Annotated in this window: 110 protein-coding genes, 2 tRNA genes and 1 pseudogene (1 of these 113 running past the window's edge); 52 read left to right on the forward strand and 61 right to left on the reverse strand. The window is 73.3% G+C overall.

All coding sequences use genetic code 11. From position 1 onward, the window contains the following. Both ACA511_RS15515 and ACA511_RS15520 read left to right on the forward strand, forming a co-directional pair. Positions 1-218, forward strand: a 218-nt coding sequence (locus ACA511_RS15515) for a hypothetical protein (RefSeq protein WP_375025009.1), incomplete at its 5' end; no start/stop codon positions are given. Positions 219-223: 5 nt separating this feature from the next. After that, positions 224-2,023 (forward strand): GMC family oxidoreductase N-terminal domain-containing protein, encoded by a 1,800-nt coding sequence (locus ACA511_RS15520; protein WP_375025594.1) that lies wholly within the window; start codon positions 224-226, stop codon positions 2,021-2,023. A 45-nt stretch (positions 2,024-2,068) separates the two neighbouring features. On the opposite strand, the gene fdhA is transcribed toward ACA511_RS15520, so the two are convergent. From fdhA to ACA511_RS15540, 4 genes are all read right to left on the reverse strand, one after another. Next, positions 2,069-3,283: a formaldehyde dehydrogenase, glutathione-independent gene (gene fdhA, locus ACA511_RS15525; protein ID WP_375025010.1), complete on the reverse strand. Its 1,215-nt coding sequence runs from the start codon at positions 3,281-3,283 to the stop codon at positions 2,069-2,071. 104 nt (positions 3,284-3,387) lie between these two features. Continuing rightward, complete coding sequence (locus ACA511_RS15530; protein ID WP_375025011.1) at positions 3,388-4,044, reverse strand: response regulator; 657 nt, start codon at positions 4,042-4,044, stop codon at positions 3,388-3,390. Next, a complete protein-coding gene (locus ACA511_RS15535) occupies positions 4,035-5,219 on the reverse strand; it encodes a histidine kinase (RefSeq protein WP_375025012.1) in 1,185 nt (394 codons plus the stop codon). Before ACA511_RS15535 ends, ACA511_RS15530 begins: the two co-directional genes overlap by 10 nt. Further along, the gene (locus ACA511_RS15540; RefSeq protein ID WP_375025013.1) at positions 5,197-5,910 is read right to left on the reverse strand and encodes a DedA family protein; all 714 of its coding nucleotides are present in this window, start codon (positions 5,908-5,910) and stop codon (positions 5,197-5,199) included. The genes ACA511_RS15535 and ACA511_RS15540 overlap by 23 nt, the downstream gene beginning before the upstream one ends. A gap of 418 nt (positions 5,911-6,328) precedes the next feature. Between ACA511_RS15540 and ACA511_RS15545 the strand changes: the two genes are divergently transcribed. The 3 genes from ACA511_RS15545 (at position 6,329) to ACA511_RS15555 (ending at position 8,259) form a co-directional block, all read left to right on the forward strand. Then, the gene (locus ACA511_RS15545; protein WP_375025014.1) at positions 6,329-7,144 is read left to right on the forward strand and encodes an SAM-dependent methyltransferase; all 816 of its coding nucleotides are present in this window, start codon (positions 6,329-6,331) and stop codon (positions 7,142-7,144) included. Between the two features lie 269 nt (positions 7,145-7,413). Then, entirely contained in the window at positions 7,414-7,911 is a 498-nt protein-coding gene (locus tag ACA511_RS15550) for a hypothetical protein (RefSeq protein ID WP_375025015.1), read from the forward strand. Positions 7,912-8,049: 138 nt separating this feature from the next. Beyond that, positions 8,050-8,259 (forward strand): DUF5999 family protein, encoded by a 210-nt coding sequence (locus ACA511_RS15555; RefSeq protein WP_375025016.1) that lies wholly within the window; start codon positions 8,050-8,052, stop codon positions 8,257-8,259. A gap of 10 nt (positions 8,260-8,269) precedes the next feature. Here the strand turns inward: ACA511_RS15555 and ACA511_RS15560 are convergent, their stop codons facing one another. After that, a complete protein-coding gene (locus tag ACA511_RS15560; protein ID WP_375025017.1) occupies positions 8,270-8,911 on the reverse strand; it encodes a YdcF family protein in 642 nt (213 codons plus the stop codon). A gap of 125 nt (positions 8,912-9,036) precedes the next feature. Between ACA511_RS15560 and ACA511_RS15565 the strand changes: the two genes are divergently transcribed. Beyond that, positions 9,037-9,306, forward strand: coding sequence for a hypothetical protein (locus ACA511_RS15565; RefSeq protein WP_375025018.1), 270 nt, complete (start codon positions 9,037-9,039; stop codon positions 9,304-9,306). 163 nt (positions 9,307-9,469) lie between these two features. On the opposite strand, the gene ACA511_RS15570 is transcribed toward ACA511_RS15565, so the two are convergent. The 4 genes from ACA511_RS15570 to ACA511_RS15585 are packed head-to-tail and all read right to left on the reverse strand — an operon-like array spanning position 9,470 to position 12,378. Then, complete coding sequence (locus ACA511_RS15570; RefSeq protein ID WP_375025019.1) at positions 9,470-10,414, reverse strand: ribose-phosphate diphosphokinase; 945 nt, start codon at positions 10,412-10,414, stop codon at positions 9,470-9,472. A 50-nt stretch (positions 10,415-10,464) separates the two neighbouring features. After that, positions 10,465-10,935, reverse strand: a complete 471-nt coding sequence (locus ACA511_RS15575) for an SRPBCC family protein (RefSeq protein ID WP_375025020.1) — start codon at positions 10,933-10,935, stop codon at positions 10,465-10,467. Beyond that, the gene (locus tag ACA511_RS15580) at positions 10,932-11,729 is read right to left on the reverse strand and encodes an SAM-dependent methyltransferase (protein ID WP_375025021.1); all 798 of its coding nucleotides are present in this window, start codon (positions 11,727-11,729) and stop codon (positions 10,932-10,934) included. The genes ACA511_RS15575 and ACA511_RS15580 overlap by 4 nt, the downstream gene beginning before the upstream one ends. Positions 11,730-11,769: 40 nt before the next feature. After that, entirely contained in the window at positions 11,770-12,378 is a 609-nt protein-coding gene (locus ACA511_RS15585; protein ID WP_375025022.1) for a PepSY domain-containing protein, read from the reverse strand. Between the two features lie 116 nt (positions 12,379-12,494). Here ACA511_RS15585 and ACA511_RS15590 point away from each other — a divergent pair, with 116 nt between their 5' ends. Then, the gene (locus tag ACA511_RS15590; RefSeq protein ID WP_375025023.1) at positions 12,495-13,175 is read left to right on the forward strand and encodes a response regulator transcription factor; all 681 of its coding nucleotides are present in this window, start codon (positions 12,495-12,497) and stop codon (positions 13,173-13,175) included. Position 13,176: 1 nt separating this feature from the next. Continuing rightward, a complete protein-coding gene (locus ACA511_RS15595; RefSeq protein WP_375025024.1) occupies positions 13,177-14,598 on the forward strand; it encodes a sensor histidine kinase in 1,422 nt (473 codons plus the stop codon). On the opposite strand, the gene ACA511_RS15600 is transcribed toward ACA511_RS15595, so the two are convergent. Together ACA511_RS15600 and ACA511_RS15605 are read right to left on the reverse strand one after the other, a co-directional pair. After that, complete coding sequence (locus ACA511_RS15600) at positions 14,591-15,757, reverse strand: acyl-CoA dehydrogenase family protein (protein WP_375025025.1); 1,167 nt, start codon at positions 15,755-15,757, stop codon at positions 14,591-14,593. The genes ACA511_RS15595 and ACA511_RS15600 overlap by 8 nt on opposite strands. A gap of 97 nt (positions 15,758-15,854) precedes the next feature. Further along, positions 15,855-16,730 (reverse strand): LysR substrate-binding domain-containing protein, encoded by an 876-nt coding sequence (locus tag ACA511_RS15605; RefSeq protein WP_375025026.1) that lies wholly within the window; start codon positions 16,728-16,730, stop codon positions 15,855-15,857. 74 nt (positions 16,731-16,804) lie between these two features. Between ACA511_RS15605 and kdgD the strand changes: the two genes are divergently transcribed. Next, positions 16,805-17,719, forward strand: coding sequence for a 5-dehydro-4-deoxyglucarate dehydratase (kdgD, locus tag ACA511_RS15610; protein WP_375025027.1), 915 nt, complete (start codon positions 16,805-16,807; stop codon positions 17,717-17,719). Between the two features lies 1 nt (position 17,720). After that, the gene (locus ACA511_RS15615) at positions 17,721-18,875 is read left to right on the forward strand and encodes a mandelate racemase/muconate lactonizing enzyme family protein (protein ID WP_375025029.1); all 1,155 of its coding nucleotides are present in this window, start codon (positions 17,721-17,723) and stop codon (positions 18,873-18,875) included. A 90-nt stretch (positions 18,876-18,965) separates the two neighbouring features. On the opposite strand, the gene ACA511_RS15620 is transcribed toward ACA511_RS15615, so the two are convergent. The 4 genes from ACA511_RS15620 to ACA511_RS15635 all read right to left on the reverse strand — a co-directional run bounded on the left by ACA511_RS15620 (position 18,966) and on the right by ACA511_RS15635 (position 20,239). Further along, positions 18,966-19,037: transfer RNA gene (locus ACA511_RS15620), tRNA-Gly, on the reverse strand. A gap of 32 nt (positions 19,038-19,069) precedes the next feature. Then, a tRNA-Ala gene (locus ACA511_RS15625) sits at positions 19,070-19,142 on the reverse strand. Between the two features lie 126 nt (positions 19,143-19,268). Beyond that, complete coding sequence (locus ACA511_RS15630) at positions 19,269-19,397, reverse strand: LPFR motif small protein (protein WP_375025030.1); 129 nt, start codon at positions 19,395-19,397, stop codon at positions 19,269-19,271. A gap of 53 nt (positions 19,398-19,450) precedes the next feature. Beyond that, a complete protein-coding gene (locus ACA511_RS15635) occupies positions 19,451-20,239 on the reverse strand; it encodes a putative protein N(5)-glutamine methyltransferase (protein ID WP_375025031.1) in 789 nt (262 codons plus the stop codon). A gap of 86 nt (positions 20,240-20,325) precedes the next feature. Here ACA511_RS15635 and ACA511_RS15640 point away from each other — a divergent pair, with 86 nt between their 5' ends. The 3 genes from ACA511_RS15640 to ACA511_RS15650 are packed head-to-tail and all read left to right on the forward strand — an operon-like array spanning position 20,326 to position 22,865. After that, complete coding sequence (locus tag ACA511_RS15640; protein WP_375025595.1) at positions 20,326-21,168, forward strand: pentapeptide repeat-containing protein; 843 nt, start codon at positions 20,326-20,328, stop codon at positions 21,166-21,168. Between the two features lie 48 nt (positions 21,169-21,216). Beyond that, a complete protein-coding gene (locus ACA511_RS15645; RefSeq protein WP_375025032.1) occupies positions 21,217-21,783 on the forward strand; it encodes a hypothetical protein in 567 nt (188 codons plus the stop codon). Next, positions 21,780-22,865 carry a PrsW family intramembrane metalloprotease gene (locus ACA511_RS15650; protein ID WP_375025033.1) on the forward strand — a complete coding sequence of 362 codons (1,086 nt, stop codon included), beginning with the start codon at positions 21,780-21,782 and terminating at the stop codon, positions 22,863-22,865. Before ACA511_RS15645 ends, ACA511_RS15650 begins: the two co-directional genes overlap by 4 nt. Here ACA511_RS15650 and ACA511_RS15655 read toward each other — a convergent pair. Further along, the gene (locus tag ACA511_RS15655) at positions 22,834-24,213 is read right to left on the reverse strand and encodes an MFS transporter (protein ID WP_375025034.1); all 1,380 of its coding nucleotides are present in this window, start codon (positions 24,211-24,213) and stop codon (positions 22,834-22,836) included. The two genes, ACA511_RS15650 and ACA511_RS15655, sit on opposite strands and share 32 nt — an antisense overlap. A 97-nt stretch (positions 24,214-24,310) precedes the next feature. Here ACA511_RS15655 and ACA511_RS15660 point away from each other — a divergent pair, with 97 nt between their 5' ends. Beyond that, positions 24,311-25,189, forward strand: a complete 879-nt coding sequence (locus tag ACA511_RS15660) for a LysR family transcriptional regulator (protein WP_375025035.1) — start codon at positions 24,311-24,313, stop codon at positions 25,187-25,189. A 115-nt stretch (positions 25,190-25,304) separates the two neighbouring features. Beyond that, the gene (locus ACA511_RS15665) at positions 25,305-26,942 is read left to right on the forward strand and encodes a cytochrome bc complex cytochrome b subunit (protein WP_375025036.1); all 1,638 of its coding nucleotides are present in this window, start codon (positions 25,305-25,307) and stop codon (positions 26,940-26,942) included. An 8-nt stretch (positions 26,943-26,950) separates the two neighbouring features. Here ACA511_RS15665 and ctaD read toward each other — a convergent pair whose 3' ends face one another. The 3 genes from ctaD to ACA511_RS15680 all read right to left on the reverse strand — a co-directional run bounded on the left by ctaD (position 26,951) and on the right by ACA511_RS15680 (position 30,209). Continuing rightward, positions 26,951-28,636 (reverse strand): cytochrome c oxidase subunit I, encoded by a 1,686-nt coding sequence (ctaD, locus tag ACA511_RS15670; protein ID WP_375025037.1) that lies wholly within the window; start codon positions 28,634-28,636, stop codon positions 26,951-26,953. A 103-nt stretch (positions 28,637-28,739) separates the two neighbouring features. Further along, on the reverse strand, positions 28,740-29,063 hold the full coding sequence (locus ACA511_RS15675) for a DUF2795 domain-containing protein (RefSeq protein WP_375025038.1): 324 nt from the start codon (positions 29,061-29,063) through the stop codon (positions 28,740-28,742). Between the two features lie 126 nt (positions 29,064-29,189). Next, a complete protein-coding gene (locus ACA511_RS15680; RefSeq protein ID WP_375025039.1) occupies positions 29,190-30,209 on the reverse strand; it encodes a Ppx/GppA phosphatase family protein in 1,020 nt (339 codons plus the stop codon). A 127-nt stretch (positions 30,210-30,336) separates the two neighbouring features. On the opposite strand from ACA511_RS15680, the gene ACA511_RS15685 reads away from it, so the two are divergent. From ACA511_RS15685 to ACA511_RS15695, 3 genes are all read left to right on the forward strand, one after another. Continuing rightward, the gene (locus ACA511_RS15685) at positions 30,337-30,963 is read left to right on the forward strand and encodes a hypothetical protein (RefSeq protein ID WP_375025040.1); all 627 of its coding nucleotides are present in this window, start codon (positions 30,337-30,339) and stop codon (positions 30,961-30,963) included. A gap of 76 nt (positions 30,964-31,039) precedes the next feature. Further along, positions 31,040-32,227 (forward strand): zinc-dependent alcohol dehydrogenase, encoded by a 1,188-nt coding sequence (locus tag ACA511_RS15690; protein ID WP_375025041.1) that lies wholly within the window; start codon positions 31,040-31,042, stop codon positions 32,225-32,227. Positions 32,228-32,326: 99 nt separating this feature from the next. Further along, positions 32,327-32,713: a nuclear transport factor 2 family protein gene (locus ACA511_RS15695; RefSeq protein ID WP_375025042.1), complete on the forward strand. Its 387-nt coding sequence runs from the start codon at positions 32,327-32,329 to the stop codon at positions 32,711-32,713. A 7-nt stretch (positions 32,714-32,720) separates the two neighbouring features. Here ACA511_RS15695 and ACA511_RS15700 read toward each other — a convergent pair whose 3' ends face one another. The 4 genes from ACA511_RS15700 to ACA511_RS15715 all read right to left on the reverse strand — a co-directional run bounded on the left by ACA511_RS15700 (position 32,721) and on the right by ACA511_RS15715 (position 37,956). Beyond that, a complete protein-coding gene (locus ACA511_RS15700) occupies positions 32,721-33,146 on the reverse strand; it encodes a hypothetical protein (RefSeq protein WP_375025044.1) in 426 nt (141 codons plus the stop codon). A 9-nt stretch (positions 33,147-33,155) separates the two neighbouring features. Then, the gene (locus ACA511_RS15705) at positions 33,156-34,364 is read right to left on the reverse strand and encodes a PucR family transcriptional regulator (RefSeq protein WP_375025045.1); all 1,209 of its coding nucleotides are present in this window, start codon (positions 34,362-34,364) and stop codon (positions 33,156-33,158) included. 13 nt (positions 34,365-34,377) lie between these two features. Further along, positions 34,378-35,310, reverse strand: a complete 933-nt coding sequence (locus ACA511_RS15710; RefSeq protein WP_375025046.1) for a polyprenyl synthetase family protein — start codon at positions 35,308-35,310, stop codon at positions 34,378-34,380. 549 nt (positions 35,311-35,859) lie between these two features. Beyond that, positions 35,860-37,956: a catalase gene (locus ACA511_RS15715; RefSeq protein WP_375025047.1), complete on the reverse strand. Its 2,097-nt coding sequence runs from the start codon at positions 37,954-37,956 to the stop codon at positions 35,860-35,862. Positions 37,957-38,225: 269 nt separating this feature from the next. Between ACA511_RS15715 and ACA511_RS15720 the strand changes: the two genes are divergently transcribed. The 4 genes from ACA511_RS15720 to ACA511_RS15735 all read left to right on the forward strand — a co-directional run bounded on the left by ACA511_RS15720 (position 38,226) and on the right by ACA511_RS15735 (position 42,467). Next, a complete protein-coding gene (locus tag ACA511_RS15720; protein WP_375025048.1) occupies positions 38,226-39,503 on the forward strand; it encodes a PucR family transcriptional regulator in 1,278 nt (425 codons plus the stop codon). A gap of 109 nt (positions 39,504-39,612) precedes the next feature. Continuing rightward, positions 39,613-39,969 carry an Lsr2 family protein gene (locus ACA511_RS15725; RefSeq protein ID WP_375025049.1) on the forward strand — a complete coding sequence of 119 codons (357 nt, stop codon included), beginning with the start codon at positions 39,613-39,615 and terminating at the stop codon, positions 39,967-39,969. A gap of 17 nt (positions 39,970-39,986) precedes the next feature. After that, positions 39,987-40,316 carry an Lsr2 family protein gene (locus ACA511_RS15730; RefSeq protein WP_375025050.1) on the forward strand — a complete coding sequence of 110 codons (330 nt, stop codon included), beginning with the start codon at positions 39,987-39,989 and terminating at the stop codon, positions 40,314-40,316. A 183-nt stretch (positions 40,317-40,499) separates the two neighbouring features. After that, a complete protein-coding gene (locus ACA511_RS15735; RefSeq protein ID WP_375025596.1) occupies positions 40,500-42,467 on the forward strand; it encodes a potassium transporter TrkA in 1,968 nt (655 codons plus the stop codon). On the opposite strand, the gene ACA511_RS15740 is transcribed toward ACA511_RS15735, so the two are convergent. Further along, the gene (locus ACA511_RS15740; protein ID WP_375025051.1) at positions 42,445-43,479 is read right to left on the reverse strand and encodes a hypothetical protein; all 1,035 of its coding nucleotides are present in this window, start codon (positions 43,477-43,479) and stop codon (positions 42,445-42,447) included. The genes ACA511_RS15735 and ACA511_RS15740 overlap by 23 nt on opposite strands. A gap of 117 nt (positions 43,480-43,596) precedes the next feature. Then, complete coding sequence (locus ACA511_RS15745; RefSeq protein ID WP_375025597.1) at positions 43,597-44,556, reverse strand: MBL fold metallo-hydrolase; 960 nt, start codon at positions 44,554-44,556, stop codon at positions 43,597-43,599. Positions 44,557-44,750: 194 nt separating this feature from the next. On the opposite strand from ACA511_RS15745, the gene ACA511_RS15750 reads away from it, so the two are divergent. The 4 genes and pseudogenes from ACA511_RS15750 (at position 44,751) to ACA511_RS15765 (ending at position 48,020) form a co-directional block, all read left to right on the forward strand. Then, a complete protein-coding gene (locus tag ACA511_RS15750) occupies positions 44,751-46,085 on the forward strand; it encodes a hemolysin family protein (RefSeq protein ID WP_375025052.1) in 1,335 nt (444 codons plus the stop codon). Then, positions 46,082-47,101 carry a hemolysin family protein gene (locus tag ACA511_RS15755; RefSeq protein ID WP_375025053.1) on the forward strand — a complete coding sequence of 340 codons (1,020 nt, stop codon included), beginning with the start codon at positions 46,082-46,084 and terminating at the stop codon, positions 47,099-47,101. The genes ACA511_RS15750 and ACA511_RS15755 overlap by 4 nt, the downstream gene beginning before the upstream one ends. Positions 47,102-47,161: 60 nt before the next feature. Beyond that, positions 47,162-47,368: pseudogene (locus tag ACA511_RS15760) on the forward strand (helix-turn-helix domain-containing protein); the annotation flags it as partial. A gap of 94 nt (positions 47,369-47,462) precedes the next feature. Beyond that, on the forward strand, positions 47,463-48,020 hold the full coding sequence (locus ACA511_RS15765; protein WP_375025054.1) for a Clp protease N-terminal domain-containing protein: 558 nt from the start codon (positions 47,463-47,465) through the stop codon (positions 48,018-48,020). Positions 48,021-48,051: 31 nt separating this feature from the next. Here ACA511_RS15765 and ACA511_RS15770 read toward each other — a convergent pair whose 3' ends face one another. From ACA511_RS15770 to gndA, 7 genes are all read right to left on the reverse strand, one after another. After that, on the reverse strand, positions 48,052-48,576 hold the full coding sequence (locus ACA511_RS15770) for a hypothetical protein (RefSeq protein WP_375025056.1): 525 nt from the start codon (positions 48,574-48,576) through the stop codon (positions 48,052-48,054). 91 nt (positions 48,577-48,667) lie between these two features. Continuing rightward, positions 48,668-49,510, reverse strand: coding sequence for an LLM class flavin-dependent oxidoreductase (locus ACA511_RS15775; RefSeq protein WP_375025057.1), 843 nt, complete (start codon positions 49,508-49,510; stop codon positions 48,668-48,670). Positions 49,511-49,624: 114 nt separating this feature from the next. Beyond that, positions 49,625-50,425: a carbon-nitrogen hydrolase family protein gene (locus tag ACA511_RS15780; RefSeq protein WP_375025059.1), complete on the reverse strand. Its 801-nt coding sequence runs from the start codon at positions 50,423-50,425 to the stop codon at positions 49,625-49,627. 8 nt (positions 50,426-50,433) lie between these two features. After that, positions 50,434-52,941 (reverse strand): DEAD/DEAH box helicase, encoded by a 2,508-nt coding sequence (locus tag ACA511_RS15785; RefSeq protein ID WP_375025061.1) that lies wholly within the window; start codon positions 52,939-52,941, stop codon positions 50,434-50,436. Between the two features lie 290 nt (positions 52,942-53,231). Then, on the reverse strand, positions 53,232-53,828 hold the full coding sequence (locus ACA511_RS15790) for an HD domain-containing protein (RefSeq protein ID WP_375025062.1): 597 nt from the start codon (positions 53,826-53,828) through the stop codon (positions 53,232-53,234). A gap of 164 nt (positions 53,829-53,992) precedes the next feature. Beyond that, the gene (locus ACA511_RS15795) at positions 53,993-54,238 is read right to left on the reverse strand and encodes a hypothetical protein (RefSeq protein ID WP_375025063.1); all 246 of its coding nucleotides are present in this window, start codon (positions 54,236-54,238) and stop codon (positions 53,993-53,995) included. A gap of 170 nt (positions 54,239-54,408) precedes the next feature. Then, positions 54,409-55,836 carry an NADP-dependent phosphogluconate dehydrogenase gene (gene gndA / locus ACA511_RS15800; RefSeq protein WP_375025065.1) on the reverse strand — a complete coding sequence of 476 codons (1,428 nt, stop codon included), beginning with the start codon at positions 55,834-55,836 and terminating at the stop codon, positions 54,409-54,411. A 142-nt stretch (positions 55,837-55,978) separates the two neighbouring features. Between gndA and ACA511_RS15805 the strand changes: the two genes are divergently transcribed. Next, entirely contained in the window at positions 55,979-56,752 is a 774-nt protein-coding gene (locus ACA511_RS15805; protein WP_375025066.1) for an HAD family hydrolase, read from the forward strand. Between the two features lie 35 nt (positions 56,753-56,787). Next, positions 56,788-59,148 carry a glycoside hydrolase family 65 protein gene (locus ACA511_RS15810; protein ID WP_375025067.1) on the forward strand — a complete coding sequence of 787 codons (2,361 nt, stop codon included), beginning with the start codon at positions 56,788-56,790 and terminating at the stop codon, positions 59,146-59,148. Between the two features lie 21 nt (positions 59,149-59,169). On the opposite strand, the gene soxR is transcribed toward ACA511_RS15810, so the two are convergent. From soxR to ACA511_RS15845, 7 genes are all read right to left on the reverse strand, one after another. After that, positions 59,170-59,736, reverse strand: coding sequence for a redox-sensitive transcriptional activator SoxR (gene soxR / locus ACA511_RS15815; protein ID WP_375025068.1), 567 nt, complete (start codon positions 59,734-59,736; stop codon positions 59,170-59,172). Positions 59,737-59,810: 74 nt separating this feature from the next. Continuing rightward, positions 59,811-60,386, reverse strand: coding sequence for an HdeD family acid-resistance protein (locus ACA511_RS15820; RefSeq protein ID WP_375025069.1), 576 nt, complete (start codon positions 60,384-60,386; stop codon positions 59,811-59,813). Positions 60,387-60,520: 134 nt separating this feature from the next. Then, positions 60,521-62,338, reverse strand: a complete 1,818-nt coding sequence (locus tag ACA511_RS15825) for a phosphoenolpyruvate carboxykinase (GTP) (protein WP_375025070.1) — start codon at positions 62,336-62,338, stop codon at positions 60,521-60,523. 177 nt (positions 62,339-62,515) lie between these two features. After that, positions 62,516-63,568 carry an ABC transporter ATP-binding protein gene (locus ACA511_RS15830; protein WP_375025071.1) on the reverse strand — a complete coding sequence of 351 codons (1,053 nt, stop codon included), beginning with the start codon at positions 63,566-63,568 and terminating at the stop codon, positions 62,516-62,518. Next, positions 63,565-64,374, reverse strand: coding sequence for an ABC transporter permease (locus ACA511_RS15835; protein ID WP_375025072.1), 810 nt, complete (start codon positions 64,372-64,374; stop codon positions 63,565-63,567). Before ACA511_RS15835 ends, ACA511_RS15830 begins: the two co-directional genes overlap by 4 nt. Further along, positions 64,371-65,153, reverse strand: a complete 783-nt coding sequence (modA, locus tag ACA511_RS15840; RefSeq protein WP_375025073.1) for a molybdate ABC transporter substrate-binding protein — start codon at positions 65,151-65,153, stop codon at positions 64,371-64,373. Before modA ends, ACA511_RS15835 begins: the two co-directional genes overlap by 4 nt. Further along, positions 65,150-65,563 (reverse strand): molybdopterin-binding protein, encoded by a 414-nt coding sequence (locus tag ACA511_RS15845; RefSeq protein ID WP_375025074.1) that lies wholly within the window; start codon positions 65,561-65,563, stop codon positions 65,150-65,152. The genes modA and ACA511_RS15845 overlap by 4 nt, the downstream gene beginning before the upstream one ends. Before the next feature lie 279 nt (positions 65,564-65,842). Here ACA511_RS15845 and ACA511_RS15850 point away from each other — a divergent pair, with 279 nt between their 5' ends. Next, entirely contained in the window at positions 65,843-66,442 is a 600-nt protein-coding gene (locus ACA511_RS15850) for a hypothetical protein (protein ID WP_375025075.1), read from the forward strand. 12 nt (positions 66,443-66,454) lie between these two features. Here the strand turns inward: ACA511_RS15850 and ACA511_RS15855 are convergent, their stop codons facing one another. The 14 genes from ACA511_RS15855 to ACA511_RS15920 form a co-directional block, all read right to left on the reverse strand. Then, positions 66,455-66,655, reverse strand: coding sequence for a hypothetical protein (locus ACA511_RS15855; protein ID WP_375025076.1), 201 nt, complete (start codon positions 66,653-66,655; stop codon positions 66,455-66,457). 175 nt (positions 66,656-66,830) lie between these two features. Further along, positions 66,831-68,222 (reverse strand): ribosome biogenesis GTPase Der, encoded by a 1,392-nt coding sequence (gene der / locus ACA511_RS15860; protein WP_375025598.1) that lies wholly within the window; start codon positions 68,220-68,222, stop codon positions 66,831-66,833. Between the two features lie 2 nt (positions 68,223-68,224). Then, positions 68,225-68,887: a (d)CMP kinase gene (gene cmk / locus ACA511_RS15865; RefSeq protein WP_375025077.1), complete on the reverse strand. Its 663-nt coding sequence runs from the start codon at positions 68,885-68,887 to the stop codon at positions 68,225-68,227. Between the two features lie 173 nt (positions 68,888-69,060). Continuing rightward, entirely contained in the window at positions 69,061-70,152 is a 1,092-nt protein-coding gene (locus ACA511_RS15870) for a prephenate dehydrogenase (protein ID WP_375025078.1), read from the reverse strand. A 50-nt stretch (positions 70,153-70,202) separates the two neighbouring features. Next, a complete protein-coding gene (gene aroH / locus ACA511_RS15875) occupies positions 70,203-70,565 on the reverse strand; it encodes a chorismate mutase (RefSeq protein WP_375025079.1) in 363 nt (120 codons plus the stop codon). Positions 70,566-70,592: 27 nt separating this feature from the next. Then, positions 70,593-71,324 carry a pseudouridine synthase gene (locus ACA511_RS15880; RefSeq protein WP_375025080.1) on the reverse strand — a complete coding sequence of 244 codons (732 nt, stop codon included), beginning with the start codon at positions 71,322-71,324 and terminating at the stop codon, positions 70,593-70,595. A gap of 7 nt (positions 71,325-71,331) precedes the next feature. Continuing rightward, positions 71,332-71,904, reverse strand: coding sequence for an SMC-Scp complex subunit ScpB (gene scpB / locus ACA511_RS15885; protein WP_375025081.1), 573 nt, complete (start codon positions 71,902-71,904; stop codon positions 71,332-71,334). Continuing rightward, positions 71,897-72,781, reverse strand: a complete 885-nt coding sequence (locus tag ACA511_RS15890) for a segregation and condensation protein A (RefSeq protein WP_375025082.1) — start codon at positions 72,779-72,781, stop codon at positions 71,897-71,899. Before ACA511_RS15890 ends, scpB begins: the two co-directional genes overlap by 8 nt. Positions 72,782-72,895: 114 nt before the next feature. After that, on the reverse strand, positions 72,896-73,516 hold the full coding sequence (locus tag ACA511_RS15895; protein ID WP_375025083.1) for a hypothetical protein: 621 nt from the start codon (positions 73,514-73,516) through the stop codon (positions 72,896-72,898). Positions 73,517-73,568: 52 nt separating this feature from the next. Then, positions 73,569-74,435, reverse strand: coding sequence for a ParA family protein (locus ACA511_RS15900; RefSeq protein ID WP_375025600.1), 867 nt, complete (start codon positions 74,433-74,435; stop codon positions 73,569-73,571). Positions 74,436-74,658: 223 nt separating this feature from the next. Continuing rightward, positions 74,659-75,561, reverse strand: a complete 903-nt coding sequence (gene xerD / locus ACA511_RS15905; RefSeq protein WP_375025084.1) for a site-specific tyrosine recombinase XerD — start codon at positions 75,559-75,561, stop codon at positions 74,659-74,661. 143 nt (positions 75,562-75,704) lie between these two features. Beyond that, a complete protein-coding gene (locus tag ACA511_RS15910; protein ID WP_375025085.1) occupies positions 75,705-76,346 on the reverse strand; it encodes an NUDIX domain-containing protein in 642 nt (213 codons plus the stop codon). Next, complete coding sequence (locus tag ACA511_RS15915; protein ID WP_375025086.1) at positions 76,343-78,013, reverse strand: CTP synthase; 1,671 nt, start codon at positions 78,011-78,013, stop codon at positions 76,343-76,345. Before ACA511_RS15915 ends, ACA511_RS15910 begins: the two co-directional genes overlap by 4 nt. A gap of 601 nt (positions 78,014-78,614) precedes the next feature. Further along, a complete protein-coding gene (locus ACA511_RS15920) occupies positions 78,615-80,312 on the reverse strand; it encodes a hypothetical protein (protein ID WP_375025087.1) in 1,698 nt (565 codons plus the stop codon). Positions 80,313-80,681: 369 nt separating this feature from the next. Between ACA511_RS15920 and pip the strand changes: the two genes are divergently transcribed. From pip to ehuA, 9 genes are all read left to right on the forward strand, one after another. Beyond that, positions 80,682-81,650, forward strand: a complete 969-nt coding sequence (pip, locus tag ACA511_RS15925; RefSeq protein ID WP_375025088.1) for a prolyl aminopeptidase — start codon at positions 80,682-80,684, stop codon at positions 81,648-81,650. 678 nt (positions 81,651-82,328) lie between these two features. Continuing rightward, on the forward strand, positions 82,329-82,811 hold the full coding sequence (ectA, locus tag ACA511_RS15930; protein WP_375025601.1) for a diaminobutyrate acetyltransferase: 483 nt from the start codon (positions 82,329-82,331) through the stop codon (positions 82,809-82,811). A gap of 51 nt (positions 82,812-82,862) precedes the next feature. Continuing rightward, positions 82,863-84,125 carry a diaminobutyrate--2-oxoglutarate transaminase gene (gene ectB, locus ACA511_RS15935; RefSeq protein WP_375025089.1) on the forward strand — a complete coding sequence of 421 codons (1,263 nt, stop codon included), beginning with the start codon at positions 82,863-82,865 and terminating at the stop codon, positions 84,123-84,125. A 34-nt stretch (positions 84,126-84,159) separates the two neighbouring features. Next, positions 84,160-84,555: an ectoine synthase gene (locus ACA511_RS15940; protein WP_375025090.1), complete on the forward strand. Its 396-nt coding sequence runs from the start codon at positions 84,160-84,162 to the stop codon at positions 84,553-84,555. After that, a complete protein-coding gene (gene thpD / locus ACA511_RS15945; protein ID WP_375025091.1) occupies positions 84,552-85,460 on the forward strand; it encodes an ectoine hydroxylase in 909 nt (302 codons plus the stop codon). The genes ACA511_RS15940 and thpD overlap by 4 nt, the downstream gene beginning before the upstream one ends. Positions 85,461-85,564: 104 nt before the next feature. Next, a complete protein-coding gene (ehuB, locus tag ACA511_RS15950; protein ID WP_375025092.1) occupies positions 85,565-86,458 on the forward strand; it encodes an ectoine/hydroxyectoine ABC transporter substrate-binding protein EhuB in 894 nt (297 codons plus the stop codon). Between the two features lie 6 nt (positions 86,459-86,464). After that, complete coding sequence (gene ehuC / locus ACA511_RS15955) at positions 86,465-87,178, forward strand: ectoine/hydroxyectoine ABC transporter permease subunit EhuC (RefSeq protein ID WP_375025093.1); 714 nt, start codon at positions 86,465-86,467, stop codon at positions 87,176-87,178. Next, on the forward strand, positions 87,178-87,831 hold the full coding sequence (ehuD, locus tag ACA511_RS15960; protein ID WP_375025094.1) for an ectoine/hydroxyectoine ABC transporter permease subunit EhuD: 654 nt from the start codon (positions 87,178-87,180) through the stop codon (positions 87,829-87,831). The genes ehuC and ehuD overlap by 1 nt, the downstream gene beginning before the upstream one ends. Continuing rightward, a complete protein-coding gene (gene ehuA, locus ACA511_RS15965) occupies positions 87,818-88,726 on the forward strand; it encodes an ectoine/hydroxyectoine ABC transporter ATP-binding protein EhuA (protein WP_375025096.1) in 909 nt (302 codons plus the stop codon). The genes ehuD and ehuA overlap by 14 nt, the downstream gene beginning before the upstream one ends. A 60-nt stretch (positions 88,727-88,786) precedes the next feature. Here ehuA and ACA511_RS15970 read toward each other — a convergent pair whose 3' ends face one another. Continuing rightward, positions 88,787-89,440: an HD domain-containing protein gene (locus ACA511_RS15970; protein ID WP_375025097.1), complete on the reverse strand. Its 654-nt coding sequence runs from the start codon at positions 89,438-89,440 to the stop codon at positions 88,787-88,789. A gap of 101 nt (positions 89,441-89,541) precedes the next feature. Here ACA511_RS15970 and ACA511_RS15975 point away from each other — a divergent pair, with 101 nt between their 5' ends. The 5 genes from ACA511_RS15975 (at position 89,542) to ACA511_RS15995 (ending at position 96,261) form a co-directional block, all read left to right on the forward strand. Further along, complete coding sequence (locus ACA511_RS15975) at positions 89,542-90,498, forward strand: GlxA family transcriptional regulator (protein ID WP_375025098.1); 957 nt, start codon at positions 89,542-89,544, stop codon at positions 90,496-90,498. 69 nt (positions 90,499-90,567) lie between these two features. Continuing rightward, positions 90,568-91,740 (forward strand): thiolase family protein, encoded by a 1,173-nt coding sequence (locus ACA511_RS15980; protein ID WP_375025100.1) that lies wholly within the window; start codon positions 90,568-90,570, stop codon positions 91,738-91,740. Positions 91,741-91,743: 3 nt separating this feature from the next. Continuing rightward, the gene (locus ACA511_RS15985; RefSeq protein ID WP_375025101.1) at positions 91,744-92,115 is read left to right on the forward strand and encodes a Zn-ribbon domain-containing OB-fold protein; all 372 of its coding nucleotides are present in this window, start codon (positions 91,744-91,746) and stop codon (positions 92,113-92,115) included. 34 nt (positions 92,116-92,149) lie between these two features. Continuing rightward, on the forward strand, positions 92,150-93,283 hold the full coding sequence (locus tag ACA511_RS15990) for an NAD(P)H-dependent flavin oxidoreductase (protein ID WP_375025103.1): 1,134 nt from the start codon (positions 92,150-92,152) through the stop codon (positions 93,281-93,283). A gap of 170 nt (positions 93,284-93,453) precedes the next feature. Beyond that, complete coding sequence (locus ACA511_RS15995) at positions 93,454-96,261, forward strand: hypothetical protein (protein ID WP_375025105.1); 2,808 nt, start codon at positions 93,454-93,456, stop codon at positions 96,259-96,261. Between the two features lie 30 nt (positions 96,262-96,291). Here ACA511_RS15995 and ACA511_RS16000 read toward each other — a convergent pair whose 3' ends face one another. Further along, positions 96,292-97,809, reverse strand: coding sequence for a serine/threonine-protein kinase (locus ACA511_RS16000; RefSeq protein WP_375025106.1), 1,518 nt, complete (start codon positions 97,807-97,809; stop codon positions 96,292-96,294). Between the two features lie 169 nt (positions 97,810-97,978). Between ACA511_RS16000 and ACA511_RS16005 the strand changes: the two genes are divergently transcribed. Next, the gene (locus ACA511_RS16005) at positions 97,979-98,992 is read left to right on the forward strand and encodes a methyltransferase (protein WP_375025108.1); all 1,014 of its coding nucleotides are present in this window, start codon (positions 97,979-97,981) and stop codon (positions 98,990-98,992) included. A gap of 59 nt (positions 98,993-99,051) precedes the next feature. Continuing rightward, a complete protein-coding gene (locus ACA511_RS16010; protein ID WP_375025109.1) occupies positions 99,052-99,783 on the forward strand; it encodes a YqjF family protein in 732 nt (243 codons plus the stop codon). Here ACA511_RS16010 and ACA511_RS16015 read toward each other — a convergent pair whose 3' ends face one another. Next, positions 99,784-100,764, reverse strand: a complete 981-nt coding sequence (locus tag ACA511_RS16015; RefSeq protein ID WP_375025110.1) for a hypothetical protein — start codon at positions 100,762-100,764, stop codon at positions 99,784-99,786. A 129-nt stretch (positions 100,765-100,893) separates the two neighbouring features. On the opposite strand from ACA511_RS16015, the gene ACA511_RS16020 reads away from it, so the two are divergent. Together ACA511_RS16020 and ACA511_RS16025 are read left to right on the forward strand one after the other, a co-directional pair. Further along, positions 100,894-101,502 carry a TetR/AcrR family transcriptional regulator gene (locus ACA511_RS16020; protein WP_375025111.1) on the forward strand — a complete coding sequence of 203 codons (609 nt, stop codon included), beginning with the start codon at positions 100,894-100,896 and terminating at the stop codon, positions 101,500-101,502. Next, positions 101,490-102,389, forward strand: a complete 900-nt coding sequence (locus ACA511_RS16025; protein WP_375025112.1) for an SDR family oxidoreductase — start codon at positions 101,490-101,492, stop codon at positions 102,387-102,389. Before ACA511_RS16020 ends, ACA511_RS16025 begins: the two co-directional genes overlap by 13 nt. Here the strand turns inward: ACA511_RS16025 and ACA511_RS16030 are convergent. Together ACA511_RS16030 and ACA511_RS16035 are read right to left on the reverse strand one after the other, a co-directional pair. Then, positions 102,384-103,352: a CapA family protein gene (locus tag ACA511_RS16030; protein ID WP_375025113.1), complete on the reverse strand. Its 969-nt coding sequence runs from the start codon at positions 103,350-103,352 to the stop codon at positions 102,384-102,386. The two genes, ACA511_RS16025 and ACA511_RS16030, sit on opposite strands and share 6 nt — an antisense overlap. Before the next feature lie 64 nt (positions 103,353-103,416). Continuing rightward, entirely contained in the window at positions 103,417-104,451 is a 1,035-nt protein-coding gene (locus ACA511_RS16035; RefSeq protein ID WP_375025114.1) for an SGNH/GDSL hydrolase family protein, read from the reverse strand. A gap of 137 nt (positions 104,452-104,588) precedes the next feature. Between ACA511_RS16035 and ACA511_RS16040 the strand changes: the two genes are divergently transcribed. Further along, the gene (locus tag ACA511_RS16040; protein WP_375025115.1) at positions 104,589-105,182 is read left to right on the forward strand and encodes a DUF4126 domain-containing protein; all 594 of its coding nucleotides are present in this window, start codon (positions 104,589-104,591) and stop codon (positions 105,180-105,182) included. Here ACA511_RS16040 and ACA511_RS16045 read toward each other — a convergent pair. After that, positions 105,160-105,657 carry a GNAT family N-acetyltransferase gene (locus ACA511_RS16045; RefSeq protein WP_375025116.1) on the reverse strand — a complete coding sequence of 166 codons (498 nt, stop codon included), beginning with the start codon at positions 105,655-105,657 and terminating at the stop codon, positions 105,160-105,162. The two genes, ACA511_RS16040 and ACA511_RS16045, sit on opposite strands and share 23 nt — an antisense overlap. 72 nt (positions 105,658-105,729) lie before the next feature. On the opposite strand from ACA511_RS16045, the gene ACA511_RS16050 reads away from it, so the two are divergent. Further along, entirely contained in the window at positions 105,730-105,861 is a 132-nt protein-coding gene (locus ACA511_RS16050; protein WP_375025117.1) for a hypothetical protein, read from the forward strand. A gap of 298 nt (positions 105,862-106,159) precedes the next feature. Further along, positions 106,160-106,933, forward strand: coding sequence for a GNAT family N-acetyltransferase (locus ACA511_RS16055; RefSeq protein WP_375025118.1), 774 nt, complete (start codon positions 106,160-106,162; stop codon positions 106,931-106,933). 39 nt (positions 106,934-106,972) lie between these two features. On the opposite strand, the gene uvrB is transcribed toward ACA511_RS16055, so the two are convergent. Together uvrB and ACA511_RS16065 are read right to left on the reverse strand one after the other, a co-directional pair. After that, on the reverse strand, positions 106,973-109,090 hold the full coding sequence (uvrB, locus tag ACA511_RS16060; RefSeq protein WP_375025120.1) for an excinuclease ABC subunit UvrB: 2,118 nt from the start codon (positions 109,088-109,090) through the stop codon (positions 106,973-106,975). Between the two features lie 102 nt (positions 109,091-109,192). Continuing rightward, positions 109,193-110,356 (reverse strand): sensor histidine kinase, encoded by a 1,164-nt coding sequence (locus ACA511_RS16065; protein WP_375025121.1) that lies wholly within the window; start codon positions 110,354-110,356, stop codon positions 109,193-109,195. 191 nt (positions 110,357-110,547) lie between these two features. Here ACA511_RS16065 and ACA511_RS16070 point away from each other — a divergent pair, with 191 nt between their 5' ends. Together ACA511_RS16070 and ACA511_RS16075 are read left to right on the forward strand one after the other, a co-directional pair. After that, positions 110,548-111,561, forward strand: coding sequence for a hypothetical protein (locus ACA511_RS16070; protein ID WP_375025123.1), 1,014 nt, complete (start codon positions 110,548-110,550; stop codon positions 111,559-111,561). Beyond that, positions 111,558-112,215, forward strand: partial view of a hypothetical protein gene (locus ACA511_RS16075; RefSeq protein ID WP_375025124.1) — the 5' portion only. It continues 23 nt past the right edge of the window; 658 of the gene's 681 nt are visible here — the first part of the coding sequence; the start codon lies at positions 111,558-111,560; the stop codon falls past the right edge of the window. Before ACA511_RS16070 ends, ACA511_RS16075 begins: the two co-directional genes overlap by 4 nt.

A 112,215-nucleotide genomic window follows, 5' to 3' on the forward strand; every position in this document is an offset into this window, starting at 1 on the left:
GGATCGGCGACGGGGGGGTGCTCGTCGTGGGGACGCTGCGGCGGGAGGAGTCCGTCGCGGTCGGCTACGCCGACCCCGACGGCGCTCCGGCGGTCTGCCACAACTCCGAGCGCGCGGACGTGCGGATCGTCCTGGCGCGCCGCGCGGGACGCTCCTGGGAGACCGAGCGCGAGTGGCGGCTGGACGGCACCGGCCACGCGGAGGTGGGGCTGCGGTGAGCGCCATGACGGGGACGATCTCGGTGCTGCTCGGCATCGAGGACGCGGGCGAGCTGGCCCGCGTCGCCGCGGGCGCCGAGGCCATCGCGCGGACGCTGCCCGGCCCGGCGCGGCTCGGGCTGGCCGCCGGCGCCGGCACGCTGGACGCCCTGTCGCGCGTCGCCACCGGGCACCCCCTGGACCGGCTGGACGCGCACCGCAGGGACGCGCTCTGCACGCTGCTGGCGTCGCGCGCGTCCACCGCCCGGATCGTCGAGACGTTGAAGATCCCGCTGCTGCTGGCCGCCGGGACCGGGCTGCTGCCGGGCCCGCCGGAGCCGGGCGGGCTCGTGCGCCCGGACGCCGCGCTGGACTGCGTGCCGTCCGCCGGGTGGCCCGCCTGCGCGACCGCCGACGCCGTCGTGGTCGGGTCCGGCGCGGGCGGCGCGATGGCGGCGCGGACCCTCGCCCGGCGCGGCATGTCGGTGGTGGTCCTGGAGGAGGGGCGGCGGTTCACGGCCGCCGAGTTCCGGGAGCGCCCGCCGCTCGACCGGTTCCTCGACCTGTACCGGGACGGCGGCACGGCGGTGGCGCTCGGCCGCCCGCCCGTGCTGCTGCCCGAGGGCCGCGCGGTCGGCGGGACGACCGTCGTCAACAGCGGCACCTGCTACCGGACGCCCGGCCGCGTGCTCCGGCGCTGGGCGTCCCTCGGCGTCCCGGTGGAGGACTTCGGCGAGCGGCTGGACGAGGTCGAGGCCACGCTCCGCGTCGCGCGGCAGCCGGTCGCGCCGCTCGGCCGCAACGGGCTGCTCGCCCTCGCGGGCGCGGAGCGGCTCGGTTGGCGGGCCGCGCCGCTGCGCCGCAACGCCCCGGGCTGCAAGGGCAGCGCGCAGTGCGCCGTGGGGTGCCCCCACAACGCCAAGTACGGCGTCCACCTGAACGCGCTGCCGCAGGCGTGCGAGGCGGGAGCGCGCATCGTCACCCATGCGCGGGCCGAACGGATCCTGGTCGAACGCGGGACCGCCGCGGGCGTGCGCGCGCGCCGCCCGGACGGCACGTCCTTCGAGATCCTCGCTCCCCGTGTCGTCGTGGCGGCGGGCGCCACGCAGACGCCCCTGCTGCTCCGGCGCTCCGCTCTCGGCGGGCATCCGGAACTGGGCCGGGGGATGGCCGTCCATCCGGCGACGAACATGGCGGGACGGTTCGCCGAGCCGGTGGAGTCGTGGGCCGGCGTGATGCAGAGCGTCGGCATCGAGGAACTGCACGGCGACGGGATCCTCATCGAGGCGACGGCGACGCCGCCGGGCATGACCTCGCTCCCGCTGCCCGGCATCGGGCGGGGGCTGCGCGCCGAACTGGACGGCGCCCGCCACCTCGCCGTGCTCGGCGCGATGATCGCCGACGCGCCGTCCGGCCGCGTGCACGGCGCCGGGCACCGCGCGCTGCTCCGCTACGACCTGACCCGGGAGGACGCCGGGCGGCTCCGGCGCGCGATGGCCGCGATGGGGCGGGTCCTGTTCGCCGCCGGAGCCGGGGAGGTGCTGACCGGGCTGGCCCGCGACCCCGTCGTCCGGGACGAGGACGAGCTGACCCGGGCCGTCGCGGCGGCGTCGCGCGCCGACCTGCACCTGGCCGGCTTCCACCCGACCGGGACGGCGCGGCTCGGCGCGGACGGGGCCGCCGCTCCCGTCGACCCGTCCGGGCGGCTGCGGGGCGTGCGCGGCGTGCACGTCGCGGACGCGTCCGTCCTGCCGACGTGCCCCGAGGTGAACCCGCAGCTCACCATCATGGCGATGGCGCTGCGGATCGCCGAGGGCATCGGGTGACGGGCCCGCGGACGGGCGCGCCGGCGGCCCGCCCGCGCCCCGCCGTCAGGCCGCCCCCGCCAGCACGCCGTGCGGGTCGAGGATGTACTTGCGCGCCGCGCCCCGGTCGAACTCGGCGTACCCCTCGGGCGCCTGGTCGAGGGGGATGACGGACGCGTTGACGTTCCGCGCGATCTGCGCCCGGTCGTACAGGATCGCCATCATCAGCTGCCGGTTGTAGCTCATCACCGGGCACTGGCCCGTCACGAAGTACAGCGACTTGGCCCAGCCGAGGCCGAGGCGCAGCCCGAGCTGCCCGACCTTGGCGTTCTCGTCCGAGGCGCCCGGGTCGCCGGTCACGTACAGGCCCGGGATGCCGAGCCCGCCCGCGGCGCGGGTGATGTCCATCAGCGTGTTGAGGACGGTCGCGGGCTGCTCCGTCCGCGCCCCCTCGTGCCCCTGGCCGCGCGCCTCGAACCCGACGCAGTCGACGGCCGCGTCCACCTCGGGGACGCCGAGGATCTGCTCGATCTGCTCCGGCACGTCGCCGTGCCGGGACAGGTCGATCGTCTCGCAGCCGAAGCCGCGGGCCTGCTCCAGCCGCCGCGCGTTCATGTCGCCGACGATCACGACGGCGGCGCCGAGCAGCAGGCACGCGGTCGCGCACGCGAGACCGACCGGCCCCGCGCCCGCCACGTACACGGTCGAACCCGTCGTGACGCCCGCGGTGTAGGCGCCGTGGTAGCCGGTCGGGAAGATGTCCGACAGCATCGCGAGGTCGGGCAGCTTCGCCATCACCGTGTCGCGGTCGCCGGGGAACTTCAGCAGGTTGAAGTCGGCGTACGGGACGACCGCGTAGCCGGCCTGGCCGCCGTGCCAGCCGCCCATGTCGACGTACCCGTAGGCGGCGCCGGGCCGTTCCCGGTTGACGTTCTCGCACACGCCGGTATGGCGTTCCTTGCAGTTGCGGCAGCGGCCGCACGCGATGTTGAACGGGACGCTGACGAGATCGCCCGCCTTGACGAACTCGACGTCCCGGCCGGTCTCGATCACCTCGCCGGTGATCTCGTGGCCGAGCGTCAGCCCGGCGGGCGCGGTCGTCCGGCCGCGCACCATGTGCTGGTCGGACCCGCAGATGTTGGTGGCCAGGACCTTGAGGATCACCCCGTGCTGGAGCTTGCGGCCGTTCTGCTCGGCCAGTTCGAGCTTGGGGAAGTCCAGGTCCTCGACCGTGACCTTGCCCGGCGCCTGGTAGACGACGCCTCGGTTGGTGTCCGCCACGATCTCTCCCTCCGCGTTGAGGATCGGTCCCGGACCCATACCCGCTTTATTCCTGTTAGTCCGTTTTTCGGGTCGGCGGTCGGCCGATTTCCGGGCGGGCGGGTTCAGGTCCCGAGATAGCGGAGGACGGCGAGGACCCGGCGGCTGTACCCGGCGGCGCGCGACAGGTCGAGCTTGTCGAAGATCGCGTTGACGTGCTTCTCGACCGCGCTCTGCGAGATGTGGAGGCCCGCGGCGATGGACGCGTTGGTGCGCCCCTGGGCCATATGGTCCAGGACGTCCCGCTCGCGCGGGGTGAGCCGGGCCAGCGGATCGGCGTGCGCGCTGTGCGCCAGCAGCCGCCGGACCACCTCGGGGTCGAAGGCCGCGCCGCCCGAGCCGACCCGGTCCAGGGCGTCGAGGAACTCGTCGACCTGCGCGACGCGGTCCTTCAGGAGGTAGCCGACGCCGGCGGTGTCCGCGGTGATCAGCTCGGCGGCGTACCGCTTCTCCACGTACTGGGACAGGACGAGGACCCCGACGCCCGGCCAGCGCCGCCGGATCTCCAGCGCGGCGCGCAGGCCCTCGTCGGTGTGGGTCGGCGGCATCCGGACGTCCACCACCACGACGTCGGGCGTGCCCCGCCCGTCCGACGCCGCCACCGCGGCGATCAGCGCGTCGCCGTCGCCGACCGCGGCGACGACCTCGTGGCCCTCCTCGGCGAGCAGCCGCACCAGGCCCTCCCGGAGCAGCGTCGAGTCCTCCGCCAGCATCACCCGCACGGCAGCTCCGCGGTGATCACGGTCGGGCCGCCGGGCGGGCTGTGCACGCCGAACGTCCCGTCCAGCGCGGCCACCCGGCGGGCCAGCCCCGCCAGCCCGCCGCCGCCCGGATCCGCTCCCCCCGCCCCGTCGTCCTCGATGCGCACGCTGATCATTGTCGCGGATCCCGCGACGGCGACCCGCACGGACGCGGCGCCGGAGTGCTTCGCCGCGTTCGTGACGGCCTCGCAGACCACGAAGTACGCGGCGGTCTCCACCGCGTGCGGCGGGCGGCCCGGCACGTCGTACCCGATCGCCACGGGGACGGCCGACCGCTCCGCCACCGTCTCCAGCGCCGCGCGCAGGCCCTCCCCGTCCAGCGCGGCCGGGTACACCCGCCAGGTGACCTCCCGCAGGTCCTCAAGGGCCCGCTGCGACTCCTCGTGCGCCTGCCTCAGCAGGTCCGCCGCCCGCTCGCGGTCGCCGGCCCGGCGGGCCCGGCCGATCAGCATGCCCAGCGCGACGAGCCGCTGCTGGACGCCGTCGTGCAGGTCGCGCTCGATGCGGCGGCGCTCGTCGTCCACCGCGTCCACCACCTGCGCGCGGGTGACCGACAGCTGCGCGATGCGGCGCTCGTACTCCTCCAGCGGGCTCGGCCCGAGGCAGCGGCGCGCCACCGCCCGCTCCAGCGCCACCACCCCCGCCAGCCCCTGCACGGCGAGGAAGAGCAGCACCGCGCCCGCCGCGGCGGTGTAGAGGACGATCCACCAGGAGGGCGGGATGCCGTCGAGGTGGTCGCCGGTGATCCACCAGCCGGCCGCCAGCCGGACCGCGACCGCCGCCCCGTAGCCGACCAGCAGCAGGATCAGGCCGCCGAGCAGCCCGACCGGAACCCGCAGGACGAGGTAGGCGAGCGCCCGCAGCGGCCCGTACCGGACGGCCCGGTCCTCGCCGAGGAACGCGCGGAGCCGCCGCCGTTCCAGCTCGGTCAGGAACTCCGCGCCGTCCGCGACGGCCGCCGGGACCGTCCGCCGCCCGCGCGAGAACGCCAGCGAGTACGCCATCAGGAGCGCCGCCGCCGCCAGCAGGACCAGCTCCGCGCCGGCGGAGACCGCGCCCAGCACCAGCCCCGCCGCGGCGCGCACGACCGTCGCGGGGGCGCGCCGCACGACGTCAGAAGACTCGGTCGCGTTCACGTTCCCCTGTCTCCGCCCGGTGCGCCCCTGCCGGGCGCTGGTCCTTGGCCTGCAGCGCCTTCACGATACGCACGGCGAGGAACGCGACGGCCGCCAGTCCGACCACGGCGACCACCGCCTTGGAGTAGACGCCGACGTACTCCTCGACCGTCCGCCAGTTGTCGCCGAGCCCGTACCCGGCCAGCACGAACGCGGTGTTCCACAGCAGGCTGCCGAGCGCCGTGTAGAGGAGGAACACCGCCATCCGCATGCGCTCCACCCCGGCCGGGACGGAGACGAGGCTCCGGAAGATCGGGATCATGCGGCCGAAGAACACCGCCTTCGCGCCGTGCCGGGCGAACCACGCCTCCGTCCGGTCCAGGTCGCCGAGCTTGACCAGCGGCAGCCGGGCCACGATCGCGCGGACCCGGTCGCGTCCGATCAGCGCCCCGATCCCGTAGAGCGCGAGCGCGCCCGCGACGCTCCCGGCCGTCGTCCACAGGAGCGCCGCCACCAGGCTCATCCTGCCCTGCGCGGCGGTGAACCCGGCGAGCGGGAGGATCACCTCGCTCGGCAGCGGCGGGAACAGGTTCTCCAGCGCGATCGCCAGCCCGGCGCCGGGCGCGCCGAGCCGGTCCATCAGGTCGGTCGCCCACCCGGCGACGCCGCCGGCGGGGCCGGTTCCGGACACCGCGTTCATCATTCCGATCATGCTGACGACGCTAGGAACCCGCCGGGCCCGCCACCATGGTGGACGCCGCCGACCCGTCCGGCCGATCCCCGCACCCCCGCCCTGCGGAAAACCGCACCCCCGGCGGAGCCCGAGAAAGCATGGCTCGCGGAAGACGCCCGGATCGTCTACTGCCTCGCGGACGCCCACCGTCCCGAACTCGCCGCCGCGGCGGAAGTCCTGCACAGCCGGTGGGATGCCGTCGCGCCCCTGCGGAGCACCGTCTCCGCCGGTCCTCTCGGTGACCCGCTCCCCGAAGGCCGGCGCCTTCGCGGCCGTGAACGCGGGGCGCGGTGGATGGGGTGAAAGGCCCGCCGGGGGCGGGGATCCGGCTTAGGGTTGGGGGCTCAGGTCCGTCCGGCGCCGGTGGCGCGGGCGAAGCACGGAAGGAGCCGCGCGCGTGGCCGACGATCTCCCCGAGAGCGCGCCCCCGGGCATCGACCCCTCCACGCCGACGTTCGCGCGGGTGTACGACTACTTCCTCGGCGGCAAGGACAACTTCGCCGCCGACCGCGAGGTGGCCGACATGGTGATGCAGCTCGTGCCGGAGGCTCCGGTGGTGGCGCGGGGCAACCGGGTCGCCATCGAGCGGGCGGTGACCTACCTGGCCGGCGACCTCGGCATCGACCAGTTCGTCGACATCGGGTCCGGGCTGCCGACCTCGTCCAACGTGCACCAGTTCGCACGGTCGGCGAACCCCGCGGCGAAGGTCGTCTACGTCGACAACGATCCGATCGTCCTGGCGCACGGGCGGGCGCTGCTCACCGAGAACGGCATCGCGACGTTCATCCAGGGCGACCTGTACGAGCCGGGGAAGATCTTCGACGATCCGGCGCTGACCCGGCTGCTGGACCTGTCCCGCCCGGTGGGCGTCATCCTGGCCGCGATCATCCACCACGTCCCGGACGAGCGCGACCCGGCGGGCGTCGTGCGGGAGCTGCACTCGTTCCTGCCGTCCGGCAGCCACGTGGTGCTCACCCACCTGCACGACTCGGGGGACGACCCGCGCGTCGAGGAGGCCAAGCGGATCCTGCAGTCGGGCCTGGGCGGCTCCTACTTCCGCCACTCGTCGGAGATCGAGCGGTTCATGGAGGGGCTCACGATCCTGGAGCCGGGCGTGGCGCACGTCACCGAGTGGCGTCCGGACGGGCCGGCGGGTCCGCTGGAGCACCCGCTGCACACCCAGATGGTGGCCGTGCTCGGCCGCAAGGACTGACTCCGGGAAAACACGGATTCAGCGGAGAGTGAAACCGGGCCGCCGGGCGGGGGCCGTCCAGGAGCCTCGGAGGGTCCGGTTCCCGCAGGCAGCGCGGTTGCGGACACAGTGACCGCCCGGTTCCGGACACCAGGTCAGGTAATGATCTAGTAAAGGATCTTTCTGATCGACTTTTCCGTTGTCAACCCTTTCTTGTAGCGTTCGCACCGTTTTGTGAAGTGGATTCATGATCGGACTTTCCCGCCGCAAGATCATGTGAGGACGCCGCGATGCCCCTGGCGACAGGCCTGGCCGCGGCCGCGCTCCTGGGCCTGCTGACGCTCCTGGCCACCGCGCGGCACGGCAGGCGCCGACAGCGCTCGGAGAACGAGCACCCCGAGTCCCTGACGACCGTCCTCGGGCCGGGGGACGAGGAGTACCTCGCGTGGCTGGCCGACCACCACTGGCCCCGGGACGAGTACCTCGACCTGGAGCACGACTGGCTGGACGAACTCGCCTTCGGCGAGCCGGCGGGGCGGTACGAGGCGCCGCTGTGCCCGCGGTGCGACCTGCGCCGCGAGGACGTGTGGCCGTGCCCGACGTGCGGCCGGCTCCTGCACTCCTCCTGCGGCCACGGGATGCGCCGCCGCGCGGTCGACCGCCCGTACCGGACGCACGCGACCAATTCCGAGGCCGTCATCGCCGAGTGGATCTGCACGGGCTGCGCGTCCGTCGTCGGCCTGGACGTGGACCACGGCGACGAGCCCGACGGCGGAATCTTGAGATGAAACGTCCCGGATTGCCCGATCTTGTCGTCCTTCACACGTGATGAACGGTAAAGAATTCGCCATCCACTTGCATATTTCGGACGCACAGCGGCAGGCTGTTTTATGTCCTTAATCACAGGGACACCGTGGAGGGACACCGTGACCGCTCAGCATGACACCAGCTGCACGCACGATCCGGCGTGTCCGGCGCCGGACGACCTCGACCGCGAGGCGGCGCGCACCATCGCCAACCACCCGGAGCAGGGGTGGAGCCTGCTCTGCAACGGCATCGTCGTCTTCGAGGACACGGGCGAACTGCTGCCCGACGGCCGGGTGATCGCCCCGCACCGTCCCATCGCGACCGCCTGAGGCCGCACGGTCATCTGATCACGTGCCCGTCGTAGCCGAGCCGGGCGAGCTCCTCGTACGCCGCCCAGACCGGCGCCGGGACGGGCATCGGCACCTGGAAGCCCCGTTCCGCGTACACGACCATCCGCTGCAGGTCCCCCACCATCAGCTCGATGGACCGGCGCTCGCCGCCGTACGCGTCGAACCCCAGCTCCGGCGCGGACGCCGACCAGCCGACGCCGGGCCACTGCCGCCGCGCCGTCGCGAGCGCCCGCCGCGTCATGTAGGGCTTGGCCGCGAGGATCCCGCGCCGCACCGCGATCCCCCGCTCGTCCACCAGCCGCCTTGACGCGGTGATGTTCTCCCCCGTATTGGCCGCCGTCTCCTCCAGTAGAAGGGCGTCCTCGGGGACGCCGTGCTCGCGCGCGACCCGGCCGAACACCCGCGCCTCCGTCTCGTCCCACCCTGAAGTGATCTTCCCGCGCCCGCCCGAGACGATCACCAGCGGCGCCCAACCCGCGTGCCAAAGCCTCGCCGCGTGCGCCGCCACCCGCGTGTCGTGGCACCCCAGCGCGAGGATCACGTCAGCCTGGGAGAGGGGGCCGGACAGGACGAGGTGGTCCCAGACGATCCTCGCCAGCTCGCGCGCACGCGCGTCCACAGGAGACTCCACGGGGTCATTGTCCCCGCCGGCCCGCATGTCGGACTGCCATCCGGCGGGCCGTCCCGATAACGTTCAACTGTTTTGCTACTTACGTAAGAATCATGTCGAACTCGACCGCGAAAGGACGGTGTGGTGTGATCACAGTCCTGGTCCTCGTGTCCCTGCTCGCCATGTTCGGCCTCTGCCTGCCCAACCTGCTCCGCCCGATGCAGCCGGGCCCCGCTCCCGACCCGCCGCCCGCCGGGGACGCGCACCCGGAGTCCATGACCGCCGAACTCGAGGCCGGCGAGGAGGAGTACCTCGCCGGCCTCGCGGACGAGCTCTGGCCCGAGGACGAGTACCTCGAAATGGAGCACACCACCGACGGCGAAGAGGAGTCCGGCGGCAGCGGCATGCTCCTGTAACCCCACTCCGCTCCCGCGAGCTGGACCCGACCCGCCGCCGACCCGTTCCAGCAGGCCCGGAACGCGGAGCTGCGGCAGTGGCTGGAGCGGGTCGCGCGCGGTCATCTGCTGGAGTACGCCGAGGTGCCGGAGGCCGCGGAGTTCCGGGCGAGCCGGGGGTAGGTCAGGGGGATTCGAAGAGGGCGCTCACGGATTCGCCGTTGTGGATGCGGCGGACGGCCTCGGCCAGGGCCGGGGCGATGGACAGGACGCGGAGCTTGTCGCCGCGGTCGCCGTCCGGGACGGGGACCGTGTTCGTGCAGACGATCTCCAGGACGTCGGGTTCGGCGGTCAGGCGCTGGAGGGCGCCGGCGGCGAACAGGCCGTGCGTGCAGGCGATGCGGATCGTGCGGGCGCCCAGCTCGCGGAGCCGGTCCAGGAGCTCCAGGACGGTGCTGCCCTTGGCGATCTCGTCGTCCAGGACGATGACGTCGCGGCCGGCGACCTCGCCGATGACGGAGCTGATCTTGACGCGGTCGTCGGCGAAGCGCTGCTTGGCGCCGGCCGCGACCTGCACGCCGAGCAGGCGCGCGAAGGCCGCGGCCTCCTTGGCGTTGCCGAGGTCGGGCGAGACGACGGTGGTGCGGGACAGGTCGTACCCGCTGAAGTGGTCCGCGAGCTCGCGCAGCGCGTGCAGGTGGTCGACGGGGACGGAGAAGAAGCCGTGCACCTGCGGGGAGTGCAGCGTCATGGCGAGGACGCGGCCCGCGCCCGAGGCGACGAGGAGGTCGGCGACCAGGCGCCCGCCGATCGAGATGCGGGGCGCGTCCTTCTTGTCCGACCGGGCGTAGGAGTAGTGCGGCATGACGACGGTGATCCGGCTCGCGGACGCGCCGCGGGCGGCGTCGCACATGAGGAGGAGCTCGACGAGGTGCTCCTGGACGGGGGCGACGAGCGGCTGGATCAGGAAGACGTCCCGCTCCCGGCAGTTGGCCTGCAGCTGCACTTCGAGGCAGTCGTTGGCGAACCGGTCGACGCGGGACGGGCTCAGCGGCACGCCGAGATGGGCGCAGACCTCGGCGGCCAGTTCCGGGTGGGCACTGCCGCTGAACACCGCGATCTCTCGCACGGACCGCTCCTCACATGATCGACCGCAGCTCATGCTAGAGGGCGGCCAGGTCAGCCGGCGGGGAGGGGCTCGCCGGTCTCCAGGAGGGTCTTCAGCCCGGACAGGACGTGCGGCCAGCCGTGCCGCGACATGCCGAGCAGCGCCTCGCCGGCCCGGTGGACGACCGTCAGCCTGACGGTTCCGCCCGCGGGTTCGATGGCGAAGGCCACCGTCGAGCGGGGCTCGGCCATGAGCGCGCGGCGCGTCTCCTCGTCCACGCCGACGCTCTTCGCCCACTCGGGCGTGAACGTGTGCCAGGTGTAGGAGAGGCGGCGGCCCGGCTCGGCCTCCAGGACGACCTGCTCGGGGTCGGCCGTCGTCGCGCCCTCCTCCTGCCAGGTCATGGCGGAGCCGGGCTGCCAGTCCGTCTCGAAGGAGACGCCCCAGTAGAGGCTGGTGAACGCGGGGCCGGTGAGGGCCCCCCAGAGGCGGTCCGGCGTTGCCTTGATGTAGGTGGTGTACACGAACTCGCCTGCGGTCATGGTTTGCGGCCCACCCCGCCGAACGCGTCGACCGCCTCCGGTTCGCCGGGGCCGTCCGGGCGCCAGTGCGTCACCGGGACGATCCCCGGCTCCAGCACCTCCAGTCCCTCGAAGAACCCCGCGATCTGCTCGGGCGTCCGCAGCACGAGCTCCGCGTTTCCGGCGGCGTTCCACACCTCGACGATCCGGTCGGACGCCTCGCCGTGGACGACGTTGGTCCCGTCGTACATGGCGAGGTGGCTGCCGGGGGTCACCGCGTCCATCAGCCGCCGCACGATCGAGTACGCCTGGTCGTCGTCGGGGACGAACTCCAGGACGCCCATCAGCGTGAACGCGATCGGGCGGCCGAAGTCGAGCGTCTCGGCGGCGCCCGCCAGGACGCCCTCGGGTTCCCGCAGGTCGGCGTTGATGTAGGCGGTGCTCCCCTCCGGGGTGCTGCTCAGCAGCGACTTCGCGTGCTCCAGGACCAGCGGGTCGTTGTCGACGTAGACGATCCTCGACGAGGGCGCGGCCCGCTGGGCGACCTCGTGGGTGTTGTCGACCGTGGGCAGGCCGGTCCCGATGTCGATGAACTGGCGGATGCCGGCCTCGGCGGCCAGGTGCCACACGGCCCGGTTCAGGAAGAGCCGGGACGCGCGCGCCAGCCTGGCCACGTCCGGCAGCATCCCGAGGATCTGGTCGCCGACCTCGCGGTCCACCGGGTAGTTGTCCTTGCCGCCCAGCCAGTAGTTCCAGATGCGCGCCACGTGCGAGACGCTGGTGTCGATTCCGGGGCCGGGTCTCTGTTCGCTCATGCGCACCTCCCCCGGCGTTCCTTCCCGGCCCCGCCGGTCGTCAGTCCTCGTCGATCCTCTTGTCGAGGACCTTTCCGGTCGCGGCGTCCACGGTGATCTCGTGCTCGGCGCCGTCCCGGCCGGTCACGCCGACCTCCCAGACGGCCTTGCCGTGCTCGTGCTCGAAGTCGGCGGACGTGACGCGCCCCTGGACGGCCTTCAGCGCGGCGTCCGCCGCGGCGGGCGCGGTCACCTTCGCCTTGCGGAGCACGGCGGGGTCGCCGTCGTCATCGTCGCCATCGCGATCGTCCGCGCGGTTGGTCAGGACCTTGCCGGTGCCCGAGTCGACGGTCACGTCGCGCCGGTCCCCGTTGCCGGCGAGGACGTCGACCTCCCAGGCCGTCCCGCCGTCCTCGTCGTCGAGTTCGATCTCCGCGACCGTGCCGGGCACCGCCTTCAGCGCCGCGTCCGCGGCCTGCGCGATCGACACCGCCGTCTTCGGGGCCTCGCCCTCCGGCCGGTCGCCGGACGGGGCCGCGCTCCGGCCCGGCCCGTCGTCGTGCGCGGCGGCCACCGCGGCCGTGGTCCCCCCGCCGGCCAGGACGCCCGCGGCGACCACCGTCACCAGCAGCCCGCGTCCCCGGAACATGCGCCGTGCGTCGATCTTCATCGGACTTCCCGCCCTCCGTGTCGTCTGCGTTGCGGTACCGACGATGCCGCGGGTTCCTGTAGCGCGCCTGAAGCAACCTGAAGCCGCCTTCAGGCGGGGTTTGGCAGGCTGAGGGCATGCGCCTGCTGATCGTGGAGGACGAGAAGCGCCTGGCCACGTCCCTCGCGCGGGGGCTGACGGCCGAGGGCTTCGTGGTGGAGGCCGTCCACGACGGCGCGGAGGGCCTGCACCGGGCGCTCGGCGGCGGCTACGACCTGATCGTCCTCGACATCATGCTGCCCGGGATGAACGGCTACCGGGTGTGCGCGGCGCTGCGGGCGGCGGGCGACGAGACGCCGATCCTGATGCTGACCGCCAAGGACGGCGAGTACGACGAGGCCGAGGGCTTGGACACGGGCGCTGACGACTACCTCACCAAGCCGTTCTCGTACGTGGTGCTGGTGGCGCGCGTCCGTGCGCTGCTGCGCCGCCGGACGCGGGGCGCCGCGCCCGCCATCGTGCTCGGCGACCTCACCGTGGACCCGGCCGCGCGGCGGGTGTTCCGGGGGGACGCCGAGGTGGAACTGACCGCCAAGGAGTTCGCCGTGCTGGAGCATCTCGCGGCGAACGCGGGCCGGGTGGTGTCGAAGGCGCAGATCATGGAGGCGGTCTGGGACTTCGCCTACGACGGCGACCCCAACATCGTCGAGGTGTACGTGAGCGCGCTGCGCCGCAAGCTCGACGTCCCGTTCGGGCGCCGGTCGATCACGACGGTGCGCGGCGCCGGGTACCGGCTGGCCCGGGACGGGGGCTCCTGAGATGGCGCGCCTCCTGGGGTCGGTCCGGGCCCGGACGACCGTCGGCGCGACGGCCGTGGTGGCGGGCGCGCTGGTCGCCGCCGGGCTCGCGGTCGTGCTGCTGCTGCGCGGGAACCTGGCCGGGCAGGCGGACCTGCGGGCCGAGGTGGCGGCGCGGGAGGTCGCGGCGCAGCTCGCGACGGGGACGTCCTACGGGGGCCTCGACCTGCCGGACGGCGAGGACCATCCGGTGCAGGTCGTCGGGGAGGACGGCCGGGTGCGGGCGGTGAGCGAGGACTTGCAGGCCGTCCGGGGGACCGGTTCCCCGGACGTCCGGCCGGGCGGGTCCGGGCGCGGCGGCGGCGATGACGAGGACGACCGCGACGACGATCCCCGGCGCGGCGAGGTGTCGGACGACGACCCGAGGCTCAGCACCGGCACCGCGACCGTGGACGGCCGGACCGCCGGCTACCGGTTCGCGGCGGTCGAGGTGACGACCCCGCGGGACGAGACCGTCACCGTGTACGCGGGCGCCGACCTGGCCGCCGCCCGCGACGCGGTCGGCACGGTCACCCGCGCGATGCTCGCCGGGCTGCCGCCGCTCCTCGCCGTGGTCGCGGGCGTGACCTGGCTGGTCACCCGGCGGGCGCTGCGCCCGGTCGAGGCCGTCCGGGCGGAGCTCGCGGAGATCACCGCGTCCGGCGACCTGGCCCGGCGGGTGCCCGTGCCGGGCGCGCGGGACGAGATCGCGAGGCTCGCCGCCACGACGAACGAGACGCTCGCCGCGCTGGAGGAGTCGGTGGCGCGGCAGCGCGGCTTCGTCGCGGACGCCTCGCACGAGCTGCGCAGCCCGATCGCGTCGCTGCGCACGCAGCTGGAGGTCGCCGCCGCGCATCCGGAGCTGCTGGACGTGGACGGCCTCGTCGAGGACGTCGTCCGGCTCCAGCATCTCGCCGCCGACCTGCTGCTCCTCGCCCGCATCGACGCCGGCGACCGGCCGCCGGCCCGGCCGGTCGCGTTCGGCCGGCTGGTCCGGGACGAGCTGGACCGCCGCGCGCCGCGCGACCGGATCGCCGTGCGGCCGTCGATCGAGGCGGACCCGCAGGTCATGGGCGTTCCGGGACGTCTGGCGCGGGTGGTCGGCAACCTGCTCGACAACGCCGAACGGCACGCGGACGGGGCCGTCGGGCTGTCGCTGCGGGCGGAGGCGGGCACGGCGGTGCTGCGGGTCGCCGACGACGGTCCGGGCGTCCCGGCCGCCGACCGCGAGCGGATCTTCGAGCGGTTCGTGCGGCTGGACGACGCCCGCAGCCGGGACGAGGGCGGCGCCGGGCTCGGCCTCGCGATCGCCCGGGACCTGGTGCTCGCGCACGGCGGGAGCCTCACGGTCGGCGAGGCCCCCGGCGGTGGCGCGCTCTTCGAGGTGCGGCTGCCGGCTACTTGAGGAGTTGGCGGGCCATGACCATGCGCTGGATCTGGTTGGTGCCCTCGTAGATCTGCGTGATCTTGGCGTCGCGCATCATCCGCTCCACCGGGAAATCACGCGTATACCCGTAACCCCCCAGCAACTGGACGGCGTCGGTGGTCACGTCCATCGCCACATCCGAGGCCAGCGCCTTGCACGCCGACGACACGAACGTCAGATCCGCGACCTTCTCCCCCTGCATCGCCCGCTCCGACTTGACCGCCGCGTGATAGGTCAACTGCCGGGCACCCTCCAGGCGCATCGCCATGTCCGCCAACATGAACTGCACACCCTGGAAATCAGCGATCTGCTTGCCGAACTGCCGCCGCTCCCTCACATACCCCAACGCGAAGTCCAACGCCCCCTGCGCGATCCCCAGCGCCTGCGCCGCGATCGTGATCCGCGTGTGGTCCAACGTCGCCAACGCCGTCTTGAACCCCGTCCCCTCCGCACCGATGATCCGATCGGCGGGAATGCGGGCGCCCTCGAAGATCACCTGCCGCGTCGGCGACCCCTTGATCCCGAGCTTGCGCTCCTTGGGACCGAACGACACCCCCGCATCCGACTTCTCCACCACGAACGCCGAAATCCCCCGCGCACCCGCACCCGGATCGGTCACCGCCATCACCGTGTAGAACTCCGACACCCCCGCATTGGTGATCCACATCTTCGCGCCGTCCAACACCCACGCATCACCATCACGCACCGCACGCGTCTTCATCGCCGCCGCGTCCGACCCCGCCTCGGCCTCCGACAACGCATACGAGAACATCCCCTCACCACGCGCCACCGGCCCCAGGTACCTGCGCTTGAGCTCCTCCGACCCGGCCAGCAGCACCGGCACCGTCCCCAGCTTGTTCACCGCCGGAATCAACGACGACGACCCGCACGCCCGCGCCACCTCCTCGATCACGATCACCGTGGCCAGCGCGTCCGCCCCACCACCCCCGTACGATTCGGGCACGTGCACCGCATGCAGACCACTGCCCACCAACGCATCAAGGGCCTCCTGCGGGAACCGCGACTCCTCGTCCACCACCGCCGCGAAAGGAGCGATCTTGGCATCGGCCAGCTCACGCACCGTACGCCGCAACAGCTCATGCTCCTCCGACGGCGCATACGCAGGAAAGTCGCTCATCGTGCCTCCACTCGCCGACCGGTAGCCCCGGCGATACTTTGACGACAAATATTTGAACGACAAATTAATTGACGTCCCGCGGTCCGGTCAAGGCGCGTCAGAGGTGCCGGAGCAGCTTGCCGAGCGCGGGGTTGTCGTTGCTCCGCCGCCAGGCCAGGCTCAGCTCGACGGGGTCCGGGCCGGCGACGTCGACCGGACGGAACGTCAGCCCCGCGTAGCGGAGCCGGGACGCGGCCGCCGGCACCAGCGCGACGCCCCAGCCGCAGCCGACCAGCGCGAGGATGCTGTGCACCTGGCTGAGGTACTGCGCGTACACGGGTGAGACGCCGGCCTGCCGGAACAGGCTGATCACCAGTTCGTGGAAGTAGCGCGCCTCGACGGGCGAGTACATGATGAACGGCAGGCCGTGGAAGTCGGCCGGCCGGACCGGCCCGTCCCCCTCGGCCAGCGGGTGGCCGTCCGGGATCGCGGCGAGCAGCGCCTCCCGGTCGGCGGGGCGCTCCGCCAGGTCCGGGTCGGTGACCGGCGGCCTGACCAGCCCGAGGTCGAGGCTCCCCTCGGCGAGGGCGCGCATCTGGTCGCGGGTCACCATCTCCCGCAGCACGATCCCGACGTCCGGCAGCGCCGCCCGCGCGACCTCCAGCAGCCGGCCGAGCGTGGCGTAGGCGCTCGCCGCGGTGAAGCCGACCGCGATGCTCCCGGCCTCCCCCGCCGACACCTGCCGGACGGACGTCGCGGCGTGGTCGGCCTGCTGGAGCAGCCGGCGCGCCTCGACGAGGAACGCCCGCCCGGCCGGGGTGAGGCGGACCGACCGGTTCGTCCGGTCGAACAGCCGCACCTTCAGCTCGTTCTCCAGCAGCTGGATCTGCCGGCTGAGCGGCGGCTGCGTCATCCGGAGCCGCTCGGCGGCGCGGCCGAAGTGCAGTTCCTCGGCGACGGCCACGAAGTTCGTGAGCTGGGTGAGCGTGAACATCGATTCCCTGCGGGTATCAGTGGATGCCTTTTTCGTGTTGGACCTGGATCAATCGGCCATCCTAGCCTCGGGGCATGCAGCAGACTGCGCCCGAAGAGCTCGCCGCGCGGCTCGGGTCCGGGCTCCTCTCGTTCCCCGTCACCCACTTCCGCGACGACCTGTCCTTCGACGAGCCCGCCTACCGGGAGAACATCGCACGGCTCGGCGGATACGAGGTCGCCGGCCTCTTCGCGGCGGGCGGCACGGGCGAGTTCTTCTCGCTCACCCCCGAGGAGGCCGGCCGGGTGGTGCGGGCGGCCGTCGCCGAGGCGCCGGACGGCCTCCCGGTCGTCGCGCCCGCCGGGTACGGGACGGCGGCGGCCGCGCGGATGGCCCGCGACGCCGAGGAGGCCGGCGCCGACGGGGTGCTGCTGTTCCCGCCCTACCTGACCGAGTCCTCGCAGGACGGCCTCGCCGCGCACGTCCGGGCGGTCTGCGCGGCGACCCGGCTCGGCGTGACGGTCTACAGCCGGGCGAACGCCGTCTACCGGGACGCGACGGTCGCCGCGCTGGCCGAGAGCTGCCCCAACCTCGTCGGGTTCAAGGACGGCGTCGGCGACCTGGAGCTGATGACGCGGATCAGGTCCCGGCTGGGCGACCGGCTCGTCTACATCGGCGGGCTGCCCACGGCCGAGACGTTCGCGCTCCCCTACCTGGAGATGGGCGTCACGACCTACTCGTCGGCCGTCTTCAACTTCGTCCCGGAGTTCGCGCTCGCGTTCTTCGCGGCCGTCCGCGCCCGCGACCGGGACGGGGTGGCGCGGCGGCTCGCGGAGTTCGTCCTGCCGTACTGCGACATCCGCAACCGCCGCAAGGGCTACGCGGTGAGCATCGTCAAGGCGGGCATGCGGGTCACCGGGCGGCCCGCCGGCCCGGTCCGGCCGCCGCTGACGGACCTCACCGCCGACGAGACCGCCGAGCTGGCCGGACTCGTGGAACGGGCGCGCTGACATGGCGGCCGCGCCCGCCGGAGAGGCGGCCCCCGACCGGATCGCCTGGATCGAGCTGTCGTCGGTCACGCTGCCGCTCGCCGTCCCGGTCAGCGACGCCAAGGTGCTGACCGGCCGGCAGCGGCCGATGACCGAGGTCGTGTTCCTGTTCGCCGAGATCGGCAGCGCGGACGGCCACGAGGGCATCGGGTTCGGCTACGCCAAGCGCGCCGGCGGGCCCGGCCAGTTCGCCCACGCCGCCGAGATCGCGCCCGTCCTCATCGGCGAGGACCCGAGCGACATCGGGAGGATCTGGACCAAGCTGGCGTGGGCGGGCGCCTCCGCCGGTCGCAGCGGGCTCGCGACGCAGGCGATCGCCGCGATCGACATCGCGCTGTGGGACCTGAAGGCCAGGCGGGCGGGGCTGCCGCTCGCCAAGCTCCTCGGCGCGCACCGCGACTCCGTCCGCTGCTACGACACCTCGGGCGGCTTCCTGAACGCGCCGCTGGAGGAGGTGCTGGAGAACGCGGAGGCGTCCGCCGCCGCCGGGATCGGCGGCGTCAAGATCAAGGTCGGGCATCCCGACCACGCCGCGGACCTGCGCCGCGTCACCGCCGTCCGGGAGCGGCTCGGCGACGCGTTCCCGCTGATGGTGGACGCGAACCAGCAGTGGGACCGGCCCGCCGCGCTGCGCATGGGCCGCGCGCTGGAGGCGTTCGGCCTGACCTGGATCGAGGAGCCCCTGGACGCCTACGACGCCGCGGGCCACGCCGCGCTCGCCGCCGCGCTCGACACGCCCGTCGCGACCGGCGAAATGCTAACCAGCGTCGCCGAGCACTGCGAACTCATCGACGGGCGCGCCGCCGACATCGTCCAGCCGGACGCCCCGCGCATCGGCGGCATCACCAATTTCCTCAAGGTCGCGGCACTCGCCGACCATCACCACCTGCGACTCGCGCCGCATTTCGCGATGGAGATCCACCTGCATCTGGCCGCGGCCTATCCGAGCGAGCCGTGGGTGGAGCATTTCGATTGGCTCGACCCGCTGTTCGAAGAACGGCCGACGATCGAGGACGGCCGGATGCTCGTCCCCGCCCGCCCCGGCCTCGGCATCACGCTCACCGACCGGGCCCGCGCCTGGACGACGGCCCGCACCCGCATCGACGCGCGCTCCTGACAGGTGCCCCCGGGCGGGCGGTGGCGTCCGCCCGCCGCGGGGCACGTGCAGAACCGGCCGGGGGTCTTTACTCCCGCCGGTCCAGTCCAGAGCCGCAACCGAGAATCGAACTCGGTTCTCCTGATTGGAAGCCAGGCGCCTCACCGTTTAGGCCTCTGCGGCAGCACGGCGGAACGGAAGGGGACTCCGCCGAGTGGATCGGGCCGGACTCGAACCGGCAACCTCCCGCTTGCAGGGCGGGCGCTCTTCCCATTGAGCTACAGACCCTTGACGTGCATGAATTCGTTTCTCATAGGGTGCGGGACGCCGTCCGGGAGCGCAAAGCATTTTTTACGCCCGAACGCCCCGGGCCAGCCGAAGTGAATGGCCCGGGGCGTTCGCGTTCGCCGCCGTTTACCGGCGGGCGCGGGTCGTGCGGCCGCGCGAGGGGGTCAGCAGCCGCTGCAGAACCCGGAACGGGAGTGTCACGATGGTGACGATCGTGCCGATGACGGCGCTGAGCGCTGCACTGATGCGGCGCATCTGATTTCACTCCTTCAGGTCGTCCTAAGCGACCCGTACCCCGCTGCCGGGTTTTACACAGGTTTTGCCCCGACGATGACGGTGGCGTAGAACTCCTCGGACGCCGCGACGGCGGCGGCCAGCCCGCCCCGCTCGACGGCGGCGACCGCGTCCCGGACCTGCCGCTCACTCGTCTCGAACAGCAGGTGGCCGCCCGGGACGAGCCACCGCGACGCCTCGGCGGTGACGCGGCGCAGGACGTCCAGGCCGTCCGGGCCGCCGTCGAGCGCCGCCCGGGGCTCGTGGTCGCGCGCCTCCGCGGGCATCAGCGCGACGTCGCCCGACGGCACGTACGGGACGTTGGCGAGCAGCACGTCGACGCGCCCGCGCAGCGCGTCCGGCAGCGGCGCGAACAGGTCGCCCTCGTAGGCGTGGCCGCCGTACGGCGCGATGTTGCGGCGGGCGCAGCGCACCGCGGCGGGCTCGACGTCGGCGGCGTGCAGAGCGTACTCGTTCGGCTCGCCCAACTCGCTCAGCCCGGCGACGAGCGCGGCGCCCAGCGCGCCGGAGCCGCAGCACAGGTCGACGACGACGGGACGCGGCGGGGCGAGTTCGGCGGCCCGCCGGACGAGGAACTCGGTGCGGCGGCGGGGCACGAACACCCCGGGCTCGACGGCGATCCGCAGGCCGCAGAACTCCGCCCAGCCGAGGACGTGTTCGAGCGGCAGCCCGGCGGCGCGCCGGTCCACCATGCCGGACGCGTCGTCCGGCGTGCGGGCGGTGGCGAGGATCAGCCGGGCCTCGTCCTCGGCGAACACGCAGCCGGCGGCGCGCAGCCTGGAGACGATGGCGGACTCGGTCATGGGTGTCGGCATGGGCGTTTCCGGACTGTATCCCACCGCGTCCGTCCGGAGCACGGGCGGCGTGGCGCGACAATGGACCGTTGTCCATGGACGGGGGGCGGATGCCGGAGAGGGCCGAGCTGAGGGCCGACTGCGCGAACTGCTCCGGCCTGTGCTGCGTCGCGCTGCCCTTCACCAGGTCGGCCGACTTCGCGATGGACAAGGACGCGGGCGAGCCGTGCCGCAACCTCCTGGCCGACTCCCGCTGCGGCATCCACGCCGACCTGCGGCGGCGCGGCTTCCAGGGCTGCACGGTCTTCGACTGCTTCGGCGCCGGTCAGAAGGTGACGCGGGAGACCTTCGCCGGCCGCGACTGGCGCGACGGCCCGGACGTCGCGCACGGGATGTTCCAGGCGTTCTCCGTCATGCGGCGGCTCCACGAACTGCTCTGGTACCTGGAGGAGGCGGTCGAGCTGCCTGCCGCCGGGCCGGTGCGCGGCGAGCTGCGGCGGGCCGCCGACGACGTCGGCCGCCTGACCCGGGGCGGCCCCGGCGAACTCGCGGAGGTGGACGTCCGGGCAGTCCGCGAGAAGGTGGACGTGCTGCTCCTGCGCGCCGGCGAGCTGGCCAGGGCCGGCGTCCCGGGCCGCCGGGAGGACCGGCGGGGCGCCGACCTCATCGGGGCGAAGCTGAAGGGCGCCGACCTGCGCGGCGCCTGCCTGCGCGGCGCGTACCTGATCGCGGCCGACCTGCGCGGCGCCGACCTCCGCTCGGCCGATCTGATCGGGGCGGACCTGCGGGACGCCGACCTGCGCGGCGCCGACCTCACCGGCTGCCTCTTCCTCACCCGCGCGCAGGCGAACTCGGCCCGCGGCGACGCCGCCACGCGGTTGCCCGCGGCGGTCGAACGGCCCGCTCACTGGCGGCCCGCGCGCCCCGAGCCTGTTTAGGGCGGTTGTCAAGGGGCATTTCCGCAGCGCACGTCATCGGGGGGTCACGTGGCGCGGGTGAGATGGTGGGGCACGGGGCTCGTGGCCCTCGTGCTGTTCGTCCTCGGCGCCGGGCTCCCCCTGATCGACACGGCCCTCGGCAGCGGCGCGAAGCCCCTCATGGCGGGGACGGTCCTGTCGGTGGGGACGCGGCGCGACGGCGTCCGGCCGGTGGCGTTCGCGGTCCCGTCCCGGGGCTGGTCCCTCGACCGGGCGCGCACGTCGCTGGCCAGCAACATCGAACTGTCCAACGCCGAGGTCGGCTTCTCGGTGAGCATCGTCGTGCCGCTGGCGCCGGTGGACGCCCGCGACCTGTGGGACGGCCTCGGCCGGATCGTCGCCGTCGGCGGGCGTTCGCGGCTGCACGCGCAGCCCGTCCCGATCACGACCGCGCACGGGCTGACCGGGCTGACCGGGCGGCTCGCCGGGCGGGAGCGCGCCGGCGTGGCCACCGTGTTCGCGACGCGGACGCTCGGCGCGACCGTGACCGCGTCGGGCCCGCCGGGCGCCTACCGGAGGCTGGCCGCGGAGGTCGAGGCCATGGTGCGGACCATCACGATCTCGGCGCCGTCATGACGCGGCGGCCGGCGTTCTGGCTGTGGGCGGCCGCGTGCCTGCTGGGCGTCTGGATCGCCTTCCGCGGGATCGGCGCGGGGGTCGCGGCGTTCCCGGCCGGCGCGATCATCGGGTTCGCGCTGCTGACGCCGACGCTGCTCGTGGGCGTCTGGGTGCTGCGGCGGCTGCACCCGGTCCGGCCGCGTCCGCTCGGCTACGCGCTGATCGCGGTCGCGTGGGGCGGGCTCGCCGCGTTCGGCCTGGCGCTGCCCGCGAACTCGGCGTTCCAGGCGATCCTCGGCAAGACGGCGGGCCCGGCGTTCAGCTCGGTGTGGGGCGCGTCGATCGCCGCGCCGGTCGACGAGGAGATCCTGAAGCTGCTCGGCGTCGCGCTCCTGGCGCTGATGGCGCCGACCGCGGTCCGCGGCCCGCTGGACGGCTGGGGCTACGGCGCGCTCGCGGGGCTGGGCTTCCAGTTCGCGGAGAACTTCCTGTACGTCCTGAACACGATCGTGCTGACGGGCGCCACGCAGGACGCCAACGCGGCGTTCTTCTCCTTCGGCAGCCGAGTGGTCGGCGGGGCCTGGTGGAGCCACTGGGCGATGACGGCGGTCGGCGGCGCGGGGCTCGGCTGCCTGCTCGGCCGGGCGTCCCGGACGAGCCTGGCCGTGGCGGCCGGGGCGCTCCTGCTGGCGATGGCGCTGCACTCGTGGTGGGACGCGCCGGTCCTGTCCGGGGTGCTGATGCTGCCGGTGAAGGGCGCGCCGATCCTGCTCGCGGCGGTCCTCGCCTACCGGCTCGCGCGGCGCCGCTACCTGTCGCACTTCCGCCGGACGGTGCACGCGGAGACCGCGAAGGGCGTCCTCGTGCCGGGCGAGGGGCACGTGCTCGCGTTCCGCAAGTGGCGCAAGAAGGAGCGGTGGGACGTGCCGGCCGGGGAGCCGCGCCGGCTGCTCGCGCGGCTCCGCGCCGACCAGCTCGAACTGATCGAGGACGGCCTCGGCGGCCTGGAGCCGGACCCGCTGGCCGCCGACCGCCTGCGCGCCGACATCCAGATCGTCCGGCACCGCCTCAACTCCGCCGGGGATACGCGCGTGGCCTGACCCGCAGGACGGCGGCGCAGACCGCGGCGCAGACCCCCGCCGCGATGAACAGGGCGACGGCCGGGTCCCCGCCGGAACCGGCGGACGCGAACGCGCCCATGACGGCGACGCCGAGCGTGGCGCCGAACTGCCGGGCGGCGTTGAGCAGGCCGCCCGCCGCGCCGGCCGTCCCGTGCGGAGCCGCGGTCACCACCAGGGTCGCGAGCGCGGGCAGCGCGAACGAGACGCCGAAGCCGGTGCAGAGCAGTCCCGCGACCAGCGGCGGATAGCCGGCGCCGTACAGCAGGACCAGGCCGGTCAGCACTCCCCCGGCGGTCAGCAGGGCCAGCCCGGCGAGGACGGGGCGGCGCGGCCCGCCGCGCGCGACGATCCGGCCGGTGAGCAGCGGGTTGACCGCGCACGGCAGCGTCATCGGCAGGAACGCGAGCCCGGTCCGCAGCGGCGTCAGCCCGAGGCTCCCCTGGAACACCAGCGGCAGCACGAACAGCACGCCCGTCAGCACGAAGTTCACGGCCGCACCGGCCAGCAGCGCGGAGCCCATCCCCGGCGCCCGCAGGACGGCCGGCGTCAGGACCGGCGCCGCGCTGCGCCGCTCCCGCAGTGCGAACAGCGCGCCGGCCGCGCCCGCACCGGCCGCCGAGCAGGACGCGTGGACGCCCGCCCCGGAGCCGACCGCGATGAGCGCGTCGGTCAGCAGGCCGAGCGCCGCGCACGCGAGGAGCTGCGCCGGCCAGTCGATGAGGCGGGAGCCGGACGGGCACCGCATCCGGCGCCCGCCCACGAGGACGAGGACGGCGGCGGCGAGCGGCACGTTGATCAGGAAGATGGCGCGCCAGCCGGCGAGGCCGACCAGCGCGCCGCCCGCGACCGGCCCGGCCGCGAGCGCCGTGCCGCTCGTCGCCGCCCAGGCCGCGACGGCGCGGGCGCGTTCGGCGGGCGCCGGGTAGAGCCGGGCGATCAGCGCCATGGAGGCGGGCACGCAGGCCGCGGCGGCGGCGCCGAGCACCGCGCGGAGCGCGACGAGCGTCCACAGGTCCGGCGCGGCGGCGCTGAGCAGCGACCCGGCGCCGAAGACGGCGATGCCGGCGCGGAACACGCGGTGCGCGCCGTACCGGTCGGCGACCGCGCCCGCCGACAGCAGCAGCGCGCCGAACACGACCGTGTACCCGGTGACGGCCCACTGGAGCTGGGCGACGGTCCCGTGCAGGGAGCGGGCCAGGTCGGGTTCGGCCACCGACAGGACGGTCGTGTCGAGCAGGACCATGAAGTAGCCGAGGGAGATGCCCAGCAGGGCGGGACGCCGCCTCGCGGCGGTTCCCACCGGCGTTGGGGAGAGGACTGCGCTCATGGCCGTCCAGTCTGCGAACCCGGGACGGCGGGCTCCACCGGCGGCGCCGCACGGGCCGTTCGGAATATCCGAACGGCGCGCGCGGGTTGCCACCCGCATGGAACTGCGCCAGCTGCGGACGTTCGAGGCCGTCGTCGCCCACCGGACCGTCACCGACGCCGCCGGCGCGCTCGGCCTCGCGCCGTCGTCGGTGTCGGAGCAGATCCGGTCGCTGGAGGCGTCGCTGGGCGTGGCGCTGTTCGACCGCGGCCCGAAGGGGATGCGGCTCACCCCGGCGGGCGAGCGGATGCGGGAGTGGGCCGGCCGGCTGCTGCGGCAGGCCGAGCAGGCCCGCCGCGACGTGGCCGGGGAGCGGCCGGTGCTCCGGCTGGGCGCGCTGGAGTCGATCGCCGCGACGCACGTCCCCGGCGTCCTCGCCCGGCTCGCCGCGCGCCGGCCGGGGCTGCGGGTGGACGTCCGGACGGACGCGGCCCGCGACCAGCTCCTCGGCGCCGTCGCCGCGGGGGATCTGGAGGCCGCGCTGCTGCTGGACTCCGGCGGCGGCGTGGGCGGGCTCGGCTTCGCGGCGCCCGCCGCGCCGCTGGACTTCCTCGACCTGGAGCCCGTGCCGCTCGCGCTGATCGCCGCGCCGGACCACCCGCTCGCCGGGGCGCCCCGCGTCACCGCCGCCGACCTGGGCGGCGAGCGGCTGCTGGTGAACGTCCCGGCCTGCTCGTTCTGGCTGGCGGGCGAGCGGCTGCTCGGCGACACGGTGGAGCGCGTCCGGGCGGGGAGCGTGACGGTGATGAGCTCCTGGGCGCAGCGGGGGCTCGGCGTCGCGCTCGTCCCCGCGTTCGCCGTCCGGGACCGGCTCGACTCCGGGGCCCTCGCCCGGCTCCCGCTCGACGTCCCGGACCTCAGCCTGCGGCTGGTCTGGCGCGCCGACCGCGAGGCGCTGCCCGGCCTGCGCGAGGTGCTCTACGCGGCCGCGTCCTGAGTGCCGGAGACCGCCGCCGCGCGGGCGCCGCAGGTGCCCGCGCGGCGGCGTTTGCGGTGATCGGGCCCGGGTACCCGCCCAGCGGAGAGCGGTGCTCGGCCTGGGGAGAAGCGCGATGGCGGGACGGAAGGGACGGTCGGGGCCGCAGCGGCTGGGGAGCCTCGTCGAAGGGGTGAACGACCGGCTCGGCGCCACGTCGTTCCTGGACCGGAACATCAAGAAGGCGTTCCCCAAGCACTGGTCGTTCCTGCTCGGCGAGATCGCGCTCTACTCGTTCGTCATCCTGGTCGTCACGGGCGTCTTCCTCACGCTGTTCTTCAAGCCGAGCGGCACGACGCTCGTCTACGACGGCTCGTACGCGCCGCTGAAGGGCGTGCGGATGAGCGAGGCGTACTCCTCCACCCTCGACATCACCTTCGACGTCCGGGGCGGGCTGCTGATGCGGCAGATCCACCACTGGGCGGCGAACGTCTTCCTCGCGGCGATCGTCGTCCACCTGATGCGGATCTTCTTCACCGGGGCGTTCCGCAAGCCGCGCGAGATCAACTGGGTGATCGGCGTGACGATGTTCGTGCTGGCGCTCGCCGAGGGGTTCGCCGGCTACTCGCTCCCGGACGACCTGCTGTCCGGCACGGGCCTGCGGATCGCCCAGGGCATCATGCTGTCGATCCCGGTCGTCGGGACGTACGTGAGCATGTGGGCCTTCGGCGGCGAGTTCCCGGCGAGCGAGGACTTCATCCCGCGGCTGTTCACCGTGCACATCCTGCTCGTCCCCGGGATCCTGATCGCGCTCGTCACCGCGCACCTGATGATCCTGTGGCACCAGACCCACACCACCTGGCCGGGCAAGGGCCGGCGGGAGATGTCGGTGAACGGCGAGAAGACGTTCCCGCACTTCGCCACGCAGAGCGCCGCGTACTTCCTGTTCACGTTCGGCGTCCTGGCCCTGATGGCGACGTTGTTCCAGATCAACCCGGTCTGGCTCTACGGGCCGTTCGCGCCGGACCAGATCTCGTCCGGTTCGCAGCCCGACTGGTACGTCGGCTTCCTCGAGGGCTCGCTGCGCATCATGGGGCCGCTGTCGACGACCGTCGGCGGGCACACGGTCTCGTGGAACGTGCTGCTGCCCGCCGTCGTCCTGCCCGGCGTCTTCTTCACGCTCATCGGGCTGTACCCGTTCGCGGAGCGCTGGGCCACGGGGGACGAGCGCGTCCACCACCTGCTGGACCGGCCGCGCAACGCCCCGACCAGGACCGCCATCGGCGCCGCGGCCGTCGTCTGGTACATCGACCTGCTGGCGGCGGGCGGCAACGACATCCTCTCCGACACCTTCAAGATCCCGCTCTTCTGGACGACCTGGCTGTTCCGCGTCGGGTTCTTCGTCGGGCCGGTCGCGGCGTTCGTCATCGCCCGGCGCGTCTGCCTGAGCCTGCAGCGCCGCGACCTCCGGATCCGCGAGGAGGGCGTGGAGAGCGGCCTGATCTCGCTGAGCCCGGCCGGAGGCTTCGCGGAGCGGCACGAGCAGCCGTCCGAGGACAGGGAGGCCGTCCTGCGGACCCGGCGGCCGGACGAGCTGGTCGCCCCCTACCCGGACCACCTCATCCCGCTGCCGACCCCGGACCGCGCCCGCACGCAGGTGCGGACCCGCGCCAACCGCTTCTACCTGGACTACCAGTCCGAGTCGTACGGCGGCGGCCAGGGCGACCTGAAGCGGGGCCCGGCCGAGAACGGCGGGGACGGCGGGGACGGCTGACGGGGGGCTCAGGACTCCCTGGGCGGCGGCAGCGCCGGCTCGGCCTCCTGCGGCGGCTCCAGCGGCGGGTGGTGCAGGTCGAACGCGGGACGCACGGAACGGATCCGGGGCATGGACGTGAAGTTGTGCCGGGGCGGCGGGCAGGACGTCGCCCACTCCAGCGAGCCGCCGGCGCCCCACGGGTCGTCCACCTCGACCTTCTCACCGCGCCGCCAGGTCCGCAGGACGTTCCACAGGAACGCGAACGTCGAGGCGCCGAGGATGAACGCGCCGATGGACGAGATGAAGTTCAGCGTGGCGAACTGGTCGGGGTAGTCGGCGTAGCGGCGCGGCATGCCCTCGGCGCCGAGCCAGTGCTGGACGAGGAACGTCAGGTGGAACCCGACGAACAGCGACCAGAAGTGGACCTTGCCCCAGCCCTCGTGGAGCATCCGGCCCGTCATCTTCGGCCACCAGAAGTAGAAGCCGCCGAACGTGGCGAAGATGATGGTGCCGAAGAGGACGTAGTGCAGGTGGCCGACGACGAAGAACGAGTCGGTGAGGTGGAAGTCGAGGGCGGGCGAGGCGAGGATCACCCCGGTCAGCCCGCCGAACAGGAACGTGACGAGGAACCCGAGCGCGAACAGCATCGGGGTCTCGAACGTCAGCTGCCCCTTCCACAGCGTGCCGACCCAGTTGAAGAACTTGATGCCCGTCGGGACGGCGATCATGAACGAGGTGATGGAGAAGAACGGCAGCAGGACGCCGCCGGTGGCGAACATGTGGTGCGCCCAGACCGTCATCGACAGCCCGGTGATCGAGATGGTGGCCGCCACCATGCCGAGGTAGCCGAACAGCGGCTTGCGGGCGAACACCGGGATGATCTCGGTGACGATGCCGAAGAACGGCAGCGCGACGATGTAGACCTCGGGATGGCCGAAGAACCAGAACAGGTGCTGCCAGATCAGCGCGCCGTGGTGCGAGGCGTCGTAGATGTGCGCGCCGAGCTTGCGGTCGGCCTCCAGCGCGAACAGCGCGGCGGTCAGCACGGGGAACGCGAGGAGCACCATCAGGCTGGTCAGCAGCGCGTTCCAGGTGAAGATCGGCATCCGGAACATCACCATGCCGGGGGCGCGCATCGCGATGATCGTGGTGGTGATGTTCACCGCGGTCAGGATCGTCCCGAAGCCGGAGAGGATCAGCCCCATGATCCACATGTCGGGTCCGAGGCCCGGCGAGAACGTCTGCGACGTCAGCGGGGCGTAGGCGAACCACCCGTAGGCGGCGGCGCCGCCCGGCATCAGGAACGCCCCGAGCACCATGAGCCCGCCGAACAGGAACAGGTAGTAGGTGAGCGCGTTCATCCGGGGGAACGCCACGTCCGGGGCGCCGATCTGGAGCGGGACGATCACGTTGGCGAACCCGAGGAACGTGGGGGTCGCGAACAGCAGCATCATGATCGTGCCGTGCATGGTGAACAGCTCGTTGTAGGCGTGGTTGCCCATCACCTGCTTGCCCGGCTCCATGAGCTCGGCCCGCATGAGCATGGCCATGATCCCGGCCGCGAGGAAGAACATGAACGACGTCGAGAGGTACAGGTAGCCGACCATCTTGTGGTCGGTGGTGGCCAGGACGTGGCCGACCCTGGTGCCCTTGCGGTGCCGCGCGAGCGCGTCGGCGACGCTGGTGTCGTCCCTGCCCTGCACGGCCGTCATCTACGGCCCTCCCTCCCGCGTCCGGCCCCAACGGGGCACTTGCCGCGCCGGCGTCGTTCAAACGCGGTGGGAACCGGCGCCCGCCCTCGTCCGGGGCCGGGCGTCACACTTCGTCGTCGCGGTCGAGTTCGTCCTCGACCGGCGAGCGCTCGGTGTGCCGCATGCGCTCGCCGAGACCGGGCTTCTCGTGGTGCCGGCGCTGGTGGTCGCGCTCGGACGGGGTGCGCCCGGGGTCCGGGTCGAGCGGGACGGACCGCACCACCTCGGCCACGCTGTCGTAGGTGCCGAGCGGCAGCGCCAGCAGCGCCCGCTCCGCCTCCCCCTCCGGCCGCCTCTCGTGCGCGTGCTCGACGATCCGCTCCTTGCTCGCCGGGAACGCCAGGTCCCCGAGCAGCTTCTCGATCTCCCGCGTGTCGGCGAGTCCCATGACGTGCTCCCCCCAGAGCTCGCTGCGCCCGTGGCCCGGCGCCGTCCTGCCGCGGAACTGCCCGCCGCGCCGCCCGGCAAACCGGGCCGCGGCGCGGGCGGACGACGGCGCGCAGATCACCGTGTGTCAGGTGACGGCGCGCAGCCACGCGCCCCGCAGGGTCTTGGGACGCTGCTCGGGGAACAGCTCGGGCGGGCGCCCCTCCGCCAGCTCGCTCAGCCGGTGCAGGAAGATGCCCTCGCGGAGCGCCCACGGGCAGATGTCGAGGCGGTCGAGCCCGAGGACGTCCATCACGCCTTCGGCCACGATCGCGCCCGCGAGGATCTGGTGGGCGCGCGACGCCTTGACCCCGCGCAGCCCGGCCCGCTCCTCGTCCGGCAGCTTCGCCAGCTTCGGGATCCAGCCGTGCAGGTCGCTCCGGCGGAGGCGCCGTTCCCGGTAGGGGCCGGCCTTCGCCTTGGGCGCGCCGCACAGCCGGGCGAGCTGGGCGAAGGTCTTGGACGTCGCCACGGCCCGGACCGGCGCCGGCCGCCCCGCGATCCCGGTGGACGCCTCCCCGAGCACCGACCGGACGTGCGCGCGCATCGCCCTGCGGGTCCGCTTCGGGACGGGCGGGCGCGGCGGCAGGTGGTGCCGGGTGAGGCGGCCCGCGCCGAGCGGCAGCGACAGCGCGATCTCCGCGTCCCGCCCGGCGCCGTAGGCGAGTTCCGTGGAGCCGCCGCCGATGTCGGCGAGCAGCATCGGCCCGGCCGACCACCCGTACCAGCCGCGGGCGGCGAGGAACGTCAGCCGCGCCTCCCGCTCGCCGGTGAGGAACCCCAGTTCCACTCCGGTGGCGGCGCGGACCTCCGCGGCGACGTCGTCGCGGTTGGCGGCGTCGCGCAGCGCGGACGTCGCGTAGGGGACCAGTTCGGCGACGTCGAGGGCCGCGGCGGCGGCCACCGACTCCCGCACCGCGGCGATCAGCCGCCCGACGGCGGGCCGCCCGATGACGCCGTGCCGGTCGGTGGCCTCGGCCAGCCGGACGGCGCTCTTCACCGAGCGGACGGGCACGGGCGGGAAGCCGGGGTCGAGGTCGGCGACCCGCAGGTGCGCCGAGTTGGAGCCGATGTCGAGCACGCCGAGGCGCAGGGGGGCGTCGTTCATGGGCCTGCTCTACCCTCCGTTCGCGTTCTCAGTCCGGACCGGCGAGCGGGACGCCCCGGCATCGCGGTAGAAGGCGGGAACTTCGGGAAGGCCGCTGGAGGACCGCACTTCCGAAGGAGCTCCCCCGGTGTCGCACGACATGGACGCGCGGAACGGCGACCCGCGCGGCGTGGACGGGCCGGACTCCGGCGAGCGGGCCGGGATCGCGGCCGCCCGCGACGAGGCCGCCCGCGCCATCGACCGGCTCGACGCGGCGCGCCGGCGGACCCCCGCCGACCAGGTGCAGGAGCGGCGCCTCGCCGAGGCGGCGCGCGCCCTGTCCGACGCCGCCCGCGAGCTGACCCGGCTCGTCCGCGACTACGGCCGGGGGCCCGCGGCGCGCTCCCCCGGCCCCCGCTCCGCGGCACCGCGAACCGCACCAACGCGAACAGCACCGCGGCCCGCCGACGGCGGGCCGCTCGTGACGCTCGACCTCGCGCACCGCGTCGCCCCCGGCTGGCGGCTGTGCCAGTTCACCCTCGCCGACCTGGACGCGCACCGCTGGCATCTGCGGCACGAGGGCCACGCCGCCGGGACCGTGACGCACGCCCTCGGCCTGCGCGGGCGCCGCACCGGCTGGGAGGCGTACGACGCGCGCGGGTACCGGCTCCGCCCGGGGCCCGGTCCGGACGCGTACCGGCTCGCCGCGCCCCACCTCTGGGCCACGCGGACCGCCGCCGTCCGCGCGGTGGCGCACGCCCACCGCTGCCCGTGACGAACGTTTCGCCCGGCGCGTCGGGGTAGGGCCGCCTGGGAACAGGCCGTCCGTCCCGCGTCCGAGGAGGAGCACGATGAAGGCTGTCACCTGGCACGGCAAGCGCGACGTCCGCGTCGACACCGTGCCCGACCCGAAGATCAAGGAACCGGACGACGCGATCATCAGGGTGACCTCGTCCGGCATCTGCGGGTCGGACCTGCACCTGTACGAGGTGCTCGGGCCGTTCCTCGGCGAGGGCGATATCCTCGGCCACGAGCCGATGGGCGTCGTCGAGGAGACCGGCCCGGACGTCGCGCACGTCAAGCCCGGCGACCGCGTGGTCATCCCGTTCAACATCTCGTGCGGACACTGCCACATGTGCGACCTGCAGCTGTACGCGCAGTGCGAGACGACGCAGGTCCGCGAGCACGGCTCGGGGGCGGCGCTGTTCGGCTACACGAAGCTGTACGGGCAGGTGCCCGGCGCGCAGGCCGAGTACCTGCGGGTGCCGCAGGCGCACTTCGGGCCGATCAAGGTGCCGGAGGGCCCGCCGGACGAGCGGTTCGTCTACCTGTCGGACGTGCTGCCGACCGCGCGGCAGGCCGTGGACTGGGCGGACGTCCCCGAGGGCGGGACGGTCACCGTACTCGGCCTCGGCCCGATCGGGCAGATGTGCGCGCGGATCGCCCGCCACCTCGGCCACCGGGTGATCGGGGTGGACCTCGTGCCCGAGCGGCTGGAGATGGCGCGGCGGCACGGCGTCGAGGTGATCGACTCCGACGACGCCGACGACGTCCCGGACGCGGTCCGCCAGCTCACCGGCGGCCGCGGCACCGACTCGGTGATCGAGGCGGTCGGCATGGAGGCGCACGGCTCGCCGGGCGCCAAGCTGGCGCAGACCCTCACCGGGCTGATGCCGGGCAACTCGGCCGCGCCGGTCATGCAGCGCGTCGGGGTGGACCGCCTCGCCGCGCTGAACACGGCGATCGAGACCGTCCGCCGGGGCGGGACGATCTCCGTCATCGGCGTGTACGGCGGTATGACGGACCCGCTGCCGATGCTCAAGATGTTCGACAAGGGCATCGCGCTCCGGATGGGCCAGGCGCACGTCAAGAAGTGGATCGACGAGCTGATGCCGCTGGTCGCCGACGACTCCGACCCGCTCGGGGTGATGGACCTCGCCACGCACCGCTGGCCGCTGGAGAAGGCGCCGCGGGCCTACGAGATGTTCCAGAAGAAGGAGGACGGCGCGATCAAGGTGCTGCTGCAGCCCGGCGTGTGACGACGCCCGCCCGGTGATCGCCGCCGGGCCCCGCTCCTCTAGGCTTTCGCCACGTCCCCACGGGGCGTGGCGATGACCCGAGCCTGGAGGTGGGCCCCGATGCACCCGTTCCGCGCGGCCATTGAGAAGGGCGACATCGACGCCCTCCCGGCGCTCCTGGCCGACGACGTCACGTTCCTCAGCCCGGTCGCGTTCGCGCCGTACGAGGGACGGGCCGCGGTCACCGCGATCCTGCGCGCGGTCACCCGGGTGTTCACCGGCTTCCGCTACGTCCGCGAGATCAGCGACGGCCGCGACCACGCGCTCGTCTTCAAGGCCCGGGTCGGCGACCGCGAGGTGCACGGCTGCGACTTCCTGCACCACGACGAGACCGGGCTCATCGACGAGTTCTGCGTGATGGTCCGGCCGCTGTCGGGCGCCCGCGCGCTGGCCGACGCGATGGCGGTGGAGTTCGAGAACGTCCGGCGGGAGATGGGACTGGCCTGAGCGCCCGTCACCGGGCGAGACCGAGCGCGAGGTGGCTCGCGAAGGCCAGCGGCGGGTAGAGGACGGCCGCCGGGCGCGGCCACCGCGTCCGGCCCCGCGCGAAGCTCCGCGCGGCGAGGGCGGGGACGGCGAGCGGGGCGGCCGCGACGGCCGTCCACCAGCCCGGCCGCGCGGCGGCGACGAGCAACCCCGCCGACAGCACCGCCGCGGCCAGGGCGAGGGACGCCCGGGTCCGGGCGAAGAGGGTGCCGCCGTGCCACGCCTCCCGGCTGAACCGGGCGTCGGACAGGACCGTCCGGACGTCGGCGTGCCGGGTGACGAGCAGCGCCTCGCGGCCCGCCGCCACGACCGGCACGAGCGGCCGCTCGCGGAGGCGCCGCAGGTGGCCCGCGTCCGGCGGGACGTCCGGGCGGTGCGGCAGGGGGAAGTCCATCGGTCTCCTTCAGGCGCTCAGCGGCGGGGGCAGCGAGGTCTCCTCGGCGCGGCGGCCGTCGCGTTCCGGTCCGGTCAGCCGCGCCGAGGTGAGGGCGGCGCGGAACAGCTGGATGCCGCGCGCGGAGCTGGGGTCGACGCCGGACAGGTCCCGGATGCGGTCCAGCCGGTAGTGCAGCGTGCGGCGGTGGATCCACAGCTCCCGGGCGGCGCGCTCGCGGTCGAGGTTGCAGGCGAGCAGCACCTCCAGCGTCCGGCGCAGGTCGGTGCCGGCGTCCAGCGGCTTCAGCACGGCGGCGAGCCGGCCGCGGATCGCGGGCTGCTCCAGGATCGCCAGCTCGACCAGCAGCTCGTCCGCCCGGTAGGGGCGGTCCTCGGCGTCCGGGACGGCCTTGACGACGGTCAGCACGCGGGACGCCTCCTCCAGCGCGTCGGGGATGTCGGCGAGGCCGCGGCTCAGCGCCTCGGCGGCGTGCACCGGGCCGCGCGTCCGGGCGACGAGGAAGGCGGTGAACTCGGCGGCCCGGCTCTCGGCGCGCGGCGGGTCGGCCGCCGGGAGCAGCGCGACGAGGCCGGACAGGTCGCCGGAGTACAGGACGCCGTCCCACCGGTCCAGGCGCTCGCTCGCCCGCTCCCAGCAGGAGGCCGCGGCGGGCGCCTCGCACAGCAGCACGAGGTAGGCGGGCGCCAGCCGGACCCCGGCCGCCTCGGCGATGACGCCCGCGGGCGCGCCGTCGATCAGGGTCTCGGCGAGCAGCCGGCGCAGCGGCCGCGACCTGCTCCCCTCGCGGGGCGCCTCCGCGTAGCCCTGGATGCACGCCTCCCGCGCGCCGATGGCGAGCCGCGCCGCGTGCGCGGTCAGCTCGGCCATCTCGGCGAAGCGGCCGGCGGGCGCGACCGTCCAGCAGGTGCGGGCGGCGGCGGCGAGCGCGAGGTCCCACACCTCCGACAGCACCGGCAGCGGGATCGCCTGCCGGGCCGCGAGGACGCCGAGGTCGCGGAAGCGCCCCAGGTCGTCCTCCGGCAGCGGCTCGCCGGTGAGGACGACCGCGATGAGGCGCGCGCACGTCTCCGCGCGCCCGCCGAACATCGGGCCGGCGGCGCGCCGGATCGGCAGGTAGGCGGGGTGGCCGTGCAGGGCCTCGCCGATCGCGGCGGCGACGTGCGGGCCGTGCGAGACGAGGACGTCGGAGAGTCCGCCGGGAGCGGGAGCGGTCATCGGCGTCCTCTCCCTACGCCACGGCCAGGCGGGACCCGGGCATGCGGCCGGCGGTCTCGTCGACCAGCGCGTGCAGCTCCCGGACGCAGCCCGGTTCGCCGCCGAGGAGGTCGAGAACGGCATGCGCCCGCTCGATGAGCGGCGCGACGGAGGCGGCGCAGGCGCCGGTGATCTCGTCGTCGAGCATCCGCGCGGTCAGCTCGGCCCGCGCGGACGCCGAGTGCCGTGCGGCGGCGTGCAGCGCGAGCGCCTCCCGGCGGCGCGCGGCGGGCAGCGCGGCCAGCAGCTGGACGAGCAGGTAGGTCGCGGTGCCGTTGGCGAGGTCCTCGTGCCGCCCGGACGCGAGGTCGCGCCGGTCGTTGACGAGCTGGCGCAGCACGCCGAGCGCCCGCCCGAACGCCCGCCACCGGGCGGCCCGGCCCGGGTCGGCGCCGGCCAGCCGGGCGGCCGCCGCGGCGGCCATCGCGTAGGGCGCGCCGGTCCTGCCCTCGTAGCTGCGCAGCACGGACTCCGGCGTGGCCGCCGCCGGGCGCGCGGCGAGGTCGCGGAGCTGGCCGTCCACGGCGTCCAGCCAGCAGCGCGACAGCTCCTCGCCGAGCGCGGCGCGGGTCGCGGCGGTGACCGGCAGGCCGGCGAGGAGCCGGGCGGGCACCTCCCGGCCGGCCTGGCGCGCGGCGACCGTCCAGGCCCGGTTCCGGCCGGGGACGGGGCGGCAGGACAGCGTCGTCCCGCGGTCCAGCTCGCAGAACCGGGTGAAGTCGAGGCCGGCGACGACCCGCCCCGGCCGCCGGCCGCGCGAGCGCAGCCCGTCGGCGCGGGCGGCCAGCTCCAGCAGGCCGCTGAACAGCAGCATCCCCGGCACATGGTCGAGCGGACGGTCGAAGTAGCAGGAATCCGACTCGTCGACGACCAGCTCGCGGAATCGCTCGATAACGGACGCGGTCATGCGCCATCCCTCCAATTACCGACCCCTGCCTCGTCGGCTCCGCCTACCGAAAACGGCGCTGGACGCCCTTCCCGGTAACGGCGGATAAGCCGACCGGACGGCCGTCATCTTGCTACAGAAATGCGCACGGCTGAACTGCACTGCTGAGCAGTCCGGGCGGCGGCGGGCTGCCCGGTCAGGCAACCGGGCGTCCCCCGGACGCGCCCGGAGCCGGGCGGCCGCGGGCCGGAAACCGCATGTCAGCGTCCACTTGCACGGCGCGGCGGGGCCGCCGCGCGGGCCGACCGCGCACGTCACCCGGCCGCAATGCGGTTCGATAGCGGCGTGTTTCGCCGCGTCCTCCGCGGCGATTTACCGCGCGAGTCGCACAAGATTTATTTTCAGATTCTCTTTCACCTCGGCACGGATACATCCCGGCCTGTGAGGTTGCCCACAATCAATTGGCAGAATGCGGCCATGCGGCGGGCCCGGCCCGGCGGTCCGCGATGCGTCCGCCGGACCGGGCCCCGTCCCCCGGTCCGCCCCCGGCTCCGGCGGGGGCGCCGGCCGTCAGGCCGGCACCTGCGCCTTGTCGCGCGTCCAGTGCCGGTGCGCCTTGACCGCGTCGACCAGCGCGGCCGGGAACTCGCCGGACGCCCCCTCGGCGGTGACGACGCCGGCGTCGCTCACCGTGTTCCCGTCGGCGAACCGCACCCCGGTGATCCCGGCGCGTTCCAGCAGCCCGATGCCGGCGTCGTGGGCGCCCACCGCCTTGCAGTGCACGAACGCCTCGGCGACGAAGTGCACGGCGTCGCCGTCCTGCGCGAGCGTCCGGACGCTCTCCTCGCCGCCCGGCACGAAGACCGCGTCGTAGAGGACGGACGCGACGGTCGGCATGGCCCGGGTGACCTCGACCCGGCCGCCGTCGGCCGCCTGGACGTGGCCGTCCTCGGCGGCGAGCACCTCGCAGACCGCGCCCGCCCCGGTGAACGCGTCCCCGACCGCGGTGACGGCGCCCGAGTCGACGCCGTCCGCCACCAGGATCGCGATCTTGCGTCCCCGCACCGAGTCCGCGGGCGTGTTCGCCTGGCTCAGCGCGGGCGAGCTGCGCCCGTGGTTGGCGGCCGCGGGCGACGCGGGCGGCGCCACGCCGATGCCCTGGGCGACCCGGACGGCGAGGTCGTGGTCGACGTGGTTGAGGTGCCCGACGACGGCCTCCCGGATGTGCATGTGGTCGCACTTGCCGAGCTCGAACCGGAACGCGCCGACGATGTGCTCCTTCTCCCAGTCGGTCATGCTGTTCCAGAACAGCGTCGCCTGGGAGTAGTGGTCGGCGAAGCTCTCGCTCCGCTTGCGGATCTTGGTGCCGTCCACCCGCTCCTGGTAGTGGCTGAACGAGCCCTCGCCGCCGACCGCCGGGCAGCCGCCCGACAGCGAGTTCTTGTGGTAGGCGGCCTGCGCCGGGTGGACGTCCATCTGGTGGTAGCCGTCGCGGTGATGGTTGTGCACCGGCGCGATCGGCCGGTTCACCGGGATCTGCGGGAAGTTCGGCCCGCCGAGCCGGATCAGCTGCGTGTCCAGGTAGGAGAACAGCCGCGCCTGCAGCAGCGGGTCGTTGGTGAAGTCGATGCCGGGCACGACGTTGCCGAGGTGGAAGGCGACCTGCTCGGTCTCGGCGAAGAAGTTCTGCGGGTTGCGGTTCAGCACCAGCGTGCCGACCGGCCGCACCGGGACCTCCTCCTCCGGAATGATCTTGGTGGCGTCGAGCAGGTCGAACCCGAACCTGTGCTCGTCCTCCTCCGGCACGAGCTGGACGCCGAACTCGTACTCGGGGAAGTCGCCGGCCTCGATGCGGTCCCACAGGTCGCGCCGGTTGAAGTCGGGGTCCTTGCCGCCGATCTTCTGGGTCTCGTCCCAGGCGAGCGAGTGGGTGCCGAGCTTCGGCCTCCAGTGGAACTTCACGAACGTCCCCCGGCCCTGCGCGTTCACCAGCCGGAACGTGTGGACGCCGAACCCCTGCATCATCGCGTAGCTGCGCGGGATCGCCCGGTCCGACATCAGCCACATCATCATGTGCATGGTCTCGGGCTGGAGCTGGACGAAGTCCCACAGCGTGTCGTGCGCCGACTGCGCCTGCGGGATCTCGTTCATCGGCTCGGGCTTCACCGCGTGCACGAAGTCGGGGAACTTGATGCCGTCCTGGATGAAGAACACCGGCATGTTGTTGCCGACGAGGTCGACGTTCCCCTGCCGCGTGTAGAACTTCGTCGCGAAGCCGCGGACGTCCCGGACGGTGTCGGCCGAGCCGCGCGACCCGGCGACGGTGGAGAACCGCACGAACACCGGCGTCGTCAGCGACGTGTCGGTGAGGAACTCGGCGGTGGTGTACTCCGCGAGCGACTCGTGCAGCGTGAATTGGCCGTACGCGCCCGCGCCGCGCGCGTGCACGACCCGCTCGGGAATCCGCTCGTGGTCGAAATGCGTGATCTTCTCACGCATATGGAAGTCGTCCATCAAGGACGGGCCGCGCTCGCCCGCGGAAAGCGTGTTGTCGGTGTCGTCGACCCGGATCCCCTGATCGGTGGTGAGCTCCGCACCCTCAGGGCTCACCCGCCGGAGGTCCATCTGCTCCTGTTTCCGGTCCGCCCGGTCGGCGGGGTCAGCCATAGTCCAGCTCCCTCAATGGTGAATGGGCATGTCGGGGCGGCTACCCCCCGCACCGTGCGGCATGCGCGTTTTGACCGGAACTTGGCTGCGGTCCGGCGCAGCCGTTCCGCGGCGGATCCGGGGGCTTGTCAACGGGCTGACAAACCTGCCCCCGCACGGTGAGGGCCGCTGAGTGTCGCGGACCACGCCGCGTGCCTAGGTTTGGGACGAACGGGGCGCAGGCCGCCCGGAAACAGCGCTTTCGCAGAAAGTGAGCGGGAGGTGGCAGCGTGACCGCGACGTACGAGAACGCGCACTCCGGATCACCGGTCCTGGAGGGCCTGACCGAGGAGCCCTGGCGGGACGTGCCCGCGGAGGAGGCGCGCTGGATGCGGCCCCACCTCCCGGCCCTGCTCGCCGTGATGGTCGAGGGCGTGCTGCGGCACGTCCCCGAGTACGACCGGCCGGGGGACGCGGGCTACTGGCGGGTGGCCGAGGCCGCCGTCGCCCACGCGATGGAGCACTTCGTGCAGATGATCGCCGACCCGGACTCCTCGTGGAAGGAGGTGTACCAGGTCTTCTTCGACGTCGGCTACGGCGAGGCCGTCGAGGGACGCAGCCTGGAGCACCTGCAGAACGCGATGCGCGTCGGGTCGCGGATCGCCTGGCGGCACCTCGCCGTCGAGGCCGAGCGGCTCGGCCGCCCGCGCGCGCTGGTCAGCCTGCTCGCCGAGGCGAACTTCGCCTACCTGGACGCGCTGGCGTCCGCCGCCGCGCACGGCTACGCCCGCGCCCGGGAGAAGGCGGCCGGGGAGCGCGAGCAGCGCCGCGGCCGCCTGCTGACCCTGCTGCTGTCGGACCCGCCCGTGCCGCCGGAGGTCGCCCGCGAGCAGTCGGCCCGGGCCGGCTGGCCGCTGCCGCGGCGGCTGGCGGTGATCGTGCTGCGGCCGCGGCCGGGCAGCGGCGGCGAGGGCCCGGCCGGGCTGCCGCCGTCCCTGCTGACCGGCCTGGACCACGGCCGGCCCTGCCTGATCATGCCCGACCCGGACGGCCCCGGCCGGATCGACGAGCTCACCGCGACGCTCGCCGGCTGGACGGGCGCGATCGGTCCCTCGGTCCCGGTGGAGCACGCCGGGACGTCCCTGCTGTGGGCGCGGCGCGCGCTGGACCTCGCGCCGGCCGCCGCGCGGCGCCCGGCGCGGCCCGCGCCCTCCGGCGGCCGGGCCGGTCGGCGCGGCGGGGTGCTCGTCCGGGCCGAGGAGCACCTGCCGAGCCTGCTGCTGCGCGAGGGCGGCACGCTCGCCGCGATCGTGGCGTCCCGGCGGCTGGCCCCGCTGGACGAGGCCGGGGCGCGGCAGGGCCTGCGGCTCGCCGTGACGCTGCTGGAGTGCATGAAGCACGGCTTCAACGCCACCGGCGCCGCCGAGGTCCTGTGCGTGCACCCGCAGACCGTCCGGTACCGGCTGGCGCAGCTCCACGAGATGTTCGACTTCGACATCGAGGACCCGGAGATCCGGCTGGAGATGATGCTCCTCCTGCACACCTGGATCCAGCGCCACGACGGCTGATCCGCGCCCCCTCGCCCGCCCTCCCCGCCCGTGTCCCGTCCAAGGTCACCCCGGAATCCGCTACGGTCGGGGACGCCGCGTAGGCGAGGGGAAGGAAGACACAGAGCACATGGCCGAGAAGGTCATTCGCGTGGACGACATCGACGGCTCCGAAGGCGACGACGTCGGAAAGCGAGACTTCGAAGTCTTGGGTCGGACGTTCACGATCGACTTGAGCGATGACAACTACAAGCGGCTGAACGAGATGCTGGACGCGCTCGCGCCCTTCATCGAGAACGCCGCGGAGGTGAAGCCCGCGGGGAAGGGCCGCAAGTCCCGCGTCGCGAAGATCAAGGGCTACACGAACGGCGATGTCCGCGACTGGGCATTGCGTCAGGACATCGAAGTCTCCGAACGTGGCAAGATATCGGATGAGGTCTATGCTGCATTCATCGAGGCACATCCGGACGCCAAGCCGGACGCATAGCTAGAGGGAGTCCCCGCATGGCACAGAAGGTCGAAGTCCTTCTCGTGGACGACATCGACGGTGGAGAGGCTGACGAGACCGTCAGCTTTTCCCTCGATGGCACCACTTACGAGATCGACCTGAGCAAGAAGAACGCCGCCAAGCTGCGCAACGGCCTTGAGCCGTTCGTGGCCAGCGCCCGCAAGGCGCGCCGGACCACCGCCCGCGCCGGCCGCGGGTCGCGCACCGCGGGCAGCCGTGAGCGCTCCGCCGAGATTCGCGAGTGGGCGAAGAACCACGGCATCAAGGTCAATGAGCGGGGCCGCATCCCCGCCAATGTGATCGAGCAGTACGAGGCCGCGCACTAGCGGTCGCGCGGCCGGCGGCGTTCCGGCACGGCACCGAGGGGCCGGGGTGGAATTCTCACACCCCGGCCTCTTCCGTGCGCATCGGGCAAATCGCTATTAGCGAGAGAATGTCGGAAATAGTGTGAGTCATCGCAATAGGCTGGCGGCCGGCAACGGCTGGAGGGGGCGGACCGGTTGGCACCTGTGACGCGGCGGGAGCGGGTCCGGTACTGGTTCGACCGGACGATGTCGAAGGGGACGCCCGCGCTCATCGGCTGGCTCGGCCTCGCCTCGGCGGCGCTGGTGCTCGTGGTGGCGAGCGCGGCCGTCGTCCTGGCCCCCCGCGACAGCGAGGAGAACGGGCACTGGACCGGCATGATCTGGCGCAGCCTGCTGCGCACGCTCGACCCGGGGACGATGGGCGACGACACCGGCACGGGCCCGTTCCTGGCGCTGATGCTGGTCTCCACCGTCGGCGGGATCTTCATCGTCAGCGCGCTGATCGGCGTGCTCACCACCGGGCTCGAAGCGAAGATCGGCGAGCTGCGCAAGGGCCGGTCGCGGATCGTCGAGCAGGGCCACACCGTCCTGCTCGGCTGGTCGGACCAGGTGTTCACCGTGGTCGCCGAGCTGGTGGAGGCCAACCAGAGCAAGCGCAGGTCGTGCGTGGCCATCCTCGCCGACCGCGACAAGGTCGAGATGGAGGACGCGATCCGCGCCCGGGTCGGCGACCTCGGCCGCACCCGGATCGTGTGCCGCACCGGCGACCCGCTGAAGGTCGCCGACGTGGAGCTCGTCAGCCCCGGCACCGCGCGGTCCATCCTCATCGTCACCCCCGAGGTCGCGGACGCCGACACCCGCGTCATCAAGGTGCTGCTGACGCTCGGCGCCCGCACCTGGGGCCGGCACCGCCCGCACGTCGTCGCCGCCGTGCACGACTCGGCGAACCTGCCCGCCGCACGGCTCGCCGGCGGCGACCGCGCGCACGTCATCGACGCCGACGACGTCGCGATCCGGCTCATCGTGCAGTCGCACCGCCAGTCCGGCCTGTCGCAGGTCTGCACCGAGCTGCTCGACTTCGCCGGCCACGAGTTCTACATGCGGCCCGAGCCGTCCCTCGCGGGCGTGCCGTTCGGCGAGTCGCTGGCGGCCTACGACCTCGGCGTCCCCGCCGGCCTGCGGCGCGGCGACGGGACCGTGCTGCTCAACCCGCCGATGGACACCGTGATCCAGGCCGACGACGAGATCATCATCCTGGCCGAGGACGACCTGCTGATCCGCCTCGCCGCCGGGCCGCCCCCGGCCGTCCGGGAGGAGGCGCTGAGCACGGCCACCGCGCGGGACCCGGTGCCCGAGCGGACCCTCATGCTCGGCTGGAACCACCGCGCTCCGAAGATCATCGAGCTGCTGGACGAGTTCCTCGCCCCGGCGTCGGAACTGGTCGTGGCCGCACCGCGCGAGGACCCCACCGGCGCGCTGCCGCCGGCCGCCAACCTCAAGATCGACTTCATCCGGGCGGAGCCGACCGAGCGGCCCTCCCTGGAGTCCCTCGACGTCGGCTCGTTCCAGAAGGTCATCGTCCTGTCGGACGCCGGCCACGACCCCGACCACGCCGACGCCCGCACCCTCGTCACGCTCCTGCACCTGCGCGACATGGAGGACGCACTGGGCACCCCGCCCCCAACCGAAGAGCCGACCCCCCACACCCCCCACGCCCCCCGGAACGACCCTGCCCCCGGTGGGGGGGCGACCCCCCACGCCCCCCGCAACGACCCTTTTGCCATCGTCAGCGAAATCAACGACGACGCCAACCGAGAGATCGCGCAGGTCACCAAGGCCGACGACTTCGTCGTCAGCGAGAAGCTCATCAGCCTGATGCTGACCCAGCTCAGCGAGAACCGGCACCTGTACGACGTCTTCGTCGACCTGCTCGACCCCGCCGGCTCGGAGATCTACCTCAAGCCCGCCTGCGACTACCTCGTGCCGGGCGCGGAGGCGAACTTCGCGACGCTGATCGAGTCGGCGCGGCGGCGCGGCGAGGTCGCGCTCGGCTACCGGGTGACCGCGCGGTTCCACGAGCCGCCCGGCTACGGCGTGAAGCTCAACCCGGACAAGGCGGCGCCGCTCACCCTCGCCGCCGACGACCGCGTCATCGTCCTCGCCGAGGACTGATCCCGGGGCCCGCGGGAGGCAGGGCCAGTTCGAGGCCCGCGCGCAGCGCGCCGGCGACGCGCTCGCGCAGCGCCGCCTCGGCCCGCCGGGCGTCCTCGGCCATGCCGCGGATCTCCGCGCCCGCCGTCTCGTCCCGGGCGGTGCTCGCCAGCAGGTCCCGGTAGCGGGCGTTCTGCTCCGGCAGCCCCTGCAGGACCCGCGACTCGTGGTAGGCGTCGTCGGCCTCCCCGGCGCGGCGCGCGTACGCCTCCAGCGCCTCGATCCGCCCGGTGACCGAGCGGACCGACAGCTCCAGGGCGCGGTCCTGCGGCTCCAGCAGCGCCCGGACCCGCGGGGAGAGCCGCTCGGGCTGCTGGGCGAGGCGTTCGCGGCGCAGCCGGGTGTGCTCGGCGAGCGCGCCCGCGACGGCCCACTCCTGCCGGGGCAGCACGACCGCGTTGTTGACGTCGTCCAGCAGCCCGGCGCAGTGCGCCCGCGACCCGAGGACGGCGTCGACGGCCCGCTGGGCGCGGACGAGCAGCCGCGCGGCGGGCCCGTCGAAGTCGGCGGGCAGCAGGTAGGAGCCGTGGTGCTCGCGCGCGGCGCGGGACGCGGCCGGCTCCCGCACGTGCCGCAGCGCGCCGGCCGCCCAGCCGGTGAACCCGGCGGCCGCGAGGACGGCGGCGGCCTCCAGCTGGCCGAGCAGCAGCAGGACGACCTGCACCGCCGGGGTGAGCATCATCGCGAGGACGGGCAGCCGCCCCCAGCGCATCGCGCCGCCCAGCAGCTCGTCGTCGTCCGGCGAGGCGAGGAAGCAGACGCGCAGCCATCCGCCGGGCAGGACGCCGTAGAAGACGGCGAACGCCGGGATCCACACGAGCCGCCCCGCGACCGTGGCGGCGCGCAGCCGCGGGGGCGGCGGCGCCGGCCGGCAGGCCGCGACGAGCCGTTCGGGCGCCGCGGCGAGCACCGCGCGGGCCTCGGCGCCGAGGTCCGGGTCGAACACCGGGCGGGGACGGTCTTCTCCGGTCATCGCCACTCCCCTCGGTCGCCGGGGGTCCGGTGCCCGCGGACGGGATCGATCCTCTCCCGCTTCCCCGTCCCGGTCCGGATTGTCACGAGATTCGGACATCGCACGGCCGCCGCCCGGTCAGTCCTGGAGTTCCGCCCAGACCTCCCGGTCGCGTTCCGCCGTCCAGATCCGGGGGCGCTCGACGCCGTCCAGCTCGTCCCAGAGCCGGGACACGTCGAACGGCAGGCAGTGCTCGAAGATCGGCCAGCCGCCGTAGGCGGGCGCGAGGGCCGCGTGCACGGCGGTGAACGCGTCCCTGAGCGTGCCGCCGTCGCGCCGGACCCGACCCGCCTCGCCGGTCATCGTGGTGAGGAAGTCGCGGGTCTGCGCGACCGCGGCGCGGGCGGCGTCCCGGCCGTGCGCGACGGCGCCGCGCCCCCCGACGAGGATCTCGGCGCCGAACGAGTTCACGTGGTCGAGCGTGCCGGACGCCCACTCGCGGTGGAACGCGTCGCCGGTGTAGAGCGCCGCCCGCGTCTCGACGAGGTCGCCGGCGAACAGGATGCGGTGCCGGGGCAGCCACGCCACGATGTCGCCCTCGGTGTGGCCGCGCCCGCAGTACGCCAGGTCGAGGTCGCCGCGGTCGCCGCCGAGGTCGATGGTCAGCGTCCCGGCGAACGTCACCGACGGCCAGGTGAGCCCGGGGACGCCGTCCGGGTCCTTGAACAGCCGGGGCATCCGGCCGAGTTCGGACTCCCAGTCCTGCTCGCCGCGCTCGGCGATCAGCGCGCGGGTCAGGTCGTGCGCGACGACCACCGGGGCGCCGAACGCGCTCGCGCCGAGCGTCCGGACGGCGTGGTAGTGCGACAGGACCAGGTAGCGGATCGGCTTGTCTGTGTGGGCGCGCAGCACGGTGAGCCAGTCGCGGGCCGCCGCCGGCGTGGCGAGCGCGTCGAAGCAGACCAGGAAGTCCTCGCCCTCGACGGCGGCCACGTTCGGGTCGCCCTCGGCCGTCAGCGCGTACACCCCGTCGGCCAGGATCTCCAGCGTCGGCGTCCTGTCGCCCAGATCTGCGGACGACGCGAACGGTCTGGGCATCGGCGCCCCCTCGCACTCGTGGCCCGGCTCCTGCTCGCACGGGTTCTGCTCGTCCGGGTTCTGCTCGTGCAAGGGGTTCATTCCACGCGGAGCGGTCGATAACCGTCCCGGAATCGGGAGAGACACCGTCCCGCCGGGGTAGGGAAGATCGTGGACGGCGGCGCCGGCGGGCGGCGCGGCGGAGGGAGGCCTGGGTGAACGGCGCGCTCGGGCTGCTGGCCGTGCTGGTGCTGACGGCCGCGACCGGCTACTTCGTGGCGCAGGAGTTCGCGTTCGTCACCGCGGACCGGCCGGCGCTCGACCAGCGGGCGGCGGAGGGCGACCGGGCGTCCGCGCGGGCGCTGCGGGTGATGGGCCGGCTGTCGTTCATGCTCTCCGGCGCGCAGCTCGGCATCACGGTGACCGCGCTGGTCGTGGGGTTCATCGCCAAGCCCGCGCTGGCCGACCTGCTCGACCCGGCGCTGCGCGCGAGCGGGGTGCCGGACGCGGCGGCCGGCGGCGTGGCGGTGGCGCTCGGCTTCGTCCTGGCCACCGTGGTGCAGATGGTGCTGGGCGAGCTGTTCCCGAAGAACCTGGCGCTGGCGCGGGCCGAGCCGCTGGCCCGCGCGCTCGCCGCGTCCACGCTCGTCTACCTGACGGTGGCGGGGCCGCTGATCAGGCTGTTCGACGCGTCCGCGAACCGGCTCGTGCGCGCGATCGGCATCGAGCCGGTGGAGGAGCTGCACCACGGCGCGACGCTGGAGGAGCTCGGGCACATCATCGGCGAGTCCGGCGGGCAGCTGCCCGAGGGGCAGGTCGACCTGCTGGAGCGCGCCCTGGTCTTCTCCGAGCGCGACGCCGAGGAGGTCATGGTGCCGCGGGTGGACGTGATCACCGTGCCGGCGTCCGCGCGCGCCGCCGAGCTGAGCGACGTGATCTCCGCGAGCGGGCGCACCCGCTACCCCGTCCTCGGCGACGGCGTGGACGACGTCGTCGGCGTCGTCGGGCTGGAGGAGCTGATCACGCTCGGCCCGGACGAGGCGGCGCGCACCGCCGTCGGGGAGATCGCCAGGGCGCCGCTGCTGCTGCCGTCCTCGCTGCCGCTGCCGGACGTGGTGCTGCGGCTGCAGGGCGCGGCCGAGCCGATGGCCTGCGTGGTGGACGAGTACGGGGGCTTCGCCGGCATCGTCACCTGGGAGGACGTCGCCGAGGAGCTGGTCGGGGAGATCGCCGACGAGAACGAGCCGGGCGAGGACCTCGCGATCCGGACCGGCGAGTGGTGGACGACCGACGCCGGCCTGCGGATGGACGAGGTCGCCCACGAGACCGGCATCGCGCTGCCGGAGGGCGACTACGAGACCGTCGCGGGCCTGCTGCTGAAACGGCTCGGGCGCGTCGCGGTGCCCGGCGACGTCGTCAGCGTCGACCTCCCGCCGGACCGGCTGGACGAGCCGCCCCGCACGGCCGTGGTGGAGGTCCTGACGATCCACCGGCACGTGCCCGAGCTGATCCGCGTCCGCACCGTCGAGACCGCCCGGGAGGACCGGTGAACCTCGCCCTCGGCGCGCCCGTCACGCTGGCGCTGCTGGCCGGCAACGGGTTCTTCGTCGCCACCGAGTTCGCGCTGGTGGCGGCGCGGCGGCCGCGGCTGGAGCGGGCCGCGGCGCGCGGCGGCCGCGCGGCGGGCGCCGCCGTCGCCGGGATCGACGAGCTGTCGCTGACGCTCGCGGGCGCGCAGCTCGGCATCACGATGTGCTCGCTCGGCCTCGGCCTCGTGTCCGAGCCGGTGTTCGCGGGGGCGCTCACCCCGCTGTTCCACTCCGCCGGGCTGCCCGGCGGGGCCGCGCACGCGGTCGCGTTCGTGCTGGCCCTGGCGCTGGTGACGTTCCTGCACATGGTCGTCGGCGAGATGGCGCCGAAGTCGTGGGCGATCGCCGACCCGGAGCGGTCCGCGACGGTGCTGGCCCTGCCGTTCCGCGCGTTCACGACCGGCGCCCGCCCGGTGCTGGCGGCCCTGAACGGCACGACGAACCTGCTGCTGCGCGCGGCCGGCGTCCGGCCCGCCGACTCGCGCGAGGTGTCGCGCACGCCGGAGCAGCTGCGCAGCATCGCGCAGGAGTCGCGGCGGCTCGGGCTGATCGAGGAGGGCGAGCTGACGCTGCTCACCACCGCGCTGGACGCGCCGCGCGCCCCGCTCGCCGACCTCGTCGTCCCGGTCTCCGCGATCGTGTCGGTGCCGGCGACGGCGTCCCCGCAGGAGGTCGTCGACGCCGCCGTCCGCACCGGCCACACGCGGCTCATGCTGCGCGGGCCGGGCCGGCCGGGCGCCGCCCGGATGGTGCACGTCCGCGACGCCTACCTGGCCCGCGCGCGGGGCGCCGCGACGCCGGCCGGGGAGCTGGCGCACCCGGTCCCGGCGATGCCGGTCGGCACCCCGGTCGGCGAGGCCGTCGCCGTCCTGAGGTCACGGCACAGCCATCTCGGCCTCGCCGTCGCCCCGGACGGCGGCGTCGCCGGCCTGGTCAGCCTGGACGATCTGCTCACGACGCTGCTGACGGTCCGCTGAACTCACGGACGTTCGTCAACGTCGGTTGACATGGCCGCGATGTCAACTTACATTGACAACATGAGCGACGGAGATGGCGTGACGCTCGCCCGGGAGGCGAGCAGCCGCGACCCGGCGGTGGGCCTGCGGGCCGTGCGGGCACTGCGCGAGCTGGCCGAGCGGCTGGAGGCGCTGCAGGTCGCCAGCGCCCGCGACCAGGGCTGGTCCTGGCAGGAGATCGCGGTCTGCCTCGGCGTGAGCAGGCAGGCCGTCCACAAGAAGCACGGCGGCGGGCGCCGCCTCTCACTCCCGACGAAGCCGGGCGGGGGACGCGGAGCGTCGCCCTCCCCCGGAACCACGCAGAAGAAGGAGCAGTAAGGCGATGTTCGAGCGTTTCACCAAGGGAGCGCGGCAGGCCGTGATGGGCGCCCAGGCGGAGGCGCGGGCCATGCACGACCACCACATCGGCACCGAGCACGTCCTGCTCTCCCTGCTGACCGCCGACGACCCCGTCGCACGCGTCCTCCGCGAGGCCGGCCTGGACGCGGACGACCTGCGCGCGCGGATCGCCCGGATCAACCGGTCCGGCGGGGACGTCCTCGACTCCGACGCGCTGCGGAGCATCGGGATCGACCTCGACGCCGTCCGGGAGGCGACCGAGGAGAGCTTCGGCGAAGGCGCGCTCGACGTGCCCGCGGGCAGGCTCCACCGCTACGGCCGGGGCCACATCCCGTTCACGCCGAAGGCGAAGAAGGCCCTGGAGCTGAGCCTGCGGCACGCCCTCCGGCTCAAGCAGAAGGAGATCCGCAGCGGCCACATCCTGCTCGGCGTCCTGCACGACGGCGACTTCCTGTCGGCGCGGCTCGCGACGGAGGCGGGCGCGGACGTCGGGGCGCTGCGCGCCGGCGTCGAGCGGCTGCTCACGGCCGAGGCCGCCTGACAGGGTTGCCTGCTGGGGCCGCCTGGCCGGCTCAGCCGCGCGCGGCCTGCCAGCCCCGGACGGCGGCGGCGACGCAGTACCTCTTGCGGAGCGGGTCGTCCGGGAAGCGGCGGCGGCACTCCGAGGCGAGCCAGGACGGCGGCGCGGGACGCGCGGCACGCTTCTTGTGCTTCACGGCCGGGCGTGGACGCGACCTGTGCGGTCCGGCGGTGCGGCGCGGTGCGGCCGGCGAGCGGGGCGCGGACCTCGGGGCCGGGCGCCCGCGGTGGCGAGCCGGTTCGCGCGACGGCGCGGCGGGCGCGGCGGCCCTGGGCTCGGACGGCGCCGCGGGCGGCGCGGGCCGCTTCGCGGGCGGGGACTGCGTGGCGGCGTCCGGCGTCACCGTACGGGCCGCCGTCCGCAGCTCCGCGTAGCCGGCCGCGATCAGGCCGGCGCCGAGGACGAGCACGACGGCGGCGACCAGCGGCCACGCCGCGCGGAGCGCCCGCCGGCGGGCGGGCGGGCTCGGCTCGGCCCGGGTGAATCCGGCGGGCGGGAGACTGGAGGAAAGGCGCACCTCCCGATAATCACGCTGAGTGCCTGTCCGGACACGCAGAATCGCCGCGACCGTTGCCAGCTTGATACACGATGCGGTGGTCACCGGCCGGTCAGCGTCCGGCGAGCAGCTCCACCACGGGCGCGAACTCCTCGACGAACGCGGACGAGACCGACACGTACGACACGCCCAGCTCGTCGCGCCGCCGGGCGAGCGTGTCGGCCATCTCGCGCGGCGTCCCCGACAGCTTCGCGATGGCGTCGGAGTCCGCCATGGCGACCGGGTCCACGCCCATCCGGCCGCTCAGCCACGCGGGCACCTCGTCGCCGACCACGTGCACCTGGGTGCACAGCTCCAGGTCGTCGAACCGCTCCCCCGCCGCCTTCCGGACGATGCCGACGTACCCGGCGAGTTCCGCGTCGCCGGTCAGCGGCGGGACGCCGAACGCGACCGTGTCGGCCCGCCGCGCCGCCAGTTCGAGCATCCGGGGCCGGGACGCTGCGACGACGACGCGCGGCGGGCGGCCCGTCCCGGCGTACAGCCCTTCCGGCGGGCGGGCGACCGCGTCGAGCACCCGCTCCACCTGGGCGATCCGCTCGGCGGGCCCGCCGTAGGGGACGCCGAAGAGGGCCGCGTCGTCCTCGCCGCCCGGACGGCCCGCGCCGATGCCCAGCTCGAAGCGGTCGCCGGTGGCGAAGGCCATCGACGCGGCCTCCCAGGCGATCATGTGCGCGGGCCGCGTCGCCGCGGACAGCACGAACGTGCCGACCCGCAGCGTCGTGGTCGCGCCCGCCGCCGCGGCGAGAGACGCCGCCGGCATCGCCGTGCCGGACGTGTCGGGCGTCAGCAGCGTCGCGTAGCCCAGCTCCTCCGCGCGGCGCGCCTGCGCCGCCCAGTGCGCGCCGTCCCGCGCCCATGCCGTCATCACTCCGAACCTGAACAGCCGCTCCGCCATCGCCGTGCCTCCCGTGCCGTGGTGGTCTCCCCCCAGTTTGAGTGGGTGCTCACTCAAAGGTCAAGCCGCAGCGGCGAGACCGGCGGATTTCCGCGGGTCGCCCGGCGGGCCGGGCTACTCGGCTTGGGCGACCGTGAAGCGGCGCAGGCGGAGCGCCGGGTTCCTCTTCCGGACGGCGGCGACCCGCTCGGGCGAGACCTCGCCGGACACGACGCCCGGCCCGTCCCCGAGACCCGCGACGACCACGCCCATCGGGTCGACGATCATGCTGTTGCCCGCCCCCGTCGGCGCGCACTGGTCGGCGGCCGCCACGTAGATCGTGTTCTCGATCGCGCGGGCGCGGACCAGCGTCCGCCAGTGGTCCTCCTTCAGCGGGCCCGGCACCCACTCGGCGGGCAGCGCCAGGACGTCGGCGCCCGCGTCCACGATCCGCCGCGTCACCTCCGGGAACCGGACGTCGTAGCAGGTCTGCATGCCGAACCTGACCCCGCCTGCGGTGAACGTCTCCGGGACGCCGATCTCGCCGGGCCGGACCAGCGCCGACTCCTCGTACCCGAACGCGTCGTACAGGTGGAGCTTGCGGTACTCGGCGACGACGTCCCCGCCCGGACCGACGGCGATCAGCGTGTTGGAGATGAGGCCGGGGTCGTCCAGCCGCTCGTTCACGCCCGCGACGAGGTGCACGCCGTACCGCCGGGCCAGGTCGCCGAGGCCGCCCGCGAACGGGCCGTCCAGCGGCTCGGCGGAGTCGACGAACCGGCCGTCCAGCTTCGGCGCGGTGAACATCGCGAACTCGGGGAACACCACGACCTTCGCGCCGCGCCCGGCCGCCTCGCCCGCGAGCGTCCCGATCGCCGCCAGGTTCTCGTCCTTGTCGACCCCGGGCGCGAACTGCGCCACCGCGACCTGCACCATCGTTCCTCCTACATCCTGGAGACGCCGGTCACCCGGATCACGGCCTCGCCCTCCTGGTCCGAGCCCGCGAGGTCGACCTCGGCGGTGACGCCCCAGTCGTGATGCCCCTCCGGGTCGTCGAACACCTGCCGGACCCGCCACAGCGCGTCCTCCGGGACCTCCTCGATCTGCAGCAGCTTCGGCCCGCGCGCGTCGGGGCCGGTGAGCAGCTCGTCGTGCTCGGCGAAGTACCCGTCCATGGCGTCCGCCCACGCGTCCGCGCCGAAGTCGGGGTCCAGCCCGCCGAGGTCGCCGTACCGCTCCAGCGCGGCCAGCTCCACCCGCCGGAACATCGCGTTGCGGACCAGCACCCGGAACGCCCGCGTGTTCGCGGTCACCCGGGTGACGCGCTCCTCGATCGGCCCCTGCACGTCCTCGTCGGACGGGTTCGCGAGCTGCTCCCACTCGTCCAGCAGGCTGGAGTCGACCTGCCGGACCAGCTCGCCCAGCCACTCGATCAGGTCGATCAGGTCATCGGTCTTGATCGACTCCGGGACGGTCTGCTGCAGCGCCTTGTACGCCCCCGACAGGTAGCGCAGGACGAGGCCCTCCGTCCGCGCCAGCTCGTAGTAGCCGATGTACTCGGTGAACGTCATCGCCCGCTCGTACATGTCGCGCACGACCGACTTGGGCGCCAGCGGATGGTCGCCGACCCACGGGTGCCCGGCCCGGTAGATCTCGTACGCGGCGTCGAGCTCGTCCTCCAGCGGCTTCGGGTGGTCGACGTCCTGGAGCAGCTCCATCCGCTCCTCGTACTCGATGCCCTCGGCCTTCATCTCCTGGACGGCCTCGCCCCGCGCCTTGTTGACCTGCGCCGCGATGATCTGCCGCGGGTCCTCCAGGGTCGCCTCGATCACCGACAGGACGTCCAGCGCGTACGACGGCGACGCCGGGTCGAGCACCTCGAACGCCGCGAGCGCGAACGTCGACAGCGCCTGGTTGAGCGCGAAGTCCTCCTGGAGGTCGACGGTGATGCGCGCGTACCGCCCGGCGTCGTCGGGCTCGGGCAGCACCTCCACGACGCCTCCGGCCAGCAGCGACCGGTAGATGGCGATCGCCCGGGAGATGTGCCGCCTGCGCGCCGCCGGCTCCTCGTGGTTGTCGGTGAGCAGCCGCTTCATCGCCTGGAACGCGTTGCCCGGCCGCGCGATCACCGACAGCAGCATCGCGTGGCTGACCTGGAACCGGGACCGGAGCAGCTCCGGCTCGGCCTCCTGGAGCTTCGCGAAGACCTCCTCGTCCCAGCCGACGAACCCCTCGGGCGGCTTCTTGCGCTGCACCTTCCGGCGCTTCTTCGGGTCGTCGCCCGCCTTGGCGAGGGCCTTCTCGTTCTCGACGACGTGCTCGGGGGCCTGCGCCACGACGAACCCGACCGTGTCGAACCCGGCGCGGCCCGCCCGTCCGGCGATCTGGTGGAACTCCCGCGCCCGCAGCCGCCGGACCCGGTGCCCGTCGTACTTGCTCAGCGCGGTGAAGACGACCGTCCTGATCGGGACGTTCACGCCCACGCCCAAGGTGTCCGTCCCGCAGATGACCTTGAGCAGCCCGGCCTGCGCGAGCCGCTCCACCAGCCGCCGGTACTTGGGCAGCATCCCCGCGTGGTGCACCCCGATCCCGTGCCGGACGAACCGCGACAGGTTCCGCCCGAACTTCGTGGTGAACCGGAAGTTGCCGATCAGCTCCGCGATCCGGGCCTTCTCCGCCTTGGTGCACACGTTGACGCTCATCAGCGACTGCGCCCGCTCGATCGCCGCCGCCTGCGTGAAGTGCACCAGGTAGATCGGCGCCTTCTGCTCGGCCAGCAGCTCCTCGATCGTCTCGTGCAGCGGCGTCACCCGGTAGTCGTAGATCAGCGGGACGGGCCGCTCCGCCGACGTCACCAGCGCCGTCGGCCGCCCCGTCCGCCGCGTCAGGTCCTTCTGGAAGAACGCGACGTCCCCCAGCGTGGCCGACATCAGCAGGAACTGGACGTGCGGCAGCTCCAGCAGCGGGATCTGCCACGCCCACCCCCGCTCGGGCTCGGCGTAGAAATGGAACTCGTCCATCACCACGACGCCGATGTCGGCGTCGGCCCCGTCCCTGAGCGCGATGTTGGCGAGCACCTCCGCCGTACAGCAGACGATCGGCGCGTCGGCGTTCACGCTCGCGTCGCCGGTCATCATCCCGACGTTCTCGCGCCCGAACATCTCGCACAGGTCGAAGAACTTCTCCGACACCAGGGCCTTGATCGGCGCGGTGTAGAAGCCGACCTGGTCCTTGCCGAGCGCCGCGAACAGCGCCCCGGCCGCGACCAGGCTCTTCCCCGAGCCGGTCGGCGTCGAGAGGATCACGTTCACCCCCGACACCACCTCGATGAGCGCCTCCTCCTGGGCGGGGTAGAGCGTGATCCCGCGCCCCGACACCCACCGCTCGAACGCCTCGAACAGCGAATCGGCGTCTGCGTCGTTTCCAGAGGGAAGCTCATCGATAAGACTCACCCCTCCATCCTGCCCCCGATCCCCCACTGCCCGCGTCACCGCGAGGCTCCCGCCCAGCGAGGGCCGCCGCCGCGCCGATACCGGCGGCCGCGGCATCGGGCCCTCCGCCGATCACCGGTGCCGGCTCCACGATCGCCCGCATGCCCCCTGGCGCCCGTCCGTCCGGATCGATCGGACCGGTGCGTTCGCCCTCCCCGTGCGCGGCCGTGCGATTTCGCCCGCACTCCCGCGCATCACGCCCGCGACCTGGGCCTCTTCGCCTGGCGGCGCACGCGGGCGCACACCCGGCGTCACACCAGGGCGTGCCCGTGCTCGGCCGCCAGGGGCGTGAGATCCGGCTCGCCGAAGACCGCGCGCATCGCCTCGAAGGCCGCGGCCTTCTCCGCACCGAACCGCCGGACATGGACGGCATAGGTCTCCGCGGTCACGAATGTGGGCGGATTGGTCTTGCTGTGGAATTTGTCGGCGTACATGACGAGCCTCTCCTCGCGGCTTTCGGCCACGTAGTCGCCCGGCGGCACGGGAAGCCCCTGCCGGACGATGTCGTCCCGCGTCAGTCCCATCCCGGTGTGGCAGGAGCAGAACCGGCAGATCGCCTCGGAGAACCCTTCGTCCGCGAGCAGCTCATGCCCGAGCACCCCGTGCCGGACGTACTGCGCGTGATCGAATCTCCCGTCGGCGTCGTACAGCCGGTAGACCCCCACGTCATGCAGCAGGCACCCGGCCCGCACAAGGTCCGCGCCCGCCCCGGGCCCGGCGCGCCCCATGAGCTGCTCGGCGATCTCACAGACGATCACGCAGTGCGTCCAGACGAGCTCGAACGCCTCCCGCCCCGGCGCCCACCTCTTATGCAGCGCCCGGATCTCGTCGTCTCCCGGAATCCGCATCCCGCCAACCCTACGGTCCACGGGTGTGGGCGCTCCTGTGCGGCAACAAAGGGCCGGACGGAACGAGCCGCGGAGACAGGGGGGCGACAAAGGATCGCCTACCGACCCTGGACCCGATCACGCCCCCGGAGAAGCACTCCGGGGGCATGGTCCCGTCCGAGCTGCTACCGCACCACGCCTTCGGACCTGGCGACCAGGCGGGCCAGGGTCCCGGCCATCTCCTCCTGGCGAGCGGACATCTTGCCCAGCTCACCCATGATCAGGTTCACGGCCGAACCCAGCTCCTGACGGAGCTCCTGCTTGGTCGCGAGCAGCTGCTCATCGAGGTAGTCCTTGGTGACGAGGTCCTTGAGGTCGTCCTTGGTGGCCAGGTCAGCGAGGGTGACCTGTTCGAGGGGCTTGCGCGCCATGACGGGCATGCTATCTCTCCTTCGAGTCTCGTGTCCGTCGGGACCGACACCACAATCTGGCACGCACGGGGGACTCTCGGTGGTCGGCAGATCACGTTTAGGCACAATGGATCACCTGCGAATCACCCCCGCCTCCGGTCGTCTTCCCTTGGGGCGACCCAAGGCGTCCCCTATGCGGATGTCTCAGTTCGGTCGGCGCCCCAGAGGGTGTGGAAGGAGCCTTCCCGGTCGACGCGTCGGTAGGTGTGGGCGCCGAAGAAGTCGCGCTGGCCCTGGGTGAGGGCGGCGGGCAGGCGGGCGGCGCGCAGCGAGTCGTAGTAGGCGAGGGCCGTGGAGAAGCCGGGCGCCGGGATGCCGAGGCGGGCGGCGGTGCCGACGACGTCGCGCCAGGCGTCCTGGGCGTCGCCCACGGCCTCGGCGAAGTGGGCGTCGGTCAGCAGGGTGGGCGTGGCAGGGTCGGCCTCGTAGGCGGCGCGGATGCGGTCGAGGAAGCGGGCGCGGATGATGCAGCCGCCCCGCCAGATGGTGGCCATCGCGCCGAGGTCGATGTTCCAGCCGTACTCGGCGCTGCCCGCCTGGATCTCGTGGAAGCCCTGCGCGTACGCGACGATCTTGGACGCGTAGAGGGCCTTCTCGACCGCGTCGGCGAAGCCCGGGCCGACGCCGGCCCCGGCTCCGGACGGGCCCGGCAGGCTCCGCGCGGCCTCGCGGAGGGCGGCGTGCCCGGAGACGGAGCGGGCGAAGACGGCCTCGGCGATGCCGCCGACGGGGACGCCCAGGTCGAGCGCGGTCTGCACGGTCCAGCGGCCGGTGCCCTTCTGCTCGGCCTGGTCGAGGACGACGTCCACGAACGGCCGGCCGGTGGACGCGTCGGTGTGCGCGAGGACCTCGGCGGTGATCTCGATGAGGTAGGACTCCAGCCGGCCGGTGTTCCAGGTGCGGAACACCTCGGCGATCTCGGCGGGGGCGAGGCCGGCGGCGTGCCGGAGCAGGTCGTAGGCCTCGGCGATCAGCTGCATGTCGGCGTACTCGATGCCGTTGTGCACCATCTTCACGAAGTGCCCGGCGCCGTCGGGGCCGACGTGGACGCAGCAGGGCGTCCCGTCGACCTTGGCGGAGATGTCCTCCAGCAGCGGGCCGAGCGCGGCGTAGGACTCGGCGGAGCCGCCCGGCATGATGCTCGGGCCGTGCAGCGCGCCCTCCTCGCCGCCGGAGATGCCGGTGCCGACGAAGTGCAGGCCGCGTTCGCGGAGCGCGGACTCGCGGCGGCGGGTGTCGGCGAAGTTGGCGTTGCCGCCGTCCACGATCATGTCGCCGGGCTCCAGCAGCGGGGCGAACTCGTCGATGACGGCGTCGGTCGGCCCGCCCGCCTTCACCATGACGACCAAACGCCGGGGCCGCTCCAGGGACGCCACGAACTGCTCCGGCGTCTCGGCCGGCAGGAACGTCCCCTCGTCGCCGAACTCCTCGACCAGCGCCTTGGTCCGGCTGGAGGTGCGGTTGTGGACGGCGACGGGATGCCCGTGCCGGGCGAGGTTGCGGGCCAGGTTCCGACCCATCACCGCCAGCCCGGTGACGCCGATTCGCGCCTTCTGCATTGGCTCACTCCTCCTCGTGTGCGACCCTGGCCAAGGGGTTGTACGCGGAGCGTGACCCCCTCGTTCGAGCGTCCGGGCGGCATGCCCGCGCTCGATCCGGGGAACGGGTCGCGCGTACCGATCAAAATTGGCCTTCACCGTGATGGTGACATTCCAGGGGGTGCGGATGCTGGGACTGCCGGACGAGGCCGCGGCGTGTCTCTTCGATCTCGACGGGGTGCTGACCCGGACGGCGTCCGTCCACGCCGCGGCGTGGAAGGAGATGTTCGACGGCTACCTGCGGGAACGTTCCCGGCGGACGGGCGAGCCGTGCACGGAGTTCGACCCCGTGGCCGACTACGGCCGGTACGTCGACGGCAAGAAGCGCGAGGACGGGACGCGCTCGTTCCTGGAGTCGCGCGGCATCACCCTGCCGGAGGGCGAGCCGGACGACCCGCCGGAGCGCGAGACGATCCGCGGCCTCGGCAACCGGAAGAACGCCCTGGTGCTGAAGCTCATCGAGGAGAAGGGCGTGGAGACGTTCGACGGCTCGATCGACTACGTCCGCGCGGCGCGGGCGGCGGGGCTGCGGACGGCGGTGGTGTCGTCCAGCGCCAACACCGTCCAGGTGCTGCGGACGGTCGGCATCACCGGCCTGTTCGACGCGCGGGTGGACGGCGTCGTCGCGGCCGACCGCCACCTGCCCGGCAAGCCGGCCCCGGACATGTTCCTCGCGGGCGCGCAGGAGCTGGACGTGCCGGCGGCGAAGGCGGTGGTGTTCGAGGACGCGCTCGCCGGCGTCCAGGCGGGCCGGGCGGGCGGGTTCGCGTACGTGGTGGGCGTCGACCGGGTCGGCGGGGACCACGCGAAGGCACTGGCCGAGCACGGCGCGGACGTGGTGGTCGGCGACCTGTCCGAGCTGCTGGGGGACGCGTGAGGGGGCGGGAGGGGCGGAGCGCCGCGGACCGCCCGGTGTTCACCGTGGAGCCCTGGTGCGTGCGGGAGCCCGAGCTCCGGCTGGACCGGCTGGCGCAGAGCGAGTCGGTGTTCGCGCTGTCCAACGGGCATCTCGGCATGCGCGCCAACCTCGACGAGGGCGAACCGCACGGGCTGCCCGGCACGTATCTGAACTCGTTCTACGAGCAGCGTCCGCTGCCGCACGCCGAGACCGCCTACGGGTATCCCGAGTCGGGGCAGACGGTCATCAACGTCACCAACGGCAAGGTGATCCGGCTGCTGGTGGACGATGAGCCGCTCGACGTCCGGTACGGCCGGGTCCACCACCACGAGCGGATCCTGGACATGCAGGCGGGCACGCTGACCCGGCACGTCGAGTGGACGTCCCCCGCCGACAAGACGATCAAGGTCACGTCGGTGCGGATGGTGTCGCTGACGCAGCGCGCCGTCGCGGCGATCTGCTACGAGGTCGAGCCGGTGGACAGCGCGGTCCGGCTGGTCGCCCAGTCCGAGCTGGTGGCCAACGAGGCGCTGCCCGGCGGCGGCAAGGACCCGCGCGCCTCCGCCATCCTGGACTGCCCCCTCGTCAGCGAGGAGCACTTCGCCAACGGCACCAAGGTGCTGCTGCTGCACCGGACGCGGCACAGCGGCCTGCGGATGGGCGCCGGCATGTCGCACGACATCGAGGGCCCCGAGTCGATGCAGGTGGAGACCGAGAGCGCCCCGGACGTGGGGCGGCTGACGGTCGCGACGCGGCTGGAGCCGGGGCAGAAGCTCCGAATCGTCAAGTACATCGCCTACGGGTGGTCGAGCCGGCGGTCCCGGCCCGCGCTGCACGACCAGGTGGTCGGGGCGCTGGCGGGCGCGCGGCAGACCGGCTGGGACGGCCTGCTGGCCGAGCAGCGCGCGTACCTCGACGACTTCTGGGAGGGCGCGGACGTCGAGGTCGAGGGCGACGCGGAGATCCAGCAGGCGGTCAGGTTCGGGCTGTTCCACGTGCTGCAGGCGGGCGCGCGGGCGGAACGCCGCATGATCCCGGCGAAGGGGCTGACGGGTCCCGGCTACGACGGGCACACGTTCTGGGACACCGAGACGTTCGTCCTGCCCGTGCTGACCTACACGTCCCCCGGCGCGGCGGCGGACGCGCTCGCCTGGCGGCACATGACGCTGCCGCTGGCGTGCGAGCGCGCCCGGCAGCTCGGCCTGCACGGCGCCACGTTCCCGTGGCGGACGATCCGCGGCCAGGAATGCTCGGGCTACTGGCCCGCCGGGACGGCGGCGTTCCACATCAACGCCGACATCTCGGACGCCGTCGTCCGCTATCTCGACGCGACGCAGGACGAGCAGTTCGAGCGGGAGATCGGCATCGACATCCTGGTGCAGACCGCGCGGCTGTGGCGGAGCCTCGGCCACCACGACGTGGGCGGCGTGTTCCGCATCGACGGCGTCACCGGGCCGGACGAGTACAGCGCGATCGTCGACAACAACGTCTACACCAACCTCATGGCGCGCCGGAACCTCCAGGAGGCCGCCGAGATGGCGATGCGCCATCCGGACGTGGCGAACCGGCTCGGGGTGAACGCCGAGGAGGCGGCGTCGTGGCGGGACGCGGCGGCGGCCATGCTGATCCCCTACGACGACCGGCTCGGCGTCCATCCGCAGAGCGAGAGCTTCACCAACCACGCCCGCTGGGACTTCGCGACGACCAAGCCCGACCACTACCCCCTGCTGCTGAACTTCCCGTACTTCGACCTCTACCGGAAGCAGGTCGTCAAGCAGGCGGACCTCGTCCTCGCCCTGCACCTGTGCGGCGAGGCGTTCACCAGCGAGCAGAAGGAGCGCGACTTCGCCTACTACGAGGGGCTGACCGTCCGGGACTCCTCCCTCTCGGCGCAGACGCAGGCGGTCGTCGCGGCCGAGGTCGGCCAGCTGGAGCTGGCGCACGACTACCTGGGCGAGACCGCCCTGATGGACCTGCACGACCTGAACCGCAACACCCGCGACGGGCTGCACATCGCGTCGATGGCGGGGGCGTGGAGCGGGCTCGTCGCCGGGTTCGGCGGGATGCGGGCCCGTCGGGGCGAGGTGCGGTTCGCGCCGCGGCTGCCGGGCGGGATCAGCCGGCTGACGTTCCGGATGCGCTACCGGGGCTGCCTGATCAAGGTCGGGGTGACCGCGGAGGAGGCCCGCTACGAGCTGCTGGACGGCCCGGGCCTCCCGCTGCTGCACCACGGTGACAGGTTCACGCTCGGCGACGAGCCGGTGGAGCTGCCGATCGAGCAGGTGCCGGCGCGTCAGGCGCCGGCCCAGCCGGCCGGGCGCGAACCGGCGCCGCGCCGCTTCGACCCGCACGTCCGCACGCCGCAGCGCCGCTAACCGGGCCGGCGGCCGGCCCGGTTAGCGGCCGGGCCGGCGGCCGGCCGGTCCCCCCGTGGTGCAGGGATCGGCGCATTCCGGAGGCGCGGCGACGGCCGCCGCCTCCCGCCCGCCCGGCCGGCTCGGCGCCGCACGGTCGACGAGGAGCCTGCGCGGCCCCGGGCCCTCGTCGCCGAGCCGGTCGTAGGGGTTGGCCAGAGCGCACTTGTTGATCGACAGGCAGCCGCAGCCGATGCAGTCGGTGAGGTCGTCGCGCAGCCGCTCCAGCTGCCGGATGCGGTCGTCGAGGTCGCCGCGCCACGTCTCGGACAGGCGCGCCCAGTCCGCGACCGTGGGGGTGCGCTCCTCGGGGAGGGTGGCGAGCGCGTCGCGGATGTCGCCGAGCGGGATCCCGACGCGCTGCGACACCTTGATGAAGGAGACCCGGCGGAGCGTGTCGCGGCTGAACCGGCGCTGGTTGCCGGCCGTCCGGCGGCTGCTGATCAGCCCTTTGGACTCGTAGAAGTGCAGCGCCGAGACGGCCACGCCGCTCCGCTCGGCGAGTTGCCCGACGGTCAGTTCGTGCACCCGGTGCTCAAGCCGCGTCATGGAACCGCATCCTATGCGGCCTCAACCGTTGTTGAGGTTCCGGAGGGCGGTCCAAGACGCCTGGGAGGGGCGGCCTAGGAGGGGGCGGCGGGGCTCGTCCGGCCGTGCCGTTCGGCCCGGCGTCCGAGCCGGCGCAGCCGGAACGCGGCGCCGAGCATGGCGGCGCCGCTCAGGATCGCGAGCAGCCCGATCAGCCAGACGATCGCGATGGCGCCGGAGACCGGCCAGGCGAACAGCAGGATCCCGAACAGCACCGAGATCGCGCCGGTCAGCACGTACGCCCATTCGCCGCGCAGTTCCCGGTGCATGGCGACGGCCACGACGATCTCCAGCACGCCGGTCGCGACGGCCCACGCGGCGATGAGCATCAGCAGGACGAACGCGGTGATGCCCGGCCACACGAGCGCCGCGATGCCGAGCGCGATGCCGGCGATGCCGACCAGCATGAGCAGGGCCCGCGACGCGCCGGTCGCCCCGCGGAACGCGTGCGCCACCGCGATCACCCCGTCCGCGAGGGCGTACGCGCCGAACAGCAGGACCAGCGCCCACACGGTGATGCCGGGCCAGGCCCAGGCGACGATGCCGAACAGGATCGCGAACGCGCCGCGGAGCGCGAGCACCCACCAGTGGCGGGTCATCAGGTCGAACATCCGGGCCTCCCTGGACGGGGACTTCTCCAAATGCTGCCCCCGCGTCCCACGGGAAAGGCCAAAGGCCGGTCGCGGACTCGGCAAAGTCCGCGACCGGCCCGTGGCTCACGCCGGCGGCCGGCCGGCCCGGGCGATCAGTGCTCCAGGCGGCGCACCAGGTCGTGGTACTCGTCCCACAGCGCCTTCGGCGTGCGGTCGCCGAACTTCTCGAAGAACTCCGGCACGAGCGCGGCCTCCTGCTTCCACACCTCGGTGTCGACCGACAGGAGCGTCTCCAGGTCGGCGTCGTCGATGGTGAGGCCGTCGGTGTCGAGCGCCTCCCGCGTCGGGAGGTGCCCGATCGGGGACTTGGCGGCGTCGGCCTTGCCGTTCAGCCGCTCGACGATCCACTTCAGGACGCGGCTGTTCTCGCCGAAGCCGGGCCAGATGAACTTGCCGTCGGCGTTCTTGCGGAACCAGTTGACGTAGTAGATCCGCGGGAGCTTCTCGGCGTCGGTGGCCTTGCCGATGTCGAGCCAGTGGCCGAAGTAGTCGCCCATGTTGTAGCCGCAGAACGGCAGCATCGCGAACGGGTCGCGGCGCAGCTCGCCGACGGCGCCCTCGGCGGCGGCGGTCTTCTCGGACGCGATGTTGGCGCCGAGGAACACGCCCTGCTGCCAGTCGAACGACTCGGTCACCAGCGGGACGGCGGAGGCGCGCCGGCCGCCGAACAGGATCGCCGAGATCGGGACGCCCGCCGGGTCCTCCCACTCGTCGGCGACGATCGGGCACTGCCCGGCCGGGGTGGTGAAGCGGGCGTTCGGGTGGGCGGCCGGGGTCTCGGACCCCGGCGTCCAGTCGTTGCCCTTCCAGTCGGTGAGGTGCGCGGGCGGCTCGTCGGTGAGGCCCTCCCACCACACGTCGCCGTCGTCGGTGAGCGCGACGTTGGTGAAGATGCTGTTGCCCCACAGCGTCTTCACGGCGTTGGCGTTGGTGCTCTCGCCGGTACCGGGCGCGACGCCGAAGAACCCGGCCTCCGGGTTGATCGCGTAGAGGCGGCCGTCGTCGCCGAACCGCATCCAGGCGATGTCGTCGCCGATGGTCTCGACCTTCCAGCCCGGGATGGTCGGCTCCAGCATGGCGAGGTTGGTCTTGCCGCACGCGGACGGGAACGCGGCGGCGACGTAGCGGGTCTCACCGGCCGGCGGCGTCAGCTTCAGGACGAGCATGTGCTCGGCCATCCAGCCCTCGTCGCGGGCCATCGTGGAGGCGATCCGCAGCGCGTAGCACTTCTTGCCCAGCAGGGCGTTGCCGCCGTAGCCGGACCCGTACGACCAGATCTCCCGGGTCTCGGGGAAGTGGGTGATGTACTTGGTGGAGTTGCAGGGCCACGTGGCGTCCGCCTGGCCGGGCTCCAGCGGGGCGCCGACGGAGTGGACGGCCTTGACGAACGAGCCGCGCTCCTCGATGAGCCGCAGCGCGCCCGCGCCCATCCGCGTCATGATCTTCATGGACACGGCGACGTAGGCGGAGTCGGTGATCTCGACGCCCAGCTGGGAGATGTTGCCGCCGAGCGGGCCCATGCAGAACGGCACCACGTACATGGTGCGGCCCTTCATGCAGCCGTCGAAGAGACCGCTCAGGGTCTCCTTCATCTCGGCGGGCGCCACCCAGTTGTTGGTGGGACCGGCGTCCGCCTCCTTCTCGGAGCAGATGAACGTGCGGTCCTCGACACGGGCGACGTCGGTGGGGTCGGACGCGGCGTGGAAGCTGTTCGGCCGTTTGGCCGGGTCGAGCCGCGTGAGGGTGCCCTGCTCGACGAGGAGGCCGGTCAGCCGCTCCCACTCCTCGTCCGAGCCGTCGCACCACTGGACGCGGTCCGGCTTGGTCAGCTCGGCGATCCCGCGTACCCACTCAATCAGTTCGGTGTGGCCGGTAGGGGCCTGGTCGAGGCCGGGGACCTGGATGGACACGGGCAACTCCTTCAGCTGTTCGCAGGATGTTTGCATGATGAACAAGACCCGTCGTTTTTGCCATTTGGTCTGGACCAATCCCGTCCGTATTTGTGGGCCTATGCCCTCTTTGTGATTGTTATCACTCGGCGCGGGACGTGACGGACGCCACCCCGCAACCGCCCCGCGCGGACGTACCTAAGCTGGGTAAACGTGCGTCTCGGTGGCCTTGACCGCCGCCCACACCGCGCTGCCCTCGGACAATTGAAGCTCGGCCACGGCGGCCGGAGTCACGTCCGCGACGGCGTCGAAAGGCGGCCCGGACAGCCGCACCCGGACGCGGTCCCCGTGCCGTTCGACCGCCGCCACGCGGGCGCGCCACAGGTTGCGGGGGCTGCCGTCCGGACGGGACCGGTACAGCGCCACCGAGGACGGAGCGAAGGCTATGAAGACCTCACCCTCGGGCGAGTCGACCGTGTCGAGGGTCCCCTCGCCGTCGCCGATCACCACGGTGCCGCCGCCCTCGGCCCGGCCCCGGTACAGGTTCAGCCCGACGAGCCGCGCCACGTAGTCGGTGCGGGGACGGCGGGCGACGTCCGCGGGCGTCCCCTCCTGGACGAGGCGCCCGCCCTCGATCACCACGATGCGGTCGGCCAGCACCATCGCGTCCAGCGGGTCGTGGGTGACGAGCACGGCCGCGCCCGCGAACCCGGCGAGGTGGCGGCGCAGCGCGGCCCGGATCTCCAGCCGCGTGTGCGCGTCGAGGGCGGCGAGCGGCTCGTCCAGCAGGAGCAGGCCCGGGTCGACGGCCAGCGCGCGGGCGAGCGCGACGCGCTGCGCCTGCCCGCCCGACAGCGCCCGCGGACGGACCGGCGCGTACTCCGCCAGCCCCACCCGGTCCAGCCACTCGGCGGCGGCGCGGCGGCCGGCGCGGCGGCCGGCGCCCCGGCAGCGCGGCCCGAACGCGACGTTCTCCAGCGCGCTGAGGTGCGGGAACAGCAGGTAGTCCTGGAAGACCATGCCGATGCGGCGGCGGTCGGGCGGCAGCGGGCGCAGGTCCTCGCCGTCCACCCGGACGTGCCCGCCCGCCATCGCGACGAGCCCGGCCAGCGCGCGCAGCGCGGTGCTCTTGCCCGCGCCGTTCGGGCCGAGCAGCGCGACGACCTCGCCCGGCGCGGCGGCGAGCGACAGGTCGAGGTCGAACGCGGCGCGCCGCACGACGAGCCGCGCGTCCAGCCCCGGGCGGCTCATGCGCCGCTCACCCACCGGTCCCGGAGGGCGGCCAGGACGACGACGGAGACGAAGAGCAGCACGAGGCTGAGCACGATCGCGGCCTGCGGGTCGGTCTCCAGCGCCAGGTAGACCGCGAGCGGCATCGTCTGCGTCCGGCCCGGGAAGTTGCCCGCGAAGGTGATCGTCGCGCCGAACTCGCCCAGCGCCCGCGCCCAGCACAGCACGGCGCCGGCCGCGACGCCGGGCGCGACGAGCGGCAGCGTGACCCGGCGGAAGATCGTCCAGCGGCCGGCGCCGAGGGTGGCGGCGGCCTCCTCGTAGCGCAGGTCGGCGGCGTGCAGCGCGCCCTCCACGCTGATCACCAGGAACGGCATCGCGACGAACGCCTCGGCCAGCACGACACCGGCGGTGGTGAACGGGAGGGTGATCCCGAACGCGGCGTCCAGCCGGGCCCCGATCAGGCCGCGCCGCCCGAGCACGAGCAGCAGCGCGACGCCGCCGACGACCGGCGGCAGCACGAGCGGCACCGTCACCAGCGCCCGGACGAGCCGGACGCCGGGGAACCGGACCCGCGCCATCGTCCAGGCCAGCGGGACGCCGAGCAGCACGCACAGGCAGGTGGCGAGGGTGGCGCTGAGCAGCGACAGGCGCAGCGCGTCCAGCACCTGCGGCTGCGCGAGCCGGGTGCCGAGCGTCGACCACGGCGCCCGGACGAGCAGCCCGAGCAGCGGCAGCACGAGGAACGCCAGCCCGGCGAGCGCGGGCACCAGGAGGACCCACGGCGGCCGCCCCGGCAGCCGGTCGGCCTCCCCCGCCCGCCTCACGGCGCCTCGAAGCCCGCCCGGGCCAGCACCGCTCTGCCCCGCTCGCCGAGCACGAGTCCGATGAACTCCCCGGCGAGCGCGCCGTTCGGGGCCTTGGCGACCTCGACGATCGGGTAGTCGTTGACGGCCTTCGCCGCCTCGGCGAACTCGATGGCCGTGACCTTGCCGTCCGCGGCCTGGGCGTCGGTGCGGTAGACGAGCCCGGCGTCCGCCTCCCCCAGGCCGACCTTGGTGAGGACGGCCTTGACGTCCTTCTCCCGCGACGCGGGCTCCACCTCGGTTCCGGCCGCGTCGAGCGCGGTCCTCGCGGCGGCCCCGCAGGGCACCTGGACGGCGCACAGGATCACCTTCAGCCCCGGCCGGGACAGGTCGCGCACCGTGGCCACCTTGCCGGGATTGTCCTTGGGGACGGCGATGACCAGGCGGTTCTTGGTGAACACCTGCGGCTGCCCGGACGCGTCGCCCGCATCGGTCACCGTCTTCATCGTGGCCGGGCTCGCGGACGCGAACACGTCCGCCGGGGCGCCCTGGGTGATCTGCTGCGCGAGCGTCGAGCTGCCGCCGAAGTTGAACCTGACCTTCACGCCGGGGTGGGAGCCCTCGAACGTCTTCCCGAGCGCGGTGAACGTCTCGGTCAGCGAGGCCGCCGCGAAGACCGTCAGCGCCTTGCCGCCGCCGCCGTCGCCTCCGCCCGTCCCGGACGAGGCGGCGCCGACGTCGCCGCAGCCGGTCGCGGCCGTGGTCAGGAGTACCGCCGCCGCCGCGATGCGCTTGATCATGATGCTCCCGGTTCCGCGACCTCGACCACGACGTTCGTCGACTTCACGACCGCCTCGGCGACCACGCCCACCTGGAGGCCGAGGTCGTCGGCGGCCTCCCGGCTCATCAGCGACACGACCCGGAACGGGCCCGCCTGGATCTCCACCTGCGCCATCACGCCGTCCCGGACGACGTCGGTCACGATGCCGCGCAGCCGGTTGCGCGCCGAGGAGAACCGCTCGGACTGATCGGGCGGCCCGGCTCCGCGCGCCTGCTCGCGCACGAACGCGGCCAGTTCGGCGCCCGGCACGCGCCGGTGGCCGTGCTCGTCGCGGGACGCCGGGAGCCGCCCGCCGTCCACCCAGCGGCGGACGGTGTCCGCGCTGACGCCGAGCAGGGCCGCCGCCTCACTGATCCTGAACGTGGTCACCGGCAAATCCTAGCCCATCGCAGATACAAGGGTCAGCATGCTGATGCTCAGTGAAATGCGAGCCGATACGGATTCTGAGCTTGCAGATGCGGTCAGCGACCACCCAACGACACCTCGGCGATCATCCCCGGGTTCGCCCAGATGGCACTTTTCATGGAAATGCTCCCTTTTTGGCCATGTATGGGGCGTGCGGCCGCGTAGACCGGCCGCGTCCGGGTAAACGGTGCATCAAAACAGAATCAGACCGCCCGGTCAGGAGGATTGATCATGACTGGGACCATGAGAGCACCACGCACCCGGGGCGTCCTCAGCGGAGTCCTGCTGATCCTGCTGGGGCTGTGGGGCGGCCTGCTGCCCTTCGCCGGCCCCTACTTCGGCTTCGGCTTCGCGCCGGACGACACCTGGGTCTACAACACCGACCGGCTGGAGCTGAGCATCGCCCCCGCCGCCGCGGCCGTGCTGGGCGGGCTCATCCTGCTGTTCAGCGCCAACCGCGCGGTCGCGATGCTCGGCGGCTGGCTGGCCGCGCTGGGCGGCGCCTGGTTCGCCGTCGGCCCACTCCTCGCCACCCTGTGGGACGTGCAAGGGATCGGCGCCCCGCTCGGCACCGGCGAAGGCAAGGCCGTCGCCGAGCAGCTGTCCGGGTTCACCGGGCTCGGCGTCGTGATCGTGTTCCTCGCCGCGTTCGCGCTCGGCCGCTTCGCCGTCATCGGCGCGCGGGAGCGGGCCAGGGCGGACGCGCCGGGACCGGCGGCGGGCGCGACCGCCACCCAGCCGATCGTGCACGGACGCTACGCGCGGGAGAACCAGCCGGGGCCCGCTCCATCGCCCAGGCCGGGCGACCAGCACGTGGCGGGAGACACGCGCCACGACCGCTAGGGGCGGCGGACGTCAGCGGTTGCGGTGGCGCATGTTGCGGACCGACTTGGTGGTCTCGTAGCTGCGCTCGTCGTCCGTCCGCACGTCGTCGCGGTCGGTGAACATGGCGACGAAGGCGATCAGCAGACCGACACCGCCGATCCACGGCTCCCGCCAGGCGAAGCTGAGCGCCACGCAGACGGCAGCAACGGAGATGAGCAGCAGCAGCTTCACGTTCCACCCCTCGACGCGCCCTGGTGTCCGGCAGACCGGGTCTGGCGGACGGCAACCGGTGCCGGTCACGAGATCCCCGAGTAATGGAAGACTTACTCGCGGCCCGTAGAGTGCATCCTGACATGCCGCGGCCCGTCCGGGAAAGATCCGGACGGGCCGCGGCACGATATTTCCGCTACTTCTTGCCCTTGCCGCGCTTCTCGCGGATCTTCATCGAGATGTCCAGCGGCGTCCCGTCGAAGCCGAACTCCTCGCGCAGCCGCCGCTCGATGAACCGCCGGTAGCCCTCCTCCAGGAACCCGGAGGTGAACAGCACGAACTTCGGCGGCCGCACCCCCGCCTGCGTCGCGAACAGCACGCGCGGCTGCTTCCCGCCCCGCACCGGGTGCGGATGCGAGTTCACCAGGTCGGCGAAGAACTGGTTCAGCTTGGACGTCGGGACGCGGGCGCCCCAGCCGTCCAGGGCCGTCTCGATGCCCGGCACCAGCTTCTCCATGTGCCGGCCGGTCTTCGCGGAGATGTTCACCCGCGGCGCCCACCGCGCGTTGTGCAGCTGCCGGTCGATCTCGCGGTCCAGGTAGTGGCGGCGCTCCTCGTCCAGCAGGTCCCACTTGTTGTAGGCGATCACCAGCGCGCGGCCCGAGTCGATCACCATCGAGATGATCCGCAGGTCCTGCTCGGCGAGCGGCTGGTCGGCGTCCACCAGCACGACCGCGACCTCGGCGCGCTCCAGCGCCGACTGCGTGCGCAGCGTCGCGTAGAAGTCGGCGCCCTGGTTCTCCCGGTGCCGCCGCCGGATCCCGGCCGTGTCGATGAAGCGCCAGGTCTTGCCGCCCAGCTCGATCAGCTCGTCGACCGGGTCGCGGGTCGTCCCCGCCACCGAGTCGACGACGGCGCGGTTCTCCCCCGCCAGCTTGTTCAGCAGGCTCGACTTGCCGACGTTCGGACGGCCCAGCAGCGCCACCCGGCGCGGCCCGCCCACCACGTCGAACGTCTCCGCCGGCGGCTCCTCGGGCAGCGCCTCCAGCACCGCGTCGAGCAGGTCGCCGCTGCCGCGCCCGTGCAGCGCGCTGACCGGGTGCGGCTCGCCGATGCCGAGCGACCACAGCAGCGCCGCGTCGGACTCGGCGCCGATGTCGTCGACCTTGTTGGCGACCAGCACCACCGGCTTGCCGGACCGGCGCAGGATCTCCACCACGGCCTCGTCGACGTCGGTGGCGCCCACGGTCGCGTCGACCACGAACATCACGACGTCCGCGAGTTCGACCGCCAGCCGGGCCTGCTCCGCGATCGCCGCGGCCAGGCCGGACGATTCGGGCAGCCAGCCGCCGGTGTCGACGACGGTGAACCGCCGCCCGCTCCAGGTCGCGTCATAGGCGACCCGGTCGCGGGTCACGCCCGGGACGTCCTCCACGACGGCCTCGCGGCGGCCGAGGATCCGGTTGACCAGGGTGGACTTGCCGACGTTCGGCCGCCCGACCACGGCCACGACCGGCGCCGGCCCCGCGTCGTCGGCGACGTCCTCGATGGCGCCGGCCGTTTCGATCTCGTAATCGCTCAATACCATGCTCACTCGTGCTCTTTGGCGAGGCGGACGACCGCCTCGATGACCTCGGCCAGGCCCAGCTCGGACGAGTCGATCTCGTGCGCGCCGGCCGCCCTCGTCAGCGGCGACGCCTTCCGGGTGGAGTCGAGCCGGTCCCGCCGCGCCTGCTCGGCACGCGTGACCGTCACCGACGCCCCCGGGTCTGCGACCAGGTCCTTCGCGCGGCGCGCCGCGCGCACCTCTTCGCTGGCCGTCAGATACACCTTCACGGGCGCGTCCGGCACGACGACCGTGCCGATGTCGCGGCCCTCCACCACGATGCCGCCGGCCCCGATGATCTCCCGCTGCAACTCCACCAGCCGGGCGCGGACCGCCGGGACGGCGCTGACCGCGCTGACCGCGTTCGTCACCGTGCGCTCGCGGATCGGGCCGGACACGTCCGCCCCGTCCACGGTGATGGCGGGCGCGTCCGGGTCAGTGCCGCAGGCGATCTCCGGCTCGGCCGCGCGGGCCGCCACCGCGACGCCGTCCTCGACCGGGACGCCGTTGTCCAGCATCCACCACGTCATCGCCCGGTACATGGCCCCCGTGTCGAGGTACCGCAGCCCGAGCGCGCGGGCGACGCCCTTGGACGCGCTGGACTTGCCCGAACCGGAGGGTCCGTCCATGGCGATGACGAGCGGCACGATCGCTCCCTCTCTTCTTCGGCGGAGCGCCCGCCGACCCCGGTCGGCAGACGAGACGGGCGGCGGTCGACGCCGCGCCGGCGCGGGCGTCCCCCCGGGACGGTCCCCGACGAACCAGGCTACCGGTCCCCGAACGCGGACGCGTCATCCCGGCGGACGGCCGCCGGGCCCGGTCAGCCCGGGACCGACCAGCCGCGGGCGCGCAGCTCGGCGGCGAGGCCGTCGGCGGCCTCCGGGACGACCGACAGCTCCAGCACGCCGAGCGGGCGGCCCGGCGAGTGCTCGATCGCCACGTCCTCGATGTTGACGCCCGCGATCCCCGCCGCCTGGAAGATCATCGCCAGCTCGCCGGGGCGGTCCGGGATGACCACCTGGACGGTCGTGTACGCGGGCTGGTCGCCGCCGTGCTTGCCGGGGATGCGGGACCGGCCCGCGTTCCCGCGCAGCAGCAGGTCGGCGACGTGCGCGGCGGCCTCCTCGCTGCCGTCGCGCAGCAGCGACGCGGCCACCGCGAGGTCGGTGGCGACGGCCTCCAGGACGTCCGCGACGGGCGCGGAGTTCGCCGACAGGATGCCGATCCACAGCCGCGGGTCGCTCGCCGCGATCCGCGTCACGTCCCGGACGCCCTGCCCGGCGAGGCCCAGCGCCACGTCGTCCGCGCCGGTCAGCCGGGCGGCGACGGCGGCCGACACCACGTGCGGGCCGTGCGAGACGAGCGCGACCGCCCGGTCGTGCTCGGCGGCGTCCACCTCGACCGGCATCGCCCCGCACGCCTTCGCCAGCCCCGTCACGGCCGCGACGGTCTCCGGCGTCGCCTCCGGCGGCGCGCACAGCGCCCACGGACGGCCGAGGAACAGGTCGGCGCGGGCGGCGCCCGGCCCCGACCGCTCGCTCCCGGCGAGCGGATGCCCCGCCACGAACGTCGTGAGGTCGCAGCCCAGCTCGGCCGCCTGCGCCAGCGGCAGCGCCTTCACGCTCGCCACATCGGTGTAGGCGACGGCGAGGCCGCGCTTCTGCGCGTCCAGCAGCGTCACGGCCACGGCGGCCGGCGGCACCGCGAGCACCGCCAGGTCGGCGGGCTCCTCGTGCGCCCCCTCCGGCAGCGCCGCGCCGGCGCCCAGCTCCACGGCGAGCGCCAGCGCCGCCGCGTCCCGGTCGGTCAGCAGCACCTCGGCGCCGCGCTCCCGCATCGCCAGGGCGATCGACGTGCCGATCAGCCCCGTCCCGACGACGACGATCCGCCGCGCCACCACGTCCTCGCTCACGCCCGTCACCCTACTGCGCCCCATCCACCGCTACCGCGCCCCGAACCCCGCTACTGCGCGATGTCCAGCCGGAGCGCGGTCGCACCGCGCAGGTAGACGTGCTGGACGTCCGAGCGGGCGCGGCCCGTCTCGATGTGCGCCATCAGCCGGATCACCCGCGGCAGCGCGCCCGGGACGCCGATCTCCGTCGCGCACAGCAGCGGCACCTCGTGGAAGCCGAGCTTGCGGGCGGCCAGCGCCGGGAACTCCGCCGTCAGGTCCGGCGTCACCGTGAAGATGACGCTGATCACGTCGTCGGTGCTCAGCTCGTTGCGGGACATCACCGCGGAGACGAGCTCCGTCGTCGCCTCCAGGATCTGGTCCCGGTCGTCGGCGTCGATCTGCGTCGCCCCACGGACCGCGCGTACCGCCACAGTCGTTCCTCCTCGTGTCCGATGTCGCTACAGCCCGACGGCCGCGTACAGCTCGCCGATCTCCCGGACGGTCAGCGCCCGCATCCCGCCCGGCTGCAACGACCCCAGCTTGATCGGCCCGAACTCTATGCGGGCGAGCTGCTGGACGGGGAACCCGACCTCCTTCAGCAGCCGCCGGACGATGTGCTTGCGCCCCTCGTGCAGGGTGATCTCCACCAGGACACGGCGTCCGACCTGGTCGAAGACGCGGAACCGGTCGGCCTTGGCGGGGCCGTCGTCCAGCGTCACCCCCGCCCTCAGCCGCTTGCCGAGGTCGCGCGGGATCGGGCCGTGGATCTCCGCCAGGTACGTCTTGTAGACCCCGTAGGACGGGTGGGTGAGCCGGTGCGACAGCTCCCCGTCGTTGGTGAGCAGGATCAGGCCCTCGGTGTCGGTGTCGAGCCGGCCGACGTGGAACAGCCGCTCCGGCACCTCCACGTAGTCGGCGAGGGACTTGCGGCCCCGCTCGTCCGACATCGTGGACACCACGCCGCGCGGCTTGTTGATCGCGTAGTACCGCATCTCGGAGCGGGTCTCGACCCGCTTGCCGTCCACGTGGATGACGGCGGTCTCCGGGTCGACGCGCTCGCCGAACCGGAACACCTTCTTGCCGTCCACGGTGACGCGGCCCTCGCCGATCAGCTCCTCGCAGTGGCGGCGGCTGCCGATCCCCGCCTCGGCCAGGACCTTCTGCAGCCGTACGCCCTCGTTGTCGCTCACGGAAACTTCAACCATCCACTATGTCGTCAGGCAGGTCATCGGGCAGGTAGGGGGCGAGCTCGGGCAGCTCGTCGAGGTCGCGCAGGCCGAGGCGCTCCAGGAAGTGCCCGGTCGTGCGGTACAGGTGCGCCTGCGACTCCGGGTCCTGCCCGGCGTCCTCGATCAGGCCGCGCAGCGTCAGCGTCCGCATGACGCCGTCGCTGTTGACGCCGCGGATCGCCGACACCCGGGCCCGGCTCACCGGCTGCCGGTAGGCGACCACCGCGAGCGTCTCCAGCGCGGCCTGCGTCAGCCGCGCCTGCTGCCCGTCGGTGACGAACCGCTCCACCACCGGGGCGCACACGTCCCGGGTGTAGAACCGCCAGCCGCCCGCGACCTCCCTGAGGTCGAACCCGCGGCCCTGCGCCGTGTATTCCGCGGCCAGCTCCCGCAGCGTGCCGGCGACCTCGTCGCGGGGGCGCTCCAGCAGCTGCGCCAGCGTCATCACGGTGACCGGCTCGTCCACCACCAGCAGGATCGCCTCGATCGAGGCGCGCGGCCCCGGAAGCTCCGGCGCCCCGGCGCCGGGTTCCTCAGTCATCGTCTTCCTCGTCCTTCTCCTGGGCGTCGTCCTTCTTGGGCGCGCCCTCGTAGTCGTCGCCGACCCGGACGTCGCCGTCGTCGGCGCCGGTCCAGGTCACGTGCAGCTCGCCGAGGGGCTCGTCCTGCTCGAACGTGACGGCCTGCTCCCGGTACAGCTCCAGCAGCGCCAGGAACCGGGCGACGACCTCGTAGGTGCCCTCGGCGTCGGCCGCGAGGACGCGGAACGTCGTGCGGCGCAGCCTGCGGAGCATCGCCACGACGATCGCGGCCTGCTCCTTGACGCTCGCCTTCGGCTGGTACATGTGCTCGACCGACACCGCGGGCGGCGCCTTCGGCGTGAGGGCCCGGGCGGCGAGCCGGGCGAACTCGTCCGGACCGAGGCCGAGCAGCACCTCCGGCAGCAGGTTCGCGAACCGCGGCTCCATCGGCACGAGGCGCGGGAAGCGGCGGCCCGCGTCGGCGATCCGGCCGGCGATCACCTGCGCGACCTCCTTGTAGGCGCGGTACTGCAGGAGCCGCGCGAACAGCAGGTCGCGGGCCTCCAGCAGCGCCAGGTCGTCCTCGTCGTCGACCTCGCCGGACGGCAGCAGCCGCGCGGCCTTCAGGTCCAGCAGGGTGGCGGCGACCAGCAGGAAGTGGCTGGCCTGGTCGAGGTCCCAGTCCCGGCCGTAGGAGCGGATGTGCGCGATGAAGTCGTCGGTGACCTTGTGCAGCGACACCTCGGTGATGTCGAGCTTGTGCTTGGAGATCAGGCCGAGCAGCAGGTCGAACGGGCCCTCGAAGTTGTCCAGGTGGACGCGGAAGCCCTGTTCCTGCTCGCCCTCCTGGCCACCCTCCCGCCCGGGCTCCGGCGACGTCTCGTCCACGTCGCTCACGGTAGCGGAGGACTCCTCCCGCGCTGTGCTCACCGGCCACATCGTCCCATGCCCGGCGCGCGGCTCGCACCACCGGCGATCACGAGCGGTGACGGGCCGTCCGGCGCCCGGAGGCTACTTTCCGATCATCCGGTGCACGAGGTTCTCGGTGTGGGCGCGGGTGAACGTGTCCGCGCCGCCGCTGATCTGCACTTCGCCGCCGGTGATGGGCTGCGTCACCTGCGCGGGCTCGGAGATGAGCAGCCCGCCGACCAGCATGCCCATCCGGCCGGCCGGCTCCTGTCGCGCGTACGCCTGCGCGGCCTTGCCGGTCAGGTCGGCGAACCCGGACGCGTCCGCCGAGGTCAGCGTCATCTGGACGCTCCAGCCGGTGCCGCCGCTCGCCGGGTCGGGCGCGGCGGCCTTGATCCTCTCCAGCCGGCGCACGGTCAGCTCGTCCGGGCCGAACGTGTAGCAGGACGCGTTGGCCCCGGCGGTGAGGGCGCCGGCCGCGCAGGGGTGCTCGGACACCTCGGCGACCAGCTTGAACGTCAGCGGCTCGGTCAGGTCGACCGGGCCGGACGCGGCGCGCGCCGCCGGGTCGTCCGCGCGGCCGATCACCGCGTACGCGACGACGCCCACGATCAGCACGACGACGGTGACGGCCGCCGCCGCGACGAGCACGAAGACCAGCGGCCCGGGCCCGCGGGACGGCGGGAGCCGCGGCGGGGTGCCGGGCGGCGGGCCAGGGGGCACTGGCGGGGGGTGGACCATGTGCTCATCCCGTCTCAGCGGCCGGCGGGCGGCCTCATTCGGTCTCGGCCCACCGGACGAGGACCTCGCGCGCGAGGCTCCGGTACGCGTTCGCGCCCATCGAGTTCGGATCGAAGAACGTGATCGGCTCCCCGGCGACGGTCGCGTCCGGGAAGCGCACCGTCCGGTTGATGACGGTATGGAACACCTTGTCGCCGAACGCCTCGACGATCCGGCCGAGGACCTCGCGGGTGTGCAGCGTCCGCGAGTCGTACATGGTGCCGAGGACGCCGTCGATGACCAGGTCGGGGTTGATCCGGCCCTGCACCTTCTCGATGGTCTCCATCAGCAGCGCGACCCCGCGCATCGCGAAGTACTCGCACTCCAGCGGGATCAGCACGCCCTCGCTCGCGGCCAGCGCGTTGATCGTCAGCAGGCCGAGCGACGGCTGGCAGTCGATGAGGATGTAGTCGTAGTGGTCGACGGCCGACTTCAGCGCGCCCTGCAGGATGTACTCGCGCCCGACCTCGTGGACGAGCTGGACCTCGGCGCCGGACAGGTCGATGTTGCTCGGCAGGAGGTCCATCCCGTCGACGCCCGTCTCGATGACGATGTCCTCCCACTCGGTGTCGCGCTCGAGCAGCATGTTGTGGATCGTCATGTCGAGCTGGCGCGGGTCGCCCTTGCCGAGGCCGACCGACAGGGCGCCCTGCGGGTCGAAGTCGACGAGCAGGATGCGGCGGCCGTACTCGGCGAGCGCCGCGCCCAGGTTGATCGTCGTGGTGGTCTTGCCGACGCCGCCCTTCTGGTTGCAGACGGCCACGATCCGCGCGGGCCCGTGCTCGGGCAGCGCCTCCGGCTCCGGGAACACCGGAACGGGTCGCTGAGTGGGCCCGAGGGCCCGGCTCGGATCGGTTTCGATGGTCGCGGAGGAAAGGTCTCCATCCGCACCCTTTGTGCTGGTCACAAGATCCCTCCCCGGCGGCCCGGAAATGCCATCCAGAACGGGGACTCTAGGGCCGCCGCCCCAGTCTCTCAAGCCGACGCGCGACGAACGTCGCGATTTGTCGATGTGCCGGTCCGTCCGGTTCGTCCCCCGGTACGCGCTCGCCGGCCCCCGCCCGCCGGCGCGCCGGCCGCCCCGGTCAGCTCCGCGCACGCGGATGCGACGTCGCGTACACCTCCCGCAGCAACTGCACCGTCACCAGCGTGTACACCTGCGTCGTCGTCACCGAGGCGTGGCCGAGCAGCTCCTGGACGACGCGGACGTCGGCTCCCCCGTCCAGCAGATGCGTCGCGAACGAGTGCCGCAGGGTGTGCGGGGACACCTCCGACAGCCGCGCCCGGTCGGCGGCCGCGCGCAGCACCATCCACGCGCCCTGCCGCGACAGCCGCCCGCCGCGCGCGTTCAGGAACAGCGCGGGGCCGCCGCGCCCGGCCCCGGCGAGCCGCGGCCGGGCCCGCACCAGGTAGGCGTCCACGGCCTCGCGGGCGTAGTCGCCGATGGGCACCACCCGGGCCTTGCCGCCCTTCCCGGCGACGCGGGCGAACCCGTCCCGCAGGTCGAGGTCGTCGACGTCCAGGCCGACGGCCTCGGAGATCCGCGCGCCCGACCCGTACAGCAGCTCCAGCAGCGCCCGGTCGCGCAGCCCGCGCGGGGTGCCCGCGTCGCCGGCGGTCGCGGCGAGCAGCCGCTCGACGTCGTCCAGCGAGATCGCCTTCGGCAGCCGGCGCGGCGGCGTCGGCGGCTTGACGCCGTGCGCGGGGTCGCCGGCGGCCAGGCCCTCGCGCAGCGCGAACCGGTGCAGCCCCCGCACCGCGACCAGCGCCCGCGCCGCCGAGCCCGCCGACAGCGGCGGATGCTCCGCGTCGCCCTCCCGCAGCCCCGCCAGGAACGCGCGGACGTCGTCCTCGGTGATCTCGCCGATCGCCGTGCGGCCCCGCGCGTCCTGCACCTCGGCGTAGCGGCGCAGGTCGCGGCGGTAGGAGCTGAGCGTGTTGGCGGCGAGGCCCCGCTCGACGGCCAGATGCCCCAGATACGTGCGCACGGCCGAGTCGAGCGCGGAACCCGCGTCCTGCGCGGCGCTCCGGGGGGGCGGGCTCGCGGACAGTGCGCCACCTCTTCCGGCCGGGGACTGCGGAGACCCGCCCATCATGCCCCCTCCGGCCGCCGCGGGGGGACCGCATCGGCTCAGTCCTCGGGCGCGCCCGCGGGACGCAGGTCCCGGAAACCGCCGTCGCGCGCCGCGCGGGCCGCGAGCACGCCCATGCAGGCGATCATGTTGTGCAGCTCGCCCGCCAGCACCTTGCGGACCGCCTCGTCCAGCGGCACCCACACGACCGGCATGTCGGCCTCCTCGTGGACGCGCTCGAAGTCGATCTGGTCGGCGGGCACCTCGGTCAGGCCGCGGGCCAGGAAGATCCGGACGCGCTCGTCGGCCATGCCGGGCGAGGTGTACACGTCGGCCAGCGTGTCCCAGCGCTCGGCGCGGTACCCGGCCTCCTCCAGCAGCTCCCGCTCGGCCAGCCTGTGCAGCGGCTCCCCGTCGACGTCCCGCAGGCCGGCGGGCGCCTCCCACAGCAGCCGCCCGACCGGATGCCGGTACTGGCGCAGCAGCAGCACCCGGTCGCGGTCGTCGAGGGCCAGGACGCCGACGGCGCCGATGTGCTCGACCACGTCGCGGCCGACGATCTCGGTGCCGTCGCCGGACGGCATCTCGACCCGGTCGCGGCGGACCCCGAACACCGGGCCCTGGAACGCCGCGGACGACTCCACGACGTTCCAGCGCTCCGGCACGTCGCGGACGTCGCCGACGCCGAGCTCCCCGCTCACGCGTCGCCCCCGCGCCGCTCGGCGTAGTCCAGTGCGGCCGCGATCAGGCCGGTGAACAGCGGGTGCGGGCGCGTCGGGCGGGACCGGAACTCCGGGTGCGCCTGGGTGCCGACGAAGAACGGGTGCCGCTCGCGGGGCAGCTCCACGTACTCGACGAGCCGGCCGTCCGGGGACAGCCCCGAGAACCGCAGCCCCGCCTCCTCCAACTGGTCGCGGTAGGCGTTGTTGACCTCGTAGCGGTGCCGGTGCCGCTCGGACACCTTCGCCTCCCCGTACAGCTCCCGCACGACCGATCCGTCGGCGAGGTCGGCCGGGTAGAGGCCGAGCCGCATCGTCCCGCCCATGTCGCGCTCCCCCGCGACGACGTCCAGCTGGTCGGACATCGTCGCGACGACCGGGTGGGCGGTGGTCGCGTCGAACTCGGCGCTGCCCGCGTCGGCGAGCCCGCCGAGCGTCCGCGCCGCCTCGATGACCATGCACTGCAGGCCCAGGCAGATGCCCAGCAGCGGGATCCGGTTCTCCCGCGAATACCGGACGGCGCCGAGCTTGCCCTCGATGCCGCGCACCCCGAACCCGCCGGGGACCAGCACGCCGTCGACGCCGCCCAGCTCCCGCTCGGCGCCCTCCGGCGTCTCGCAGTCGTCGCTCTTCACCCACCGGATGTGGACCTTGGCGTCATTGCCGAACCCGCCGTGCCGCAGCGCCTCGGTGACCGACAGGTACGCGTCCGGCAGATCGATGTACTTGCCGACCAGCGCGATCACGACCTCGCGGGCCGGCTTGTGGACGCGGCGGAGCAACTCGTCCCACGCGCCCCAGTCCACGTCGCGGAACGGCAGGTCGAGCCGCCGCACCACATAGGCGTCCAGCCCCTCCGAATGCAGCACCTTCGGGATGTCGTAGATGGACGCCGCGTCCACGGCCGACACGACGGCCTCCCGGTCCACGTCGCACATCAGGCTGATCTTGTGCTTGAGCCCGTCGGTGATCGGCCGGTCCGACCGGCACACGATCGCGTCGGGCTGGATGCCGATCGAGCGCAGCGCCGCCACCGAGTGCTGCGTCGGCTTCGTCTTCAACTCCCCGGACGGCCCGATGTACGGCAGCAGCGACACGTGCAGGAAGAAGCAGTTCTCGCGGCCGATCTCGTGCCGGATCTGCCGGACGGACTCAAGGAACGGCAGCGACTCGATGTCGCCGACCGTCCCGCCCACCTCGGTGATGACGATGTCGACGTCGCCGTCCTCGCCCATCCCGCGGATCCGGTCCTTGATCTCGTTGGTGATGTGCGGGATCACCTGGACGGTGTCGCCGAGGTACTCCCCGCGCCGCTCCTTGGCGATCACGTTCGAGTAGACCTGGCCGGTCGTCACGTTCGCCGACCCGTGCAACTCCGTGTCGAGGAACCGCTCGTAATGCCCGATGTCGAGGTCGGTCTCAGCACCGTCGTCGGTGACGAACACCTCGCCGTGCTGGAACGGGTTCATCGTGCCGGGATCGACGTTGAGGTAGGGGTCGAGCTTCTGCATGGTGACGCGGAGGCCGCGAAGCGCGAGGAGCCGACCCAGGCTGGACGCCGTCAGACCCTTGCCGAGGCTGGAGGCGACACCGCCGGTGACGAAGAGATGCTTGGTAGGACGTGACCTGCCATTGGCTGCCGAAGGCAAGAAGGCGCTCCCGTGGTCGTGATGAGGCGGACGAGTCTCAACGTCCACGGGCCACCAGGATAGCGTGCCTATTGCATTGACCTCGGCGTCGGGCCCCGGGGGCCCTCCTTCAACGGCCAAAGCGGCGATCGCTGCATCGCTCCGGCTCGCCCAGGGGCTCGCTGCGCGATCAGGTTTCTCGCAGGCTCGAAACCTGGCTTCGCACGCGATCGCGACGCCGAGGTCGTTGAGACTTCAGGTTAGGGACGACCAACCCTGATGTCCTCGCGTAGTGGCGGCCGGTGGACTTCGCCATGCTCACCTTGAGGTCCTCGCGTGGTGACGGCCCCTGGCATTCACCGTGCCCGCCCTGACGTCCTCGTGTGGTGGCGGTCGGTGGACTTCGCGGTGCTCGCCTTGAGGTCCTCGCGGGGTGACGGCCCCTGGCTTCACCTTGCTCGCCCTGACGTCGTCGTGGGGTGGCGGGTGGTGGACTTTGCGGTGTTCGCCTTGAGGTGGTCGCCGGGGTGGGCGGGTGGTGGAGAGCGGTCGGTCTGAGGGCCCGCTTGGGCGGGGTGGGGCGGACGTCCTGACCTTGTGGGTCAGGACGTCGGCTCTGTCCTCACAGGCGGGGCGTCGCCGCGCTCGGCATGATGGTGCGCAGCTGGCGGGTCAGTTCGTCGATCAGGGTGCGGGCCTGGTCGGCGGCCTGGCGGGCGGCGTCGCGCTCCTGGGAGAGCTCGGCGATCTGGGCGCGCTGCTCCGTGACGGCCTGGGCCAGCTGGTCGACCCACTGGTCGCGTTCGGCGAGCTTCTCGGCGATGGCGTCGCGTTCGGCGGCCATCTGCCGCATGCCGGTGACGGCCTTGTCGCGGTCGCGGCCGGCCTGGTCGGCGCGGCCCCGGGCGAGGGTCAGCTCGGACTCGGCGCGGGCCTGGGCCTGGACGGCGCCCTCGCGGGTCCGCTCGGCGGCCTCCCTGGACTTGGCGTTGGCGTCGCGTTCCCGTTCGGCCTTCTTGGCGGCCTCCAGGGACTGCGTGGCCGTGTCGAGGGCCTGCTGGCGCTCGGCCTCGGCGGCGTCGGCGCGGGCGGCGGCCTCCTGGACGCGGCGCTCGGCGTCCTGCGCGCGGCGCTCGGCGTCCTGGGCGCGGCGCTCGTTCTCCTGCGCGCGGCGCTCGGCGACCTCGGCGCGGCGCCGGGACTCGTCGACCTCCTTGCCGGCGCCGACGACGGCGTGCTGCAGGTTCTGCGCGGTCATCTCGGCGTCGGTGATCTTGGCGCGCAGCCCCGCCAGCTCGCCGTGCGCGGTCTCCAGCGCGCGGGACAGCTCGCCCGCCTGCTCGGCGACGCGGTCGCGCTCGGCCTCGGCGGAGCGGCGCCCGCCGGTGGCGTCCTCGACGGCGCGCAGGGCGTCGTCGCGGGCCTCGCTCATGGCGTCGCGCTGCTGGATCGCCTGGCGGACGGTGGCCTCGGCCTCGGCGACGCGCCGCTCGGCCTGCTCGACCTGGGCCTGCACCTGCTCCATCTGCGCGCGGGCCTGGTCGGCCTGGGCGCGGGCCTGGTCGGCCTGGACGCGCCCCTGCTGCGCCTGGTTCCAGGCGGCGGCGGCGTCGCGCTGCGCGTTCTCCTTCTCGGTCTGGAGCGCGGCGATCTGCGCGACGGCCTCGTTCTGGACCTCGGCGGCGCGGCGCTCGGCGTCGGCGAGCTGGCGCTCGGCCTCGACGGCGCGGCGGTCGGCCTGCTCGGCCTGGCCGCGGGCGCGCTGCACCTCGCCCCAGGCGGCGGCCGCGTCGCGCTGCGCCGACTCCTTCTCCTGCTGGACGGCCGCGACCTGCGCGGCGATCTCGTTCTGGGCCTCGCCGAGGCGGCGCTCGGCGTCCACGGCGCGGCGGTCGGCCTGCTCGGCCTGGCCGCGGGCGCGCTGCACCTCGCCCCAGGCGGCGGCCGCGTCGCGCTGCGCCGACTCCTTCTCCTGCTGGACGGCCGCGATCTGCGAGGCGGTCTCGGTCTGCGCCTCGTTGACCTTGCGCTCCCCGGCGGCGAGCGCGTCCCCGATGAGGTCGGCCATCTGGCGGAGCCGCTCGACGATGTCCCAGGGCTGGGCCTCGGACTGCTCGACGTCCGGCCGCACCATCTCGCCGGTCTGGCCGTGCCGCCCGGGCTGGCCCGGCTTCGCCATCTGGATCGGCTGCTGGGCGGGCGGCAGCGCGGGCGGCGGTGCGGCCTCGGGCGCGCGGCCCGGGTCGCGCCCCATGGCGGGCCAGGGCGCCGCCGCGTCCGGGACGCCGCGGTTGCCGCCCGATCCGTTCAGCTCGCTCACCGTTCTCCTCGCCTCACGGCCGGGAGCCCGGTGACCGGCATGGCGCCGCCCATCCTGCTCGCCGCTTTCCTCGGACGGCTCGTCACTTCGCTCACGTGTCTCCTCGCCCGGCGGCGCGCGGCCGCGTTCGCGGGGGTCGTTGTGCCCGTCTCGTTCGCTCCGCAGCCGGCCCCGTGGCTCCTCGCTTCGCTCACTGAAGGCACTCTAGTCCCGACCAGCGGAGCGTTTGCCCAGTTTGGGGTTTACCATCTCGGCGCCCGTCCGGCGTTCCCGCACGCAGGGCCCCTGATGGCGGCCGGGACGGGCCGCGCCACGGTGCCGCGGGTCACATCCGCCCGGCGGACGCGGCGGGTGGGACAATCGCGCCCCATGGAGCTTCGCACCCTGTATCCGCCGATCGAGCCGCACGAATCCGGGCTGCTCGACGTCGGCGACGGAGATCGGATCTATTGGGAGGTCTGCGGGAACCCCGAGGGCAAGCCCGCGGTGATGGTGCACGGCGGGCCGGGGGCCGGGTGCAGTCCGGCGCACCGCCGGCAGTTCGACCCGGAGTCCTACCGGATCGTCCTGTTCGACCAGCGCAACTGCGGGCGCAGCCTGCCGCACGCGAAGGACCCGGAGGTGTCGCTGGAGGCGAACACCACCTGGAACCTCGTCGCGGACATGGAGCGGCTGCGCGAGCACCTCGGCATCGACCGCTGGCTGGTGTTCGGCGGGAGCTGGGGCAGCGCCCTGTCGCTGGCCTACGCGCAGACCCACCCGGACCGGGTGAGCGAGCTGGTGCTGCGCGGCATCTTCACGCTGCGGCCGTTCGAGCTGTACTGGTTCTACCAGGAGGGGGCGTCGCTGCTGTTCCCCGACCTGTGGGAGAAGTACGTCGAGCCGATCCCCGAGGACGAGCGGGAGGACCTCGTCTCGGCGTTCCACGAGCGGCTCAACTCCGCGGACCGGGACGTGCGGGTCGCGGCGGCGAAGGCGTGGGCGACCTGGGAGGGCTCGACGATCACGCTGCGGCCGGACGCGGAGCTGGCGGAGGGATTCGGCGAGCCGGACTACGCGGTGGCGTTCGCCCGCATCGAGAACCACTACTTCATGAACGAGGGGTTCTTCGAGGACGAGCAGCTCATCCGGGACGTGGACAGGATCCGCCATATTCCGGCGGTGATCGTCCAGGGCCGCTACGACGTCTGCACCCCGGTGGCGACGGCGTGGGATCTGCACCGCGCGTGGCCGGAGGCGGATCTCCACATCGTGGACGACGCGGGGCACGCGTTCAGCGAGCCGGGCATTCTGCACCGGCTGATCGAGGCGACCGACCGCTTCGCCGCGACCCGCTGACCCGATTCCGGGCGGTCGTGTTCCGGTAAAGCGGCACTCAAAAGGCCCCGAAGAATCGGCCGCACCCGAAGGGGGGCCGCCGTCCGGGCCGTAACGTGGCCGGGGTCCGGCGCCGACGGCGGGCCCCGGCCGTCCGGAATTCTCATTTTCTTACCCGCTGGCAACCAACGCCTTACCTCGACGCCAGTGCTCCCGCCCCTTGCAGGCAAGCGGATACGGCCTCCCGAGGCGCGCGTGAACGCCGTGGCCCCATCCGCCCCAGACCGCCCGCGACCGGACGACCTCGCGCGATGCGACGTGACGCCCGCCGCACCGATGCCGTTGACACCGAATCCTAGTGACTTACCTCACACAACCGATACCCGGAAGCGCTCCCCGGGCGGCACCAGAACATTAAGCTGACGTTCAGGAAGCGTCCCGGCGGCCACTCCGGCGCCCTCGGCAGTACCTCCTGCGTATCAACGGGAAAAGCGGATTCTCGACGCTCCGAAACTCATTCAAATTGCACCGAATTCGGCAAAGCCCTTAACCCTACCCAGTGCGCAGCAGGGCTAAACATCTCGCAGATAACATCTATCTGCGATCACGGGCCGAGATTCGCTAAGTTGCCTGGACATGGCAGCGCAACCCCTGGAATCACCGACCCGACGCCCCGACCCGGACGTGACGAACGCGGAAGTGCAACTCCAGGAGCCGAGCCTCTCCGATGGCCCAGGGCTGTGGCGGCTCGCCCGGGACTCACGCGTTCTGGACGTCAACTCGCCGTACAGCTACACGCTTTGGTGCCGCGATTTCGGGGACACTTCCGTCGTGGCGCGCGACAGCGCCGGCCCGTGCGGTTTCATCACCGGCTACGTCCGCCCGGCCCGGCCGGACACGTTCTTCGTCTGGCAGGTGGCGGTCGACCGCGACCACCGCGGCCAGGGCCTCGCCCGCCGCATGCTCGACCGCCTCGCCGACCGGCTCGCACCCCGCGGGCACCGGTACATGGAGGCCACGGTCACGCCGGACAACACCGCTTCCACCGCGATGTTCGAATCGTTCGCCCGGGACCGCGGGTGCGAGCTCGCCCGCAGCGCGCTGTTCGGCGCGGAGCACTTCCCCGAGGGGGGACACGAGCCCGAGGTGCTCTTCAGGATCGGCCCGATCGCCGCGAACTGACCCACTCCACTCCCCACCCGCTCCCCCACCCCGACCTGCCTGGAGGCAGAAATGGACGTTTTCGCCCGCCTGGAATCGGAAGTCCGCGGCTACTGCCGAGGGTGGCCCGCGGTGTTCACCACCGCGCAGGGCAGCCACATGACCGACGAGAACGGTAAAACGTATCTCGATTTCTTCGCCGGCGCGGGGACGCTCAACTACGGGCACAACAACCCGCAGCTGAAACGCCGGCTGCTGGACTATCTCGCCGGCGACGCGGTCGTGCACAGCCTCGACATGTACACGACCGCCAAGCGAGACTTCCTGGAACGCTTCAACGAGTACGTCCTGGAGCCGCGGGGGCTCGACTACAAGGTCCAGTTCCCCGGGCCCGCGGGCAACAACTCGGTCGAGGCCGCGCTGAAACTCGCGCGGAAGTACACCGGCCGCGAGACCGTCGTCAGCTTCACCAACGCCTTCCACGGGATGACGCTCGGCGCGCTCGCCGTGACCGGCAATTCGATGAAGCGCACCGGCGCCGGCGTGCCGCTCGGCCACGGCGTCGCGATGCCCTACGACAACTACCTCGACGGCCGGACGCCCGACTTCCTGCTGTTCGACACGATGCTGGACGACAGCGGCAGCGGCCTGGACAAGCCCGCGGCCGTCATCGTGGAGACCGTGCAGGGCGAGGGCGGCATCAACGTCGCCACGGCCGAGTGGCTGCGCGGCCTGCAGGACCTGTGCCACCGGCACGACATCCTCCTCATCGTCGACGACGTGCAGATGGGCTGCGGCCGCACCGGCCCGTTCTTCAGCTTCGAGGAGGCCGGGATCACCCCGGACATCGTCTGCCTGTCCAAGTCCCTCAGCGGCTACGGGCTGCCGTTCGCGATCACGCTGATGAAGCGCGAGCTGGACGTGTGGGACCCGGGAGAGCACAACGGCACCTTCCGCGGCTTCAACCCCGCGTTCGTCACCGCCGTCGCCGCCCTGGAGGACTACTGGACGGGCGACGACATGGAGAAGCAGACCCTCGCCAAGGGCCAGCAGGTCCAGCAGGCGCTGGAGGAGATCACCCTGGCGCACGCCGGCGCGATCGACTCCGTCCGCGGCCGGGGCCTCGCCTGGGGCCTCGTGATGAAGGACCCCGAGACGGCGCCGAAGGTGTGCGGCGAGGCGTTCGCGCGCGGGCTGCTGATGGAGACCTCCGGCCCCGAGGGCGAGGTCGTCAAGCTGCTGCCGCCGCTCACCACGACGGACGCCGACCTGGCCCGCGGTCTGGAGATCATCGCGGACTCGGTCGAGGCCGTCCGCCAGAAGGTCACGGTCTGAGCCGCCCCCGCACCCCACCGGAAAGAGGAGATTCATGATCGTTCGTTCCCTTGACGAGATCGTCGGCACCGAGCGCGACGTGCAGGCGCCGACCTGGTGCAGCCGGCGGTTCGTGCTCGCCAAGGAGGGCGTCGGATTCTCGCTGCACGAGACGATTCTGTACGCGGGAACCGAGACGAGGATGTGGTACGCGAACCACATCGAGGCCGTCTACTGCATCGAGGGCCAAGGCGAGCTCACCAACGACGAGACCGGTGAGAAGCACGACATCCGGCCGGGCGTGATGTACCTGCTGGACGGCCACGAGCACCACACCCTGCGCGCGCACACGGACGTCAAGACCGTCTGCGTCTTCAATCCGCCCTGCACGGGCCGGGAGGTCCATGACGAGAACGGTGTCTACCCCCTGCTGACTGAGGAGGACGCATGAGCATCATCGAGTCCCATCCGACCATCGACGACGCCTACCCCACCCGGAAGGCCGCCGAGGCGGCGCTGCTGTACCGGCAGGACCCGGTCGTGCGCGGCGGCCCGCAGGACGGGCCGATCGACGGTGCCACCCTCGACTCGTTCGAGGCCAACGGATTCCTGTCCGTCGACCAGCTGCTCGCGCCGGAGGAGGTCGAGGACTACCGCGCCGAGCTGCGCCGGCTGTCGTCCGACCCGGAGGTCCTGGCCGACGAGCGCACGGTCACCGAGCGCGGCTCGAACGAGGTCCGCTCCATCTTCGAGGTCCACCGGATCAGCGAGGTCTTCGGCGCCCTTGTCCGCGACCCGCGCGTCGTCGGCCGGGCCCGGCAGATCCTCGGCTCGGACGTCTACGTGCACCAGAGCCGGGTGAACTACAAGCCGGGGTTCACCGGCAAGGACTTCTACTGGCACTCCGACTTCGAGACCTGGCACGCCGAGGACGGCATGCCGCGGATGCGCGCGGTGAGCATATCCATAGCGCTCACCGAGAATTTCGTGCACAATGGCGGGCTAATGATTATGCCTGGCTCGCACAAGACCTTCGTGGCCTGTGTCGGGGAGACCCCGGACGACCACTACAAGGAGTCCCTGCGCGGTCAGGAGATCGGCACGCCCGATCCGAACAGCCTCTCGATACTCGCCGACAAGCACGGGATCGAGCTGTTCACGGGCCAGGCGGGCTCCGCCACCATGTTCGACTGCAACTGCATGCACGGGTCGAACGGCAACATCACCCCCTTCCCGCGCTCCAACGTGTTCGTCGTGTTCAACAGCGTCGAGAACACGTGCGTGGAGCCGTTCTCGGCGCCCGCTCCCCGTCCGACGTTCATCGGCGCACGCGATTTCACGCCAGTGCGCGACTGATCGGAAGACAACAATTCGATAACCCCGACCGTTCGCCCCGCGCACGCGGGGGGCCGTACGCGGCCCCCCGCGTGCGCGTGGGACCACCCGACAGGAGTTCAACGATGACTTCTTCGAGAAGAGACTTCCTCCGTACCGCCGTGCTGCTGTCCGCCGCGGTGCCGCTTGCCGCGGCGGGCTGCTCCACGACGGATCCGGAGGAGGAGAAGGCGGGCGGCGGCACGCTGCAGAAGGCCAAGGACTCCGGCACCATCACCGTGGGCTTCGCGAACGAGGCGCCCTACGGCTACACCGACAAGTCCGGCAAGCTGACGGGTGAGGCGCCGGAACTGGCCCGCGCGATCTTCAAGAGCCTCGGCATCGACGAGATCAAGGGCGTCCAGGTCGACTTCAGCGGCCTCATCGCGGGCCTCAACGCCAAGCGCTTCGACGCGATCGCCGCCGGCATGTTCATCACGCCGGAGCGGTGCGCCTCGGCGGCGTTCGCCAACCCCGAGTACGTCGCGAAGAGCGCCTTCATGGTCAAGGAGGGCAACCCGAAGGGCCTGAAGGGCCAGAAGGACCCGGGCGCGAAGGGCGCCAGGGTCGGCGTCCTCACCGGCGCCGTCGAGGCCGGCTACGCCGAGAAGACCGGAGTGAAGAAGGGCGACATCCAGACGTTCGCCGACCAGGCGAGCGCCTACGAGGGCCTCAAGGCCGGGCGCATCGACTGCATCTGGCTGACCCGCATCTCGCTGGCCGACCTGCTGACCAAGCACCAGGGCGAGGGCTTCGAGGTCACCGAGCCGTTCACGCCCGTCATCGACGGCAAGGAGCAGCTCGGCGCCGGCGCGTTCGCGTTCCGCAAGGCCGACTCCGACCTCGTCACCGCCTGGAACGGCGAGCTGGACAAGCTCAAGCAGCAGAAGACGCTCCTGCCGATCCTGCAGCCCTTCGGGTTCACGCAGGAGGACATGCCGACCGCCGAGGACACGGCGGCCAAGTTCTGCAAGGGCTGATCGCCGGTGTCCGACGTCCTCGACAGCTACCCGCAGTGGCTGGACGGCGCGTGGGTCACGGTCCGCCTCACCCTGCTCGGCGGCGCGCTGGCACTGGTGCTCGCCCTGCTCTTCGGCATGGCGGGCACCTCGCGCCACGCCTGGGTGCGCGTGCTGAACCGCGTGTACGTGGAGTTCTTCCGCGGGAACGCGACCCTGGTGCTGCTGTTCTGGTTCTTCTACGCGCTGCCGCTGATCGGGCTGCGGTTCAGCACCATCTTCGCGGCGGTGCTGGCGCTCGGCCTGAACGTCGGCGCCTACGGCGCGGAGGTGGTCCGCGGCTCGATCAACGCGGTGCCCAAGGCGCAGTACGAGGCGACGGTGGCGCTGAACTTCACCCCGTTCCAGCGGATGCGGCGGGTGCTGCTCCCCCAGGCGTTCGCGCTGATGCTGCCGCCGTTCGGCAACCTGATCATCGAGCTGATGAAGGGCACCGCCATCGTGTCGCTGGTGACCCTGGTCGACCTGACCCGCGTGTCCAAGAACATCCAGGGCAGCACGGGCGAGACCGTCGCCGCGTTCTCGGTGGCGCTGGTCCTGTACTTCATCATCGCGCAGGTCCTGCAGCTGTTCGTCCGCTACGCCGAGCGCCGCGTGGACCGCATGCTCGGCCGCCGGCCGTCGCGTGAACCGTCCCTCGGGACGGTGGCGGCGGGCGCTCCCGGGGCGGGGGTCGGCTGATGGACTGGGACTGGAAGTACGCCGGGGACATCCTCCCCGACCTGCTCGACGGGCTGCGCTACACCGTCATCGCGACGCTGGCCGGCTACGTCATCGCCCTGGTCCTCGGGCTGGTGTGGACGCTGCTGCGCCGCACGCCGAGCCGGGTCTTCAACCAGGCGATCCGGTGGATCACCGAGTTCATCCGGTCCACGCCGCTGATCCCGCAGCTGTACTTCGTCTTCTTCGTGCTGCCCGCCTGGGGCGTCACGATCGGGTCGCTGACGGCGGGGATCATCACGCTCGGGATCCACTACTCGACGTACACCGCCGAGGTGTACCGGGCGGGGATCGCCGACATCCCGCGCGGCCAGTGGGAGGCGTGCACCGCGCTCAACCTGCCGAGGTCGCGGGTGTGGCTGGACGTGATCCTGCCGCAGGCGATCCGCCGGGTGATCCCGACGCTGGGCAACTACCTGATCGCGATGTTCAAGGACTCCCCGATGCTGTTCGCGATCAACGTCGCGGAGCTGCTGTTCGCCGCCAACAAGGCGGGGTCGGTGAGCGGCGAGTTCCTGGAGCCGATGACCATGGTCGGCCTGTTGTTCGTCATCGTGAGCGTCATATCCTCGATACTCGTCCGCCGCTTGGAGAGGCGTTATGCCACCACCTAACACACCGGAAGTCCCGAAGGACGCCGCGGCGGAGCCCGCGCCCGCCGCCGGCGCCGACGAGGGCGTCTCCACGCAGAAGGACACCGCGCCCGGGGCCGGGCGCGCCGCGGACCTGCCGCACGGCGGCGCGCCGGGGATCCGCTTCGAGAAGGTGGTCAAGCGGTTCGGCTCCAACGCCGTCCTCCGCGAGCTCGACTTCACCGTGGCGCCCGGCGAGCGCGTGACGCTCATCGGGCCGAGCGGGTCGGGCAAGACCACGATCCTGCGGCTGCTCATGACGCTGGAGACGCTGGACGAGGGCGTCATCTGGATCGGCGACGAGACGCTGTGGCACATGGACCGGGGCGGCAAGCGCGTCCCGGCGAACCAGAAGCACCTGCACGAGATGCGCAAGCAGGTCGGCATGGTGTTCCAGCAGTTCAACCTGTTCCCCAACATGAACGTGCTGCGCAACCTCACGGAGGGGCCGGTTCGCGTGCTGGGGGTGCCGAAGGACGAGGCGGTCGAGCGCGCCAAGGGCCTGCTCGACCTCGTCGGCCTCTCCGACAAGGAGAACGCCCACCCGACCCAGCTGTCGGGCGGCCAGCAGCAGCGGGTGGCGATCGCGCGGGCGCTCGCCATGCAGCCGAAGGTGCTGCTGCTGGACGAGGTCACCTCCGCCCTGGACCCCGAGCTCGTCGTCGGCGTCCAGGACCTGCTGCGCGACATCGCCCGGCAGAGCGACCTCACCCTGCTGTGCGTCACCCACGAGATGGCCTTCGCCAAGGACATCTCCAACCGGGTCCTGATGTTCGACCAGGGCCAGATCGTCGAGGAGGGCCCGCCGGACCAGATCTTCGGCGAGCCGTCCGAGCAGCGCACCCGGGACTTCCTGCAGGCCGTCCTCGCGTCCTGAGCCGCGTCCGGGCCCACCGCCCGCGTCCCCGTCGCCCCGGGGACGCGGGCGGTACCCGTCTCAGCGGACGCCGGGCCAGGCGGCCGCGACGAGCGCCGCCCACTCGGGGGCGGGGTCGCCCACGCCGTGCTGCCGGGCGATCTCGGCCGGGAGGCTGCCGAACGGGGCCTTGGCGGGGTTCCGCGCGATCTGGCCGACGATGATCTCGGTGAGGCCGCAGCCCGGTGCGAGGCGAGGGAAGGCCGCGTGCGCCCGTTCGGCGATGCCGCCGGGGAGCGCCCGCGCGCCCGGGCCGGCGATGTCGGCGCTCGTCCCGGCGTGGGTGAGGGCGATCTCGGGCCCCATCCGGTGCGCGATTCCGCGGCTGGTGTGCAGCGCGACCGCCGCCCAGACGACCCGGGTCCGCTCGGCGTCCAGGCCGTTGCCGCTCACGAACTCGGCGGCGACGTCGGCGCCGTCCACCTCGAAGCGCTGGCGGCCGTCGCCCCGCTCGGTGAGACCCATGTCGTGCAGGACGCTCGCGAGGAACAGCACCTCGTCGTCGTAGTCGGCGCCCGGCCGCAGGCCCCGCGCCTCCCCCAGCGCGCGGCCGAACAGGTAGGTGCGGACGCTGTGGTTGGCGAGCGCGGCGGAGCCCGCGGCGAACACCAGGTCGTAGGCCTTGCGGGTCAGGCCGGTGTCGGGCAGGGAGAAGTCGGCGAAATGGTCGGGCATGGAGGCTCCTCGCAGTGGCTCTCTGGGAACGGTCTTGATCGTCCGATGCCGCCCGGCGCCCGGCCAGTGGCCGGATCGCCGATGTGCGCTACGTTCTGGCCATGCATGTGGTGGCAGTGCTCGCGCTGGACGGGGTCGTGCCGTTCGATCTCGCCGTCCCGGGCCAGGTGTTCGGCGTGATGACCACGTCCGAGGGCGTCCCGCTGTACGAGCCGCGGGTGTGCACGCCGCCGGGCGGAGCGGAGACGTCCGGAGTGCTGGGGCGGATGCGGGTGGAGTCCCCGTACGGTCTGGACGCGCTGGCCGCCGCCGACACGGTCGTCGTCCCCGGGCACGAGGACGTCCGGTCCGACCCGCCCCCCGAGGTCCTGGACGGGCTGCGCGGCGCGGCGGAGCGCGGGGCGAGGATCGCCTCGATCTGCGTCGGCGCCTTCGCCCTGGCCGCGGCCGGGCTGCTGGACGGCCGGCGGGCCACCACGCACTGGCGGTACGCGAAGGCGCTGGCCAGGCGTTTCCCGGAGGTCGAGGTCGACCCGTCGGTGCTGTACGTCGACGGCGGGCAGGTCCTCACCTCGGCGGGCGTCGCGGCGGGGATCGACCTGTGCCTGCATCTCGTCCGGCGCGACCACGGTTCGGCGGCGGCGGCGCGCACCGCCCGGCGGATCGTGATGCCGCCGCAGCGGGACGGCGGCCAGGCGCAGTTCATCCGCCACGAGGACCCGCCGGACGGCGGCACCGCCCTCCAGCCGACGCTGGCCTGGCTTGAGGCCAACCTGCACCGGCCCCTGACGCTGGACGACATCGCGCGGCAGGCTTCGGTGAGCGTCCGCACGCTGACCCGGCGGTTCGGCGAACAGGCGGGGACGACCCCGCGGCGCTGGCTCGCGCGTGCCCGCGTGCACCGGGCGCAGCAGCTGCTGGAGAGCACGGACCTGCCGGTCGAGCGGGTCGCCGACGAGGCGGGGTTCGGCTCGCCGGTGACGCTGCGCGCCCATTTCGCCCGGCATGTCGGCGCGTCCCCGCTGGCCTACCGGAGTGCCTTCCGCGCCCGCTCCTGATCACCCCGCCCGGCCGTGTACCGAATGTCGTTCTGTACCGTGGCTGCCACGAACGAGGAGAGCGAGGCGATGGGCACTTCGAGGGGCACTTCGATCGTGGGGCTCGGGATGACCGAGCTCGGCAGGGTGTACGGGCGGAGCCCGCGGCGGCTCGCCGCGGACGCGGTCCGGCTCGCCGCCGCGGACGCCGGCCTGGCGCTCGGCGACCTGGACGGGCTGCTGGTCAGCCACGGGATGGGCGGCTCCCCCGGCATCGAGCTGGCCGGCACGCTGGGGCTGCGCGACCTGCGGCTGCTGTCGCAGGTCAACTCGTTCGGCGCGACGGCCGGGGCGATGGTGTCCTACGCGGCGATGTCGGTGCTGAGCGGGGCCGCGACCACCGTGGCCTGCGTGTTCGCGGACGCGCCGCTCAAGCCGAAGCAGTCGGCGGGCTCGGCCTACAACCGGGACGCCCGCGAATGGTACGGATTCGGCGGGATGACGGCGGCGCTCGGGCTGCGCAGCGTCAACTCGTTCTACGCGCTCGCCGCCCAGCGGCACATGGCCCGGTACGGGACGACGAGCGAGCAGCTCGGCGCGATCGCGGTGGCGACCCGGGAGTGGGCGTCGCGCAACCCGCTCGCGCAGATGCGCGACCCGATCACCCTGGACGACCACCAGAACTCCCGCTGGGTGTCCGAGCCGCTGCACCTGCTGGACTGCTGCCTCGTCTCCAACGGCGCCGTCGCGGTCATCGTGACGAGCGACGACCGCGCCCGCGGCCTGGCCCGCCCGCCCGTCCACCTGTGGGGATGGGGGCAGGGCCATCCCGGGCACCGCAAGGAGCGCGGCAGCGACTTCGGTCTGACGACCGGCGCCGCGTCGTCGGGCGCGACGGCGATGAAGATGGCCGGGGTCACCCCGTCCGACGTCGACGTGTGCGAGCTGTACGACTGCTACACCTACACGGTCCTGGTGTCGCTGGAGGACTACGGGTTCTGCGCCAAGGGCGAGGGCGGCGCGTTCGCCGCGTCCGGCGCGCTCGGGCCGGGCGGGTCGCTGCCGACCAACACCGGCGGCGGGCAGCTGTCGGCGTACTACATGTGGGGCATGACACCGCTGTCGGAGGCCGTGATCCAGGCGCGCGGGGACGGCGGGGAGCGGCAGGCGCCGTCCAACGACGTGATCCTCGTGAGCGGGAACGGCGGCATCCTCGACCACCACTCCACGCTCATCGTCAGCCCGAACCGGAAGGGGGCCTAGCCCATGGAGATCGGCGTGCTGCGGCGGGACGGCCGCACCGACCCCTTCTTCGACGGCGCCGCGGCCGGCCGCCTCGTGATCAGGCGCTGCGAGGCGTGCGACCGGTGGTTCGCGCCGGACGCGTCCGGCTGCCCGGACTGCGGCGAGGAGGACCTCGGGTGGGCGGAGGCGAGCGGCGAGGCGGCGCTCGTGACCTGGACCGTCCTGCCCAAGGACCCGCCCGCGTACCTGGCGCTGGTCGAGCTGGCCGAGGGGCCGTGGCTGCACGCCCGGCTGGACGGCGTGACCGGCGGCGTCCTCCGCGAGGGCCTGCCCCTGCGCGCGGTGTTCGAGCACCCGGACGAGGGCGAGTCCTACGTCCTCTTCCGCCCCTAGACCGAATGTCATTCGGTCCGTTAGCGTCGAGGCCATGAACACCGAGGTCTGCACGCGATTCGGCATCGAGTTCCCGCTCTTCGCCTTCAGCCACTGCCGCGACGTCGTCGCCGCCGTCACCAACGCCGGCGGCTTCGGCGTCCTCGGGGCCGTCGCCTACACCCCCGACCGGCTCGAAGAGGAGCTGCGCTGGATCGACGACCACGTCGGCGGCCGCCCCTACGGCGTCGACGTGCTCGTCCCCGGCAAGATCGACAAGTCGGCGGAGGGCGGCGGCCTCGACGCCATGCTCGCCGCCATCCCGGACGAGCACTGGACGTTCCTCACCGGCCTGTTCGCCAAGTACGACGTCCCGCTGCCCGACTTCGAGAAGGCCAAGCGGTCCAACGCGCGGGGCGGCACGCAGGTCACCAAGGAGGGCGCGACCGAGCTGATCGACGTGTCGCTCGCGCACCCCATCGGGCTCATCGCCAGCGCCCTCGGCACCCCGCCGCCGCTCATGGTGGAGAAGGCCCGCGAGGCCGGCGTCCCCGTCGCCGCGCTCGTCGGCACGTCCGAGCACGCCCGCCGCCAGGTCGCCGCGGGCGCCGACCTGATCATCGCGCAGGGCGGCGAGGCCGGCGGGCACACCGGCGAGATCTCCACGATGGTCCTCGTCCCCGAGGTCGTCGACACGGTCGCGCCGGCGCCCGTCCTCGCCGCGGGCGGCATCGCCACGGGACGCCAGATGGCCGCGGCCCTGGCCCTCGGCGCGTCCGGCGTCTGGTGCGGCTCGGTGTGGCTCACCACGGAGGAGGCGGAGACGTCCCCGGCCGTGAAGGAGAAGATGCTGGCCGCCACGTCCCGCGACACGATCCGCTCGCGGTCCCGCACCGGCAAGCCCGCCCGCCAGCTCCGGTCCGCCTGGACGGAGGAGTGGGAGGGCCCGGCGAGCCCCGGCCCGCTCGGCATGCCGCTGCAGATGATCGTCGCCGAGGGTGCGATGCGGCAGATCACCAAGGTGGCCGAGTCCGGCAATCCCGGCGCGCAGGCGCTCGCCAACTACTTCGTCGGCCAGTGCGTCGGTCTCATGAACACCGTCAAGCCCGCCCGCCAGGTCGTCTACGACATGGTCGAGGACTTCGCGAACGCCGTGGAGCGCCTCAACGCCATCACGCGCGAGGACTGAACGACCGAAAGCGGACATCATCGGACGGTGATCCGGTCGTCACCTTATGACGCCCGAACGCCCGCGGCCCTACGCTTCCCGGAGCACTGATCCACATTCCGGAAGGCTGAGCCGTGGGCGACCCCCGACCTTCCGAGTCCGGTCGCGGACTCCTCGCCTTATTCGACTGGATGTCCGGGCGGCTGCCGTGGCGGCTGGACTCCCGCCCGTACCCGGTCATCGTCCTGGAACCGGACGACGACCCGGACGCGCCCGGCCGGCACCTCGACGAGTTGAAGCGCCTCGCCGCCGAGATGGGCCTGCCGGCGATCGCCCCCGACCTCTCGGCCGACCCCGCCCCCGGCGACGGCGACGAGACCGCCGCGATCGCGCTGGCCGACACGATCTCCCAGCCGCTGACATGGACGCACACCCGGTCGCCGTTCGGCCGGCTGCGCTTCCCGCGCTCCGACCTCGTCCGGACGATCCAGGCCGCGGCCGCCGAACCCGGCCCGGACGGATTCCCCGCGCCGCCCCCGTACCGCCGCTCCCCCGTCGCCGCCGTCGACCGCTGGAACGAGCGGGCCCGGCTGTTCCGCTGGCAGAACGGGCCGCTGCGCGCCCCCGGCTGGTGGACCACCGTCGGCGGGTCCCTGGTCGCCATGATCGCCGTGCTGGCCGGCGGCATCGCCGAGCAGACGCCGAGCCTCATCCTGCTCACCGCCGCCGGGGGCCTCGCCGTCGTGCTGCTGGTCGTCGCCGGGCTGTCGACCCGGCGGATCTGGCTGCCCCTGCTGTCCCGCCTCGGCCTCGGCGGCCGGTACCGCTGGTTCGCCCGGACGTCCTTCTTCGCCGTCCTCGGCGACGGCGACGACGGCGGCGACGACCTCGGCTTCGAGGGCCGCCTGCACCGGGTGTGCGAGCGCCTCACCCGGCCGGACGCGGCCCGGTTCCTGCTCCAGATCAAGACGTTCGCGCTGCTGGAGGACCTGCGCGACCAGTACCGGCGGCTCGCGCCCGACCTTCGCGGCCTCAAGCGCCCGGCCCCGCCCGCGGTGTTCCTGTCCGGCGTCGGGCGCGGCAACGGCGGCCTCGCGCTGCTGTCGGCGATCAGCGACATCCGCGCCCGGCGCAGCGAGTTCCACCCGCTGATCGTCATCGGCTCCATCGACGCCGCCACCCGCGACGCGTTCGGCGGGCCCGCGCCGGGCGGCGACCCGCGCGACCGGTACGAGGAGTGGCGGTCGTCGCTCGGCACCGCGCAGGGGCCCAGCGAATCGGTCCCGCTGCCCTACCTGCTGCGCATCCCGGTGACCGGCGACCCCGCCGCCGGACGCCCCGACGCCTTCGCGGTCCGCCGCCGTCCCCGCTGGACGTGGCTGTGGTCGTGGCGCAGCCTGCTCGCCGCCGCCCTGGTGCTCGCGCTCGCCCTGCTCTACGTGCAGGCCCATCTGCGCTCCACGTACTGCAGCGTCGGGTTCCCGGTCGGCTGGAACGGCGACACGCGGCTGCAGACCAACCGGGACGGCAGCCGCGAATGCGTCGGCGTGTCCACGCACGGCGTCCGGTTCGAGCGCGACCACGACAGCATCGGCCTGGACGGGGAGAAGCGCGCCCCGTCCCGCCGCAACACCGGCTCCCACCTCACCCTCGCCGACCTCCAGCGCCGCATCCAGGAGGAGAACGACGCCGTCCTCGCCTCCCGCGACCGCTACGTCACCGCCGTCTACGCGGGCGTGTTCACCGCCAGCCCCGGGCAGAGCGACCTGACCGTCAGCAGCATCCGCGAACTCGCCGGCGTCTACCTCGCCCAGATGCGCAACAACGGCTCCGGCCGGCCAGGCCAGGTCAACAACCCCCTCAAGCTGCGCATCCTGCCCGCGAACACCGGGCAGAACATGGTCTACTCCCAGGAGACCGCCGACCGCATCCTCGACCTCGCCCACCGCGACCCCACCGTCGTCGGCGTCGTCGGGTTCGGCCGCAACACCGAGAACTCCCAGGCCGCCATCAAGCAGCTGATCGCCGCCGGGCTGCCGGTCGTCAACACCGTCAACTCCTCCGACCGGCTCCCCGCGCTGCCGCACTACTACGGCCTCGCCTCCACCGACTTCGACGAGGCCGCCGCGATCCGCGCCGCCGTCCGCGCCGAGTCGCACGGCCGGCCGCTCTCCCGCCTGATGCTCGTCCACCGCGCCCCGGGCCCGTCCAAGGACGCCTACAGCCGCGAGATCGCCGACGACGTCGCCGACGCGCTCGCGCCCCGCACCGTCGACCGCGTCACCTACACCGGCACGAGCGACATCTCCAGCAACGTGAAGGCGGCCTGCGAGGACGCGCCCGCCCCGTTCGTCTACTTCGCCGGCCGCTCCGAGGACCTTCCCGGCCTGATGAACGGGCTCGACGGCGGCGGCTGCACCGAGCACCGCCTCGTCCTGCTGGCCGGCGACGACGTCACCAAGACCCGGTTCGGCACCGGCCCGCACGAGGTCCCGATGCCGCCGAACACCGTCATCTACCACACGGCGTTCGTCCACCTGCCGTTCCTCATCGCCGGCGACGCCGACCAGACCAACGGGTTCTTCACTCTCGCCCGCAACCTGCTCGGCATCGGCGCGCCCCGCGTCCGTCCCGGCGAGCCGCTCCTCGTGGACGGCCAGATGGCCCTCACCTACGACGCCACCGTCGCCCTCGGCCAGGCCGCGCAGAACGCCTACACGGACCTCGGCCTCACCGCCGCCGGACCGGGCATCGTGCCGGGCAGCCGCTCGGTGACGCCCGGCGCCGTCCTGCTGGAGCTGCGCCGCCTGCACGTCCGCAACGCCGCGACGGGCGACATCGACTTCCGCGGCGACCAGCACAAAGTGAACGGCCCCGGCGACCGCAACCTGACCCTGATCAAGGTCACGCTGAAGGGCGGCGCCCCGGTCTCCACCCCGATCTGCGGCCGCCTGAACGGCGGCATCCCCGTACCCGGCCTGAAACCCTGCCCCCGCTGAGGACGCCCCCGATGTCCTCCCCGCCGGCTCTCAGCGGCCGTAGTCCTGCGCCCGGTTGGACTGGAGGATGATCTGAGAGGCGTTCCAGGCGATCCACATGAGGCCGAGGGACGCCGCGAACATCCAGTCATCGACGGCGCCGGTCGTGACCGGGGCCAGGTTCACCGGCTTGCCCAGGGCGCCGAAGGCGATCACCGGCCACAGCACCGCCGCGAAGCCTTCGAGGACCACGGCCGTCCTGAGCAGCGCCTCACGTGACGCGGGGGACGGCATCCGGGCGGTCAGCGGCCTGTTCACCCCCGCGAACGCGAACATGAGCGCGACCGCGCCCGCCAGCCAGCCGAAGGCCATGCCGTAGCCGACGTCCGCGCTGCCGAGGTACGGCATGCCCGCCGCGATCGAGAGCCGCCCCACCGGTGCGGCCAGGAGGGCCGCCAAGTCGACGACGATCACGACGGCGAGAGCGAGCACCGGCCGGTGGGTGAGGCTCCACTGCCACACCGAAAGGACGATCAGTAGTACGAGCACCCCCATCAGCCAGGACGGACCCTCGTCCAGGACGATCTTCAGTCCTATCGAATCGCCGAACTGGAACGGCAGCAGGAGGGTGCCGGCGACGGCGATCCAGGCGCCGGCGAGAGCGCCCCGCACGGCGACCGGATGGTCGCGCTCCCCGCCGGGGCCAGGCGGGGGGTCGATGCGGGTCGCGGGCCCGGGTGGTCGTTGCTCGCCGTGGGCCGCGGCCTGGAGCAGTTCGCGGGCCTGTGCCGGAGAGGGCCGTCCGGCGGGATCCTTGCGCAGCAGGCCGTCCAGCAGTCGCGCCAGCGGCCCGCCGCACCGCGGTCGGGGCGGCTCCTTGGTCGCGATGGCGATGAACAGGCCCCCATGCGTGGGCGCGGTGAACGGCGGACGGCCCTCCACCGCCGCGTACAGGGTCGCGCCCAGCGCCCACAGATCCGAAGCAGGAGTGGCGGCCTCAGCGTGCACCTGCTCAGGCGACATGTACGCGGGCGTCCCCAGCACCGCGCCCGACCCCGTCAGAGTGGCATCGCCCTCCACCGCGGCGATCCCGAAGTCGGTGAGGACGACCCGGTCGCCCTCCAGCAGCACGTTGGCCGGTTTGACGTCGCGGTGCACGACGCCCTGCGCGTGCGCGGCCGACAGCGCGTCCAGCATCGCCAGCCCGACCCCGGCGACCCGCCCGGCGGGCAGCGGCCCCCGCTCGGCCAGCAACTGCCCCAGCGACATCCCCCGGATCAGTTCCATCACGATCCACGGACGGCCGTCCTCACCCATCACCCGGTCGTAGACGGTGACGATGCCCGGATGCCTCAACCGCGCCGCGGCCCGCGCCTCCCGCTCCATCCGCGCAAACCACACCGACCGCTCCCGTTCGGTGACCTGCTCGGGAACCCGCAGTTCCTTGATGGCGACCTCACGGTCCAGGTCGGCGTCATGGGCCCGCCACACCGACCCCATCCCGCCCTGCCCGATCCGCCCCAGATTCCGGTACCGGCCCGCCAGCACGCCCTCACCGTCCCAGCTCACGATCAGAATTTACTCGTCAAGGAGAATCCGGAGAAGGCGATCAGAACAACCGGCGGACGAACCCCGTTTCGGTGTTCATCGCCGTTCGCTCTGCGGTCAGAGATTCACAGCACGGCGAAGGGCCGTCGAGATAGCGTCTGGTGGCGAGGTCCCGCGAGCGAGGAGAGCCATGGCCGGCGACGAGGAGCGGTGGGGCGGGGAGTTGTGGGCGGCGGCCGATCTGGTCACTCCGATGGCGATCCGGGTGGCGGCGACGCTGCGGCTGGCCGATCACATCGCGGCCGGGCGGCGGACGGCCGAGGCGCTGGCCGGCGCGGTGGACGCCGAGCCGGACGCGCTCGGGCGGTTGATGGGGCACCTGGTGACCGCCGGTGTGCTGTCTCGCGAGGAGGACGGCGCCTACGGCCTGACCGGCATGGGTGAGCGGCTTCGGGACGACGCTCCGGGAGGAGTGCGGGCCACGCTCGACCTGGAGGGTGCGATCGGGCACGCGGATCTGTGCTTCGTCGAGTTGCTGCACACTGTGCGCACCGGTGAGCCCGCGTTTCCGCGCCGGTACGGCCGGACGTTCTGGGCGGACCTGTCCGCCGACTCCGAGCGCGGGGCGTCGTTCGACTCTCTGATGGGAGGCCGATTGGCGGCGGAGGCTCCCGCTGTGGCCGCCGCCTATCCCTGGGGCGAGCTGGGCCGGGTGGTCGACGCGGGAGGCGGCGACGGGAGCCTGCTGATCGCCATTCTCCGCGCTCACGAAGAGCTGCGCGGGACGGTGGTCGACCTGGCCGGACCGGTCGCGAGAGCCGAGGCCGCCATCGCGAGGGCCGGCCTGGGCGAACGGGCCGACGCGCGGGCGGGCAGCTTCTTCGACGCTCTTCCCGCCGGGGCGGGCGGGTACGTGCTCTCGGGCGTCCTCCACGACTGGGACGACGACGACGCCCGCCGCATCCTGCGGCGGTGCGCCGACGCCGCCTCGGAGACCGGCAGGGTGCTCGTCGTGGACCACATCGCCGATGTCCGCGGCTACGCGCCGGACACCGAGGGCGACCTGCGCATGCTCTGCTATGTCCGCGGCCGGGAGCGCACGCTCGGCCAGCTCGCCGGGCTGGCCGGGTCGGCGGGGCTGCGGCTCGGCTCGGTCACGCCGGGCGGCTCGCGTTCGATCGTCGAGCTGCGCACGGCCCGCTGACCAGGACGTCAGGGCGACCTGACGAGCGGGCGTGATCATCAGTGTGGGACGATGACGCGGTGCCCTCTCCCCTGCCCGTCACAGCCGACCCGCCGGGCGCGGTCAGCCGGCCGTGGCTCACGCAGTGGTGGCTCGACCTGGCGTTCGTCCACTGGGCCGTCGAGCCGCGGGATGTGGCGCCGCTACTGCCGAAGGACGTCGTTCCCGACACGCTGGACGGTGTCACCTATGTCGGCCTCGTCGCGTTCTGGATGCACCGGGTCGGGTGGCTCGGCCTGCCGGGAGTGCCCTACCTGGGGACGTTCCCGGAGACGAACGTGCGGCTCTACTCGGTGGACGGGCAGGGGCGGCGCGGCGTCGTGTTCCGGTCGCTGGACGCGTCGCGGCTGCTGCCCGTGGCGATCGCGCGGGCGGGGTTCGGGATGCCCTACCAGTGGTCGCGCATGTCCGTCCGCGCCCGGAAGGACGTCATCAGCTACACCAGTTCACGGCGGTGGCCGGGGCCGCGCGGCGCTTACAGCCGCATCGATGTGCGGATCGGCGAACGGGTGGACGAGCCGTCCGAGCTGGAGCACTTCCTCACCGCGCGCTGGGGGATGCACAACGAGGTCCTCGGGCGGGTGCGGTTCCTGCCGAACGTCCATCCGCGGTGGCCGCTGCACCGGGCGACGCTGCTGCGCTGCGAGGAGGACCTGGTGGCGGCGGCGGGCCTGCCGGGGCCGCTCGGGGAGCCGGTGAGCGTGCTGTACTCGCCGGGCGTGCCGGTGCGGTTCGGGCGGCCGGACGCCTGATCACCCGACGGGGCGCCCGGGGTAGCGCATCACCGGGTTGGTGCGTCCGGCCAGCAGGAGGACGAGCGCGATCCCGGCGGCGGCCCAGACGGCCAGCACGACCAGGGGGCGGGTCAGGGCGTGGCCGTCGAAGTAGACGGCGTTCCGCACGGCCTCCGTCGCGGCCCAGTTGGGCAGCCACGGGCCGACCTCCCGCCAGAACGGCGGCAGGAGCGGCAACGGCCACGGACCGCCCGCCGAGGGGTTCCCGAGCACGACGAACACGAGGATCGTCAGCGCCGTCCCGATGATCCCGAGGAGGCTCTCGACGGCCGCGGTCGCCACCGCCACGGCGAACACGCAGAAGGCGCCGATGCCGGTGAGCAGCCAGGGGCTGCCCGGCAGGTAGCCGTAGCCGGTCTCCACGATCAGCGTCCCGGCCGCGCCGATGGCCGCCGCGAACACGGCGAAGGCGAGCAGTCGGGCGGCCCCGTCGCGCAGCGTCACGGCGGCCATGCCGCGGTAGAGGCCGATGATCGCGGCGACCAGGTAGCCGCTGACGATCCACCCGATCACCAGGTAGAAGGGGACGAGCCCCTCCGGGTCGCCGGGATCGGCGGGCACCACGTCCTGCACGGTGAGGGTCCGCCCGTCCGCCGCCGACACCTCGGCGAAGGTGCTGCGCAGGAGCCCGCTGGCGGTCGCGCCGAAGGCCGTCGTGACGAGGAGGCGGCCCTGCCGCGGCAGGTAGGCGCCGTAGACGTCCCGCTCCCGGATCGCCCGGCTCGCGGCCGCGGCGGTCGGATAGGTGCGCACGTCGAACGCGTCGCCCTTGCCGCGCAGGGCGGCGTCGACCTTCGCGGCGGCGCTCGCCGGACCGACCACCGCGACCGGCATCCGGTGCGGATGCGGCCCGTGGATCCCGCCCACGTAGGAGGCGATGAACGCCGCGCCCAGGAAGAAGACGGCCACCATGAGCAGCGCGGCGACGGGATAGGACACGCCTTGGTCCGGACGGGCGGAGCTTGCCATTGCCGATAGCTACCCGCCGGACACGCTCGGTAACTCCTCTTGCCTTCGGAACGCCGCGATGGTTATATAAATGCCTGTTCATTTATTAATGGAGGGGCGATGGCGGGGCGGCCGCGCGGGGTGGACGATTCGGCGATCCTGCGTGCGGCGGTCGACGTGGTCGGACGGGTCGGACCGGCCGGGCTCACGCTCGCGGCGGTGGCCCGCGAGGTCGGGCTGGTGCCGGGCACGCTCGTCCAGCGGTTCGGGTCCAAGCGCGGGCTGCTGGCCGCGCTGGCCGCGCAGGCCGTCCGGGAACCCGAGGAGCTGCACAGGGCGGCGAGGGCGGGGCACGCGTCGGCGCTGGCGGCGCTCAGGGCGTTCGCCGTCGACTCGATGTCCGACATGTCGACACCGGAGCGGTACGCCAACCACCTGGCGTTCCTGTGCATGGACCTCACCGATCCGGAGCTTCACGAGCACGCGCTGGCCGTCCACCGGGCGAACGGGCAGGTCGCCGAGACGCTGCTCGCCGAGGCCGTGTCCGCCGGTGAACTGCGGGCCGGAACGGACGCCGGGGCGCTCGCCCGCACGGTCGTCGCGGTCATCGCGGGCGCCGGGCTGTCCTGGGCCCTCGACCGCGAGGGGACGCTGCCGGAGCGGCTCCGGCGGGAGATCGGCGCCGTCCTCGCACCGCACGTCCAGGAGGGGAAGTCATGGGAGCACTGACCGATCGGGTCGCGCTGGTCGCCGGAGGCACCCGCGGCGGCGGACGGGGCATCGCCGTCCAGCTCGGCGCCGCCGGGGCGACCGTCTACGTGACCGGGCGCAGCAGCGGCTCGGACCGCTCCGACCTCGACCGCCCGGAGACGATCGAGGAGACCGCGCGGCGGGTCACGGCGGCCGGCGGCACCGGCATCCCGGTGCGCGTCGATCACAGCCGCCCGGACGAGGTGCGGGCGCTGGCCGAACGCATCGCGGCCGAGCAGGACGGGCGCCTCGATGTGCTCGTCAACTCGGTGTGGGGCGGCGACCCGCTCACCGACTGGGAGCACCCCCTGTGGGAGCAGGACCTCGACACGGGCCTGCGGCTGCTCCGGCAGGCGGTCGAGACCCATGTGATCACCAGCCGGTTCGCGCTTCCGCTCATGGTCGCCCAGGGCCGCGGCCTCGTGCTGGAGGTGACCGACGGCAACACCGCGCGGTACCGCGGCTCCGTCTTCTACGATCTCGCCAAGTCGGCGGTGATCCGGCTGGCCGTCGCGCAGGCGGCCGAGCTCGAACCGCACGGGGTCGCGGCCGTCGCCATCACGCCCGGTTTCCTGCGCTCGGAGGCCGTCCTGGACCACTTCGGCGTCACCGAGGACACCTGGCGGGACGCCGTGGCCCAGGACCCGCACTTCGCGTACTCCGAGTCCCCCGCCTACCTCGGACGGGCGGTCGCCGCCCTGGCCGCCGACCCGAACATCATGGACAAGACCGGGCGGGCGCTCGCGACCTGGGGCCTGTACGAGGAGTACGGGTTCACCGACGCCGACGGCACGCGACCCGACTTCGCCGCCCACTGGGCCGACGCGCTCGTCGACGAGTACGGGCCGCTCGGCGACCCGCTATAGCGGCGCGTCGACGGCCACGCGGCCGCGCTCGACGGTGACGTCCGTCCCGAAGAGGCGGCAGGCCGTGCTGAACCGCTCGATGATCCAGGCACGGTCGGCGCCCTCGGCGCACCGGGTGTGCGCGAAGTCGAGCCGGAGGGGAACCGCCTCTATCCGGGACGGGCCGCCGCCGTCCACGGTGACCAGGAACAGCAGGCCCAGGTCGTTGCGGAGCATCTCGTCGACGATGTAGTCGTCGATGAAGTCGCCCATGTCGAACATGACCGGCCAGGCCACCCCGTGGAACACGTGCGCGGAACTGCCCGCGACGAGCGACGCCCCGGCGTCCACGAGGGCCCTGGCCGCCCGCCGGACGTAACCCAGCGGCTCCCGGGTCATGTTCGGACCCCAGTGCGGCATCACGACCACGATGCCGGCCTCATCCCGCAGTTCGCGGATCCGCCGCGCCAGGTCGTCCGGGACGCCGTGCCGGAGGTCGGCGTAGGCGACGCCGGGACGGCCCGGCCCGGCGGCGAAGTCCGCCGGGTGATCGGTCACGCCCACCACCGCGATCCGCGCGCCCCCCGCCTCCAGGACGGCGGGTTCGCGCGCCTCCGCGAGATCTGCTCCCGCGCCGACCGTGCGGATGCCCGCCCGTCCCAGGAGGCCGAGGGTGTCCGCCAGCGCCTCCGCGCCGAAGTCGAGGGCGTGGTTGTTGGCGAGCGTCACGCAGTCGACACCGAGATCGACGAGGGCTTCGACAGCGGCCGGAGGCGCCCGGAAATGGAAGGGTTTGCCGGGCGCGTCCCAGGGCCGCCCGCGCTCGGACACGCAGCATTCCAGGTTCAGCAGCGCCAGATCGGCCTCGGCGAAGACCTCCCGGACGCCGTCCGAGAAGAGCGCGTGCGGGCCGGACTCTGCGATCTCCCGCGCCACGCCACGGCCGAGCATGGTGTCCCCGGCGAGCGCGACCGTGATGGCCATCGGGTCCCCCAATCGACGGGCCGTCTCCTCCAGCCTACGAAGTGCGGGATTCCGCGCCGTCCCGCTAGGAGAGGGGGCGGCCGGGGCCCTTCTTGATCTGGGCGATGAACAGCTGGGCCAGGGCGTGCTGCCCGGCGACCGTCGGATGGTAGCTGCGCGGCTCGGCTTCGAGTGCCGCCAGGTTCAGCGCCAGGCCGTTCATGTACGCGTTCGGGCTGCCGACCTCGTGCCCGGCGAACGCGCTGTAGGCGTCGACGAACTCGACGCTGCCGCGGCCGCGCGTGGCGGCCTTGCGCGCGTCCGCCTCCGCGACGGACTGGCGGACCAGCTGCCCGAGGTCGTAGGCGCGGGCGTTCAGCCAGCGCTGGTCCGACACCGTGATGTTGTCCCCGTCCACGCCGCTGACCTCGGAGAACGCCTTCGGGTAGCCCATCACGACCACCCGCGCGTACGGCGCCCTGGTGGTGATCTTCGTGAGCAGGGCCGGGAGGCTCTGCCGCAGTTCGGCCATCTTCCCGGCGATCTCCGCGCCCTGCCCGGTGCAGCCCTTGCTCCACGGCAGCCGGACGACGCACCCCGCCAGCACCTTGGAGAACCCGACGTCGTTGCCGCCGATGCTGATCGTGACCAGGCTGGTGTCGCGTCCGATGCGCCCGAGTTGGGGAGGTTCGCCGCCCCGCCCGTCCAGGACGTCGCCCGTGGTGGCGCCCGAGCAGGCCCAGAACGAGGTGCCCTTCGCGAACTGGAACGCGCGGGCGACCTCGTGGTAGTACGCCTTGGACGTCCGGTGGCAGCGCGCGAGCGGGTTGTGGTCGGCCGGCGTCGCCTCCGCGCCCACCCCCGCCGAGTACGAGTCCCCCAGCGCGACGTAGGAACCGCGCGTGGCGGCTTCGAGCGGCGTCGGCGCCCGCTCGGCCGCGACCGGGTCGGCGCGCTGCTCGGGGACGGGCGTCCGGCATCCGGCGCCGAAGACCTCGCAGCGCGCCGCCGGCAGCGCCACCAGCGGGACGACGGCCAGCAGGAGCAGCGCCACCAGAAGGACGAGCGCGGCCCTTCGCTCACCGAGGCGGTCCCGCACCCATGACACCGGGCTGATCATCGTCCTCCTTCGCGTCCATGGGCCAGACGTCCGCGGGCCGCTCCGGGTTCCCGCCTTTACATTGTAGATCTTTTGGTGGAACGCGGGCCGGGGGCGGCGCGTCCAAAAGACCAACGATAAGTCAGCGGGAGGGACGCATGCTCGCGGCACTGACCGGTCTCGGCCTCTCCGCGGCCGCCGGTCTCAACGCCTACATCCCGATGCTCGCCGTCGGGCTCATCGCCCGGCACAGCGAGCTGATTGCGCTGCCCGCCGAGTTCGGCTGGCTGACCGACGGGTGGGTCCTCGCCGGGCTGGCCGTCCTCCTCGCCGCGGAGGTCGTCCTCGACAAGGTGCCGGTCGTGGACAGCGCCAACGACGCCGTGCAGACGTTCGTCCGCCCGGCCGCCGGCGGCGCGGTGTTCGCGGCCGCGGACGCCGCCGGGAAGCTCGACTCCTCCGCGTTCATGCGGGACCACGCGTGGATCGGCTGGGGCCTCGGCATCGTCGTGGCGCTGATCGTCCACACGGCGAAGGCCTCGGTGCGGCCCGTGGCGAACGCGGGGACGCTGGGCGCCGGGGCGCCCGTCCTGAGCACCCTCGAGGACGCCGCGTCCCTGGTCATGAGCGTGCTGGCGATCCTCGTCCCGGTCGCCGGGCTCATCGCCGTCCTGCTGCTCGGCTACGCGGGCCTGCGCCTCCATCGCCGCAGGCGACGGAGGCGGGCCGCTACCCGGTCGGCGCCCACATGACGAGGCGCGGCCCGAGGCCGTGCAGCCCGGCCTTGATCTCGGCGTCCCAGTAGGACCTGATCCCGCTCCCCCACCGCTCCTCGGGCAGCTCCGCGAACCCGTGCCGGGCGTACCAGGGGCCGTTCCACGGGACGTCCCGGAACGTCAGCAGGCTGACGCCCGGCGACCCGGCCGCCGCCGCCCGCGCCCTGACCTCGTCCAGCAGCGCGGCGCCGATCCCCCGTCCCACCAGATCGCCGCGCACCGAGATCTGCTCCAGATGCGCGGCCCCGTCGACCTCCTCGACCGCCGCGAACCCCACCGGCGGGTCCCCGGCCACCAGGATCTCCGCGTCCGTGCCGGCCAGCTGCTCGACCACGGTCGGACCGGGCGGGAACACGATCCCGATCTCCCTGAACATCGGGTCGCCCGAGTTCTCGATCGCCGCCAGACCGGGCAGCTCCTCGACCCGCGCGAGCCGGACCTCGTACTCCATCCCGCGATCGTAGGCCGCGACCCCGCCCGCCGGCCTCCCGTTTACGTCCGGGCGGCGGGCTAGGGTGCCCCCATGACCGCCTCCGACGATCTGCTGCGCCGGATCGAGACCGAGCCGGAACTCGCCGGCCCGCTGGCCTGGCCGGGCGACTTCGACATCGGGCGGCGCGACCCGGTGGAGCGGAGGAGGCGCTCGGCCGGCTGACGGCGAGCGCCGCGCGGACCGTCCCCGACTTCGTGCCCCTCGCCCGCCACAAGGAGGGCGGGTCGTCCTACGAGGTCATGTTCTGACCCCGCGCCGACCGGATCCGCGGGTGCCGCCGGGATCGCGCATGCTGCCGCTTTCCGGCCCGCCCGCCGCGCGGACTCCCGGCGGAAATCGGGATGCGGACGGCCCGGATGCGGATGCATGCTCGGGTATGGGCTGGACACTCACCGACGATCTTGAAGGTTTCCTCGCTCGGGCGGGCGGTTTCCTGCGGAGCGACCCCGTTGCGAACAGCGTGGCGCTGACCGTGACCGGCTCCATGCGGTCCCGGGGCGGCGCTCTCCAGCGGGACGCGCTGCTCGGGTGGTGGACGGCGGACGCGCGGGTCGCGGGCGCGTGCCTGTGGACCGGCGCGTACCGGCCGGCGCCCGGCGCGTACCCGCCGATGCTGAGCGCGATGCCCGGGGCGGCCGCCGCCGAGCTGGCGGACGCGCTGGCCCGGCGGGACGCGAAGGTCCCCGGGGTCAACGGCCCGCCCGAGGCGGCCGGGGCGTTCGCGGACGCCTGGACGGGCAGGACGGGGGCGGCGAGCACCGTCGCGATGCGGCAGCGGCTCTACCGGCTCGGCCGGCTGGACGCCCCCGATCCACCGCCGGAGGGCGCCGCGCGCGTGGCCGGCGACGACGACCGGGAGCTGGTGCTGGACTGGTTCACGGTCTTCCACCGGGACACCGGGCAGCCCAGGCGGGCGGACCCGGCGCTGGTCGACGAGAGGCTCGCGGAGGGCCGCCTCCTGCTCTGGGAGGCCGGCGGCCGACCGGTGGCGATGGCGGCGCGGACGGCGATCGTCGCGGGGACGGCGCGGGTGGCGCCCGTGTACACGCCCGCCGAGCACCGCCGGCGCGGCTACGGGGCCGCCGTCACCGCCGCCGTCACGCGGAGCGCCCTGGACGCGGGCGCCGGCGACGTCGTGCTGTTCACCGACCTCGCCAACCCGACGAGCAACGGCGTGTACCAGCGGCTCGGCTACCGGCCCGTCGAGGACCGGGTCGTCCTCGCCTTCGCCTAGCCGCCCCCTCCGGTACCGCCCGGCCGGGGGACGGCGGGGTCAGCTGACGCCGGCCTCCTTCATGTCGCGGAGTTCGCGCTTGAGTTCCTTGATCTCGTCGCGGAGGCGGGCGGCGAGCTCGAACTGGAGGTCGGTGGCGGCCTGGTGCATCTGGTCGGTCATCTGCTCGATCAGGGCCTCCAGCTCCTCGCGGGGGCGCTCGCCGACCAGGTCGGCGGCGTGCCGGCCGACCTCTCTCGTCCTGGACGCGAGGCCCGGGACGGGGGCCTTGCCGCGCGACTGCTGGCGTCCGCCGCCGCCGATGAGGGTCTCGGTGTCGGCGTCCTCGCGGACGAGGGAGTCGAGGATGTCGGCGATCCGCTTGCGCAGCGCCGTGGGCTCGATGCCGTGCTCGGTGTTGTAGGCCTGCTGCTTGGCGCGGCGCCGGCTGGTCTCGTCGATCGCCCGCTCCATCGACGGGGTGACCGTGTCGGCGTACATGTGGACCTGTCCGGACACGTTGCGGGCCGCGCGGCCGATCGTCTGGATGAGGGACGTCTCGGAGCGCAGGAAGCCCTCCTTGTCGGCGTCCAGGATCGCGACGAGGGAGACCTCGGGCAGGTCGAGGCCCTCGCGGAGCAGGTTGATGCCGACCAGGACGTCGAACTCGCCGGCGCGCAGCTCGCGCAGCAGCTCGATGCGGCGCAGCGTGTCGACCTCGCTGTGCAGGTAGCGGACCTGGATGCCGAGTTCGAGGAGGTAGTCGGTGAGGTCCTCGGACATCTTCTTGGTGAGGGTGGTGACGAGGACGCGCTCGTTCCGCTCGGTGCGCTCGCGGATCTCGTGGATGAGGTCGTCGATCTGGCCCTTGGTGGGCTTCACGACGATCTCGGGGTCGATGAGGCCGGTCGGGCGGATGACCTGCTCGACGACGTCGCCCTTGACCCGGTTCATCTCGTAGGTGCCGGGCGTCGCCGACAGGTAGACGGTCTGGCCGATGCGGTCGAGGAACTCCTCCCACTTCAGCGGCCGGTTGTCCATGGCGGACGGGAGCCGGAACCCGTGCTCGACCAGCATCCGCTTGCGGGACGCGTCGCCCTCGTACATGGCGCCGATCTGCGGGACGGTCTGGTGGGACTCGTCGACGACGAGGAGGAAGTCCTCCGGGAAGTAGTCGAGGAGGGTGTTGGGGGCGGTGCCGGGGCCGCGGCCGTCGATGTGGCGGGAGTAGTTCTCGATGCCGGAGCAGGTGCCGACCTGCCGCATCATCTCGATGTCGTAGGCGGTGCGCATGCGCAGCCGCTGCGCCTCCAGCATCTTGCCCTGCCGGTCCATCACGGCGAGGGTCTCCTCCAGCTCGGCCTCGATGGCGCGGATGGCGCGCTCCATGCGCTCGGGGCCGGCGACGTAGTGGGAGGCGGGGAAGACGTAGAGCTCGTCGTCCTCGGTGATCAGTTCGCCGGTGAGCGGGTGCAGGGTGGCGAGCTTCTCGATCTCGTCGCCGAACATCTCGATGCGGACGGCGAGCTCCTCGTACTGCGGGATGATCTCGATGGTGTCGCCGCGGACGCGGAACGTGCCGCGGGTGAACGCGAGGTCGTTGCGCGTGTACTGCATGCCGACGAGCTGGCGGAGCAGGTCGTCGCGGTCGATCTCCTGGCCGACGTGCAGCCGGACCATCCGGTCGACGTACTCCTGCGGGGTGCCGAGGCCGTAGATGCAGGACACGGACGCGACGACGACGGTGTCGCGGCGGGTCAGCAGCGAGTTGGTCGCCGAGTGCCGGAGCCGGTCGACCTCGTCGTTGATCGAGGAGTCCTTCTCGATGTAGGTGTCGGTCTGCGGGATGTACGCCTCGGGCTGGTAGTAGTCGTAGTACGACACGAAGTACTCGACGGCGTTGTGCGGCATCATCTCGCGCAGCTCGTTGGCGAACTGGGCGGCGAGCGTCTTGTTCGGCTGCATGACGAGGACGGGCCGTTGCAGCTTCTCCACCAGCCACGCGATCGTGGCGGTCTTGCCGGTGCCGGTCGCGCCGAGGAGCACGGCGTCCCGGTCGCCGCCCTCGATGCGGGTGGTCAGCTCGGCGATCGCCTGCGGCTGGTCGCCCGACGGCGTCATCTCGGTGACGACCTCGAACGGCGCGACGCGGCGCCGCAGGTCGGTGACTGGGCGCATCGGCTCTCCCCTGCTCCGGCGTACTCCTGCTTCCCCACAACTGTATTCAGGGGGTGCGACATTCCACGTCCGCGCAGGCCGGGCCGCGATCGGGGGGAGCGTTCAGGAGGCGGGCAGCGGGAGCCTGGCCCGGACGGCGTAGCCGCCGCCGCGCGGGCCCGCCTCGAAGCTGCCGCCGAGGGCGGTGACCCGCTCGCGGAGGCCGACCAGGCCGTTGCCGCCGCTCGGCAGGCGGTGCTCGGGCCGGGCGCTGGGCGGGGCGTTGACGATCTCCACCTCGATGGCCTCGGGCAGCAGCCCGAGGGCGACGCGGGTGTCGGCGGCCCCGGCGTGCTTGTGGACGTTGGTGAGGGCCTCCTGGACGAGGCGGTAGACCGTCCGTCCCACGGCGGAGGGCATCGGGCGCTCGTCGCCCCGGACCGCGAGGTCGACGCGGAGGCCCGCCGCCCCGGACTGGCCGACGAGCTCGCGGACGTGGGCGAGCGTCACGGCCTCCTGGGGAAGGGCCTCCTCGCCCTGGCGCAGGACCCCGATGACGTGGCGCAGCTCCTCCAGCGCCTGGCGGCCCATGTCCCCGATGACGGTGGCGGTCTCGGCGGCGCGGACGGGGTCGCGGGCGGCGATCGCCTTCAGGGCGCCCGCGTGCACGACCATGACGCTGACCCGGTTGGCGACCACGTCGTGCATCTCCCGCGCGATGCGGGTGCGCTCCTCGCCCCGCGCGCGCTCCGCGAGGAGGTGCTGCTCGCGTTCGAGCCTCGCGGCGCGCTCCTGGAGCGACGCCAGCAGCTGCTTGCGCGCCCCCATGTAAAGGCCGAGCAGGACGGGGACGGCGGTGAACGCGATGCCGAAGATGGCCCGCGCCGCGAAGTTCTCGGTCGCCGCCGTCGGGGACGGGAAGGCCAGCCCGGCGGCGTAGGCGGCGAAGGCGATCGTCAGCACCGTCCGGCGGGACGCGGTGTACGCGGCGAGCGAGTAGAGCACGACCAGGGCGGCGAAGACGCCCGCTCCGGTGACCGTCCCGAACACCATCGAGAAGACGGCGAGGCCGACCGGCCGCACGCGACGCGCGACCAGCGCGAGGCCGAGAACGACGCTGCACGCCGACACCACGGACGGCGGGAGCCAGAACCGCTGGTCGGCGAACCACAGGAAGACGCCGTCTCCGGCGGCCAGGGACACGGCGAGGAAGACGTCGAGCGCACGGGAGCGACGGGTGGGCCACGCCCCCGTCCACGCTCTCGCCCACCGTCCCCGCACACGCATGCGCCGAGTCTATGGCGAGCGGAAGGAGACCCGGTCGCGCAAGTGACCGAAGCCCCTACCTGCGGAGCTTTTCCGCAGTCCAGGCCCTGTGGTTACGATGACGGCGCCGGCCGTGCCGTTCGATGGGGACGACCCCGCATCCCCGTGAACGTCTCCGGCGCCGACTAGGACGGACGGGGTGCCCGCAGAACATGACCCGCTTCACCAACTGGTTCGGGAAGAACGCCGACGCGGTGATCGCGCTGGTGCTGGCGATCGCCGTCGCGGTCCTGGGGCTGGGGGTGAACCTCCCGAACGAGGACGAGATCACCAACAGCGGGATCCTCGCGGTGATCGGCCTGCTCGCGACGTCGGTGCTGCGCGACCGGGGACGGCGCCTCCCGGTCGAGGCGGAGGTCCGCGACACGCTGCGGTCGTCGTCGGCCACCCTCGACGAGCTGAGCGGCAAGCTGACCCGCATCGAGGGGTTCGAGCACGTCCTGTCCGACACCAAGCGCGCGCTGGACGAGACCACGGTCGTCCGGGTCATCGGCGGGGCGCAGGTCGCGCACGTCCTGGAGGAGGCCCGCCGCGACACCGACCGGTGGTTCTTCAAGGGCGGGACGGGCACCTACATCCGCGCGCGGACGCTGCCCGAGTGCGTGGCGGCGGCGCGCAGGGAGCGGCGCACGCTGCTGTTCCGGCTGGAGATCCTCGACCCCACGAACGTGGAGGTGTGCGAGGCGTACGCGCGCCACCGCCGCTCGGTGTCGGACGGCCCGGACGCGACGGGCGAGCCGTGGACGCTGGAGCGCACCCGCAAGGAGGCGTACGCGACGATCCTGGCGGCGTGCTGGCACAAGCAGCGGTTCGCCATGCTCGACATCGACATCGGCCTGTCCCGGACCATGACGACGCTGCGCTACGACCTCGCCGCGTCCCGCCTGGTGGTGACCCGCGACGATCCGCGCGGCGAGGCGCTGGTCGTCGACAGCGCGAAGTTCTACTACAGCTGGGTGAGCGCGGAGCTGCAGACCAGCCTGGACCAGGCGCGCCGCGTCCCCGTCGAGCAGGCGAGGCTGGCGCCGCTGGACGAGGAGCCGACCGTCGAGGAGGTCCGCAAGCTCTTCGACGTGATCGGCATCGACCTCGCGCACGGCTACACCGACCGGGACGTCATCGAGATCATCCGCAAGGCGCTGCGTGCCAAGGACCCTTACGAGTGAGGTACCGGGAGATCCGCGAGGAGATCCGCGCCGGGACCGCGGCGCGGACGCTGCCGCCGTGGGCGGGCGGCGTCCTCGGCGGGATCCTGGACGGCCTCGCGGCGGGCGCGCCGCCCGTCCCGGCGGTGCGCCACCCGCTGGGCTTCCTGTGCCTCCCGGTGGAGCGCAGCGGCGACCTCGGCGTCTGCCTGCACATCTGGACGCCGGAGGTGCGTCCGGCCCCGTCCACCACGTCGCCCGTGCACTGCCACAGCTGGGAACTGCTCAGCTTCGTCCTGTACGGGACGGTGCGGAACGTGCGGATGGACGTGGAGGAGACCGCCGAACGGGCGCCGCAGCAGGTGTTCGAGGTCGTCAGCCGCGGCGACGTCGACGAGCTGAGGGCGACCGGGCGGGCCGTCCGCTGCTCCCCCGGCCGTTCCACCGCGCACCGGACCGGCGAGTCGTACACTCTGCCGGCGGGCGTGTTCCACAGCACGCTGATCGAGGGCGGCAGCGACGCGGCCACGGTCGCCCTGGGCCGCCGGTCACCGGGCGGCGGCGACCTGTCGCTCGGCCCTCTGGACATGCCCACGCACCGCGTGCACCGCTCCCGTTCCGACCAAGCCGATACCGAGCGCGCCCTGCGGCGGTCCGCACGCAGGATCGCCGGCG

Source organism: Actinomadura sp. GTD37, assembly GCF_041951365.1.
Lineage (GTDB): Bacteria > Actinomycetota > Actinomycetes > Streptosporangiales > Streptosporangiaceae > Spirillospora.

Excerpts from the sequence above, each read along its gene's own strand:
- ACA511_RS15520 (WP_375025594.1), top strand. The coding sequence starts at position 224 with ATGACGGGGACGATCTCGGTGCTGCTCGGCATCGAGGACGCGGGCGAG.
- ACA511_RS15540 (WP_375025013.1), bottom strand. The coding sequence starts at position 5,910 with ATGATCGGAATGATGAACGCGGTGTCCGGAACCGGCCCCGCCGGCGGC.
- ACA511_RS15550 (WP_375025015.1), top strand. The coding sequence starts at position 7,414 with ATGCCCCTGGCGACAGGCCTGGCCGCGGCCGCGCTCCTGGGCCTGCTG.
- ACA511_RS15575 (WP_375025020.1), bottom strand. The coding sequence starts at position 10,935 with ATGACCGCAGGCGAGTTCGTGTACACCACCTACATCAAGGCAACGCCG.
- ACA511_RS15580 (WP_375025021.1), bottom strand. The coding sequence starts at position 11,729 with ATGAGCGAACAGAGACCCGGCCCCGGAATCGACACCAGCGTCTCGCAC.
- ACA511_RS15585 (WP_375025022.1), bottom strand. The coding sequence starts at position 12,378 with ATGAAGATCGACGCACGGCGCATGTTCCGGGGACGCGGGCTGCTGGTG.
- ACA511_RS15590 (WP_375025023.1), top strand. The coding sequence starts at position 12,495 with ATGCGCCTGCTGATCGTGGAGGACGAGAAGCGCCTGGCCACGTCCCTC.
- ACA511_RS15595 (WP_375025024.1), top strand. The coding sequence starts at position 13,177 with ATGGCGCGCCTCCTGGGGTCGGTCCGGGCCCGGACGACCGTCGGCGCG.
- ACA511_RS15600 (WP_375025025.1), bottom strand. The coding sequence starts at position 15,757 with ATGAGCGACTTTCCTGCGTATGCGCCGTCGGAGGAGCATGAGCTGTTG.
- ACA511_RS15605 (WP_375025026.1), bottom strand. The coding sequence starts at position 16,730 with ATGTTCACGCTCACCCAGCTCACGAACTTCGTGGCCGTCGCCGAGGAA.
- kdgD (WP_375025027.1), top strand. The coding sequence starts at position 16,805 with ATGCAGCAGACTGCGCCCGAAGAGCTCGCCGCGCGGCTCGGGTCCGGG.
- ACA511_RS15615 (WP_375025029.1), top strand. The coding sequence starts at position 17,721 with ATGGCGGCCGCGCCCGCCGGAGAGGCGGCCCCCGACCGGATCGCCTGG.
- ACA511_RS15630 (WP_375025030.1), bottom strand. The coding sequence starts at position 19,397 with ATGCGCCGCATCAGTGCAGCGCTCAGCGCCGTCATCGGCACGATCGTC.
- ACA511_RS15635 (WP_375025031.1), bottom strand. The coding sequence starts at position 20,239 with ATGACCGAGTCCGCCATCGTCTCCAGGCTGCGCGCCGCCGGCTGCGTG.
- ACA511_RS15640 (WP_375025595.1), top strand. The coding sequence starts at position 20,326 with ATGGACGGGGGGCGGATGCCGGAGAGGGCCGAGCTGAGGGCCGACTGC.
- ACA511_RS15650 (WP_375025033.1), top strand. The coding sequence starts at position 21,780 with ATGACGCGGCGGCCGGCGTTCTGGCTGTGGGCGGCCGCGTGCCTGCTG.
- ACA511_RS15655 (WP_375025034.1), bottom strand. The coding sequence starts at position 24,213 with ATGAGCGCAGTCCTCTCCCCAACGCCGGTGGGAACCGCCGCGAGGCGG.
- ACA511_RS15660 (WP_375025035.1), top strand. The coding sequence starts at position 24,311 with ATGGAACTGCGCCAGCTGCGGACGTTCGAGGCCGTCGTCGCCCACCGG.
- ACA511_RS15665 (WP_375025036.1), top strand. The coding sequence starts at position 25,305 with ATGGCGGGACGGAAGGGACGGTCGGGGCCGCAGCGGCTGGGGAGCCTC.
- ctaD (WP_375025037.1), bottom strand. The coding sequence starts at position 28,636 with ATGACGGCCGTGCAGGGCAGGGACGACACCAGCGTCGCCGACGCGCTC.
- ACA511_RS15675 (WP_375025038.1), bottom strand. The coding sequence starts at position 29,063 with ATGGGACTCGCCGACACGCGGGAGATCGAGAAGCTGCTCGGGGACCTG.
- ACA511_RS15680 (WP_375025039.1), bottom strand. The coding sequence starts at position 30,209 with ATGAACGACGCCCCCCTGCGCCTCGGCGTGCTCGACATCGGCTCCAAC.
- ACA511_RS15690 (WP_375025041.1), top strand. The coding sequence starts at position 31,040 with ATGAAGGCTGTCACCTGGCACGGCAAGCGCGACGTCCGCGTCGACACC.
- ACA511_RS15695 (WP_375025042.1), top strand. The coding sequence starts at position 32,327 with ATGCACCCGTTCCGCGCGGCCATTGAGAAGGGCGACATCGACGCCCTC.
- ACA511_RS15700 (WP_375025044.1), bottom strand. The coding sequence starts at position 33,146 with ATGGACTTCCCCCTGCCGCACCGCCCGGACGTCCCGCCGGACGCGGGC.
- ACA511_RS15705 (WP_375025045.1), bottom strand. The coding sequence starts at position 34,364 with ATGACCGCTCCCGCTCCCGGCGGACTCTCCGACGTCCTCGTCTCGCAC.
- ACA511_RS15710 (WP_375025046.1), bottom strand. The coding sequence starts at position 35,310 with ATGACCGCGTCCGTTATCGAGCGATTCCGCGAGCTGGTCGTCGACGAG.
- ACA511_RS15715 (WP_375025047.1), bottom strand. The coding sequence starts at position 37,956 with ATGGCTGACCCCGCCGACCGGGCGGACCGGAAACAGGAGCAGATGGAC.
- ACA511_RS15725 (WP_375025049.1), top strand. The coding sequence starts at position 39,613 with ATGGCCGAGAAGGTCATTCGCGTGGACGACATCGACGGCTCCGAAGGC.
- ACA511_RS15730 (WP_375025050.1), top strand. The coding sequence starts at position 39,987 with ATGGCACAGAAGGTCGAAGTCCTTCTCGTGGACGACATCGACGGTGGA.
- ACA511_RS15740 (WP_375025051.1), bottom strand. The coding sequence starts at position 43,479 with ATGACCGGAGAAGACCGTCCCCGCCCGGTGTTCGACCCGGACCTCGGC.
- ACA511_RS15745 (WP_375025597.1), bottom strand. The coding sequence starts at position 44,556 with ATGCCCAGACCGTTCGCGTCGTCCGCAGATCTGGGCGACAGGACGCCG.
- ACA511_RS15765 (WP_375025054.1), top strand. The coding sequence starts at position 47,463 with ATGTTCGAGCGTTTCACCAAGGGAGCGCGGCAGGCCGTGATGGGCGCC.
- ACA511_RS15775 (WP_375025057.1), bottom strand. The coding sequence starts at position 49,510 with ATGGCGGAGCGGCTGTTCAGGTTCGGAGTGATGACGGCATGGGCGCGG.
- ACA511_RS15780 (WP_375025059.1), bottom strand. The coding sequence starts at position 50,425 with ATGGTGCAGGTCGCGGTGGCGCAGTTCGCGCCCGGGGTCGACAAGGAC.
- ACA511_RS15790 (WP_375025062.1), bottom strand. The coding sequence starts at position 53,828 with ATGCGGATTCCGGGAGACGACGAGATCCGGGCGCTGCATAAGAGGTGG.
- ACA511_RS15795 (WP_375025063.1), bottom strand. The coding sequence starts at position 54,238 with ATGGCGCGCAAGCCCCTCGAACAGGTCACCCTCGCTGACCTGGCCACC.
- gndA (WP_375025065.1), bottom strand. The coding sequence starts at position 55,836 with ATGCAGAAGGCGCGAATCGGCGTCACCGGGCTGGCGGTGATGGGTCGG.
- ACA511_RS15805 (WP_375025066.1), top strand. The coding sequence starts at position 55,979 with ATGGTGACATTCCAGGGGGTGCGGATGCTGGGACTGCCGGACGAGGCC.
- soxR (WP_375025068.1), bottom strand. The coding sequence starts at position 59,736 with ATGACGCGGCTTGAGCACCGGGTGCACGAACTGACCGTCGGGCAACTC.
- ACA511_RS15820 (WP_375025069.1), bottom strand. The coding sequence starts at position 60,386 with ATGTTCGACCTGATGACCCGCCACTGGTGGGTGCTCGCGCTCCGCGGC.
- ACA511_RS15830 (WP_375025071.1), bottom strand. The coding sequence starts at position 63,568 with ATGAGCCGCCCGGGGCTGGACGCGCGGCTCGTCGTGCGGCGCGCCGCG.
- modA (WP_375025073.1), bottom strand. The coding sequence starts at position 65,153 with ATGATCAAGCGCATCGCGGCGGCGGCGGTACTCCTGACCACGGCCGCG.
- ACA511_RS15850 (WP_375025075.1), top strand. The coding sequence starts at position 65,843 with ATGAGAGCACCACGCACCCGGGGCGTCCTCAGCGGAGTCCTGCTGATC.
- der (WP_375025598.1), bottom strand. The coding sequence starts at position 68,222 with ATGGTATTGAGCGATTACGAGATCGAAACGGCCGGCGCCATCGAGGAC.
- scpB (WP_375025081.1), bottom strand. The coding sequence starts at position 71,904 with ATGACTGAGGAACCCGGCGCCGGGGCGCCGGAGCTTCCGGGGCCGCGC.
- pip (WP_375025088.1), top strand. The coding sequence starts at position 80,682 with ATGGAGCTTCGCACCCTGTATCCGCCGATCGAGCCGCACGAATCCGGG.
- ectB (WP_375025089.1), top strand. The coding sequence starts at position 82,863 with ATGGACGTTTTCGCCCGCCTGGAATCGGAAGTCCGCGGCTACTGCCGA.
- ACA511_RS15940 (WP_375025090.1), top strand. The coding sequence starts at position 84,160 with ATGATCGTTCGTTCCCTTGACGAGATCGTCGGCACCGAGCGCGACGTG.
- thpD (WP_375025091.1), top strand. The coding sequence starts at position 84,552 with ATGAGCATCATCGAGTCCCATCCGACCATCGACGACGCCTACCCCACC.
- ehuB (WP_375025092.1), top strand. The coding sequence starts at position 85,565 with ATGACTTCTTCGAGAAGAGACTTCCTCCGTACCGCCGTGCTGCTGTCC.
- ehuD (WP_375025094.1), top strand. The coding sequence starts at position 87,178 with ATGGACTGGGACTGGAAGTACGCCGGGGACATCCTCCCCGACCTGCTC.
- ehuA (WP_375025096.1), top strand. The coding sequence starts at position 87,818 with ATGCCACCACCTAACACACCGGAAGTCCCGAAGGACGCCGCGGCGGAG.
- ACA511_RS15970 (WP_375025097.1), bottom strand. The coding sequence starts at position 89,440 with ATGCCCGACCATTTCGCCGACTTCTCCCTGCCCGACACCGGCCTGACC.
- ACA511_RS15975 (WP_375025098.1), top strand. The coding sequence starts at position 89,542 with ATGCATGTGGTGGCAGTGCTCGCGCTGGACGGGGTCGTGCCGTTCGAT.
- ACA511_RS15980 (WP_375025100.1), top strand. The coding sequence starts at position 90,568 with ATGGGCACTTCGAGGGGCACTTCGATCGTGGGGCTCGGGATGACCGAG.
- ACA511_RS15985 (WP_375025101.1), top strand. The coding sequence starts at position 91,744 with ATGGAGATCGGCGTGCTGCGGCGGGACGGCCGCACCGACCCCTTCTTC.
- ACA511_RS15990 (WP_375025103.1), top strand. The coding sequence starts at position 92,150 with ATGAACACCGAGGTCTGCACGCGATTCGGCATCGAGTTCCCGCTCTTC.
- ACA511_RS15995 (WP_375025105.1), top strand. The coding sequence starts at position 93,454 with ATGTCCGGGCGGCTGCCGTGGCGGCTGGACTCCCGCCCGTACCCGGTC.
- ACA511_RS16005 (WP_375025108.1), top strand. The coding sequence starts at position 97,979 with ATGGCCGGCGACGAGGAGCGGTGGGGCGGGGAGTTGTGGGCGGCGGCC.
- ACA511_RS16020 (WP_375025111.1), top strand. The coding sequence starts at position 100,894 with ATGGCGGGGCGGCCGCGCGGGGTGGACGATTCGGCGATCCTGCGTGCG.
- ACA511_RS16025 (WP_375025112.1), top strand. The coding sequence starts at position 101,490 with ATGGGAGCACTGACCGATCGGGTCGCGCTGGTCGCCGGAGGCACCCGC.
- ACA511_RS16030 (WP_375025113.1), bottom strand. The coding sequence starts at position 103,352 with ATGGCCATCACGGTCGCGCTCGCCGGGGACACCATGCTCGGCCGTGGC.
- ACA511_RS16035 (WP_375025114.1), bottom strand. The coding sequence starts at position 104,451 with ATGATCAGCCCGGTGTCATGGGTGCGGGACCGCCTCGGTGAGCGAAGG.
- ACA511_RS16040 (WP_375025115.1), top strand. The coding sequence starts at position 104,589 with ATGCTCGCGGCACTGACCGGTCTCGGCCTCTCCGCGGCCGCCGGTCTC.
- ACA511_RS16045 (WP_375025116.1), bottom strand. The coding sequence starts at position 105,657 with ATGGAGTACGAGGTCCGGCTCGCGCGGGTCGAGGAGCTGCCCGGTCTG.
- ACA511_RS16050 (WP_375025117.1), top strand. The coding sequence starts at position 105,730 with ATGACCGCCTCCGACGATCTGCTGCGCCGGATCGAGACCGAGCCGGAA.
- uvrB (WP_375025120.1), bottom strand. The coding sequence starts at position 109,090 with ATGCGCCCAGTCACCGACCTGCGGCGCCGCGTCGCGCCGTTCGAGGTC.
- ACA511_RS16065 (WP_375025121.1), bottom strand. The coding sequence starts at position 110,356 with ATGCGTGTGCGGGGACGGTGGGCGAGAGCGTGGACGGGGGCGTGGCCC.
- ACA511_RS16070 (WP_375025123.1), top strand. The coding sequence starts at position 110,548 with ATGACCCGCTTCACCAACTGGTTCGGGAAGAACGCCGACGCGGTGATC.